This is a genomic window from Achromobacter sp. 46006 (genome assembly GCF_059761975.1).
On sequence record NZ_JCBANN010000008.1, the window covers coordinates 1 to 107,454 of the forward strand.

The 107,454-nt window shown below is 67.4% G+C and carries 113 protein-coding genes and 2 tRNA genes (1 of these 115 only partly in view); 64 read left to right on the top strand and 51 right to left on the bottom strand.

Annotated features, from left to right (window positions below; genetic code table 11):
• Nucleotides 1-269 (bottom strand): anhydro-N-acetylmuramic acid kinase (locus AC6LKG_RS06465; RefSeq protein ID WP_498163572.1); only part of this gene is annotated, 269 nt, incomplete at its 3' end.
• Nucleotides 270-347: 78 nt separating this feature from the next.
• The gene (locus AC6LKG_RS06470; RefSeq protein ID WP_498163573.1) at nt 348-1,757 is read right to left on the bottom strand and encodes a M23 family metallopeptidase; all 1,410 of its coding nucleotides are present in this window, start codon (nt 1,755-1,757) and stop codon (nt 348-350) included.
• Nucleotides 1,758-2,014: 257 nt separating this feature from the next.
• Here AC6LKG_RS06470 and tyrS point away from each other — a divergent pair, with 257 nt between their 5' ends.
• A complete protein-coding gene (gene tyrS, locus AC6LKG_RS06475) occupies nt 2,015-3,244 on the top strand; it encodes a tyrosine--tRNA ligase (protein ID WP_498163574.1) in 1,230 nt (409 codons plus the stop codon).
• A gap of 72 nt (nt 3,245-3,316) precedes the next feature.
• Nucleotides 3,317-3,973, top strand: coding sequence for a YbhB/YbcL family Raf kinase inhibitor-like protein (locus AC6LKG_RS06480; RefSeq protein WP_498163575.1), 657 nt, complete (start codon nt 3,317-3,319; stop codon nt 3,971-3,973).
• Nucleotides 3,974-4,051: 78 nt separating this feature from the next.
• Here AC6LKG_RS06480 and AC6LKG_RS06485 read toward each other — a convergent pair whose 3' ends face one another.
• Nucleotides 4,052-4,687 carry a LysE family translocator gene (locus tag AC6LKG_RS06485; protein ID WP_498163576.1) on the bottom strand — a complete coding sequence of 212 codons (636 nt, stop codon included), beginning with the start codon at nt 4,685-4,687 and terminating at the stop codon, nt 4,052-4,054.
• A 205-nt stretch (nt 4,688-4,892) separates the two neighbouring features.
• Here AC6LKG_RS06485 and glyA point away from each other — a divergent pair, with 205 nt between their 5' ends.
• Nucleotides 4,893-6,143, top strand: coding sequence for a serine hydroxymethyltransferase (glyA, locus tag AC6LKG_RS06490; protein ID WP_498163577.1), 1,251 nt, complete (start codon nt 4,893-4,895; stop codon nt 6,141-6,143).
• Nucleotides 6,144-6,355: 212 nt separating this feature from the next.
• Nucleotides 6,356-6,835 (top strand): transcriptional regulator NrdR, encoded by a 480-nt coding sequence (gene nrdR, locus AC6LKG_RS06495; protein WP_006392798.1) that lies wholly within the window; start codon nt 6,356-6,358, stop codon nt 6,833-6,835.
• 88 nt (nt 6,836-6,923) lie between these two features.
• Here the strand turns inward: nrdR and AC6LKG_RS06500 are convergent, their stop codons facing one another.
• A complete protein-coding gene (locus tag AC6LKG_RS06500; RefSeq protein WP_498163696.1) occupies nt 6,924-7,883 on the bottom strand; it encodes a GlxA family transcriptional regulator in 960 nt (319 codons plus the stop codon).
• Between the two features lie 12 nt (nt 7,884-7,895).
• Nucleotides 7,896-8,465, bottom strand: coding sequence for a cysteine hydrolase family protein (locus AC6LKG_RS06505; protein WP_498163578.1), 570 nt, complete (start codon nt 8,463-8,465; stop codon nt 7,896-7,898).
• A gap of 203 nt (nt 8,466-8,668) precedes the next feature.
• Here AC6LKG_RS06505 and ribD point away from each other — a divergent pair, with 203 nt between their 5' ends.
• The 5 genes from ribD to AC6LKG_RS06530 all read left to right on the top strand — a co-directional run bounded on the left by ribD (nt 8,669) and on the right by AC6LKG_RS06530 (nt 15,752).
• Nucleotides 8,669-9,817, top strand: coding sequence for a bifunctional diaminohydroxyphosphoribosylaminopyrimidine deaminase/5-amino-6-(5-phosphoribosylamino)uracil reductase RibD (ribD, locus tag AC6LKG_RS06510; RefSeq protein WP_498163697.1), 1,149 nt, complete (start codon nt 8,669-8,671; stop codon nt 9,815-9,817).
• A gap of 927 nt (nt 9,818-10,744) precedes the next feature.
• Nucleotides 10,745-12,661 carry a PrkA family serine protein kinase gene (locus AC6LKG_RS06515; RefSeq protein ID WP_421396475.1) on the top strand — a complete coding sequence of 639 codons (1,917 nt, stop codon included), beginning with the start codon at nt 10,745-10,747 and terminating at the stop codon, nt 12,659-12,661.
• Between the two features lie 12 nt (nt 12,662-12,673).
• Nucleotides 12,674-13,933: a YeaH/YhbH family protein gene (locus AC6LKG_RS06520; RefSeq protein ID WP_498163579.1), complete on the top strand. Its 1,260-nt coding sequence runs from the start codon at nt 12,674-12,676 to the stop codon at nt 13,931-13,933.
• Entirely contained in the window at nt 13,930-15,480 is a 1,551-nt protein-coding gene (locus tag AC6LKG_RS06525; RefSeq protein WP_498163580.1) for a SpoVR family protein, read from the top strand. Before AC6LKG_RS06520 ends, AC6LKG_RS06525 begins: the two co-directional genes overlap by 4 nt.
• A gap of 181 nt (nt 15,481-15,661) precedes the next feature.
• Nucleotides 15,662-15,752, top strand: a tRNA-Ser gene (locus AC6LKG_RS06530).
• A gap of 149 nt (nt 15,753-15,901) precedes the next feature.
• On the opposite strand, the gene AC6LKG_RS06535 is transcribed toward AC6LKG_RS06530, so the two are convergent.
• Nucleotides 15,902-16,759 carry a LysR substrate-binding domain-containing protein gene (locus AC6LKG_RS06535; protein WP_498163581.1) on the bottom strand — a complete coding sequence of 286 codons (858 nt, stop codon included), beginning with the start codon at nt 16,757-16,759 and terminating at the stop codon, nt 15,902-15,904.
• 83 nt (nt 16,760-16,842) lie between these two features.
• Here AC6LKG_RS06535 and AC6LKG_RS06540 point away from each other — a divergent pair, with 83 nt between their 5' ends.
• Both AC6LKG_RS06540 and AC6LKG_RS06545 read left to right on the top strand, forming a co-directional pair.
• Nucleotides 16,843-17,223: a tautomerase family protein gene (locus AC6LKG_RS06540; RefSeq protein ID WP_498163582.1), complete on the top strand. Its 381-nt coding sequence runs from the start codon at nt 16,843-16,845 to the stop codon at nt 17,221-17,223.
• Nucleotides 17,224-17,614: 391 nt separating this feature from the next.
• The gene (locus AC6LKG_RS06545) at nt 17,615-18,391 is read left to right on the top strand and encodes a putative nucleotide-diphospho-sugar transferase (RefSeq protein WP_498163583.1); all 777 of its coding nucleotides are present in this window, start codon (nt 17,615-17,617) and stop codon (nt 18,389-18,391) included.
• Nucleotides 18,392-18,446: 55 nt separating this feature from the next.
• On the opposite strand, the gene AC6LKG_RS06550 is transcribed toward AC6LKG_RS06545, so the two are convergent.
• The 6 genes from AC6LKG_RS06550 to AC6LKG_RS06575 all read right to left on the bottom strand — a co-directional run bounded on the left by AC6LKG_RS06550 (nt 18,447) and on the right by AC6LKG_RS06575 (nt 24,227).
• A complete protein-coding gene (locus tag AC6LKG_RS06550; protein WP_498163584.1) occupies nt 18,447-19,361 on the bottom strand; it encodes an SMP-30/gluconolactonase/LRE family protein in 915 nt (304 codons plus the stop codon).
• A gap of 35 nt (nt 19,362-19,396) precedes the next feature.
• Nucleotides 19,397-20,230: an NAD-dependent epimerase/dehydratase family protein gene (locus tag AC6LKG_RS06555; protein WP_498163698.1), complete on the bottom strand. Its 834-nt coding sequence runs from the start codon at nt 20,228-20,230 to the stop codon at nt 19,397-19,399.
• Between the two features lie 29 nt (nt 20,231-20,259).
• Complete coding sequence (locus AC6LKG_RS06560) at nt 20,260-21,252, bottom strand: TRAP transporter substrate-binding protein (RefSeq protein ID WP_498163585.1); 993 nt, start codon at nt 21,250-21,252, stop codon at nt 20,260-20,262.
• Nucleotides 21,253-21,323: 71 nt separating this feature from the next.
• Nucleotides 21,324-22,595 carry a TRAP transporter large permease gene (locus AC6LKG_RS06565; protein WP_498163586.1) on the bottom strand — a complete coding sequence of 424 codons (1,272 nt, stop codon included), beginning with the start codon at nt 22,593-22,595 and terminating at the stop codon, nt 21,324-21,326.
• On the bottom strand, nt 22,592-23,317 hold the full coding sequence (locus AC6LKG_RS06570; protein WP_498163587.1) for a TRAP transporter small permease: 726 nt from the start codon (nt 23,315-23,317) through the stop codon (nt 22,592-22,594). The genes AC6LKG_RS06565 and AC6LKG_RS06570 overlap by 4 nt, the downstream gene beginning before the upstream one ends.
• Nucleotides 23,292-24,227, bottom strand: coding sequence for a 3-hydroxyacyl-CoA dehydrogenase family protein (locus tag AC6LKG_RS06575; RefSeq protein WP_498163588.1), 936 nt, complete (start codon nt 24,225-24,227; stop codon nt 23,292-23,294). Before AC6LKG_RS06575 ends, AC6LKG_RS06570 begins: the two co-directional genes overlap by 26 nt.
• 145 nt (nt 24,228-24,372) lie before the next feature.
• Here AC6LKG_RS06575 and AC6LKG_RS06580 point away from each other — a divergent pair, with 145 nt between their 5' ends.
• Nucleotides 24,373-25,266, top strand: coding sequence for a LysR family transcriptional regulator (locus AC6LKG_RS06580; RefSeq protein WP_498163589.1), 894 nt, complete (start codon nt 24,373-24,375; stop codon nt 25,264-25,266).
• A 119-nt stretch (nt 25,267-25,385) separates the two neighbouring features.
• Nucleotides 25,386-26,036, top strand: a complete 651-nt coding sequence (locus AC6LKG_RS06585; RefSeq protein WP_498163590.1) for a DsbA family oxidoreductase — start codon at nt 25,386-25,388, stop codon at nt 26,034-26,036.
• Nucleotides 26,037-26,074: 38 nt separating this feature from the next.
• Here the strand turns inward: AC6LKG_RS06585 and AC6LKG_RS06590 are convergent, their stop codons facing one another.
• Nucleotides 26,075-27,340: a hypothetical protein gene (locus AC6LKG_RS06590; RefSeq protein WP_498163591.1), complete on the bottom strand. Its 1,266-nt coding sequence runs from the start codon at nt 27,338-27,340 to the stop codon at nt 26,075-26,077.
• A gap of 29 nt (nt 27,341-27,369) precedes the next feature.
• Nucleotides 27,370-28,362 carry a Bug family tripartite tricarboxylate transporter substrate binding protein gene (locus tag AC6LKG_RS06595; RefSeq protein WP_498163592.1) on the bottom strand — a complete coding sequence of 331 codons (993 nt, stop codon included), beginning with the start codon at nt 28,360-28,362 and terminating at the stop codon, nt 27,370-27,372.
• A gap of 143 nt (nt 28,363-28,505) precedes the next feature.
• Between AC6LKG_RS06595 and AC6LKG_RS06600 the strand changes: the two genes are divergently transcribed.
• Nucleotides 28,506-29,423 carry a LysR substrate-binding domain-containing protein gene (locus tag AC6LKG_RS06600; RefSeq protein ID WP_498163593.1) on the top strand — a complete coding sequence of 306 codons (918 nt, stop codon included), beginning with the start codon at nt 28,506-28,508 and terminating at the stop codon, nt 29,421-29,423.
• The gene (locus AC6LKG_RS06605; RefSeq protein WP_498163594.1) at nt 29,420-30,898 is read left to right on the top strand and encodes a glutamate-cysteine ligase family protein; all 1,479 of its coding nucleotides are present in this window, start codon (nt 29,420-29,422) and stop codon (nt 30,896-30,898) included. The genes AC6LKG_RS06600 and AC6LKG_RS06605 overlap by 4 nt, the downstream gene beginning before the upstream one ends.
• A gap of 22 nt (nt 30,899-30,920) precedes the next feature.
• Here the strand turns inward: AC6LKG_RS06605 and AC6LKG_RS06610 are convergent, their stop codons facing one another.
• Nucleotides 30,921-32,714 (bottom strand): patatin-like phospholipase family protein, encoded by a 1,794-nt coding sequence (locus AC6LKG_RS06610; protein WP_498163595.1) that lies wholly within the window; start codon nt 32,712-32,714, stop codon nt 30,921-30,923.
• Entirely contained in the window at nt 32,711-33,628 is a 918-nt protein-coding gene (locus tag AC6LKG_RS06615) for a hypothetical protein (RefSeq protein WP_498163596.1), read from the bottom strand. Before AC6LKG_RS06615 ends, AC6LKG_RS06610 begins: the two co-directional genes overlap by 4 nt.
• A 166-nt stretch (nt 33,629-33,794) precedes the next feature.
• On the opposite strand from AC6LKG_RS06615, the gene AC6LKG_RS06620 reads away from it, so the two are divergent.
• Nucleotides 33,795-34,238 carry a type III secretion system chaperone gene (locus AC6LKG_RS06620; protein ID WP_498163597.1) on the top strand — a complete coding sequence of 148 codons (444 nt, stop codon included), beginning with the start codon at nt 33,795-33,797 and terminating at the stop codon, nt 34,236-34,238.
• A 33-nt stretch (nt 34,239-34,271) separates the two neighbouring features.
• Here AC6LKG_RS06620 and AC6LKG_RS06625 read toward each other — a convergent pair whose 3' ends face one another.
• Genes AC6LKG_RS06625 through sctW form a run of 8 tightly spaced genes read right to left on the bottom strand, consistent with a single transcriptional unit; the run spans nt 34,272 to nt 40,575 of the window.
• Nucleotides 34,272-34,538, bottom strand: a complete 267-nt coding sequence (locus tag AC6LKG_RS06625) for an EscF/YscF/HrpA family type III secretion system needle major subunit (protein WP_025137564.1) — start codon at nt 34,536-34,538, stop codon at nt 34,272-34,274.
• A 10-nt stretch (nt 34,539-34,548) separates the two neighbouring features.
• On the bottom strand, nt 34,549-34,821 hold the full coding sequence (locus AC6LKG_RS06630) for an EscE/YscE/SsaE family type III secretion system needle protein co-chaperone (protein ID WP_498163598.1): 273 nt from the start codon (nt 34,819-34,821) through the stop codon (nt 34,549-34,551).
• 22 nt (nt 34,822-34,843) lie between these two features.
• A complete protein-coding gene (sctD, locus tag AC6LKG_RS06635; RefSeq protein ID WP_498163599.1) occupies nt 34,844-36,166 on the bottom strand; it encodes a type III secretion system inner membrane ring subunit SctD in 1,323 nt (440 codons plus the stop codon).
• A 28-nt stretch (nt 36,167-36,194) separates the two neighbouring features.
• The gene (gene sctV, locus AC6LKG_RS06640; protein ID WP_498163600.1) at nt 36,195-38,288 is read right to left on the bottom strand and encodes a type III secretion system export apparatus subunit SctV; all 2,094 of its coding nucleotides are present in this window, start codon (nt 38,286-38,288) and stop codon (nt 36,195-36,197) included.
• 8 nt (nt 38,289-38,296) lie between these two features.
• A complete protein-coding gene (sctY, locus tag AC6LKG_RS06645; protein ID WP_498163601.1) occupies nt 38,297-38,656 on the bottom strand; it encodes a type III secretion apparatus assembly chaperone SctY in 360 nt (119 codons plus the stop codon).
• Nucleotides 38,657-38,664: 8 nt separating this feature from the next.
• Nucleotides 38,665-39,072, bottom strand: coding sequence for a type III secretion apparatus assembly protein SctX (gene sctX, locus AC6LKG_RS06650; RefSeq protein WP_498163602.1), 408 nt, complete (start codon nt 39,070-39,072; stop codon nt 38,665-38,667).
• Nucleotides 39,073-39,097: 25 nt separating this feature from the next.
• Nucleotides 39,098-39,478 (bottom strand): type III secretion system chaperone family protein, encoded by a 381-nt coding sequence (locus AC6LKG_RS06655; RefSeq protein WP_498163603.1) that lies wholly within the window; start codon nt 39,476-39,478, stop codon nt 39,098-39,100.
• The gene (gene sctW / locus AC6LKG_RS06660; protein WP_498163604.1) at nt 39,475-40,575 is read right to left on the bottom strand and encodes a type III secretion system gatekeeper subunit SctW; all 1,101 of its coding nucleotides are present in this window, start codon (nt 40,573-40,575) and stop codon (nt 39,475-39,477) included. The genes AC6LKG_RS06655 and sctW overlap by 4 nt, the downstream gene beginning before the upstream one ends.
• A 228-nt stretch (nt 40,576-40,803) precedes the next feature.
• Between sctW and AC6LKG_RS06665 the strand changes: the two genes are divergently transcribed.
• The 23 genes from AC6LKG_RS06665 (at nt 40,804) to sctC (ending at nt 58,193) form a co-directional block, all read left to right on the top strand.
• The gene (locus AC6LKG_RS06665; RefSeq protein ID WP_498163605.1) at nt 40,804-41,529 is read left to right on the top strand and encodes a hypothetical protein; all 726 of its coding nucleotides are present in this window, start codon (nt 40,804-40,806) and stop codon (nt 41,527-41,529) included.
• Between the two features lie 21 nt (nt 41,530-41,550).
• Entirely contained in the window at nt 41,551-42,354 is an 804-nt protein-coding gene (locus AC6LKG_RS06670) for a hypothetical protein (RefSeq protein WP_498163606.1), read from the top strand.
• 84 nt (nt 42,355-42,438) lie between these two features.
• Nucleotides 42,439-43,035 (top strand): hypothetical protein, encoded by a 597-nt coding sequence (locus tag AC6LKG_RS06675; RefSeq protein ID WP_498163607.1) that lies wholly within the window; start codon nt 42,439-42,441, stop codon nt 43,033-43,035.
• A 41-nt stretch (nt 43,036-43,076) separates the two neighbouring features.
• Nucleotides 43,077-43,388, top strand: coding sequence for a hypothetical protein (locus AC6LKG_RS06680; RefSeq protein WP_498163608.1), 312 nt, complete (start codon nt 43,077-43,079; stop codon nt 43,386-43,388).
• Nucleotides 43,389-43,410: 22 nt separating this feature from the next.
• Nucleotides 43,411-43,914: a SycD/LcrH family type III secretion system chaperone gene (locus tag AC6LKG_RS06685; RefSeq protein ID WP_498163609.1), complete on the top strand. Its 504-nt coding sequence runs from the start codon at nt 43,411-43,413 to the stop codon at nt 43,912-43,914.
• Nucleotide 43,915: 1 nt separating this feature from the next.
• Nucleotides 43,916-44,737 (top strand): type III secretion system translocon subunit SctB, encoded by an 822-nt coding sequence (gene sctB, locus AC6LKG_RS06690; RefSeq protein ID WP_498163610.1) that lies wholly within the window; start codon nt 43,916-43,918, stop codon nt 44,735-44,737.
• A gap of 22 nt (nt 44,738-44,759) precedes the next feature.
• The gene (gene sctE, locus AC6LKG_RS06695) at nt 44,760-46,040 is read left to right on the top strand and encodes a type III secretion system translocon subunit SseC family protein (protein ID WP_498163611.1); all 1,281 of its coding nucleotides are present in this window, start codon (nt 44,760-44,762) and stop codon (nt 46,038-46,040) included.
• Nucleotides 46,041-46,066: 26 nt separating this feature from the next.
• On the top strand, nt 46,067-46,546 hold the full coding sequence (locus AC6LKG_RS06700) for a SycD/LcrH family type III secretion system chaperone (protein WP_498163612.1): 480 nt from the start codon (nt 46,067-46,069) through the stop codon (nt 46,544-46,546).
• Nucleotides 46,547-46,558: 12 nt separating this feature from the next.
• Nucleotides 46,559-47,023: a tetratricopeptide repeat protein gene (locus AC6LKG_RS06705; protein WP_498163613.1), complete on the top strand. Its 465-nt coding sequence runs from the start codon at nt 46,559-46,561 to the stop codon at nt 47,021-47,023.
• A 7-nt stretch (nt 47,024-47,030) separates the two neighbouring features.
• Nucleotides 47,031-47,447, top strand: a complete 417-nt coding sequence (sctI, locus tag AC6LKG_RS06710) for a type III secretion system inner rod subunit SctI (protein ID WP_498163614.1) — start codon at nt 47,031-47,033, stop codon at nt 47,445-47,447.
• Nucleotides 47,447-48,289, top strand: a complete 843-nt coding sequence (gene sctJ / locus AC6LKG_RS06715) for a type III secretion system inner membrane ring lipoprotein SctJ (protein ID WP_498163615.1) — start codon at nt 47,447-47,449, stop codon at nt 48,287-48,289. The genes sctI and sctJ overlap by 1 nt, the downstream gene beginning before the upstream one ends.
• 2 nt (nt 48,290-48,291) lie before the next feature.
• The gene (locus AC6LKG_RS06720) at nt 48,292-48,948 is read left to right on the top strand and encodes a SctK family type III secretion system sorting platform protein (protein ID WP_498163616.1); all 657 of its coding nucleotides are present in this window, start codon (nt 48,292-48,294) and stop codon (nt 48,946-48,948) included.
• A complete protein-coding gene (locus tag AC6LKG_RS06725) occupies nt 48,918-49,568 on the top strand; it encodes an HrpE/YscL family type III secretion apparatus protein (RefSeq protein WP_498163617.1) in 651 nt (216 codons plus the stop codon). Before AC6LKG_RS06720 ends, AC6LKG_RS06725 begins: the two co-directional genes overlap by 31 nt.
• A 2-nt stretch (nt 49,569-49,570) precedes the next feature.
• The gene (gene sctN / locus AC6LKG_RS06730) at nt 49,571-50,902 is read left to right on the top strand and encodes a type III secretion system ATPase SctN (protein ID WP_498163618.1); all 1,332 of its coding nucleotides are present in this window, start codon (nt 49,571-49,573) and stop codon (nt 50,900-50,902) included.
• On the top strand, nt 50,899-51,405 hold the full coding sequence (locus AC6LKG_RS06735; protein WP_498163619.1) for a type III secretion protein: 507 nt from the start codon (nt 50,899-50,901) through the stop codon (nt 51,403-51,405). Before sctN ends, AC6LKG_RS06735 begins: the two co-directional genes overlap by 4 nt.
• Nucleotides 51,402-51,962, top strand: a complete 561-nt coding sequence (locus AC6LKG_RS06740) for a hypothetical protein (protein WP_498163620.1) — start codon at nt 51,402-51,404, stop codon at nt 51,960-51,962. Before AC6LKG_RS06735 ends, AC6LKG_RS06740 begins: the two co-directional genes overlap by 4 nt.
• Nucleotides 51,963-51,974: 12 nt before the next feature.
• Complete coding sequence (gene sctQ, locus AC6LKG_RS06745) at nt 51,975-53,054, top strand: type III secretion system cytoplasmic ring protein SctQ (RefSeq protein WP_498163621.1); 1,080 nt, start codon at nt 51,975-51,977, stop codon at nt 53,052-53,054.
• Complete coding sequence (gene sctR, locus AC6LKG_RS06750) at nt 53,051-53,719, top strand: type III secretion system export apparatus subunit SctR (protein WP_498163622.1); 669 nt, start codon at nt 53,051-53,053, stop codon at nt 53,717-53,719. The genes sctQ and sctR overlap by 4 nt, the downstream gene beginning before the upstream one ends.
• A gap of 7 nt (nt 53,720-53,726) precedes the next feature.
• Nucleotides 53,727-53,993: a type III secretion system export apparatus subunit SctS gene (gene sctS / locus AC6LKG_RS06755; protein ID WP_175134469.1), complete on the top strand. Its 267-nt coding sequence runs from the start codon at nt 53,727-53,729 to the stop codon at nt 53,991-53,993.
• Between the two features lie 15 nt (nt 53,994-54,008).
• On the top strand, nt 54,009-54,809 hold the full coding sequence (sctT, locus tag AC6LKG_RS06760; RefSeq protein WP_498163623.1) for a type III secretion system export apparatus subunit SctT: 801 nt from the start codon (nt 54,009-54,011) through the stop codon (nt 54,807-54,809).
• The gene (sctU, locus tag AC6LKG_RS06765) at nt 54,806-55,864 is read left to right on the top strand and encodes a type III secretion system export apparatus subunit SctU (protein WP_498163624.1); all 1,059 of its coding nucleotides are present in this window, start codon (nt 54,806-54,808) and stop codon (nt 55,862-55,864) included. The genes sctT and sctU overlap by 4 nt, the downstream gene beginning before the upstream one ends.
• Nucleotides 55,861-56,259, top strand: coding sequence for a CesT family type III secretion system chaperone (locus AC6LKG_RS06770; RefSeq protein ID WP_498163625.1), 399 nt, complete (start codon nt 55,861-55,863; stop codon nt 56,257-56,259). The genes sctU and AC6LKG_RS06770 overlap by 4 nt, the downstream gene beginning before the upstream one ends.
• 47 nt (nt 56,260-56,306) lie before the next feature.
• Nucleotides 56,307-58,193, top strand: a complete 1,887-nt coding sequence (sctC, locus tag AC6LKG_RS06775; RefSeq protein WP_498163699.1) for a type III secretion system outer membrane ring subunit SctC — start codon at nt 56,307-56,309, stop codon at nt 58,191-58,193.
• A gap of 65 nt (nt 58,194-58,258) precedes the next feature.
• Here the strand turns inward: sctC and AC6LKG_RS06780 are convergent, their stop codons facing one another.
• The 4 genes from AC6LKG_RS06780 to AC6LKG_RS06795 all read right to left on the bottom strand — a co-directional run bounded on the left by AC6LKG_RS06780 (nt 58,259) and on the right by AC6LKG_RS06795 (nt 62,963).
• Nucleotides 58,259-58,825, bottom strand: coding sequence for an RNA polymerase sigma factor (locus tag AC6LKG_RS06780; RefSeq protein WP_498163626.1), 567 nt, complete (start codon nt 58,823-58,825; stop codon nt 58,259-58,261).
• Nucleotides 58,826-59,061: 236 nt separating this feature from the next.
• Nucleotides 59,062-59,631, bottom strand: coding sequence for a BspR family type III secretion system anti-sigma factor (locus AC6LKG_RS06785; protein ID WP_498163627.1), 570 nt, complete (start codon nt 59,629-59,631; stop codon nt 59,062-59,064).
• A gap of 159 nt (nt 59,632-59,790) precedes the next feature.
• The gene (locus tag AC6LKG_RS06790) at nt 59,791-60,963 is read right to left on the bottom strand and encodes an ABC transporter substrate-binding protein (RefSeq protein ID WP_498163628.1); all 1,173 of its coding nucleotides are present in this window, start codon (nt 60,961-60,963) and stop codon (nt 59,791-59,793) included.
• Nucleotides 60,960-62,963: a SpoIIE family protein phosphatase gene (locus AC6LKG_RS06795; protein ID WP_498163629.1), complete on the bottom strand. Its 2,004-nt coding sequence runs from the start codon at nt 62,961-62,963 to the stop codon at nt 60,960-60,962. The genes AC6LKG_RS06790 and AC6LKG_RS06795 overlap by 4 nt, the downstream gene beginning before the upstream one ends.
• A gap of 109 nt (nt 62,964-63,072) precedes the next feature.
• Here AC6LKG_RS06795 and AC6LKG_RS06800 point away from each other — a divergent pair, with 109 nt between their 5' ends.
• Nucleotides 63,073-65,544 (top strand): MFS transporter, encoded by a 2,472-nt coding sequence (locus tag AC6LKG_RS06800; RefSeq protein ID WP_498163630.1) that lies wholly within the window; start codon nt 63,073-63,075, stop codon nt 65,542-65,544.
• Nucleotides 65,545-65,610: 66 nt separating this feature from the next.
• On the opposite strand, the gene alr is transcribed toward AC6LKG_RS06800, so the two are convergent.
• Together alr and AC6LKG_RS06810 are read right to left on the bottom strand one after the other, a co-directional pair.
• Nucleotides 65,611-66,753 (bottom strand): alanine racemase, encoded by a 1,143-nt coding sequence (alr, locus tag AC6LKG_RS06805; protein ID WP_498163631.1) that lies wholly within the window; start codon nt 66,751-66,753, stop codon nt 65,611-65,613.
• Between the two features lie 131 nt (nt 66,754-66,884).
• The gene (locus tag AC6LKG_RS06810; RefSeq protein WP_498163632.1) at nt 66,885-67,316 is read right to left on the bottom strand and encodes an ATP-binding protein; all 432 of its coding nucleotides are present in this window, start codon (nt 67,314-67,316) and stop codon (nt 66,885-66,887) included.
• A gap of 195 nt (nt 67,317-67,511) precedes the next feature.
• Here AC6LKG_RS06810 and AC6LKG_RS06815 point away from each other — a divergent pair, with 195 nt between their 5' ends.
• Complete coding sequence (locus tag AC6LKG_RS06815) at nt 67,512-67,847, top strand: STAS domain-containing protein (RefSeq protein ID WP_498163633.1); 336 nt, start codon at nt 67,512-67,514, stop codon at nt 67,845-67,847.
• A gap of 39 nt (nt 67,848-67,886) precedes the next feature.
• Here the strand turns inward: AC6LKG_RS06815 and AC6LKG_RS06820 are convergent, their stop codons facing one another.
• Nucleotides 67,887-68,123: a hypothetical protein gene (locus AC6LKG_RS06820; protein WP_498163634.1), complete on the bottom strand. Its 237-nt coding sequence runs from the start codon at nt 68,121-68,123 to the stop codon at nt 67,887-67,889.
• A gap of 264 nt (nt 68,124-68,387) precedes the next feature.
• On the opposite strand from AC6LKG_RS06820, the gene AC6LKG_RS06825 reads away from it, so the two are divergent.
• From AC6LKG_RS06825 to AC6LKG_RS06835, 3 genes are all read left to right on the top strand, one after another.
• Nucleotides 68,388-69,320 (top strand): NUDIX hydrolase, encoded by a 933-nt coding sequence (locus AC6LKG_RS06825; RefSeq protein WP_498163635.1) that lies wholly within the window; start codon nt 68,388-68,390, stop codon nt 69,318-69,320.
• 84 nt (nt 69,321-69,404) lie between these two features.
• On the top strand, nt 69,405-70,283 hold the full coding sequence (gene nadC / locus AC6LKG_RS06830; protein WP_498163636.1) for a carboxylating nicotinate-nucleotide diphosphorylase: 879 nt from the start codon (nt 69,405-69,407) through the stop codon (nt 70,281-70,283).
• A gap of 28 nt (nt 70,284-70,311) precedes the next feature.
• Nucleotides 70,312-71,292, top strand: a complete 981-nt coding sequence (locus tag AC6LKG_RS06835; protein WP_498163637.1) for a tripartite tricarboxylate transporter substrate binding protein — start codon at nt 70,312-70,314, stop codon at nt 71,290-71,292.
• 83 nt (nt 71,293-71,375) lie between these two features.
• On the opposite strand, the gene AC6LKG_RS06840 is transcribed toward AC6LKG_RS06835, so the two are convergent.
• A complete protein-coding gene (locus AC6LKG_RS06840; protein WP_498163638.1) occupies nt 71,376-72,053 on the bottom strand; it encodes a tellurite resistance TerB family protein in 678 nt (225 codons plus the stop codon).
• 175 nt (nt 72,054-72,228) lie between these two features.
• Between AC6LKG_RS06840 and AC6LKG_RS06845 the strand changes: the two genes are divergently transcribed.
• Entirely contained in the window at nt 72,229-72,627 is a 399-nt protein-coding gene (locus AC6LKG_RS06845) for an OsmC family protein (RefSeq protein WP_498163639.1), read from the top strand.
• A 75-nt stretch (nt 72,628-72,702) separates the two neighbouring features.
• Here AC6LKG_RS06845 and fabI read toward each other — a convergent pair whose 3' ends face one another.
• The 3 genes from fabI to gloB form a co-directional block, all read right to left on the bottom strand.
• The gene (gene fabI, locus AC6LKG_RS06850; RefSeq protein WP_006392868.1) at nt 72,703-73,488 is read right to left on the bottom strand and encodes an enoyl-ACP reductase FabI; all 786 of its coding nucleotides are present in this window, start codon (nt 73,486-73,488) and stop codon (nt 72,703-72,705) included.
• 122 nt (nt 73,489-73,610) lie between these two features.
• A complete protein-coding gene (locus tag AC6LKG_RS06855) occupies nt 73,611-75,023 on the bottom strand; it encodes a LysM peptidoglycan-binding domain-containing protein (RefSeq protein WP_498163640.1) in 1,413 nt (470 codons plus the stop codon).
• Nucleotides 75,024-75,030: 7 nt separating this feature from the next.
• On the bottom strand, nt 75,031-75,852 hold the full coding sequence (gene gloB / locus AC6LKG_RS06860; RefSeq protein ID WP_498163641.1) for a hydroxyacylglutathione hydrolase: 822 nt from the start codon (nt 75,850-75,852) through the stop codon (nt 75,031-75,033).
• Between the two features lie 21 nt (nt 75,853-75,873).
• On the opposite strand from gloB, the gene AC6LKG_RS06865 reads away from it, so the two are divergent.
• The 7 genes from AC6LKG_RS06865 to AC6LKG_RS06895 all read left to right on the top strand — a co-directional run bounded on the left by AC6LKG_RS06865 (nt 75,874) and on the right by AC6LKG_RS06895 (nt 83,018).
• Nucleotides 75,874-76,653 (top strand): class I SAM-dependent methyltransferase, encoded by a 780-nt coding sequence (locus AC6LKG_RS06865; RefSeq protein ID WP_498163642.1) that lies wholly within the window; start codon nt 75,874-75,876, stop codon nt 76,651-76,653.
• Nucleotides 76,654-76,702: 49 nt separating this feature from the next.
• The gene (gene rnhA, locus AC6LKG_RS06870) at nt 76,703-77,164 is read left to right on the top strand and encodes a ribonuclease HI (RefSeq protein WP_498163643.1); all 462 of its coding nucleotides are present in this window, start codon (nt 76,703-76,705) and stop codon (nt 77,162-77,164) included.
• A 280-nt stretch (nt 77,165-77,444) separates the two neighbouring features.
• On the top strand, nt 77,445-78,530 hold the full coding sequence (locus AC6LKG_RS06875) for an efflux RND transporter periplasmic adaptor subunit (protein ID WP_498163644.1): 1,086 nt from the start codon (nt 77,445-77,447) through the stop codon (nt 78,528-78,530).
• A 30-nt stretch (nt 78,531-78,560) separates the two neighbouring features.
• Nucleotides 78,561-81,677: an efflux RND transporter permease subunit gene (locus AC6LKG_RS06880; protein WP_498163645.1), complete on the top strand. Its 3,117-nt coding sequence runs from the start codon at nt 78,561-78,563 to the stop codon at nt 81,675-81,677.
• A gap of 4 nt (nt 81,678-81,681) precedes the next feature.
• A complete protein-coding gene (dnaQ, locus tag AC6LKG_RS06885; RefSeq protein ID WP_498163646.1) occupies nt 81,682-82,404 on the top strand; it encodes a DNA polymerase III subunit epsilon in 723 nt (240 codons plus the stop codon).
• Between the two features lie 60 nt (nt 82,405-82,464).
• Nucleotides 82,465-82,539: transfer RNA gene (locus AC6LKG_RS06890), tRNA-Val, on the top strand.
• Between the two features lie 311 nt (nt 82,540-82,850).
• Nucleotides 82,851-83,018: a hypothetical protein gene (locus AC6LKG_RS06895; RefSeq protein WP_006388695.1), complete on the top strand. Its 168-nt coding sequence runs from the start codon at nt 82,851-82,853 to the stop codon at nt 83,016-83,018.
• A gap of 67 nt (nt 83,019-83,085) precedes the next feature.
• Here AC6LKG_RS06895 and AC6LKG_RS06900 read toward each other — a convergent pair whose 3' ends face one another.
• The 5 genes from AC6LKG_RS06900 to AC6LKG_RS06920 form a co-directional block, all read right to left on the bottom strand.
• Complete coding sequence (locus AC6LKG_RS06900; protein ID WP_498163647.1) at nt 83,086-83,553, bottom strand: YaiI/YqxD family protein; 468 nt, start codon at nt 83,551-83,553, stop codon at nt 83,086-83,088.
• The gene (locus AC6LKG_RS06905; RefSeq protein ID WP_498163648.1) at nt 83,553-83,816 is read right to left on the bottom strand and encodes a hypothetical protein; all 264 of its coding nucleotides are present in this window, start codon (nt 83,814-83,816) and stop codon (nt 83,553-83,555) included. The genes AC6LKG_RS06900 and AC6LKG_RS06905 overlap by 1 nt, the downstream gene beginning before the upstream one ends.
• A 42-nt stretch (nt 83,817-83,858) precedes the next feature.
• Entirely contained in the window at nt 83,859-85,361 is a 1,503-nt protein-coding gene (locus tag AC6LKG_RS06910; protein ID WP_498163649.1) for a TAXI family TRAP transporter solute-binding subunit, read from the bottom strand.
• Nucleotides 85,358-86,566, bottom strand: coding sequence for a sodium/glutamate symporter (gene gltS / locus AC6LKG_RS06915; RefSeq protein WP_498163650.1), 1,209 nt, complete (start codon nt 86,564-86,566; stop codon nt 85,358-85,360). Before gltS ends, AC6LKG_RS06910 begins: the two co-directional genes overlap by 4 nt.
• A gap of 149 nt (nt 86,567-86,715) precedes the next feature.
• Nucleotides 86,716-87,219, bottom strand: a complete 504-nt coding sequence (locus tag AC6LKG_RS06920) for a GNAT family N-acetyltransferase (RefSeq protein ID WP_498163651.1) — start codon at nt 87,217-87,219, stop codon at nt 86,716-86,718.
• 268 nt (nt 87,220-87,487) lie between these two features.
• On the opposite strand from AC6LKG_RS06920, the gene AC6LKG_RS06925 reads away from it, so the two are divergent.
• A complete protein-coding gene (locus tag AC6LKG_RS06925) occupies nt 87,488-88,540 on the top strand; it encodes a glycosyltransferase family 2 protein (protein WP_498163652.1) in 1,053 nt (350 codons plus the stop codon).
• On the top strand, nt 88,540-90,129 hold the full coding sequence (locus AC6LKG_RS06930) for a glycosyltransferase family 39 protein (protein ID WP_498163653.1): 1,590 nt from the start codon (nt 88,540-88,542) through the stop codon (nt 90,127-90,129). Before AC6LKG_RS06925 ends, AC6LKG_RS06930 begins: the two co-directional genes overlap by 1 nt.
• On the opposite strand, the gene AC6LKG_RS06935 is transcribed toward AC6LKG_RS06930, so the two are convergent.
• The gene (locus AC6LKG_RS06935) at nt 90,086-90,481 is read right to left on the bottom strand and encodes a GtrA family protein (protein WP_498163654.1); all 396 of its coding nucleotides are present in this window, start codon (nt 90,479-90,481) and stop codon (nt 90,086-90,088) included. The genes AC6LKG_RS06930 and AC6LKG_RS06935 overlap by 44 nt on opposite strands.
• A 36-nt stretch (nt 90,482-90,517) precedes the next feature.
• On the opposite strand from AC6LKG_RS06935, the gene AC6LKG_RS06940 reads away from it, so the two are divergent.
• Complete coding sequence (locus tag AC6LKG_RS06940) at nt 90,518-91,390, top strand: ChbG/HpnK family deacetylase (protein ID WP_498163655.1); 873 nt, start codon at nt 90,518-90,520, stop codon at nt 91,388-91,390.
• A 48-nt stretch (nt 91,391-91,438) separates the two neighbouring features.
• On the opposite strand, the gene AC6LKG_RS06945 is transcribed toward AC6LKG_RS06940, so the two are convergent.
• Entirely contained in the window at nt 91,439-92,302 is an 864-nt protein-coding gene (locus AC6LKG_RS06945; protein ID WP_498163656.1) for a LysR family transcriptional regulator, read from the bottom strand.
• A 104-nt stretch (nt 92,303-92,406) separates the two neighbouring features.
• On the opposite strand from AC6LKG_RS06945, the gene AC6LKG_RS06950 reads away from it, so the two are divergent.
• Nucleotides 92,407-92,898, top strand: a complete 492-nt coding sequence (locus tag AC6LKG_RS06950; RefSeq protein WP_054432717.1) for a multidrug/biocide efflux PACE transporter — start codon at nt 92,407-92,409, stop codon at nt 92,896-92,898.
• Here AC6LKG_RS06950 and AC6LKG_RS06955 read toward each other — a convergent pair.
• The 3 genes from AC6LKG_RS06955 to AC6LKG_RS06965 form a co-directional block, all read right to left on the bottom strand.
• Nucleotides 92,880-93,077: a hypothetical protein gene (locus AC6LKG_RS06955; RefSeq protein WP_498163657.1), complete on the bottom strand. Its 198-nt coding sequence runs from the start codon at nt 93,075-93,077 to the stop codon at nt 92,880-92,882. The genes AC6LKG_RS06950 and AC6LKG_RS06955 overlap by 19 nt on opposite strands.
• A 134-nt stretch (nt 93,078-93,211) precedes the next feature.
• On the bottom strand, nt 93,212-94,099 hold the full coding sequence (locus tag AC6LKG_RS06960; protein ID WP_498163658.1) for an alpha/beta hydrolase: 888 nt from the start codon (nt 94,097-94,099) through the stop codon (nt 93,212-93,214).
• 71 nt (nt 94,100-94,170) lie between these two features.
• A complete protein-coding gene (locus AC6LKG_RS06965) occupies nt 94,171-95,058 on the bottom strand; it encodes a LysR family transcriptional regulator (RefSeq protein ID WP_498163659.1) in 888 nt (295 codons plus the stop codon).
• A gap of 96 nt (nt 95,059-95,154) precedes the next feature.
• On the opposite strand from AC6LKG_RS06965, the gene AC6LKG_RS06970 reads away from it, so the two are divergent.
• Entirely contained in the window at nt 95,155-95,559 is a 405-nt protein-coding gene (locus AC6LKG_RS06970; protein WP_498163660.1) for a CidA/LrgA family protein, read from the top strand.
• Nucleotides 95,549-96,241: an LrgB family protein gene (locus AC6LKG_RS06975; protein WP_498163661.1), complete on the top strand. Its 693-nt coding sequence runs from the start codon at nt 95,549-95,551 to the stop codon at nt 96,239-96,241. Before AC6LKG_RS06970 ends, AC6LKG_RS06975 begins: the two co-directional genes overlap by 11 nt.
• Nucleotides 96,242-96,251: 10 nt before the next feature.
• Here the strand turns inward: AC6LKG_RS06975 and AC6LKG_RS06980 are convergent, their stop codons facing one another.
• Both AC6LKG_RS06980 and AC6LKG_RS06985 read right to left on the bottom strand, forming a co-directional pair.
• A complete protein-coding gene (locus AC6LKG_RS06980) occupies nt 96,252-96,896 on the bottom strand; it encodes a LysE family translocator (protein WP_498163662.1) in 645 nt (214 codons plus the stop codon).
• On the bottom strand, nt 96,893-97,810 hold the full coding sequence (locus AC6LKG_RS06985) for a DMT family transporter (RefSeq protein ID WP_498163663.1): 918 nt from the start codon (nt 97,808-97,810) through the stop codon (nt 96,893-96,895). The genes AC6LKG_RS06980 and AC6LKG_RS06985 overlap by 4 nt, the downstream gene beginning before the upstream one ends.
• A gap of 135 nt (nt 97,811-97,945) precedes the next feature.
• Here AC6LKG_RS06985 and AC6LKG_RS06990 point away from each other — a divergent pair, with 135 nt between their 5' ends.
• The 4 genes from AC6LKG_RS06990 to fusA all read left to right on the top strand — a co-directional run bounded on the left by AC6LKG_RS06990 (nt 97,946) and on the right by fusA (nt 102,714).
• Entirely contained in the window at nt 97,946-99,379 is a 1,434-nt protein-coding gene (locus AC6LKG_RS06990) for an aminotransferase-like domain-containing protein (RefSeq protein WP_498163664.1), read from the top strand.
• 46 nt (nt 99,380-99,425) lie between these two features.
• Entirely contained in the window at nt 99,426-99,770 is a 345-nt protein-coding gene (locus AC6LKG_RS06995) for a protein tyrosine phosphatase family protein (protein ID WP_006392903.1), read from the top strand.
• A gap of 87 nt (nt 99,771-99,857) precedes the next feature.
• Nucleotides 99,858-100,322, top strand: a complete 465-nt coding sequence (locus AC6LKG_RS07000; protein WP_498163665.1) for a universal stress protein — start codon at nt 99,858-99,860, stop codon at nt 100,320-100,322.
• Between the two features lie 280 nt (nt 100,323-100,602).
• On the top strand, nt 100,603-102,714 hold the full coding sequence (gene fusA / locus AC6LKG_RS07005) for an elongation factor G (protein WP_498163666.1): 2,112 nt from the start codon (nt 100,603-100,605) through the stop codon (nt 102,712-102,714).
• Nucleotides 102,715-102,805: 91 nt separating this feature from the next.
• Here the strand turns inward: fusA and AC6LKG_RS07010 are convergent, their stop codons facing one another.
• Nucleotides 102,806-103,762 carry a DMT family transporter gene (locus AC6LKG_RS07010; RefSeq protein WP_498163667.1) on the bottom strand — a complete coding sequence of 319 codons (957 nt, stop codon included), beginning with the start codon at nt 103,760-103,762 and terminating at the stop codon, nt 102,806-102,808.
• A gap of 244 nt (nt 103,763-104,006) precedes the next feature.
• On the opposite strand from AC6LKG_RS07010, the gene AC6LKG_RS07015 reads away from it, so the two are divergent.
• Nucleotides 104,007-104,477 (top strand): Lrp/AsnC family transcriptional regulator, encoded by a 471-nt coding sequence (locus tag AC6LKG_RS07015; RefSeq protein WP_498163668.1) that lies wholly within the window; start codon nt 104,007-104,009, stop codon nt 104,475-104,477.
• Nucleotides 104,478-104,496: 19 nt separating this feature from the next.
• On the opposite strand, the gene AC6LKG_RS07020 is transcribed toward AC6LKG_RS07015, so the two are convergent.
• The gene (locus tag AC6LKG_RS07020) at nt 104,497-105,306 is read right to left on the bottom strand and encodes an alpha/beta fold hydrolase (protein ID WP_498163700.1); all 810 of its coding nucleotides are present in this window, start codon (nt 105,304-105,306) and stop codon (nt 104,497-104,499) included.
• A gap of 139 nt (nt 105,307-105,445) precedes the next feature.
• Between AC6LKG_RS07020 and AC6LKG_RS07025 the strand changes: the two genes are divergently transcribed.
• Complete coding sequence (locus tag AC6LKG_RS07025) at nt 105,446-105,943, top strand: YbaK/EbsC family protein (RefSeq protein WP_498163669.1); 498 nt, start codon at nt 105,446-105,448, stop codon at nt 105,941-105,943.
• A 53-nt stretch (nt 105,944-105,996) separates the two neighbouring features.
• Here AC6LKG_RS07025 and AC6LKG_RS07030 read toward each other — a convergent pair whose 3' ends face one another.
• Both AC6LKG_RS07030 and AC6LKG_RS07035 read right to left on the bottom strand, forming a co-directional pair.
• Nucleotides 105,997-106,797, bottom strand: coding sequence for an ABC transporter ATP-binding protein (locus AC6LKG_RS07030; protein WP_498163670.1), 801 nt, complete (start codon nt 106,795-106,797; stop codon nt 105,997-105,999).
• On the bottom strand, nt 106,794-107,454 hold the 3' portion of the coding sequence (locus tag AC6LKG_RS07035; protein WP_498163671.1) for a FecCD family ABC transporter permease. The gene runs 383 nt beyond the window's last position; 661 of the gene's 1,044 nt are visible here — the last part of the coding sequence; the start codon falls outside the window, past its right edge — the gene reads right to left on this strand; it ends in the stop codon at nt 106,794-106,796. The genes AC6LKG_RS07030 and AC6LKG_RS07035 overlap by 4 nt, the downstream gene beginning before the upstream one ends.

Consider the following 107,454-nt stretch of genomic DNA (forward strand, 5'->3'; position numbering starts at 1 on the left):
ACTTGCAGGCCGGCGCCGGCCTGCAAGTCGGCCACCACGCGGGCATACAGGCGCGCCAGTTCGTTGGCGGCCTGGGCCGACCGGGCCAGTTCGTCCTGGCCGGCCAGGTTCAGCGCCAGGAACTCTGCGCGCAACGCGGCCGGCATGGGCAGGCTGGCGCTGGCCAGCAGCCGTGGCGGCTGGCCGGGGGCCAGGCGCGCCAGGACGCCGTCCACCCCGTCCACACTGGTGCCGGACATGAGGCCGATGAAATGCTGGGATGAGGTCATGGCTGTGGCCGCCTTGAAAAAAAGCGGCCCGGCATCGAGATGCGCGGGCCGCCTTGCGGGTGCGTCATGCGGGCCCGCCTAGCGGCTGGCCACGTTGGTCAGGGAGTCGGGCAGGGTCTGCTGGAATTGGGTCAGCAACTGGATCTGCTGCTTGTACGGCGTGACGGCCTGGTTGAAGGCCCGGACTTCCGCGGGTTCCAGGGTGCGGGCGACGGGCAGGTCCACCGACAGCGGGTCGATGGGCTGATTGTCGACGCGGAACTCGTAGTGCAGATGCGGTCCGGTCGCCCAGCCGGTGGCGCCCACGTAGCCGATCAACTGGCCCTGGGAGACCTTGGCGCCCTTGGTGATACCCGCGGCGATGCGGCTCTGGTGGGCATACAGGGTCGAGTACTTGCCGTGGTGCTTGATGATCACGACGTTGCCATAGCCGTTCTGCCAGCCGGCGAATTCCACCGTGCCGTCGGCCGTGGTGTGGATCGGCGTGCCCGAGGGCGCGGCGTAGTCCACGCCCTTGTGGCCGGTCCAGGTCTTGTGGATCGGATGCATGCGCATGCCGAACGTCGAGCTGATGCGGCTGAACTTCAAGGCGGTGCGCAGGAAGGCGCCGCGCAGGCTGGTGCCATCGAAATCGTAGTAAGAGCCGGTCTTGTTGTCGGGGCTGAACCAGACGGCGGAGTAGGTCTTGCCGCCGTTGATGAATTCCAGCGCCAGCACGCGGCCGGCGCCGGCGTAGCGGCCGTCGTGCGAACGCACTTCGTAGACCACGCGGAACTGGTCGCCCTGGCGCAGGTCGCGCAGGAAGTCGATCTTGGCGCTGAGGATGTCGGCCATCTGCATGGTGACCGAGTCGGGGATGCCGGCGGCATCGGTGGCGCCAAACAGCGAGGAACGGATCGTGCCGACCGCGACGCGCGTCTGGCGGTCGGTGTTCTCGGTGATTTCCTCGGCCTTGTAGCCATCGTCGGTGCGCGCGACGTGCAGCATGCGGGTGACGACCTGGCCTTCGGCCTCGTTACCTGGCGTGTGGATGTAGCGCAGCCAGATCAGTTGGCCCTCGGCGTCGGTCGCGGCCTGCACCGAGCGGCCCGGGTACAGCTTGTAGATGCTGCGGGCGCTGGCGTCGTGGGTCAGGAAGGCTTGCAGGCCCGGAGAATCCAGTTCCAGGCGCTGCAGCACGGCGGCCAGCGTGTCGCCCGGACGGATGCGGGTCTCGCTGATGTAGGGCGCGGCGCTGGGCGTGCTGACTTCTACCTGCTCGGTGGTGAGCGGCAGGATGCTCTGGATGACGCGGGTGGGGGGGAGTTCGCTGCGGTCGGGTTGCTGCACCATGCCCAAAGCGGCGGCGCCGGCAAACAGACCCATGGCGGTGACGAGGAGAGTGCGGCGGAAAAGTCCCGAGCGATGCTGCTTGGGTTCGACGGGCGCAAATACGGCGGCAACTTTGCGCTTGATGCTACTCGCCAGGTCGTGGAGGCCACGATTCATCGTGAAGATACCCTCTCAGGTGGCATGAGCTCGCAGGGTGCGTGACACGAACGGCCCCCGCGCGCCACGTTTTCCGGGGCAAGGGCTGGCGCGGGGCGCATCTTGTGAACAACGGGTGGTAACCGGACGCGCAACTGCGTATATATGGCAGTTGCGTATGATTAGGGCGGTATCCTAGCTGATTCGGCTAGAATTTTCGATAGTTTTCGTCACTTTTTACACCTTTTATCGGCTGAAGCCGTCCTGGCCCCCTCCACATGTCACCCTCAGAAGCCCCCATCACTCCCGAAGTCGAAGCCGATCTGCGTATTGCCAAGCGCGGATGCGATGAGCTGCTGGTCGAGTCCGAATTCGCCCGCAAGCTGGCCCGCAGCCGCGCCACCGGCGTGCCGCTGCGCATCAAGCTGGGGCTGGATCCGACCGCGCCCGACATCCACCTGGGCCACACGGTGGTGCTCAACAAGATGCGCCAGCTCCAGGACCTGGGCCATACGGTCATCTTCCTGATCGGCGACTTCACCTCGACGATCGGCGATCCCAGCGGCCGCAACAGCACCCGCCCGCCGCTGACGCGCGAGCAGATCGAGGCCAATGCCAAGACCTACTATGCGCAGGCCAGCCTGGTGCTGGACCCCGCCCGCACCGAGATCCGCTACAACTCCGAGTGGTGTGACCCGCTGGGCGCGCGCGGCATGATCCAGCTGGCGTCGCGCTATACCGTGGCGCGCATGATGGAGCGCGAGGATTTCACCAAGCGCTTCAAGGGCGGCATCCCGATCTCGGTGCATGAATTCCTGTACCCGCTGATGCAGGGTTACGACTCGGTGGCGCTGAAGTCCGATCTGGAGCTGGGGGGCACCGATCAGAAGTTCAACCTGCTGGTCGGCCGCGAGTTGCAGAAGGAGTATGGACAGGAACCGCAGTGCATCCTGACGATGCCGCTGCTGGTCGGCACCGACGGCGTCGAGAAGATGTCCAAGTCCAAGGGCAACTACATCGGTATTTCGGAGTCGCCCGACTCGATGTTCGGCAAGCTGATGTCGATTTCCGACACGTTGATGTGGCGCTACTTCGAACTGCTGTCGTTCCGCTCGCTGGAAGACATCGCCGCGCTGCGCCAGGAGATCGACGGCGGCCGCAATCCGCGCGATGCCAAGGTCATGCTGGCGCAGGAAATCATCACCCGTTTCCATTCGGCCAAGGCGGCCGAGGACGCCCTGGCCGCGTTCGAGGCGCGTTTCCGCGACGGCGCGATTCCGGAGGACATGCCCGAGGTCAGCATCGGCGGCGCACCGGTCGGTATCCTCAAGCTGCTGCGCGAGGCCGGGCTGGTGGCATCGGGTTCCGAGGCGCAGCGCAATGTGGAGCAGGGAGGCGTGCGGGTCAATGGCGACCGGGTCGAAGACAAATCGTTGCAACTGTCTGCCGGGACTTACGTCGTTCAGGTGGGCAAGCGCAAGTTCGCGCGTGTTAAGTTGAACCCATAATCGCGAAGATTTTGATACGCTGGAGGGACGTTCAAGGCTGGGATGCCTTCGCAGCACTTCAAGGAGCACGACATGAAACTTTCGAGTTTGTCTTTTTCCGATAACGAGTCGATTCCGGAGCGCTACGCCTTCGGCAAGATCGATGCGCAATCGCACGTCGCGCTGGCTGACAACTACAACCCGCAGTTTTCCTGGGACGACGTCCCGGCGGGCACGCAGTCGTTCGCCTTGATCTGCCACGACCCGGATGTTCCCTCCAAGCCCGACGACGTCAACCAGGAAGGCCGCGAAGTCCCGGCCGACCTGCCGCGGGTGGATTTCTTCCACTGGGTGCTGGTCGACCTGGCGGCCGACATGCGCGAAATCGACGAAGGCGCCTTTTCCAGCGGCATCACGCCGCGTGGCAAGGGCGGGCCGCTGGCGCCGCTGGATGCCCGCCAGGGCATCAACTCGTACTCGTCGTGGTTCGCCAACGACCACGACATGAGCGGCGACTATTTCGGCTACGACGGTCCGTGCCCGCCCTGGAACGACGCGCTGGTACACCGCTATGTGTTCACGCTGTACGCGCTGGACGTCCCCACGCTGAACCTGCAGGGGTCGTTTTCCGGCGAGGATGCGCTGCGCGCCATTCAGAAGCACGTGCTGGCGCAGGCGTCGCTGACGGGCACCTACACGCTCAACCCGAAGCTGGCGCCCAAGCAGATCGGCGCGACGTCGGCGTCTTGATCCCCACGATCAGCAAAAAGGGGTCGCACAATGCGACCCCTTTTTATTTCCGGAACCGTTGCCGGGCCTGCGGCGCCCTCAGGCTCCCGCGCGCTTGAGGCGCAGCAGCGCCACGCCAAAGGCCACGAAGACCGCGCCGACCATCCGGTTCATCCAGCGCACCGCGCCTGGCTGCTGGAACAGGCGGCGGGCGCGGCGCGCGAGCAGGCCGTAGGCCAGCAGCGAGGGCAGCGACAGGCCCATGAAGATGCCGGTCAGGATGAAGAACTGCGGCAGCAGCGGTTCGGCCGCGTCCAGGAACTGCGGGAACAGCGCGGTGAAGAACAGGATCGGCTTGGGATTCAGTCCGGCCACGAAGGTCGCTTCGAGATACAACGCCAGCGCGCCGCGCGGCGGCCGGCCCTGGTCCGGCGGCGGCGCCGCCACGCTGCTGCGGCCCAGCAGGTGGCGCAGGCCCAGGTAGATCAGGTAGGCGGCGCCGGCGATCTTGAGCGCGGCGAACAGCAGGGCCGACGACTGCAGCACCACGCCCAGCCCCAGCATGGCGGCGGCGGACAGCAGGAACAGGCCGGTGACATTGCCCAGCGACGACGGCAGCACCGCGCGCAGGCCGCCGGCGGCGCCGTTGCGCATGGCCAGGATGCTGGCGGGGCCGGGGGTGACGACGCTGACGGCGGCGACCAGGGTGTAGGCAAGCAAGGTCTGGGTTTGCATGAAAGTTTCTCAAGTCGGATTGAGAGCGTTTTCCGGCCGCGCGGTGATGGCGGAAATTTCGCGTCCTTGACGGGAATTTTGCCGCCATTCGGGGCATTTTGGCGACAGGCAAAGTGTCGTGACGCGGTAAACTATCCGTCATTATCCGGGTTTACCCGCCCGGGCGCAGTTTCCTCCTCTCTTACCGCCTCAGGAACCCCCCGTCATGTTTGACCGCAACCTCACCCTCTCCAAGGCTGACCCGGATGTCTGGGCCGCCATCCAGAAGGAAGACGTTCGCCAGGAACAGCACATCGAGCTGATCGCTTCGGAGAACTACGCCAGCCCGGCCGTCATGGAAGCCCAGGGCACGCAGCTCACGAACAAGTACGCCGAAGGCTACCCGGGCAAGCGCTACTACGGCGGTTGCGAATACGTCGACGTGGTCGAGCAGCTGGCCATCGACCGCCTGAAGCAGATCTTCGGCGCCGAAGCCGCCAACGTGCAGCCCAACTCCGGCTCGCAGGCCAACCAGGGCGTGTACATGGCCGTCCTGAAGCCGGGCGATACCGTGCTGGGCATGAGCCTGGCCGAAGGCGGCCACCTGACGCACGGCGCGTCGGTCAACGCCTCGGGCAAGCTGTACAACTTCATCTCGTACGGCCTGGACGAAAACGAAGTCCTGAACTACGCCCAGGTCGAGCAACTGGCCAAGGAACACAAGCCCAAGCTGATCGTCGCCGGTGCCTCGGCCTACGCCCTGCACATCGACTTCGAGCGCATGGCACGCATCGCCCACGACAACGGCGCGCTGTTCATGGTCGACATCGCCCACTACGCCGGCCTGGTGGCCGGTGGCGCCTACCCCAACCCGGTGCCGCACGCCGACTTCGTCACCTCGACCACGCACAAGTCGCTGCGCGGCCCGCGCGGCGGCGTCATCATGATGAAGGCCGAATTCGAAAAGGCCGTCAATTCGGCCATCTTCCCCGGCATCCAGGGCGGTCCGCTGATGCACGTCATCGCCGGCAAGGCCGTGGCCTTCAAGGAAGCGCTGGAACCCGAATTCAAGACCTACGCGCAGCAAGTGGTCAAGAACGCCAAGGTGCTGGCCGACACGCTGGTCAAGCGTGGCCTGCGCATCGTTTCGGGCCGCACCGAAAGCCACGTCATGCTGGTTGACCTGCGCTCCAAGGGCATAACCGGCAAGGAAGCCGAAGCCGTGCTGGGCCAGGCCCACATCACGGTCAACAAGAACGCCATCCCGAACGATCCGGAAAAGCCCTTCGTGACCAGCGGCATCCGCCTGGGCACGCCTGCCATGACGACCCGCGGCTTCACCGAAGCCGAGGCCGAGCTGACCGCCAACCTGATCGCCGACGTGCTGGACAACCCGCGCGACGAGGCCAACATCGCCGCCGTGCGCGCCAAGGTCAACGAACTGACCTCGCGCCTGCCGGTGTACGGCCGCAAGTAATGCCGCAACGGCGACGGGTCCAATCCGCTCGCGCGTGACAAGGACGGCCCCGAGAGGGGCCGTCCTTTTGCTTTAGGGCCGATGGCGCTTGCGTGCGCGTGGCCTTCGTGGCGAAAATATTAGGGACGAATTTGTCATGATCGACACGGGCGGGCAGTCGCATCGTTACAATATGGGCGAATTATTGCTTTCCGTGTTTTCAGGGATCACACATGCGGTGTCCATTTTGCGGCAACTCCGAAACGCAGGTCGTCGACAGCCGTGTCTCGGAAGAGGGCGACGCGATCCGCCGCCGGCGCCGCTGCCAATCCTGTGACAAGCGCTTCACCACGTATGAGCGGGTGGAGTTGGCGCTGCCGTCCGTGGTCAAGCGCAATGGCAGCCGCAGCGACTACGATCCCGCCAAGCTGCGCGCCAGCCTGAGCCTGGCGCTGCGCAAGCGTCCGGTCAGCACCGAGGACGTGGACGCGGCCGTGGCCCGCATCGAGGAACAACTGCTGGCCAGCGGCCTGCGCGAAGTGGCCTCCGGGCACATCGGCGAGCTGGTCATGAACGAACTGCGCAAGCTCGACAAGGTGGCCTACGTGCGCTTTGCCTCGGTCTACAAGAGCTTCGAGGACATTGGCGAATTCGTCGAGGCGATTCGCGAGATGCAAGGGCCGGTGCTGCCCGGCAAGCTGCGCAAGGAATGATGCCGCCGCGCGGGTCGGCCTATCGCAGCCCGGCCTGATCCGCAGGCGGCCGCGGTGGCGCTACCGGCGGCTTGCCGCCCGGCGCGCGCTACGGCGCTACCGTTCGCGCCATGCTGGGCGTCAACGGCTGGAACCTGCGCCACACGCGGCGCAGGTGCTGGGCCGAGCCGAAGCCCGATTTCTCCGCCACCAACTCCAGGTTCAAGCGCGTTTCGCGCAGCATGTCGCGCGCCAGCGCCACGCGTATCTGATACAGGTAGTCCATCGGCGTGCAGCCGGCGTGCTCGCGGAATAGCCGCGTCAGGTGGCGCGCGCTGGTGTGGGCCTGCTCGGCCAGCGACTGCGCCGACCACGGCGCCGCCGGGTTGCGCACCACCGCGTCCTGCACGCGGTGCACGCCCGGATGCATGTGGTTGCGGTGTTCCAGCCAGGGCGACAGCGCCGAGTCGGTGCCGGCGCGGCGTTGGTACACCACCATGTCGCGCGCCACTTCGCTGGCCACGCGCGGGCCGCAATGGCGCGACACCATGTGCAACGCCAGGTCGATGCCAGCGGTGATGCCGGCGCTGCTGACCAGGTTGCCGTCTTCCACGAAGATGCGGTTGTCGTGCAGCCGGGCGCTGGGATCCAGGTCGGCCAGTTGCGCCAGGCAGCTATGGTGGGTGGTGCATTCGCGCTGGCGCGTCAGGCCTGCCGCCGCGGCGAACAGGGCGCCGGCGCAGACCGTCATCAGCGTGAAGCCGTCGGCGGGATGGCGAGCCGCCAGCCAGTCGATGATGACGCGGGCCTCGGGCTCATCCAGGCGGATGTGCTTGCCGACCACGCCGGACACGATCACCAGCGCCTCGGGCGGCAGTTTCTCGGGCAGCGGCTGGATCCGGGCCAGGTGCAGGCCGGGAATGCCGCTTTCGATTTCGGTGGACGGACCGCAGAAATGCTGGCCGAAGGCGCCCGGGCACAACTTGTTGGCGACCCGGAACGCCTCGGCCGGCCCGGCCACGTCGAGCAGCACGATTCCCCGGGGCAGGACGAAGTGCACGGGAATCATGGCCATGCCGTCCTATTGCGCGTCGGCGAAGACGTCGGCGGCGCGGGCGATGCGGGCGAAGCGGCCCTGCAGCACCAGTTCGGTGGCGTCGCGGATCTCGGCCGGTGTGTAGTGCTTGCCGGACGGGCTCTGCATCGCGAAGGTCAGCGTGGCGTCGGTCGGGAACACCACCTTGAAGCCGTCGTCGCTGGCGTGGCGCGTGGTGGTCTCGCAGCACTGCTCGGTGCGGATGCCGCTGACGATGACGCCTTCGATGCCGTGCTTGCGCAGCCAGTCCCGCAGCGTGGCGCCGTCGGCGTCCCTGGCGTAGAGCGAGGAATGCACCGTCTTGTGGAACACCGCGTCAGGCTCAATGCGCAGTTCCTTCAGGGTCTTGACGTGGCCGGATGCCAGCGAGAAGGGGTTGGCCGGATCGTTGGCGGCGCTGGTGTGGAACACCTGCAGCACCGGGATGTCGCGGGCGCGGGCAGCATCGATCAGGCCCTGCAGTTGCGAGATGAATGCCGGATATTCCGACTCGTCCCAAAACGGACGCTGGCGGAAGGAATCCTGGACATCGATGACGATCAGTGCTTGTTTCATGGTGGCGGGCTCCGTGCCTTGGAATTTCAGGGGTACACGGCGTATTGTGGTCCTGTCCCGGCTCCCGGGCGAGGCCGTCCCGAGACCAGCATCGGCCCAAAACGGACATGGCTTTCGGGTCGCTGGAATGATCATAGCGCGCCGGCCTGTGATGGCAAGCGCGGCGTGCCGACGGCCTGCCGCGGACATACAATCCCTGCATGATGATGAACCCCAGCGAATCCGATGATCTGCTTTGGATGCGGCGCGCCCTGGCCCTGGCGCAGACCGTCATGTACTCCACCGCGCCCAATCCCCGGGTCGGCTGCGTCATCGTGCGCGATGGCCGGGTCCTGGGCGAAGGCGCGACCCAGCCGCCCGGCGGCCCGCACGCCGAAGTCCGCGCCCTGCGCGATGCCCAGGCGCGCGGCGAGTCGGTGGCGGGCGCGACCGTCTACGTCACCCTGGAGCCCTGCAGCCATTTCGGCCGCACGCCGCCCTGCGTCGACGCGCTGTTGGCGGCCGCGCCGGCGCGGGTGGTGGTGGCGATTGGCGATCCCAATCCGCTGGTCAACGGCAAGGGCCTGGCGCGGCTGCGCGAGGCCGGCATCGCCGTCACCACCGGCGTCTGCCGGGAAGAGGCGCTGGCCCTGAATGCCGGTTTCATCTCGCGCATGAGCCGCGGGCTACCCTGGACGTGGCTCAAGATGGCGACGTCGCTGGACGGCCGCAGCGCGTTGCACAACGGCCTGTCGCAATGGATCACCGGGCCGGAGGCGCGCGCCGACGGCCATCACTGGCGCGCCCGCAGCTGCGTGGTGCTGACCGGCATCGGCACCGTGCTCAAGGATGATCCGCAACTGACCGTGCGCAGCGTCCAGACGCCGCGCCAGCCGCGGCGGGCGGTGGTCGACGGCCGTTTCGAGATTCCCGAGGATGCGCGGCTGTTCGACGGCGGCGAGGTCATCGTCTTCACGGCCCGCGCCGACGCCGCCAAGCAGGCGCGTCTGGAGGCCAGGAACGTGCGGGTGGTGGCGCTGCCCGCCGAGACGCCCGACCGGGTCGACCTGCCGGCCATGATGCGCTGGCTGGCCGAGCAGCAGTTCAACGAAGTCCACGTCGAAGCGGGCGCCGGCCTGAGCGGCGCGCTGGTCGCGGCCGGCTGCATCGACGAGCTGCTTATCTATATGGCGCCGATGCTGCTGGGCGACGCCGCGGGCCTGGTCAAGCTGCCTTTGCTGGAACGGCTGGACGCGGCTCCGCGCTACGAATTCATCGAAGCCGAGCGGGTGGCGGCCGACCTGCGTGTGCGGGCGCGGGTGCCCGAGCATTGGCGCGGGCTGTTGCGAAGGGTCGAACTGCCCGCCGCCTGATAGCCGTGGGGCGTATCGATATTCAAAGGCCGTCCTGGCGCCGCTTGTCGCCGCCCGTCGGCGTGCCATTGCGCCAGGCCCACAGCCCGGCGTCGGCCGTGCCCGGCCACGCGATTGATGCGCGACCCCTGCGGATCGGGCGCGGGTTCGACGAATGGGTGAATCCATCCTTGACGGCGCAAGGGGTATTAGCACTCGGCCTCTCTGGCTGCCAATGGATCTTGCGACAGCGCATTGAGATCGCCGGGATAGCCTTTACCGGCGCGGCTTGCGGCGGGATCGCAGCAAGTTTGGGAGCGATTTCCGCGACACGGACTAAGGGTTGTCGATGGTATTTTTTTGCCCCTTTGCCGCAAATGAATTGCCACAAAGCCGTCAATTCGGCTTAAGCTAGGCCATGACTTGGCGCTACGCGCGCATGGCTTGCACCACGACCCGCCACGCGCCCTCGTCACCACGGATTCCAGTATCGCGTACCGGCGCTTTTACACACCGGATCGATACTTGCTGAACGCAGTCGCTGTCGCGCCGTTCAGACCGTTCGCTGCCATCGCATAGCGAACGCACCGGACTTGCGTCCGGATCATAAGAATCCACCGGGATATCGCTCATCCCTTCAAATCATTGCTGACCATTTCATGCATGGACGCATCCCGTGCGCGTTCTACAGCAATATGCTGAAGGCGAACGAATGAACTTATTCACGTTGGTTGCAATCCTTGAAGGAACTTGTGTCTCAAGGGCGCAGCCTAAACGGAAAGGGCCCGATCGTGCTCATGGTTGATGTGTGGCGAAAGCAACATACGACCGCGCCGAGATTGCTTCTGGCGAGATTGACTAGTCACGCCGAAGCACTGAGGCACACAATGGGGACACGTAGGGACGTCATGGCTTTTTCGCGTGTTGTAGGAGGTTTCCGTGCAAAACATCGTCGAAGGCTTCAAGTCGCAGTATGCAAGAGAACAGGAGTCAGAGCTCTCCCTCGAGGAGTATCTGGATCTCGCCCGACGCGACCCGATGGCATACGCCAGCCCCGCTGAGCGCATGCTGGCGGCGATTGGCGAACCTGAAATCGTGGATACGCGCAACGACCCACGTCTTTCCCGTTTGTTTTCCAACCGGACCATCCGGCGCTATCCGGCGTTCCAGGAGTTCTACGGCATGGAGGACGTCATCGGGCAGATCGTGGCGTTCTTCAAGCACGCAGCGCAGGGACTGGAAGAGCGCAAGCAAATCCTCTATCTGCTGGGGCCTGTCGGCGGCGGCAAGTCGTCCATCGCCGAACGCCTCAAGGTGCTGATGGAGCGCTATCCCATCTATGCGCTCAAGGGCTCGCCGGTAAACGAGTCGCCGCTCGGCCTGTTCCATCCGGAACGCTTCGGCGACACGCTCGAAAAGGAATACGGCATTCCGCGCCGCTACCTCACGGGCATCATGTCGCCGTGGGCGGTCAAGCGGCTGAAGGAGTTCGACGGCGACATCTCGCAGTTCCGCGTGGTGCGCCTGAACCCGTCGGTGCTGCGCCAGGTGGCGATCGCCAAGACCGAGCCGGGCGACGAGAACAACCAGGACATTTCTTCGCTGGTCGGCAAGGTCGACATCCGCAAGCTCGACCGCCATTCGCAGGATGACCCGGACGCCTACAGCTATTCCGGCGGCCTGTGCCTGGCCAACCAGGGCCTGCTCGAGTTCGTGGAGATGTTCAAGGCGCCGATCAAGATGCTGCATCCGCTCTTGACGGCGACCCAGGAAGGCAACTTCAAGGGCACCGAGGGTTTCTCGGCGATCCCGTTCAACGGTTGCATCCTGGCGCACTCGAACGAGTCGGAATGGCAGACCTTCCGCAACAACAAGCACAACGAGGCGTTCCTCGACCGTATCTATATCGTCAAGGTGCCTTACTGCCTGCAGGTCTCGGAAGAAGTCCGCATCTACGAAAAGCTGCTGCATCACAGCTCGCTGTCGACGGCGCCGTGCGCGCCGGGAACGCTGGACATGATGGCGCAGTTTTCGGTGCTGACCCGGCTGAAGGAGCCGGAGAATTCCAGCATCTACTCGAAGCTGCGCGTCTATGACGGCGAAAGCCTGAAGGACGTCGATCCGAAGGCCAAGGCGTTGCAGGAGTACAAGGACTACGCCGGCACCGACGAGGGCATGAACGGGGTCTCGACACGCTTCGCGTACAAGATCCTGTCCAGCGTCTTCAACTACGACCAGACCGAAGTGGCGGCCAATCCGGTGCACCTGATGTACGTGCTGGAGCAGCGCATCGGGCGCGAGGACTATCCGGAGGAAATCCGCCGGCGCTACCTGGAGTTCATCAAGGGCTTCCTGGCGCCGCGCTATGCCGAGTTCATCGGCAAGGAGATCCAGACGGCGTACCTCGAGTCGTACTCGGAGTATGGCCAGAACATTTTCGACCGCTACGTCACGTTCGCCGACTGCTGGATCCAGGACGAGGAATTCCGCGACCCGGAAACCGGCGAGAGCTTCGACCGCAGCGCCCTGAACGACGAACTGGAGAAGATCGAGAAGCCGGCCGGCATCGCCAATCCGAAGGACTTCCGCAACGAGATCGTGAACTTTGTGCTGCGGGCGCGCGCCAACAACAACGGCCGCAACCCGACCTGGACCAGCTATGAAAAGCTGCGCGAAGTGATCGAGAAGAAGATGTTCTCGAACACGGAAGACCTGTTGCCGGTGATCTCGTTCAACGCCAAGGCGTCGGCCGAGGACAAGTCCAAGCACCAGAGCTTCGTGGATCGGATGGTGGAGAAGGGCTACACGGAAAAGCAGGTCAGGCTGCTGTGCGAGTGGTATCTCCGTGTGAGGAAGTCTTCCTGAGCGAGGTGAATCATGAATTCACTGATCGATCGCCGTCTTAACGGGCGCAACAAAAGCGCCGTTAACCGGGAGCGCTTTCTGCGGCGTTACAAGGACCAGATCCGCAAGGCGGTCCACGGGATGATCCGCGACCGCTCGATCCAGGACATGGATCAGGGCGGCGAGATCAACCTGCCCGCCCGCGATATTTCCGAGCCGACCTTCCGGCACGGCGCGGGCGGCGACCGGGAAATGGTGCATCCGGGCAATCGCGAGTTCGCCAAGGGCGACACGTTCGACCGGCCCCAGGGAGGAGAAGGCCAGGGCGGCTCCGAGCCCGGCGAAGGCGAGGCGGTCGATCAGTTCACCTTCAGCCTGTCGCGGGCCGAATTCCTCAACCTGTTCTTCGAAGACCTGGAATTGCCTCACCTGGCGCGCACCCAACTGGGCGAGGTCAGCCAGAAGAAATGGCAGCGCGCCGGTTACACTACCACCGGCTCGCCCAGCATGCTCAGCATCAGCCGCACGCTGAAGTCGTCGCTGGCGCGGCGGGTGGCGCTGAGCGTGAAGGCGCGCGCCGACCTGGAAGACGCGGAAGAACGCCTGGCCAAGGCCAAGGCGGCGGGCGCGCCCGCCGACCAGATCAAGGCCCTGGAGCAGGACGTCGAGGACTGCCGCGAGCGCCTGGCGCGCGTGCCGTTCCTGGACGACCTTGACCTGCGCTATCGCAACCGCGTGTCGGTCTCGATTCCGATGGCGCGGGCGGTCATGTTCTGCCTGATGGACGTGTCCGGCTCGATGGACGAGGGCAAGAAGGATCTGGCCAAGCGCTTCTTCACGCTGCTGTACCTGTTCCTGTCGCGCAAGTACGAACACGTCGACCTGGTTTTCATCCGCCACACCGACAACGCCGAGGAAGTGGACGAGCAGACCTTCTTCTACGATCCCAAGAGCGGCGGCACCATCGTGCTGTCGGCGCTGGAGCTGATGCGCGAGATCGTGGAAAAGCGCTATCCGCCCTCGGCCTGGAACGTGTATGCGGCGCAGGCCAGCGACGGCGATTCGTTCGGCGCCGACGCGGGCAAGAGCGCGCGCTTCCTGGCCGAGCATTTGCTGCCGGCGTCGCGCTACTTCGCCTATATCGAGATTCCCGACTCGCAGGAGGCGCGCAAGAGCAGCCTGTGGGCGGAATATGAACAGAAGCTGGAGCCGCATTTCGTGATGCGGCGGATTTGCGATCGCGGGGAAATCTACCCCGTGTTCCATGACCTGTTCAAGAAGGAAACCGCATGAATGCCATCCTGGGCGCACTGGTGGAGCCGGAATCGGCCGACAGCCCCCGGCCGTTGTCACAAGGTTCCGAATGGACGTTCGAACTGATCCAGTCCTATGACGACGCGATCTCGCAGGTCGCGCGCGAGTACGGGCTGGACACCTATCCGAACCAGATCGAGGTCATCACCTCGGAGCAGATGCTGGACGCGTACGCGTCGGCGGGCCTGCCCATTGGTTATCCGCACTGGTCGTACGGCAAGGAGTTCATCCGCAACGAACAATACTATCGGCGCGGCATGCAGGGCCTGGCCTACGAAATCGTGATCAACTCCAATCCCTGTATCGCGTATCTCATGGAAGAGAATTCCATGACGATGCAGGCGCTGGTGATCGCGCACGCCTGCTACGGCCACAACTCGTTCTTCAAGGGCAACTACCTGTTCCGCCAGTGGACCGACGCCGATGGCGTGCTGGACTACCTGGTGTTCGCCCGCAAGTACGTGATGGACTGCGAGGACCGCTACGGCATTGACGCGGTCGAGGCGCTGCTGGATTCCTGCCACGCGCTGTCGCACCATGGCGTGGACCGCTACAAGCGGCCGACGCCGATCTCGTACAAGGAAGAGGCCGCGCGCCAGGCCGAACGCCAGGAGCACGCGCGTCTGCAGTACAACGATCTGTGGCGCACGCTGCCGCGGCTGGAGGCCGACAAGGACGAGCGGGTCGCCGCGTCGGTGTTCCCGCCTGAACCGGAAGAGAACCTGCTGTACTTCATCGAGAAGTATTCGCCGAAGCTGGCGCCGTGGCAGAAGGAACTGGTGCGCATCGTGCGCAAGATCGCCCAGTACTTCTATCCGCAGACCCAGACCAAGGTGATGAACGAGGGTTGGGCCACGTTCTGGCACTACACCATCCTGAACCGGCTGCACGAGAAGGGCCTGGTCAACGACGGCTTCATGATGGAGTTCCTGCAGAGCCACACCAACGTCGTCAGCCAGCGCGGTTTCGACGAGCGCGGCTACGGCGGCATCAACCCGTACGCGCTGGGCTTCGCGATGATGTCGGATATCCGCCGCATCTGCGAAAAGCCCACCGACGAGGATCGCCGCTGGTTCCCGGACATCGCGGGAGGCGATTGGCTGAAGACGCTGGACTTCGCCATGCGCAACTTCAAGGACGAGTCCTTCATCTCGCAGTACCTGTCGCCGCGCCTGATCCGCGAGTTCCGCTTCTTCGCGATCTCTGACCACCAGGCCAATCCCAAGCTGGAGGTCGCCGCGATCCACGACGACGAGGGGTACCGCGATATCCGCCGCCTGCTGGCCGCGCAGCACAACCGCGACAACCAGGTGCCAGATATCCAGGTGACGCGCTTCAACCGCGACACCGACCGTTCGCTGGTGCTGCGCCACCTGAAGAGCCGCGGCCGGCCGCTGGCGGCCGAGGACGCCGAGCAGGTGATGAAGCATCTGGCACGGCTGTGGGGCTTCCGGGTGCGGCTGGAGGAGACCGAACCCGACGGCACCGTCAGTTCGTACCGCGAGCAGGATCCGCCCAACGCTTGAGCAGCCATGGCCGGCGCCGGGTAATCGTGTCTGGGACAGTCGCCATCGGGTGCGCACCGGCGCCCATGGCAAAAAGGGGACGCAATCGCGTCCCCTTTTTCTTGGCCGCGCCGCCGCTGCAGCTTTCTTGCCGATCTGCTAGAATCGCGGATTCGCATTTTCAGCAATGCGTACCGGATCAGGACAGGTGGCCGAGTGGTTGAAGGCGCACGCCTGGAAAGCGTGTATACGTCAAAAGCGTATCGGGGGTTCGAATCCCCCTCTGTCCGCCAAGAATTCCACAAGAGCTGCCAAGGCTATAGCCCAACGGCGCCTTGCCCAAAACCCGCATGAACATTGGTTCTGCGGGTTTTTTGTTGCCGCGCGAAGGGCCTTGGGTAGCGGTATCGCGCTTTCTTTGGGCCTCCATGCTGCGGAGCCATCAGTTCCGCACCACGCCGCGAAAGGCAGCGGATAGCGCGGCCAGCGCATCCCGCGCGCGGTTGTCCCTGACCCGGGTATGCAGAAGGATGGGCAGCCGCGGCAGGTCCGGCAACCCCAGCCTGGGGCCGACGTCGACCGCGCCGAAGGGAACCATGCGCGGGGCGAGCGCGGCGACTCCCAGCCCGGCCATGACGGCGGCGGCGACCGTCATCACGCCGCCGCCGACGAACACCTCGGTCCAGGGTATGCCGACCTCGTCGAGCAGTTGTCCGGCCAGGGCGCGCACGCCGCAGGGTTCCGCCATCGTGGCCAGCGGCAGCGGCTCGCCCGCGCGATGCTGCCAGCCGGGCATCGCGAACCAGCCGAATTTTTCTTCGGCCAGGATTTCGCCGTCGCCGCGGCCCGCCTGGAAGCGCACGATCACCGTATCGAGTTCGCGGCGGTCGAAACGCTGAAGCAGTTCCGCCGACGATCCGATCCGGATTTCGATCAGCAGGTGAGGATCCTGGGCATTCATGCGTGCGATCAGCGCGGGCAGTTCCGGACCCGCGACATGATCGCTGATGCCGATAGTGAGACGCTGCCGCGTCCCTCCCACCACCGACAGCGCCCGGTCGTGCGCCTCGATCAGCTTGCGCGCATGTTCGAGAAAGGTCGCGCCCTGGGCTGATAGCTCCACGTAACGCGGCGTTCGTTCGACAAGCCTGAAGCCCAGCCTTTCTTCCAGCCGTTTCAATTTCAGGCTGACCGCGGCCTGCGTGGTCCGTGACGCTTCGGCGGCACGGGTGAAGCTGCCCAGCTCGGCGATGCGGATGAAGGCTCTGACGGCTTCCAGGTCAAGGGCGCGCTTTGCCATTTCAAATCTTTATCGTTGAAATAAGAATGGATAAGTTATCAGAATAGACAATAGGCGACGGGACCAAAAAGGAGGAACTTCCCATGCCGTTCGCCCAAATCTCGTTGCGCTCCGGAAAGACGGAGGCCTACAGGCAGGCCATTTTCGACGGCGTCTATCGCGCGCTGCGCGAAACGTTCGACGTTCCCGAAGATGACCAGTTCATGGTCATGACCGAGCACGAGGCCGCCAACTTCCGCTATGGCGCGACCTATCTTGATATCGCTCGCAGCGACGATCTCGTGTTCATCCAGATCACCGCGAACAATACGCGCACGCTGGAACAGAAGAAGGCGCTGTTCCGGCGGATTGCGCAGTTGCTCGGTGAAAATCCCGGCCTGCGGCCCGAGGATGTGTTCGTGAATCTCGTCGAGGTCTTGAAGGAAAACTGGTCGCTGGGTGGCGGCCTCGCGCAGTACGCCTGATCCGGCCGACAACAGGATCATCGTGTAGGCGGCCAGGCTGGCCGCCGCCAGCAGGTTGCCCTTGGACGGGTCGCGCTTGCCGCGACCCGCGGCGCGAGCGGTATTGGGGAAAGCCGGTTGAAAGTTCTGTTGGGCCTGGAAAGGCGTTTCAGAGGGAAGCCGCGCGAAGAATGTTTCAGCGTGGCGATTTGGATTTCGACTGATTGCAATAGCATCGACGCTTATCGCGTCGATCCATAAACTCCGCCTGCGCTTCGATCCGCGCCCGTCTCGCCCGCCCTCTTTGCGTCGCATGACGGCGGGAGGAGCGTTGTGCGAGCCTGCCGCCGCGCTGTCGCCATGACGTTGCCGGTACGCCCGCTTTACCTGATCTCGAAAAGCGTGGCGCATCATGTTCGATTGGTTTCGACGCAAGTGGTTCGGCTGGTCCGCGGAGCAGACGCGGGTGGTTCCGAGCTTTCCGGGGCCCGACAAGGCGGCGCCGGCCGGGCGGGGAGGCAGCGCGACAGGCATGGTGGTGGCTTTCTTCACCCGCGACAGCATTTACGAGACGGAAAAGAACCGCCTGCTGCGTTCGGCGCAACGGCTGGGGCTTGCTGTCGATGCCACGCCTATCGAATCCACCGGGTCCTGGGTGCGCAACGCGTCCATGAAGCCGTCGGTGCTGGTCGCCATGCGCAAGAAACACACGGGGCCGTTGCTGTATGTCGACGTGGACGCGGTGTTTCACCGCGATCCGTGGCCAACGCTGGCCGCGCTGGACTGTGACATCGCCGCCTACCATGAGCCTGAGGGCCATTTGCTGAGCGGCACGCTGTTCATCAACCATACGCCGGCCGCCGCCGAGCTGTTGCAGGCCTGGGCCCAGGCCTGCGAGGACGATCCCGAGGAGTGGGATCAACGGGTGCTGGAACGCCTGCTTGCCAGCGATGCCGCGTCCGCCGCGCCGCGCTATCGGCAGGCGCGTCTGCCCGTCGCCTACTGCTGGATCTTCGACAAGACCGACAACGCGCCGTGCGCAGAGGTGTTCATCGAGCATCTGCAGGCCAGCCGGGAAGCCACGCAGCGCAAGCGCGTTTTCGGCAGGCCGGTGCGCGCGGTCAGGCGCCGCCGGGATAGGGTGCGCGCGATCGAGCGGATCCTGTTCGGCGGGGAGGGCGAGCCATAGATGATGGCGGGTCGCCGGCCTTCGCCGCAAGCCATCGCTGAATTCACTGCGGGAATCAGTGCCCGGAATACATGACACGCCCCGCGACCGGCATCGGCGCCCGCAGGATCGAACCCGATTCGGATTCGGTGATGTACAGCGTCCTGCGGTCCGGGCCGCCGAAGGCGACGTTGGTCGTCAATGCGCCCAAGGGCGAATTGATGCGCAGCATGGGCTCGCCGCGGTGGCTGAACAGCCAGACCGCGCCCAACCCTACGTGCGCCACCGCCAGGTTGCCCGCCTCGTCGATGGCCAGGCCGTCGGGGCCGCCGCCGCCGGACATCTGGATGAAGGTGCCGACCTTGGTCACCTTGCCCTCCCGGGTCAGCGGCACGCGCCAGATGGCGTTGGCGCGCGTGACCGCCACATACAGGATCGACTCGCTCGGATCCAGCACCAGGCCGTTGGGGCTGGGGATGTTGTCCAGCAGGCAGTCGACCTGCCCATCCGCCCGCCGCCGGAAGACCCGGCCGGTCTGGTCATGCCAGCCGGTCAGGCCCTGGTCGGTGAAATACAGGTCGCCATTGGAAGCGAAGACCAGGTCGTTGACCGCCTTGAGGCGTTCGAGGTGAACCCGCTCGAGCACCGGCTTGACAGAGCCGGTCTGGGGATCGAGCAACATGATGCCGCGGGCGTAGTCCGCAATGAAGATGCGGCCGTCCTGATGGATCTTCAGGCCGTTGGGCTCGCCATCGTATTCGGTAATCAGCTCGAACCGGCCTTGCGCGTCGACCCGGAACACGCGGCCCCAGGGCACGTCCACGCAATACAGGCGGCCCTCGGCATCGAAGGAGGGCCCCTCCAGCAACGAGTGCGGCGGCTGGTTGCCGGGTTGGTAGCGATGCCATTCCGAGGTGCCTTCCGGTTTGCGGAAGGCGTCGGGCAGGCGGGCAAAGACTTCGGCTTGAATGGCGGGCGGTGCGGCGTACATGGCTTCCCTGTGGCAACGGATGAAGGGGCTAGGTTTCAGGAGATCCGTTCGGTGGTGCCGACGAATTCCAGCGGGCAGTAGAAGCCGCCATGGAACTGGGCGGCGATCGGGTCCTCGGGAATATCCTTGGCCAGGATCTCCGCGGCGAACACCTCGGAGTCGTCCTGCGGTTGGTAGCCCAGGAATTTCACCTGGCTGTTGTCCCAGCGGTTGCGCAGGTTGTTCGACACGCCATAGACCACCACGAAGTGATACGACGCGTGTTCGATGCAGCGCCGCGCCAGTTGGGCCATGTCGCGGTGGCTCAGCCAGGTCAGCAGTTGGCGGGCTTCGCTCGGACGGTCGGGCGTGCGGAACGTGCCGATGCGCAGGCAGGCGACCGACATGCCGTACTTGTCGGCATACATCCTGCCCAGCGCTTCGCCGAACACCTTCGAAACGCCATAGAGCGAGTCGGGCCGCGGCTCCACGGCATTGTCGAGAAAGCGTTCGCGCCGATGGTAGCCGACGGCATGGTTCGAGCTGGCGAAGATGACGCGGGGCACATGCTGCCGGCGGGCGGCCTCGAACACGTTGTAGCACCCGTCGATGTTCATCGGCAGGATCCTGTCCCATGTGTCCACGCCCGGGATGCCGGCCAGGTGGATGACGCAGTCGATGCCTTCCATGCAGCGCTCCACGGAAGCCATGTCGCGCACGTCGAGCGTGCGGATTTCCTCGCCCGCCTGGGCGGGCTCCTGCTCGGCGATGTCGGCCAGGCGCAGCAAGGCATAGCGGCCTCGCAGGAGGGTGCGCAGGCATTTGCCAATGTTGCCGGCCGCGCCGGTAATCAGTACCCGCAAGTTTCCTGGTTCGGTGAAGCTGGTCATCTTGGTTCCTGTGTCGGTTGCGGTAAGGCTCATTGCTTGGCCCTGCCCTTGGCAGCCATCACCGCGTCATAGAGCGCCTGCCCGTTCGGGGCCTGCCCGACGAGTTTCCGTGCCACCGGACGGGTGGCTTGTACCAGCGAATCGAGATCGCTCGGGTAGACCACGGTCACGCCTTTTTCCGCCATGGTCTTCATGCCTTCGTCGTAGACCTTCTTGTAGTAGTCGCGGGCGTAGGCCATGGCTTCGTCGGCTGCCGCCTTGACCATTTTCTGCTCGTCGGGGGAAAGCGAATCCCAGCGGGTCTTGGACATGACCAGCAACGCCGGATGGATGTTGATGTGCGTCATGTTGAAGTACTTGGACACCTCGATGAACTTGTCGGACACGAACTGGTCGGGCGTCGTTTCACCGCCATCGATGACCTTCTGCTGCAGGGCCAGGTACAGCTCGGAGTAGGCCATCGGCGTGGCCTGCGCGCCCAGCGTCTTGTAGCTCTCGACATAGCCGGGCGACTGGATGACGCGGATCTTCATGCCCTTCAGATCGGCGGCGGCGTTGATGGCGCGGTCGCCGAATACGTTGCGCTCGATCGCCGAAAACCAGCCCAGGCCGACCAGGCCGTACTTGGGCAGGATGTCCATGAACTTGTCGCCGACCGGTCCCGCCAGGATTTCGTTGGCCTGCTGGACGTTGTCGAACAGGAATGGCACGTCGAAGACCAGGAATTCCTTGACCACGTTGTTCAGCGCGGGCTGGCCGGTCACGAACAGGTCGGTGGCGCCTGCCACGGCGCCCTGGATCATGGTGATTTCACCGCCCAACTGCGAATGGGGGAATACCGTGATGTTGATCTTGCCGTTGGACTTCTCTTTGAGGATGTCGGCGAATTTCTGCGTGCCGACGTGGAACGGGCTGTCCGTGGTGAGCGTGTGCCCCACGTCCATGTCCAGGGCGTGCGAGGCGGTGGATAGCAGCAACAGGCTGGCGGCACTCATGCCGAGAATTTTCTTGATCAGGCGCATGTCTTGTCTCCTGGGTGATTCTGGTTTTGTTATTTCAATTCGGGCCGGGCGCGGGCGCCCGGCGTTGCGGCCTACAGAAACGCCGTACTGATGGCGGGGATGTAAGAGATGATGAGGATGTCGATGATCAGGACCGCAAGAAACACAATCAGGTAGCGGGCCAGTTCATGCATCTTCAGTTGAGCGACTTCGCACACCACGAACAGGTTCACGCCCACCGGGGGCGTCACCATGCCGACGGCGAGATTGATGATGACGATCATGCCGAAGTGGAAAGGGTCGATGCCGAAGCTCACGCTGATGGGGGCAAGGATCGGAACGATGATCAGGATCGCCGCCAGCGCCTCGATGAACATGCCGACGATGAACAGCATGCCGTTCACCAGCAGCAGGAAGGCGATAGGGCTGGTGGTGACCGATCCGAGCATGGCGGCGACACGTTGCGGCACCTGGTTGATCGTCAGCAGATAGGCGAAAACCGCTGCAAAGGCAACGATCAGCAGGATGATCGCGGACATCACGGCGGCCCGGCCGAAGATGCCCAGCAGGTTGCCGAGCGTGATTTCCTTGTAGACGAACATGCCCAGCGCCAGGCCGTACAGCACCGCCACGCAAGAGGCTTCGGTCGGAGTGAACAGCCCGCCGTAGATGCCGCCCAGGATGATGACGGGCATCATCAGCGCCAGGGTTGCGTCGCGCAGCGCCACCCCCACGCCCTTGGCCCAGTCTTTCAGGCTGACCGTGCGCACCTCGTCGCAGCCCTTGATGCTGGCAATGACGCAGACCGTCAGGATCAGCGACAAGGCAATCAGCAGGCCGGGAAGAATGCCGGCGATGAACAGCGCGCCGACCGAAACGTTGGCCGTCAGCGCATACACCACCATCGGAATCGATGGCGGAATGATGGCGCCCAGTTCGCCCGATGACGCGGCGATGGAGGCCGCGAACGAGCGGGGATAGCCTTTTTTTTCCATTTCGGGGATCAGCACTGAGCCGATCGCGGCGGTAGTCGCCGACGACGACCCGGACACCGTGGCGAACAACAGGGACGTCAGCACCGCAACGGCGCCCAGGCCGCCGCGAATCCAGCCGACACAGGCGTTGGCAAGCTGCACCAGGCGGCGGGCGACGCCGCCGGACTGCATCAGGTGGCCCGCGAGGATGAAGAACGGCACCGCCATGAGGCTGAACGAATCCAGCGACTGGAACGCCATCTGCGCCACGATCAGCAGCGACTTGTCGCCCGACTGCAAGGCCATGGCCGCCGACAACCCCAAGGCCGTCATGATGGGCGCGCCGATCAGCATGATCGCGAAAAAGGAGACGCCTAGTACCAGGATCATAATGCCCCCTCGACGCTGCTCTTGATTTCCATCGCTTCTTCCATTTCCGCCGATTCGCGCCGCGGCGGCGGCGCGTCCAGCAGTTCCCTGGCCGCATGTGTAAGCGTGTTGGCGCACATGAGCAGGCAGCCGATCGCCATCAGCGCATAGACGTAGGCCATGGGCATTTCCATGGCGGGTGACCATTGCTTCAGCCCGAGTTCGATCAGCCGGGCGGATTTCCATACCAGCAACACGGCCAGCGCCAGGGTCAGCAGGTGGGAAAGCAGTCGCAGCCAGCGCGCCAGTCGCCCGGGGACCAGGCCGACGAAGATGTCGACGCCGATCAGCCGCAGGTGGTAGGCGGCGGCCGCGCCGCCGATGAAAACGCAGCCAACCATCAGATAGCGCGCAAGTTCTTCCGCCCATGGCGTCGACAGTGGGATGCCGGTGTAGGTGTAGAGCAGCCGGGCGAAGACGGATACCGAAATGGCAATGATCATGCCCAGCAGGAACAGGCCGGCGCATTTTTCCGCGATGTTGTTGATGGCGTGCATGGCGCGCTGCAATGCCAGGAATTTCTCGTGGGAGGCGTGGCGTTCGCTCATGGGGCCTCCCCGGTCTGGTGGTTTCGTTTCATCAAGTCTCCCCTTGGTGGTGATCGGTATCGCCAACGTCTGTTTTTCTTGGGTTGGCGCTTCGTTCTGGCGCGCGGCGTCAGCGATGGATTTCCTCGTCGGCAAGGATGAGCGCGGCTTTGCGCAGCGCGGTTTCGTAGCGCTGCTGCTCGATTGCGACCTGCTCGGGCGTCCATTGGTAGAACCCGCGCAGGCTGGCCGATTTGACGCCGATGTCACCGTCGTCCACCAGCTTGCGCATGTAGGCGCTGGGCGTCTGGTCGGTGCGCAGGTAGGGGTACATCGTGGCGGCGGCGGCGCAATGAATGTCGATGCCGGCCAGGTCCTTTTGCAGCAATGGGCCGGCGGCGATGTAGCGAAAGCCGAAGCCATAGCGGACCGCGGCGTCGACGTCCTCGGGCGAGGCGAAATCTTCTTCCACCAACGCGATGGCTTCGCGCATCAGCGCATGCTGGATCCGGTTGGCGAGAAAGCCCGGTATGTCGCGCTTGACGCGGATGGGCTTCTTGCCGACGGCGCGCATGATGTCGCTGACCTGCTGGGCGATCGCGGCGTCGGAGACGGCGCTGCACACCACTTCGACCGCGGGCACCAGGTGCGCGGGCATGAAGAAGTGCAATCCCAGCATCCGGCGCTGCGTGGCCAGGCCGGCGCCGATCCGGCTGATGGGGAAGCTGGAGGAATTGCTGGTCAGCGGCGTCGGGGCTGGGCACAGGGCTTCGAGTTCGGCAAAGACGGCCTGTTTGAGCGCCAGATCCTCGAACACGCATTCGATGACGATGGCGACGCCATTCCAGTCGATATCGGCCAGCGTGCCGTGCACGGCAAGCGACTCCGCGTCGCCTGCGACGCCCAGCGCCTGGCGGGCCGCCCGCACTTTCTCGGGTACGGCGGCGCGGGCCGCCGCTGCCGATTCGGCCACATGGACGCGCCACCCCGCCACGTCGAACATGGCGGCGATCGCGCATCCCATGGTGCCACCGCCTACCACAACCACCTTGCTGATATCGGACATCTTTTTCCCCGTATGAAGGCTTGGTCAAGTGCTGGAGCACAATTTACCGAGGTGCTTGTGATTGGTAAAATTCAAATAAACGAATAGAGTTTTCAAAAAAACAAATAACTGGCCGGCCGCGGCATCGAATGGGGAGATTTCGTCAATGCTGGGCGATCTCAAGCAGTTGCGTGCGTTTCTTGCCATTGCGCGTCTGGGCAATTTCACGCGCGCCGCGTACGAACTGAACATTTCCCAGTCGGCGCTGACGATTCAGATCCAGCAGCTCGAGACGCACTTGCGTACGCAGTTGTTCGACCGCAACCGCAGAAGCGTCAATCTCACGCCCCAGGGCCAGGAGCTTTTCTCCCGCATCGAACGCCTGGTCGTGGAAATCGAAGACCTGGTCACCTACGCCCGGGATGCGAACGATCCGGATCGCGGCACGGTGACCGTCGCGGCCTTGCCGTCGGTGGCTGCCGGCCTGTTGCCTCGCGCGATTCATCGGCTGAACCGTGAATACCCGCGCATCACGGTGCGCATACGCGACACCGTCGCGGCCCGCCTGACCTACCTGATCCGCAATGGCGAGGTGGATTTCGGCGTGGGCAGCCCGGTCAAGCGCGACCAGGAACTGGTGTGGGAAAAGTTGATGACCGACCGTTTCTGCGCCTTCGTCGCGCCCGACTATCCGTGGACCACGCGCGACAGCGTGACACTCAGGGAACTGGCCGGGCCGCCGCTGATCCTGCCGGTCAGGGAGAGCAGCATTCGCATGCATATCGAAGCCGCGGCCGACAAGCACCGGATATCGTTGCCGGCAGCCTACGAGGCCGTCTACAACTCGACCATCATGGCGATGGCGGCCCAGGGGCTGGGGGTGGCCGTGCTTTCCGAACTGGTGGTGCGCAGCGGCGATGCCAACCGCCTGCGCCGCATTTCGATCGAGGACCCACCGCTGTATCGGTTCATCGGTATCCTGCGGCGCTCGGGCCGCTCGTTGTCGCGGCCGGCGGAGTTGCTGATCGATGCGTTGCGGGCGGTGGCGAGCGAGGATTGACCCGCCGGCCGGCGCGCGGGCGGTCGCGGTCGGCCTCCTGAATCCCTGGCAGGCCCAGGGCTTTTGCATGACCGCGCGCCGCAATGTTCTACGCTAGCCGTCTGTTCCCGGAGATTGCCATGTCCAAGATCATCATCGATTTCGTGTCCGACGTTGCCTGCCCCTGGTGCGCGGTCGGCCTGGGAGGTCTGCTGGCCGCGATCGAGCGCGTGCGCGACGATGCCGAGGTCGAGTTGCGCTTCCAGCCGTTCGAACTGAACCCCGACATGCCCGGCGGCGGGCAGAACACCATCGAACGGCTCATGGCGAAGTACGGCTACAGCCGCGAGCAGGTGCAGGCCAATCGCAAGGTCATCAGCGAACGCGCGGCGGCCGTCGGCATGCGCATGCGCATGGCCGATGACAACCGCTCGTTCAATACCTTCGATGCCCATCGCCTGCTGTACTGGGCAGGCCTGGAAGGGCAGGGCAGCCAGACGGCGCTGAAGAAGCGCCTGCTGGAGACCTATCACTACGACAACCAGGACACCAGCGACGTCGAGGTGCTGGTGCAGGCGGCGGCCGACGCCGGCCTGGATGCGGCCGAGGCGCGCGCGGTGCTGGCCTCGGGCCGCTACACCGAAGAGGTGCGCAAGGAAGAGGCCGAGTGGCGCGACCGCGGCATCACGTCGGTGCCGTCGGTGATTCTGAACGGCAAGTACCTGGTGTCCGGCGGACAGCCGCCGGACGTGTTCGAGCAGGCGCTGCGCCAGGTGGCGCGCGAGGGCTGAGCGGCGGGCGACGCCATTGGCGCGCGCCGCCGCCGGGTTCAGGCCCGCACGATCGGCGCGACGTCCAGCACGTACATCTGCCGCTCGCCTTCGTGCACCGAGTCGATGCAGACCTGGGTGCCATCACGGCTCCAGCGGGGATGCAGGTCGCAGCGGTTTTCCTTGGACAACTCGGGGTCGGCGTAGAAGCTGCCGAGGTCATGGCGCTGCCCGGTTGTCATGTCGTACAGGAACAGGACGCGTTCGTGAGTGACGGGATCGGGGTAGGTGTCGCTCAGCAGCCAGCGAGTGTCCACGGGCGAGAAGGTCATGTGGCCGTTTTCGGTGAGGATGCCGTCGCCCACCACCTGCACCGCGCCGCCGTCGGCGTCTTCGTACAAGTGGTAGTGGATGCTGCCGGCGTGCGGTCCCCAGACGATAATCGAACGGTCGTCGCGCCACAGCGGATGCGAGATCTGGTATTCCGACTTCTCGTAGTCGAAGGTGCCGACCGCGTTCGGGTCGAAGTCGGCGGCCAGTTGCGGCAGGGGGTGGTCGGAACACTCCAGCAGGCGCATGTCGCTGCCGTCCGGGTTGATGGTGATGAGGCGGTGCAGGAAGCAGGTTTCGTCTTCGACCCGCTCGGTCCAGCGGTGCAGGAACAGGATGCGCGAGGACGAGGGGTTGACCTCGATGTGGCTGACCCAGTGGATGGCGCGTTCCATCGAGGCGCGCGGATGGAAGCTGCGCAGGTCGGCGTAACTGACCAGCAGGCGGTGGTCGCCGCTGGCGAGGTCGAGCGCGTGGATGCCGTCGTCGGCCGGGGCGTTGGCGACGGGGCCAGGCGCGTGCTCGCTGTAGCCGATGGTCTGGTGCGTGATGTAGAGCCTGCGGTAATCCACGCACAGCGCGTAGCGGCTGTTGGGCGCGGCGACATAGATCGGCAGCGGCAGGTGGCGGGTTTCGCCTGTGGCGAGGTTGTGCACGGCCGAGCGAAAGCCGGGATAGAAGCCGCTGTCGTCGTCGCGGCGGCAGTTGTAGATCAGTTGCGGTTCGGCCAGGCCGTCCAGCCATTGCAACTGGCTGCCCATCTGCCAGTTCCAGGCGGTGGTGGCGCCGACCGCGCGATAGCGCTCGCCATCGCCGAGGTCGAAGTAGCCGACCTCGGCGCGCAGTCCGGGCGTGAGCCGCGCATCCTTGGCGGGCACGCGATGGGCCAGCAGGTAGCGGCCGTCGCGATGCCAGACGGTCTTGTTGTAGTAGCCGAAGAAGTGATGGCCGGGCGGACCGCCCAGGCGGCGGCAGGCGATGGCGGGTTTGGTCATGCGATGCGTCAATGTGGGAGAAGGGGAAGTCAACCGGCGCTGATGTGCCCGGCTTCGATGACCTGGTTCCAGCGCGCGCGTTCGCGTTCGACGAAGGCGCGGGCCTCGGCCGGACTGTTGCCCACCGGGGTCATGCCCAGGCGCTCCAGGCCGGCGCGGAACGCGGGATCGGCGTAGACGCGGCGCAGGTCGGCGCTGATCTTGTCGATCAGCGCGTCGGGCACGTCCTTGCTGGCCGCCAGCGTGGTCCAGGAGGTCACGGTCAGGCCCGGCACGCCGGCTTCGGCGGCCGTGGGAACGTCGGGCAGGGCGGCCGAGCGCGTGGCGCCGGTGATGGCCAGGGCCTTGAGCTTGCCGGTCCGGATGTAGCCGATAGTGGTGGGCACGTTCTCGAACAGCAGTTGGATCTGGCCGCCCAGCAGGTCGTTGATGGCGGCCGAGCTGCCGCGGTAGGGAATGTGCATGATCGGCGCCTGGGTGGCGGACTTGTAGAGTTCTCCCACCATGTGCACCGAGGAGCCCACGCCGGCCGAACCGAAGTGCAGTGTCTCGGGATTGGCCTTGGCCTGCGCGGTGAGCTCGGCCAGGGTGTTGGCGGCGAGCGTGGGGTTGGCCACGACGACGTGCGGCATCTCGGCGACCACGGTGATCAGCTTGAGGTCATCGGCGGGCCGGTAGTTGAGGGTCTTGTAGACGCCGTAGGTGGCATGCAGGCCGATGGAGCCGAGCAGCAGGGTATAACCGTCGGGGCCGGACTCGGCCACGTATTTGCCGCCGATGTGGCCGCCCGCGCCGGGCCGGTTCTCGACCACGACCGACTGGCCATAGTGCTTGGCCAGGTGCTCGGCCAGCAGGCGACCCTGTATGTCCGAGCTGCCGCCGGCCGTGAAGGGTACGATGATGCGTAGCGGACGGTCCGGATAATTGGCTTGGGCGCGCGCGGCGAACGGCAGGGCCGCGCTCGCCAGGGTCAGGCAAACGGCTTGCAGGGCGCGGCGGCGCCAGGGACGGCATGAGTGCATGGTATTTCCCTACAGCGGTTGGTTTTTGAAGGGGCGCACGATGGCATGCACCCTGCGAGCCACGAGTGTAGGAGTCGCCCAAGTATTTGAAAAAATTCTTTTTTCAGCATAGGCTATGCAGGTTTGCCATACTCTGCGCAGCCATGAGCCGACCGCTGAATTTCCGTCAGATCGAAGCCTTCCATGCGGTAATGCTGGCGGGCACCACCACCGGCGCGGCGCAAATGCTGCGCACCACGCAACCGTCGATCAGCCGCCTGCTGGCGCAGGCGCAACAGGCCAGCGGCCTGAAACTGTTCGACATGGAGCGCGGCCGCCTGCGGCCGACCCGCGAAGCCAAGGACCTGTTCGATACGGTCAAGCGGCACTTCGTTGGCCTGGAACGCATCGAGGACCGTGTCGCCGCCATGCGCCGCAGCGGCAGCGGCGTATTGCGGCTGGCCTGCACGCCGGCACTGGGCCTGGGCATGCTGCCGGGCGCGGTCGAGGAGTTCGCGCAGCGTTATCCCGACGTGCACATCAACATGCAGACGGTGGGCAGCCAATACCTGCGCGAGGGCCTGTTGCACGGCACCTATGACGTCGTGGTGACGACCGTGCCGCTGGAGGGCGCGCACCTGTCGCTGCAGAGCCTGCACGAGAGCGCGGCGGTCTGCGTGATGCGGCCGGATCATCCGCTGGCCACCCTGCCGGCCATCGGCATCACCGATCTGAACGAGCGCCGGCTGCTGGTGTTGAATGCCGACGATGATGTCTACCTGCAGTTGCGTGGCGCAATGCTGGCGCATCATGTGCAGCCGGCGTCCGAGATCGAGACCACCTATTCATCGACGATCTGCGCCCTGGCCGCGGCCGGCACCGGCCTGGGCATCGTCAATCCGTACATTGCCGAAGTCTTCGCGCAGCAACTGGCGATACGGCCGTTCGCCCCGCGGCTGCCGGTGCGGGTCTGCATGGCCTATCCGGCGCAGACGGCGCCTTCGGCCGTGACCGAGTCATTCGTCGAAATCCTGACGCGGCGCTTCCAGGGCATGGCCCATCCCGCCGGAGCGGCACGATGACGCCGCGCGCCGGACAGACGTTGGGATTGGAGATGGAAATGGCGGTGGCGCGGCGCGACAGCGGCGCCAGCCACGCGGTGGGTGGCTATTTCGAGGCGCTCGCCGCCATCAAGGCCGCGCGTGGCGAGGCGCCGCGGCTGGAGCGCCTTGGCGGGCGCGCCGTGGGCGTGTCGGTCGCGGCCGGCGAGAGCGGCCTGGACAATGGCTTCAACTTGCTGGAGACCGCGTTTGCGCCGGTGTCCGAGGCGCAGGGCGGCCTGGCGGAGCTGGCGCGGCGCGCCAGCCGCGAATTGCGCGATGCCTGCGAGGCGCTGGCCGGCGAAGACGCGCTATTGCTGAACGTCTCGGAACATCCCGATTGCACCCTGGATCCGCGTTGGTACGCGGCGGCGCACGTGCCGCGCCCGATCTACCGCGAACTGGTCGGTCACCGGGAATGGCTGCATCGCGTCGGGATCGACGCCAAGGCCCAGAACAGCCCCTGCACGTCGGTGGCGATAGGGCAGGCCGCGCGGGCGCTGAACGTGGTGCTGGCCCTGGCGCCCGCCAGTATCGCGCTGTTCGCCAACAGCCCGCTGGAAAATGGCCGCGTCACCGGATTGAAGGAAAACCGGTTGACGGTATGGGATCGCATGTTCCGGTATTCGCGCTATGCCGGCGATCACTATCTGCAACGCCTGCCCGAGCGTCCGTTCGTGGACCTGGGCGATTATTTCCGCTGGATGTTCGCCCCTGGCACGGCCAGCCGTTGCCTGCCGTTGGCGGCGGACGCGGGCTACAAGTCCGCCACCGGCGTATACCTGAGCGGGGCGCCGTCGCTGGCGGTATTCCTGGCCTCCGATGGCTGGCGGGGGCGGCGCTCGGATACCGGCGAATGGGTGACGGTCTCGCCGCAGGGCGGGCATTTCGAGTATTCGCAGTTCGCGCATTTTCTCGATGCGCGCTGGCGCTACCGCCTGGCGGCGCCGCTTCCCCTGGAGGCATTGCGCGAGGCCTGGCGCCAGCCGGGCGGCATCGAAGACCTGTACGAACGCCTGGGCGCCAGCGGCTATATCGAGGGCCGCGCGCCGGGGGCGGGTTTCGCCGACGCGCAACTGCTGGAGGAGGCCGGCGCGGAAGTGGCGGCCACCTTGGTGATGGCGCCGTCCGCCCTGCAATTGGGGCTGATGCGCAATCTGTCGCAGGCCGAGGATCTGCTGCGGTCATGGGGATGGCTGCGGTTGCGCGCCATGCGCGCCGATGCGATCCGCGACGCGCTGCACGATGCCGCCGTGTTCGACCTGGCCACCGAGGTGCTGGCGGTGGCCGAGGGCGGGCTGGCGCCGCACGAGCGCCATTGGCTGGCCTACGCCAAGCATGCGCTGGACGCGCGTTGCACCGGCGCGGACCGCCTGCTGCGCCTGTGGCGCGAGCACGCCGGCGCGGCCGACCGGCTGGCGCGGGTATGCCGCGCCAGGGCCGTGGTGCCGCTTTGAGAGTCGGGCGGACTCGGCGCGTTCAGGCGCGCGCCAGCAGCGGGTCCGGCCCCGGCGCCTGATTCGCATCGAGCAGGGCCAGCAAGCGCTGTTGCGGGCCATCCGGTGCCGGGCCGCTACGCAGCGCCCGCTTTTCGTCGTCGGTCAGCAGACCCGCCAATTCCTCCAGATCGTCGCATTCCATGGCGTAGGCCTGCTGGGTCCGGGCGTCGATCTGTTCCAGCGACTTCCAGGCAGACAGCATATGGGCCTGGTGCTGGGCCTCATCGCTGATGTGCGAGGTCAGCGTGCCGATGCCGCCGTGGAATACAGGCAGCGCATTGGGGCCGGCGTCCCGGATCTTGATCCGGTCGGCATGGCTGGTGCCGGCCTGGTCGGGATGGCTGGTGATCAGATTGACGAAGAACGACTTGATCTTGCCCAGCACACCCGGCTCGGGCCGCTGTGGCGGACCGCCATGCATGATCTGGTAGGCCTTGCCGTTCTGGTCGAAAGTCAGCAACAGGGTGCGCGCCCGCGTCTGCGCCAGCGCTTCGCCGGCCAGCGCGGTCGGCACGCCCAGGGCATCGGCGGGGTGGGTGAAGACTTCCGAGGGCATGTTGCTGCCGATGCCGCCGTCGGCATAGACCTTTCTGCCTTGATCGGGGGTATCGATGGCCACGGCCTTGAACGCGACCGGGAACGCCATCGAAATGCGGGCGGCGTAGGCCACCGGCATGTCCGGCGTGCTTTCGGCGCTGAAGTATTCCTCGCGCTGGTCGGTCTTGTTCCAGCCGGTAAGGGTGAGCTGCTTGAATTTGTCCGGCGCCAACTGGTTCAGCAGCTTGAGGTCGCCGAACGTGATCATGTTGTCTTTGTGGTCCTGGTCGAAGTCGGGCAACTGCTGCAGGGTGGTCAGGCGCTCGAGCTGCCGCCCGTCCAGTTGCCCGCGGTCGGCCAGCGCCACCAGCTTGTCCTGGAAGGCTTCGGTGTTCCAGTGTGCCGACAGATAGCGCTGCACGCTTTGCACGGTGGCCTGGTCGACCGCCTTGAGCGAGTTGACGGCCGGCGCCAGGCCGTCTTGCAGTTGCAGGTCCGGATAGATGCGCGCCAGGTCGGCGCCACCGCGCAGCGCATCCAGCACTCCCGGCCGGAACAGCGCTTCGGCAGGGCCGGTTTCGAACTGGGCCGCGCTCAGGCCGGCGGCCAGGCAGGTTGCGGTGAGCGCGCCCGCCGAGGAGCCGGCCAGGTGCTTGACGCCGGCGAGCATGCCGGCCTTTTCCATCTGGTCCAGTCCGGCGCTGTAGCCGATGCCCTTGGCGCCGCCGCCGCGCAGCACCATGTTCTCGAGCTGTGGCGCGGGGCGGATAACGACGAATTTGTCGCCGCGCGCAATGATCTGCGGCCGCATGTCCGCCGGCCCCAGGTTGGACAGCAGTTCGGAGCGGGCCGCGTCGACCTTGAGGCGATCCAGCGCCATCGCCGCCTGCTTGCCGGCGGACTTCATGGCGCTGGCGAAGTCCTTGCCGCCGACCGAGCCGTCTTCCTTGCGTGGCAGGGCGTCGAAGGTGCGCTGGACGATCGATTCGAACCGGGCCTGCACGTCGCTGGCGAAGTGCTCGATGCCCTTGGGGCCCATCATGTTGGCCAGCGCGCTGGTTTCCCGCTCGAAATACTGTTCGAACGATTGCCGCGCGGCGTCCAGGTGCGCGCCGTTGCGATCGGGCGTGACGAACAGGCCCTTGAGCTGGCCCAGCAGGGACGTGGGCGGCTGCGCGGGGGGTTGCCAGACGGCGGCGGCGGCGCTGCTCTGGATGGCATTGGAGATATTGTTCATGCCAGCGCTCCCGGAAGCGGGGCGCCGGTGGCTGCGGCGGGGGCGCCATACGATATCTGCGCGCCTTCGAGCGCCAGACCGCGCACCAGCGCGCGCGTGTCGAGCGCTTGCGTGACCTGGTACTGCAACCAGCGCGGCCAGGTGTCATCATCGAGCCGCTCGAGCGCGATGCGGCCGGTGGCGGTGAAGAACTGGCGGCTGTCCAGGGCGGCCACGTAAGCGTGACCGCGCAACGCGTTCTGGTTGATCAGCAGCGCGCTTTTGATGACGGCGCGGCGCAGTGAGCCCTGCAGCGCGGCGCCATCGTGCAGGAAGAAGTCCGTTACCAGCAACCGGTTGCCGGGATGCAGGGTGACGCGTCCTGGCAGGTCGTCGAACAGCAGGTCGAACTGGCGCGCGCCAGCGGGCAGCGCTTCCAGTCCGCAGGCCAGCGCCAGGCGCGCCAGGTCGCGTTCGGCCTGGCGCGCGTCGCCTTGCGGGCCGCGCGGCAGCGGGGGGGCGGACGGGGTGGCTTGCGGTTCGTCGTGTTGCAGGTGGTCGAGCGTGCGCAGCAAGTATTCGGCGATGTCATGCAGCGCCTGCGCATCGCAGGCCGCAAACAGCGGCAGGCTGAGGCAAGGCCCCAATTCCGGCGAGATGCCGCCGATCAGGCCGGCGGCCAGGCGCGTATCGAAGCTGCGGCGCAGCAGTGCCTCGCCTTGCGGGTCGTCGAAGCCGGGGGCGTCGCCGAAGGCATGGCGCCAGGCGCTGAACACGATGCTGCCGTCATGCGCATTGCGCGTCATGCCGATCTGGTGGTGTTCGTCCACCGGTACCGACCATTGCGCCGGTGTCTGTGTGTCGCCCGCGTGGAAATGCGCGTGCGCGTACTGGGCGGCGGCCTGCGCGATGTCGGAGAGGGAGTTTTGCGCCATGTTGAACTCGCGGAGTGGAAATCACCCTTTGAGTAACAGCAGACCGTGCGCGGGTTCCCTGCCAAGGCTTGGGATTCGCGCGCCGCGGGTGCAATAATGTCGACTCTTCAATTCCGCGCCCCGACGCCGCGCCTTTGATGGCCGCCGGAGGCGCAATACCGTTACCGTGTCAGATTCCCACTTCGCCCAGGTGCTATCCGAGCTTGGCCAGGCACTCGGCATTCCCGCCCTGGCGCCCGCCGAGGGCGGGCTGTGCCAACTGGCGTTCGACGGCCGTCATCTGGTGCAACTGATGGCGCATGGCGCGCGTGGCCAGATCCTGCTGTCGTGCGCGGTGGGCGGGGGCAGGATGGATGGCGCGCAGGCCTTGCTGGCGGCGCAGGGAAATTTCCTGCAGGCCGCTGGCGGCGTGGTGGCCTGTGCCGCGCCGGACGGCCGCATGCACCTGCAACTGGGCGTGGCGCGCGAGCAATGCGGCGCAGACACGCTGCTGGCCGCCATCGAGGCGCTGCTCAACCAGGTCGAGGCCTGGGAAAAGCGCATCGCGCGCGCCGAACCCGAGGTCGATGCGCTGCGGCGCAATCCCGCCTTCATGATGCAGTCGGTCTAGGGCGCGCCGGCGTGCGCCAGGCCGCTGCCCGCTTCAACTGGCCTTCTGGATCACGCCCTTGAGCGAATCCGCGATCTGCTTGGTGATGGTGCTCTGGATCTCGATCAGCATGGTCCACTGCTGCACTTGTTGCTGCATCTTCAGCATGTCGGCCTGCGACACGCTGCCGTCGGCGTTGGTGCGCATGTTCGACAAGGTCGTCTGCAGATTGCTTTCCTGCGAGCGGATGCTGTCGTAGATGGTGTTGTTGACACTGTTGAAATTCAGTCCGGACGAGCCGGTCAGTCCGTTCAGGGCCATGTTGCGTCTCCTAGCGGGTCAGGGGGAAGGGGGGAGCGGCCGGCGCGGCGGCGCCGGGGGCGGCGGCCGGCGCAATTCCGGCCAGTACTTCGCGCGCGGCGGCGGCGGCTTGCGCCACCGCCTGGCATTGCTGGAACGCGACGGGCACCAGGCCCGAGTCCAGTTGCCGGCAGGCATGGTGTTCCAGGGCGATGAGCCGTTGCGCCAACGTCGCGCACAGCGCCGCGCCGTCGGGGCCGGCGAGGCGTTGTTCCAGTTCGGTGAGGGCGGTGGCAGGGTTCATGGGACAGGGGCGGTCAAGGGGGTCAGCGCGTCACGATGGCGGTGCGCGGGCCTTCGAAGATGATGCGGGTGTTTTCCACGGCGACCAGGCGGTACTTGCGGTAGACGCCGCCTACCAGCAGCTTACTGCCGTCTTCCAGGACGATAAAGGGTTGCGCTCCGCCGACGACGCTGCGGATCACGAAAGGTACGCTGTCGGCGGTCGGCGCGGCACTGGCGGCCGCTAGCCTGGCAACGCCCAGGTGACTCTGGTTGAAGTCGTCCAGCACGTCGCGCAGGCGCGCCTGCTGCTCGTCGTCGAGCGCGCCCGCGGCGATTTCCAGGTGGTCGGGCTTCCAGGTCAGCGTGATGCCGGACAGGCCGGCGTCCACCAGCTCGCTCGACAGCGTATCGCTGAGCTGCTGCGTCAGGGCGATGTCGTTGCCCAGCACCGTCATGCCGGGCAACTGTGCCCGCAGCGCGTCCAGCGCCGAGGCGCGTTCGCGCGCGCTGCTGGCGATGCCGGCCACCACCAGCCGGCCGTCACCTTCGTAGCGCGGTTCGTAGCGCACGTTGAAGGCGCGCAGCGCGCCGCGGGCCGTGCGCACCACATCCTCCTCATTGCTGATGCGCATCGCCGGCATCGGCCACACCTGCGACAGCGCCGCCGCCACCGCGTCCTGTTCGGCCGCGTTGCGGACCCAGCCCGACACCGTCACCATGCCATTGCGCGCCATCGACACGTGCAGCCGCGAGGCCAGGCCCATGCGCTCGAAGATGGCGGAGATCTGTCCCACGGACTTCTCGGCGGCGGCCAGGCGCGGGTCGACCTGCGGCGCGCGCCTGGCGGTCGACTGCGGCATCAGGGCCAGGAAGATGGCGACGATGATGGTCAGCACCACCGCGCCCAGGCCCAGCAGCATCGGCCAGGAGTCGCGTTTGCGGCGCAGGGGCGCGGGCGGTGGCGGACGGCGTTCCTGCGGGCGCGCGGCCTCGTCGGCGCTGGCTGGCGGCACCGGCCCGGGCGCCGCCTCGGCCTCGGCCGCGGCCGGGGCAAGGGCATCGTTGGCGGCGTCGGGCGCGTTGGTCCAGGGATCGCCGCGGCGCGCCACCGTGATCCAGACCGGGCCCAGCGGCACCGGGCGGTTGAACGGGGTGGCCGGCTGCTGGGCGGGCGCGGCGTCGTCCAGCGCCAGGTCCCAGCCGCCTTCGCCGATGCGCACCCGCGCGGCGCGCGGCCCCATGCCGTCTTCGGCCAGGACGATGTCGCAGGCCGGATCGGCGCCCACGAGCGAGCCATCCGCCACCAGGCAGCGGGCGTCGCGGTGTACGCCTGAGAGCACGCGCAGTTCCAGCGCTTCGCTCATGACGGGAGGCCTCCGGTTGCGGGCGTATTCACAAGTCCACCCTGGCCAGCGGCTGCACGTTGATTTCCTGCGTCAGCTCCTGGTAGGACAGCACGGGCAGCTCGTACAGGTCCTGTTCGATCATCTTGCGCAGGTAGCGGCGGATGTCCATCGAGGTCAGCAGTACCGGCTTTTGCGCCGCCGCCGCCAGGTCGCCGGTGACGCGCTTGATGTTGTCCACCAGTTTCTTGGAGGCATTGGGATCGAGCGCCAGGTAACTGCCCGCGGAGGTCTGGCGGATGGCGCCGCGCACGGTTTCCTCGACGTTGGGCGCCAGCAGGTAGGCCGGCAGGATATTCTGGCCGCTGGAATACTTGTAGCTGATATGGCGCTTGAGCGAGACGCGCACGTATTCGGTCAGCAGCACCGAGTCCTTTTCCTTCTGGCCCCATTCGATCAGGGCTTCCAGCACCGCGCGCAGGTTGCGCACCGAGATGTCCTCGGACACCAGCCGTTGCAGGATTTCAGCGATTTTCTGCACCGGCATCACGCGCAGGGCTTCCTTGACCAAATCGGGGAAGCGGTCTTCCATGGCGGTCAGCAGGAAGCGGGTTTCCTGGATGCCGATGAAATCCGACGAGTACTTTTTCAACACGAAGGCCAGGTGCCAGGTCAGCACCTGGTGCGGGTCCAGGAATGGAATGCCGGCCGCCGACAGGGTCGGCGCCAGGCTGGCATCGACCCACAGCGTGGGGATGTTCGGCAGGAAGCGCTTGTCGGTTTCGTAAGGCACCTGCAGCGCCTGCAGGTTCTGCTCGGTGTCGCGCACCAGCACCGACCCCGGGCGCAGCTTGCCCTGGGACACCGGCACCTCGGACAGCAGGATGTTGTAGCTGTCGGGCGGCAGGGCGTCGTTGAAGCGCAACTGGATCCCCGGGAACGGCACGCCCAGGTCGAAATACAGGGCGCGGCGGATCTTGAGCAGTTCGTCGTTGAGTTCATCGGCATCGAAGCTGCGTTGCAGCGCGGCGGCCACATCGATCATCAACGGCAGCGTGGGCGCGAATTCGGCGCTGCCGTCGGCGCGCGGCTTGGCTTGCGGCTTCTGGCCGTCGGCCGCCAGCGCCGGGATTTCGGTGATCTCGCCGGTCTTTTCGTCCACCACCTTGCGGGTGCCGCGCAGCAGCACGAAGCCGATGGTGCCGACCACCGCGGCCAGCGCCAGGAAGGTCAGGGTCGGCATGCCCGGGATCAGGCCCATGCCGACCGCGATGGCGGCGGCGATCAGCAGCGCGCGCGGCTGCGCCAGCACCTGGGCGCCGATGTCCTTGCCGACGTTGGAGGGGCCGTCGCCGGTCTGCACCCGGGTGACGATGATGCCGGCGCAGATGGCGATGAACAGGGCCGGGATCTGCGCGATCAGGCCGTCGCCGATCGTCAGGATCGAGTACACCTGCACCGCTTCGCCGGCGGACAGGCCGCGCTGCATGGTGCCGATGAGAATGCCGCCCAGCAGGTTGACCGCGACGATGATGAGGCCGGCGATGGCGTCGCCCTTGACGAACTTCATGGCGCCGTCCATGGCGCCATAGAGCTGGCTTTCCTTTTCCACCAGCGAGCGGCGCTTGCGCGCCTCGTCCATGTCGATGGTGCCGGCGCGCAGGTCGGCGTCGATCGACATCTGCTTGCCGGGCATGGCGTCCAGCGAGAAGCGCGCCGCCACTTCGGCCACGCGCTCGGCGCCCTTGGTGATGACGACGAACTGCACGATGGTGAGGATCAGGAACACCACCAGGCCGACGATGAGGTTGCCCCCGACCACGAAGTTGCCGAAGGTTTCGATGATGTGGCCGGCATCGCCCTGCAGCAGGATCAGGCGGGTGGTGGCGATCGAAATGCCCAGGCGGAACAGGGTGGTGACCAGCAGCACCGACGGGAACGAGGAAAACGCCAGCGGCGACGGCAGGTACATCGCCACCATCAGCAGGATGGCCGAGAGCGTCATGTTGGTGCCGATAAGCACGTCGACCAGGGCCGTCGGCAGCGGCAGGATCATCATGAAGATGATCGAGACGATCAGCACCGCCAGGACGATATCGTTGCGGCTGGTGGCGGCGGCGACGACGCGGTTCAGGGCTTGCATGGGGCGGCTCAAGTCGTTTCTGCTTCGGTGGGGGCGACCGCCGGGGCGGGCCGCAGGGCAACATAGGCGCGCATGGCCGCGGCGGCCTCGTCGCGGCGTTCCAGGGCCAGCAGGGCCTGCGAGCGGATCAGGTGGAAGGGCGCGTCGACGCCGCCCTGCATGGCCAACTGGTCCAGGGTCGACAGGGCCGTGTCCGGTTTGCCGGCGCGCAGTTGCGCCAGCGCCAGGGTGGCGAGCTGGCGCGCGTCGGCCAGTCCCAGCGTGCGCAGTGCCTGCAGCAGCACGGCGGCCTTTTCGGGCCGGTTGTTTTCGAGGTAGACATAGGCCAGCAGGCTGAGCAGCTCGCGCGCATCGGGCGACAGGGGCATGGAAGCGTTCATCCCTGGTACAGCGCGCTGCGATACATGGTGACCAGGTCGCGCAGGCCGGCTTCATCCTTGAGCAACCGCACCGCGCGGTTCAGCGCGCGCGCCTCCTCCGGACTGACGTCCTGGCGCTGCTCGGCCGCGGCCGCCAGACTGTCCAGCGTCGAATGCAGGGCCTGCGCGAACTTGCCGGGCAGCAGCAGGTCGCGGTTGGCGATGCCGGGACGCAGTTGCTGGTCGAGATGGCGGTCGGTATTGGGGGTGTCGAGCAACTGGGCCAGTTGCGCCTTGACGCCGTCTGTGGGCGGGGCCAGTTCCTGGCGTTCCGGCAGGTGCTGGCCCGCGGCTTCGCGGCCGGCATAGGAAATGCCGTCCAGTCCGCGGTCGAAGGCGAAACCACTGATGCGCATATCGGACATGGTGTGGGGGTCTCCGTCGCCAGGTTCAGTCGGTGCGGGTATCGTCGAGCCAGCGCGCCAGCCGCTCGACCGCCTGCCGCAGCGCGGGCGCGTCGCTGTGGGCGAGGGGCAGGCGGGTCAGGGCCAGCAGGCGGGGGATACCGTCCTGTTCGCGCAGGGCGGCCTGCACCGGGGGGCCGTCCAGGCGCGCGTGGTGCGCGCGCCGCCAGGCCCGCAGCAGGCGTGGCGCGGCGTCGTAGGGCACCGGGTCCGAGACATAGACCAGCACTTCGCTCCCAGCCGTCTCGATGGCGACCCGGCGGCCCGAGTCCAGTTGCAGCGCCAGGTTGCCGCGCGGCCCCAGGGCCAGGTGTTCCAGGCCGATGCTTTCGCCGAAGGCGCCGACGGCGCGATCCAGGCTGTTCATTCGTATTCCTCGTCGATGGCCGCGTCCAGGGCCAGTTGCGCCGCGCCCAGGGCCGACTGGCGGGCATCCACGTCGGGGAACATCGGCAACGGCAGGTCCTTGAGCACCGCGCGCACGCCGCCGAGGAAGGCGATGCGCGCGGCTACCGAGTCGGCGCCATGCGAGCCCGCCAGGGCGGTGAAGCGCGATTCCGACAGCCACTTTTCGTTGCTGATGTTGATCAGATCCTGCATCAGCCGCTCGGCCGCCAGGGGCTTGCCGTGTTCGCGCGCCATTTTTTCGCCGAGTTCGCCGCAGCCGTCCAGCACGGTGACCGCCACGCCCAGTTGGTACAGGTCCTGCATCAGGGCCTGCAACCGGTCGGGGCTGGTAGAAGGGCGCGCCGCGGCCAGGTCCAGGCCCAGCGCCTGGATAAGCTGTTGCAGGCCGCGCGCCACATCCTGGCCGCCGAAGCGTTCCAGCGCCAGCGACAGGGTCTTGGCCAGCGAGTTTTCGCCCAGCACCACGTCCTGGTAAGTGCGCTGGAAATCCGCCACGCCCTGGGCGTCGTCGGCGTAGCCTGCGGCCGCGCCGACGGTGTTCAGGCTGGCGCGGATCTGAGGCCCGCTTTCCAGTTCCAGGTCGGCCAGCGCTTCGCGCAGGCCGTCGAGCACCGCTTCGGACGCGCCCTCGCGTTCGCCCTGGCGCAGCGCGTATTGCAGGCCGAGGTATTGCCGGGCCGGGTCGCCGAATGCCTGGGCGGCGGCCTGGCGCGGATCGGCGCGGCCGGCCAGCAGATGACGCGCCAGCTCGATCAGTTTTTCCTGGGCGTCGGCGTCGTGCGATTCGGCCAGGTAGGCCACGATGGCTTCGGTGCTGAGCAGTTGCAGCGGCGCTTCGCGGCCGATCTTGCGCTCGGCGTGGTGCTTGTCCTCGGTTTTCTCGGCCATGTGCAGGCTGAGTTCCTCGGCGGAATCGACCAGCGAGACCTCGCCATCGACCGCCACGGCGGCCTGGCCCAGCATCGTGCCGACCTGCTGCTGGCCGTGCTGAGGGTCGGCATGCGAGGTCGTGGACGAGAAGGCGGAGGCGGGCAGGCCGGCGTCGATACGGTTCATGGGGGCGCGGGAAAGGGCGGCTGGCAGCCGCGCACGGTCAGGGGTAGTAACGGATGGGCGGGGAAAGTTCCATTCCCCTTGCATGGAACCAAGGCCCGTCGCCGGTTACGTACACGGGCAGGCCGCGGATTCCCCGGAACCCGGATGCGCCCGCACCGAATTTCAGGGTTAACCCCGTGCTGACCAGGCGCCGTGCTGCGGTGCCGGCGGCCGATCAAGGAGAAAGGAATGGCTACGGTTTCCGGAGTGGGCGTGGGCAGTGTGGCGGGCATGGACCTGTCGAGCATGGATCTGGAGACCGCGCTGATGACGGTGCAGACCCAGCGTTCGCAATTGCTCGAGGACGCACTGCGCCAGCAACTGGATTCGGTCAATGGCCGCAATGCGCAGATGGCGGGCCTGAACGAGTCCATGAACGCGAAGAACGCCGAGAACCTGAAGCTGGAGTCGTCCAGCGTGGCGCTGCAGGGACAGATCGACCAGCTCAAGGATCTGCAGGGGCGCCTGTCGGCGAGCAAGTGTCCGAATCCCGAGGGCTGGTACGGCTTGTCCTGGGGGCAGGGCGACGACAAGGCGCTATCGCATGCCACGCTCGACCAGATCAAGGCCGCGGGACTGACGATTCCGACCGGCGACGACGCGCCCCGTGACGTCGACCGCAACGGCACCATGGACGCGAAGGGGCGGGTGGTGCAGGGCTTCGTCGACCAGCTCAGCGCCAAGATTTCGGCGCTCGAGGCCCAGGTTGCCAACAACGGCAAGACCATCGAGGCCAACAAGCAGGCGGTCACCGAAATCAAGAGTTCGCTCGACAACCTGAGCAATACCCAGCAGATGGAAATGCTGCGGCTGCAGGGCCTGACCGGCAAGCGCAACGAGGCCTTCGATGTGATGACCAACTTCATCAAGAAGATGCAGGAAAGCCGGTCGTCCATCATTGGCAACATGCGTTGATGGCATAAACAGGGGCGGATGATGGCCGGACCTGTCAGCGGCAGCCAGCCCAGCCTGGGGGGCGTGGGGCTGGAGAGTTCCAGCGGCGTGCGCGGCGCCGACCTGGTGGGCGCCGACCAGGAGACCGCCATGCTCAGCGTGCAGGGCGAGCGCGGGCGCCTGCTGGACAAGCAGGTCGAGACGCAGATCCAGGAATTGCGCGCGCTCAACCGCCGCCTGGAGCTGCTCAACACGGTGCAGGCCGGCCTGAAGGCGGTGCAGGCGCAGTTCAACGCGGGCGCGAAGTACGACAAGGAATGGGACGACGCCAGCGGCGGCTGGAGCTTCGCGCTGGCCGACCGCATCAATCGGGCGGCTGCCGAGGCCGGCATCAACCTGGGCTTCGCCGCGGACAGCAACACCTGGCGCCTGTTCGGCCACATGGGCGACATGAAGGACTTCGCGCGCGCCTACCTGCCTGCCGCCCAGGCCGATCAGTTGGCGAATTGGCGCGACAAGGGCGACCTGGGCGGCCATCTGCTGGCCGCGCGACTGGTCGACCAGATGGCGGGGCGCGATGGCTTCATGACCCCGGACTACCCCGGGCAAACCCTTAATCGCTGCCCGGGCGGCATCCGCTACGACTCGGAGTACGGCGAGTTGCGCAAGGCCGTGACGCGGGTGCAGGGCGCCATCGACGAGGCTTCGAGCCTGCAGCAGGACCAGATGCTGCGGCTGCAGGCCCTGATGAACCGCCGCAACGAGTCCGCCGACATGCTGAGCAACTACGTCAGGAAGATGCAGGACAGCCGGATGGCGATTTCCGAGAAGATTCGTGGAACCTGAAGCCGGGTTCCGTTACTTACGCTGCATAGTCGGTCAACCGCAACCTCGAACCCGGACGATCCTCCCGGACCAGGAGCTTCTCTCATGAGCGTGAACATGAACCCCGCCGGCATCGGCGCCATCAACATGACGGATATTTCCGGCATGGACATCGAGACCGCCCTGATGATGGTGCAGACCGAGCGCACCAAGCTGTTGGACAGCCAGCTCAAGAGCCAGATCGAGGAAGTGCAGAAGCGCAACGAGCTGACCGGCGCGCTGAACGACATGCAGGCCAAGCTCAACGGCATGAAAGGCACGCTCGACTCCAAGGACGCCAAGCCGGGCGACAAGGTCAGCGAAGGCGCCGGCACGCCCACCAACAAGACGCTGGCCACCGAATACGCCACCCAGGCGTTCAAGCTGGGCATGGACCCGGCGCCGGTGTCGGCCACCCCGATCAAGGACGCCGCCGGCAACGTCATTGGCGCCACCGTGACCGGCATGCCGACCCGCGAAGGGTTGGAAAAGGCCATTCCCGACCTCAAGAGCAAGCTCGATTCCGCCAGCAACAGCCAGCAGATGGACATGCTGCGCCTGCAAAGCCTGTCGAACAAGCGCAACGAGGCCTTCGACACCATGACCAATTTCATCAAGAAGATGCAGGACAGCCGCTCGTCGATCATCGGCAACATGCGCTGATCCTGCCTCCTTCCCCCTCGCCCGCAATCCGGAGAACGGCAATGGCCGACACCCAAGACCAGAACATCCAGGACCTCATCGAACGCGCCGAAGCCGCCGTGCGCGACGCCCAACGCTCCATCGAGGCCTCCGACGACAGCCTGCGCAAGCTCGGGCTGGATCCGGACAAGGTTCGCGCCACGCTCCAGGCGCAGCCGATGGACGATCGCCAGCGCGAGGAAGCCGAGGCGCTGTTCCGCCAGGACATGGAGGCGGTCGACCGCGAAGTCGAGCAGGAAGCCGCCTATGCGCGCCAGCGCAGCACGCCGCGGGCGCCAGGCGCCCCGGTCAAGCGTCCGCGCACGATGGTCTGAACTTGTGGTCCGGGAGCCCGCCATGAATACCGCCGCCCAGGCGCCGATGACCGGCGCGGAGTACGCAGCGCTGCATGACCAGATCGTGGACCAGATGGCCCGGGGCGGCAGCCTGGGCCAGCTCAAAGGCATGACCGCTGACGAGTGCGAGGCGCTCTACGCCCTGGGCTACGGCCTGTATGAAAAAGGGCGCTATGCCGATGCGCTCAAGGTGCTGGCCTACCTGGTGACGCTGGACCACACCGAGCATCGCTACCTGGTGGCGCTGGGCGCCACGGCCCAGGCCATGGGCAAGCATGCCGAGGCGCTGCAGCAGTACATGGCCGCCACGCTGCTCGACCCGCTGGAGCCGGCACCCGTGTTCCACGCGGCCCAATGCCTGCTGGAAATGGGGCAACCCGACGCCGCCCTGCAGTCGTGCGACCTGGCGCTGGCGATGTGCAAGACCGATCGCCATGCCGCGCTGGCCGAGCGCGCGCGGGGCCTGCGCGATCTGCTGGCGGCGCGTGGCGCCAAGGAGAATTGAGATGATCAACGTCAACAACCCGGGCGCCATCAATCCGGCGCTGCTCGATCCGCTGGCCGGCGCGGACGCCGCGCAGGCGACGACCCCCGGCTACACCTCGCTGGATGCCACCCAGTTCGTCGGCAAGGGCGGCGCCGCCGACAAGCTGGCGGCGCTGGGGCTGCCGCCGCCGGCGCCGGGGGACACCGCGGGCGCGGCCGAGGCGCTGAACAAGCTGATGGCCAATGCCGATACCGACATGTACGCGGTGATGGCCCTGTTGCAGAAGGTCTCGCAGGAGCAGCGCAACGCGGCCCGCGCCGATCGCGCCGCATCCCTGGATGCGCAAACGCAGTCGCTGCTGGCCGCCGCCGACAAGATCAAGGAAGCGGCCGAAGAACGCTTCAAGGGCGCGCTGGCGCAGGGTATCAGCCAGATCGTCGGCGGCGTCATGCAGGCCGGCATTGGCGCCGCGGGCGTGGCCGCCACGGGGGCTTCGGCCCGTATGACCACCACGTCCAGCCCGTTGACGGCGCAGCAGACCGTGACGCAGGCCAGGCTGGATGGCTTTGCCACCAATTCCGCCGGGATCGGTCAGGGGCTGAGCGGCATGACCGGCGGGGTGGGCGGCATTGTCCAGGCGGCCTATGACCAGAAGGCGGGTCTGGCCGACGCGGAGCGCTCGCGGCTGGAGGCCGATGCCAAGGTCGCGGAATCGGGGGCGCAGCACGCCAACGACATGATGCAGCAGATGATGGACGTCATCCGCGATGTCCGCGACAAGCTCGGCGCGATCGAGCAGAGCCGCAGCGAAACCAACCGCGGCATTGCCCGCAATCTCTGATTCCGCCAGGGGAGCCAAGATCATGGACATCCGTCCTTCCACCGGCAACGCCGGGCTGACGCCGGCACTGGAGCCGTCCGGCGCGGGCCTTGCCGCGGGCGCGGCGGCCGAAGCCGCGCTGCGCGCCGCCAGCGGCCTGGACCTGGCCGCCCTGGCCTCGCAGTGGGCGTCGAGCGTGGCGCAGGCGCGCAGCGGCGGCGACGGCGTCACCAATGCCAATGGCAAGCCCGCCATCGCCCCGCCGAGCCGCGAGTTCTCGGCCGCTGAAATGGTGGATCTGCTGCGCGCCCTGCAGGGCAAGACGCAGGACGCGCAATTGCGCTCCGCCAAGGAAAACATCGAGAACAACCGCATCGAGCAGGCCAAGAACAACGAAGAGCAGGCGCGCAAGGTCGATGAGTGGATCCAGAAGAGCAAGGAGGCCGAGAAAGGCGGCATCCTGGGCAAGATATTCGGCTGGATCGGCGCCATCGTGGCCGCGATCGCGGCAGCGCTGATGGTGGTGGCGGCGGTGGCGGCCACGGCCGTCACGGGGGGGGCCGCCGGTCCGGTCATGGTGACGCTGGCGGCGATCGCGGTGGCGGGCGCGGTCAGCCTGCTGGCGAACCAGATATCGGCCGAGTGCGGTGGCCCCGAGATCAGCATCAGCAATCTGATCACCCAGGCCGTGAGCAAGTTGTTGCAGGCCTTCGGCGTCGAGCCGGAACTGGCCGAGAAGATCGGCAACATCGTGGCCGGCGCGTCCATGCTGATGACGGGCGCGGTCCTGATCGAGCCCGGCGCGCTGGGCAAGATGGCCGGCGCCATCGCGGTGGTTGCAGGGGCCGATCCGCAGACCGCGGGCTACATCGCCATGGCGGTCGGCCTGGCGGCGACGATTACGGTCGGGGTGGTGATGGCGGTTGCCTCGTTTGGCGCGGGGGCCGTGTCGGCCGGCGCCAACGCGGCCGCCAACGTCGGTTCGCAGACCGCGCGCAGCGTGGCCGATACAGTCAAGACCGCCGGCCAGGTGGCATCGGGCGCGGCTGCGGTGGCCAAGGGCACCGGCCAGGTCATCACCGGCGCCGAGACCATCAAGTCGGCGCAGGCGCAGGAAGCGGCCGACAAGGTGCTGGCCGACAAGAAGGCGCTCGAAGCCCTGCTGGTCAAGCTGCAGGCCTCGATGGAGGAAGACCGCGAGAGGATCAAGAGCGTGATGCAGGCCATGGACGAATCGCTGCAGATGGTCAGCAAGATGATCAATGCGGCGGCCGACAGCATGAGCCAGGTCACCGCCAATATCGGCAAGCGCGCCATGGTCTGAGTGGCATCAATATCGGAGCGAACCCAGTGTCCCAATCCTCACCCGCGATCTCGCGCAGCGCCTTCGGGCAGCAACTGTATGACGGCCTGGCGGCCTTGCCCGGCAGCCAGCGGCTCACCGCCGACCAGCTCGAAGTGATTTACGCCATGGCCTATGCGCATGTGGCGCAGGCGCAGTATGCCCAGGCGCTGCCGCTGTTTGCCTTCCTGTCGCAGTACGGCCCGACCCGCAAGCATTACCTGGCCGGGCTGGCGCTGTGCCTGCAGATGCAGGCACGCTATGAAGAAGCGATCCGGATCCATTCGCTGATCGGCGTGCTGTTTCCGTTGGCGCCGGAGGCCACGCTGCGCGTGGCCGAATGCCAATTGGCGCTGGAGCAGATCGAGGCGGCGCGCGAGTCCTTGCGGCTGGTGGTGGCCGCGGCGCGGGACGATGACGCATATGCACCAGCCGGGGCCCGCGCGGCCAGCCTGCTGGCGCTGCTCGACAAGGGAGCCCTGCCTTGAAGCGGGGATGCCATGACCGATAGGGTGGCAGCAGGCTCGGCAACGGCCGTCTCGGATGAGACGGCTTTTGTCCTTGAGGCAGACGACGCGCGCATCCTTGCCGAAGTGGGCTTCCTGGCCGCCGGCCGCGGCGACGTGGCGCATGCCGATGCCATTTTCCAGGCGTTGCGCGCCTTGCGGCCGGGCCGCGCCTACCCTTGGCTGGGTCTGGCGGTGGCGCGCTTGAACGCGGGCCGGGCGGATGAAGCGGTGCGCCTGCTGGAGCAGGGCGAGACCAGCGCGGTGGCCGAACGCGGGCTGCTGGCGGCCTGGCGCGGACTGGCGCTGCAACTGGCCGGCCGCAGCGCCGAAAGCACGCGCCTGCTGCAAGCCTGCGCGCAAGGCGGCGAGGGTGCCGAGGGCGTCGCGCTGGCGCGTTCGCTGCTGGGCTTGCCAAACGAAATGAATGACGACGCTATCAGTGTGAACACGCCCTAGGATAATCATGGAGATCACCGCGCTTTCCGCCGCAATGGCGCCCGTGCTGGACACGGTCAAGGCCACGCCGTCCGAGCTGGTCACGGAACGCTTCGCCCAATTAATGGCCGCGCCCGAGGCCGGCCCGCCCGCGCTCACCGGCCTACAGGCCGCTTTGCAATCGGCCTTCACGCCGGCGGCCGACGCCGCGCCCGCCACGCTTGGCAACCAGATCCTGGCCAGCCTGCGCAGCACCACCACAGAGTATTCGGAGAAGTGGCAGAACATCGCCGGCCGTCTCGATGCCATGTCGTCCGCGCCGGCCATCGCCGACATGCTGCGGTTGCAGGCCGACCTGGTGCAGGTGTCGGTGCAGTACGAGCTGGTCGGCAAGGCGGTCTCGCGCACCACGCAGAACGTCGATTCGCTTGTCAGGATGTCCTAATGCACGCCGTTCCAACCCTGTCTTGTCCCGCCGCGCGTGTGGGCGGCCCGGCCGGAGCGCTGTCGCGCCTGCGCTGGCTGCTGCTGGGCCTGGCGTTGTTGCTGGCCGCGTGCGGTTCGCGTGTGGAACTGTTCTCGGCGGCCAGCGAAAGCGAGGCCAACGAGGTCTTGTCGGTGCTGCTGGATGCGGGCATTGCCGCGCAGAAGGCCACCACCAAGACCGGCGTGGCGGTGTCGGTGGACGGCCCGCAGGTGGCGCGCGCGCTCGACATCCTGCGGGCCCGCGGCCTGCCGCGTGAACGCTTCGATGGCATGGGGCAGATCTTCCGCAAGGAAGGGCTGGTGTCTTCGCCGCTGGAAGAGCGCGCCCGCTACATCTACGCGCTGTCGCAGGAGCTGACCAACACGCTGTCGCAGATGGACGGCGTGTTGGCTGCGAGGGTGCACGTGGTGTTGCCCGAGCGCGGCGGCGTGGGTGAGAACACCACGCCATCGACCGCCGCGGTCTTCATCAAGCACCAGATGGGCTACAACCTGGACGCGCTGCAACCGCAGATCCGCAAGCTGGTGACGCACGCGATTCCGGGGTTGACGGAAGACAGGGTCTCGATCGCCCTGGTGTCGGCGCAGCCGGCGGCCTCGGCCCCGGCCGCCCAGGCCACGCGCCAGGTGCTGGGCATCGAGGTCGGCGCGGATTCGTCGGCAACATTGCTGGCCTGGCTGGCGGGGTTGATCCTGCTGGTGCTGGCCCTGGCCGCCGCCCTGGGCTACCTGCTGTGGCGCCATGGAATGCCTGGCCGCGCCCGTCCCGAGCGCCGCGAGCCCGTGGCCGAGGCGCGTTGAAGATGATTCACGCTTCGGCCGTGCTGGATCGCAGGCTGGTTGGATTCAACCAACTGCCCAGCCGCACCCTGCACCCAAGCCGCCACGCACGCCATGCGCCGCCGGCCGCGCTGGCCGTGATCGCGGCGGCGCCCACGCTGGCGCCGGCCTGGCACCGGCATTGGTCGCGCGACATCCTGGAGACGCTGGGCCTGTGGCGGCGTCCGGTCATCGATACGACCCGGGCCGAGCTGGCACTGGCGCTGCTGGCGCCGGACGCGTTGGCGCGCTGTGCGCGCCAGCTTGGCGCGGTGCTGTGCGGCCCGCGGCTGCGCCGTGTCATCGCTGGCGACGAGGTGCGGACGCTGATCGACCGCTTCGGCGCCGACCTGCTGGATTTCACCCGCCGCACGGCCGCCGGCCTGCATGAGGGCTTGGCGGAGAGCGCCGCCTGGTCGCTGGAGGACACGGCCGCGGCGGTCGATGCCCTGGGCCTGGGCGTGCTGCGCTCGGCCCTGAGCGATGGCGGCCCCGAGCTGGCCCAGCGGGCCGAACTGAAACTGCCCGACCTGCCCGCGGCGCCCGCGCCGCTGCCGGCGGCACGGGCACTGTCGCTGGGCTTGTCCCTGCTCAAGCAAACGGATCCCCTATGGCTTTCCTCATTCCCCGCGATCCGTTGATGCCGCGCGCCGCGGACGCCGGCGGCTCCGGGCGCATCGACCCCGCCGCGCGCATACTGCGGGCCGCCGAGACGGCGGCCTGGGCCGATGCCGGTCAGTTGCTGGCGCGGGCGCAGGCGCAGGCCGACGCCATCGTCGCTGGCGCCCAGGCGGCGTTCGAGGCCGAGCGCCAGCGTGGCTACGACGAAGGCCACGAAGCGGCGCTGCTCGACCAGGCCGAGAAGATGATCGAGACGGTGGGCCGCACGGTCGAGTATTTCGCCGGCGTCGAGAACGAGATGGTCGAGCTGGTGATGTCGGCGGTGCGCAAGGTGGTCGATGGTTTCGATGACCGCGAGAAGGTCATGGTGGTGGTGCGCAATGCCCTGGCCGTGGTGCGCAACCAGAAGCAGATGACGCTGCGTTTGAACCCGGCCGAAGTCGACACCGTACGCGAGCAGATCAACGACCTGCTGGCCGCCTATCCGGGCGTGGGCTACCTGGACATCCTGGCCGACGGCCGGCTGGCGCGCGGCGCCTGCATCCTGGAAAGCGAGATCGGCATGGTCGAAGCCAGCCTGGAAGGGCAGATCCAGGCCTTGCGCCAGGCGTTCCAGCGCACCCTGGGCAGCCGGGTCTAGCGATGCGCCAGTTCGACTACATCTCCGAGATGATGGAGCTGGCGCTGCAGGACACGCCGACGCTGCGCATCAAGGGCCGCGTCACGCAGGTGATCGGCACCATCATCAAGGCCGTGGTGCCGTCGGTGAAGGTGGGCGAGGTCTGCATCCTGCGCAACCCCGGCGAGAACTTCGAGATGAAGGGCGAGGTGGTGGGCTTTGCCCGCGATGCCGCGCTGCTCACGCCGATCGGCGACATGTACGGCATTTCCACCGCCACCGAGGTCATCCCCACCGGCCGCGCCCACATGGTGCCGGTCGGGCCGGGCCTGCTGGGCCGCGTGCTGGACGGCCTGGGCCGGCCGCTGGACGAGGCCGAGCTGGGGCCGCTGGAGGCCAGCAAGTTCTATCCCGTGTTCGCCGAGGCGCCCGACCCGCTCAAGCGCCGCATTATCTCGCAGCCGCTGGAATTGGGCGTGCGCGCGCTGGACAGCGTGCTGACCTGCGGTGAAGGGCAGCGCATGGGCATCTTCGCCGCCGCCGGCGGCGGCAAGTCGACGCTGATGGGCATGTTGGTCAAGGGCGCGGCGGTGGACGTGACGGTAGTCGCGCTGATCGGCGAGCGCGGCCGCGAGGTGCGCGAATTCCTGGAACACGAGCTGGGCCGCGAGGGCCGGCGCAAGAGCGTGATCGTCTGCGCCACCAGCGACAAGTCGTCGATGGAGCGGGCCAAGGCCGCCTATGTGGCCACGGCCATCGCCGAGTATTTCCGCGACCAGGGCAAGCGCGTGCTGTTCCTGATGGACTCGGTGACGCGCTTCGCCCGCGCCCAGCGCGAGATCGGCCTGGCCGCCGGCGAGCCGCCGACCCGCCGCGGCTATCCGCCGTCGGTGTTCGCCACGCTGCCCAAGCTGATGGAACGCGCCGGTATGAACGAGCACGGCTCCATCACCGCGCTGTACACCGTGCTGGTGGAGGGAGACGACATGACCGAGCCCATCGCCGACGAAACCCGCTCCATCCTGGATGGCCATATCGTGCTGTCGCGCAAGCTGGGCGCGGCCAACCATTACCCCGCCATCGATGTGCTGGCCTCGGCCAGCCGCGTCATGAACGCGGTCATCACGCCCGAGCACAAGCGCGCCGCCGGCCGCCTGCGCGAACTGATGGCCAAGTACCAGGAAGTCGAGCTGCTGGTGAAGATCGGCGAGTACAAGCGCGGCGGCGACGCGGTGACCGACGAGGCCATCGACAAGATCGGCGCCATCAACCAGTTCCTGCGGCAGCGCACCGACGAACGCGCCACGCTGCCCGAGGCGCTGGCGCAGATGAGCGGCATCGTGGGGGCGGCATGAGCGTGTTCGACGAGTTGCTCGCCATCAAGCGCTTTCGCGAAGGCCAGGCCGAACTCGCGGTATCGCGCCAGCGCCAGCGCCACGCCGAGGCCGAGGCCGCGCGCCAGGCATCCGAGCAGGCGCTGGCGGATTTCCGCGACGAATCCGAGCGGCGCGAGCGCGCCATGTACCGCGACCTGTGCAGCCGCGTGGTGCGGGTGCGCGAGATCGAAGGCGTGCTGCAGGGCGTGGCCGGCCTGCGCGAAGGCGAGCGCCAGCGCGAACAGGCGCTGGAGCAGGCCGCGCAGCGCCTGCGCGATGAAGCCCAGGCGCTGGCCGAGCGCCGCGATCAGCACCAGCAGGCGGTGCGCCTGACCGGCAAGTTCGTGGAACTGGCCAGCATCCATCTGGCTGAGCACTTGAAGGCGCTGGAGCACAAGGAAGATATGGAAATGGAAGAGGCCGCCTCGCTGTCGCGCGATCGCGAGGACTGGGAAGAGCACGAGGAGTTCGAACCGGCATGAGCATAGACCGACGCATCGGCCTGGACACCGCCATTGCCCAGGGTTCGGGGCTGGCCCAATCGGACGGCCAGGCGCCTGGCCGCCAGGCCAGCGATGCCGACCGGCGCGCGTTCGAGCAGGCCATGGGACAAGGCGGCGAAGCCGCGCCGTCCGATGTGCCTGCCACGCCCTCGCCGTTTTCACTGTTCGGCGCCGGCCGTGCCGAGGCCGCCCAACCCGCCGACGCGCCGCCGCAGGCATTGGCCGACGCCCTGCTCGGCAGCGCCGAGCAGTTGCTGGTGGCCGATGGCAGCCAGGGCCGGCGTCAGGTGCGGGTGGAGTTGAAGGATGAGGTGCTGCCCGGAGTCAGCGTGTCGGTTTACGAGGCCGAAGGCCGCGTCGTTGCCGACTTCACCTGCGCCAGCGAGCCATCGCGTGAACGCCTGGCCAGTTTGGCGCGGCCGCTGGCCGAGCAATTGGCCGAGAGCCTGGGCCGGGCGACGCGCGTGCGTGTCGGCACCGATGACCCGGAAGACCCCTGCCTGGCGGAGACCGACGCCGACGCGCCGCGCCGTTGATTCCTGGAACCCATGACCGCAAGTACATCATCTTCCCCTGTTGCGCTGCCGTTGCCGCGCCTGTCCGGCAACGAAGCCCGCGCGCGCTCGCTGATCGCCCGCCATGGCGCCGACCTGGCGGTCACGCTGGCGCCCCTGGCCGGCAGCGATGCCGAGCCGATGCGCTGGCGCCTGGGTTTCACGCCCGGCGTGCCGGACGCCGTGCGGCAGTCGGCCACGCTCTCGGCCGATCTTGAATGGGCCGGCGCGCGACTGCGCCTGGGCCTGCCGGCCAGCGCCGCCACGGCCTGGTTGGCGGCGAGGCTGCCGGACCTGGACGCAGGCGAGCTACCGCCGCCCCTGGCGTCGGCCGCCATCGAGACCTTGCTGGCCGAGGTGGTCGCGGGGCTGGGCGAAGCATCGCCCGGCGGCCCGCTGCGGGTGGTCGGCCGCGACACCCCGGCGCCGGCGCTGCCGCATGACTGGACGCTCGCGGCGCGGCATCCCGTCAGCGGCGACACGGTCTACGCCACGCTGGCGGCCGATGGCCTGGGCCTGATGCTGCTGGCCGGCCTGGTCGGCCGTGCCGCGCCGACGGCCAACGATATCGACGCCGACGACGTGCCGGTGCGCCTGGCAGCCTGCCTGGGCTGGACCCATCTGGGCGCGGCCGAGTTGCGCAGCCTGGCGCCGCGCGACACCGTGTTCCTCGACCATTGCCTGATCTCGCCCGACGGCGAGTTGTGGCTCGGCGCCGGCGGCCAGGGGCTGCGCGTGCGCCGCCAGGATTCCTCATACCTCGTTACCCAAGGCTGGACCTCCCTCATGACCGAGACGCCGCAACCGCCGCTGGACGCCGATGCGGGCGACCAGACGCCGCTCGATATCGACGCCATTCCCGTCCGACTGACTTTTGAACTGGGCGAGCGCCAGATCACCCTGGGCGAACTGCGCCAGTTGCAGCCCGGCGAGACCTTCGACCTGGCGCGGCCGCTGGCGGATGGGCCGGTGCTGGTGCGCGCCAACGGCGCGCTGGTGGGCAGCGGCGAACTGGTCGAGATCGATGGCCGCATCGGCGTCACGCTGCATCGCCTCGGCAAGGCTGGCGCATGAACGGCGCGGATCCGATCAGCCTGGCGGTCGTCCTGGCGCTGCTGGCGCTGGTGCCGCTGGCGGCGGTCATGACCACTTCGTTCCTGAAGATCGCCGTGGTGCTGACGCTGGTGCGCAATGCCCTGGGTGTGCAGCAGGTGCCGCCCAACATGGCCTTGTACGGGCTGGCGCTGATCCTGTCGGCCTACGTCATGGGGCCGGTGGTGATGCAGATCGGCGACGAGCTGCGCGCGCCGCCCGCGGTGGTGGCGCCGGGCGCGCCCGAGCCGGACCGGCTCGAAGGCATCCTCGACGCGGTGACGCGCGGCGCCGAGCCGATGCGCGCCTTCATGCTCAAGAACAGCCGCGCCGAGCAGCGCGACTTCTTCCTGCGCACCGCGCGCGGCCTGTGGGGCGAGCAGCAGGCCCGCAACCTGAAGGAAGACGACCTGCTGGTGCTGATTCCGTCGTTCCTGTTGTCTGAACTGACCGCGGCGTTCCAGATCGGTTTTCTGCTGTACCTGCCGTTCGTCATCATCGACCTGATCGTTTCCAACATCCTGCTGGCGATGGGCATGATGATGGTGTCGCCGGTCACGATCTCCATGCCCCTGAAGCTGTTCCTGTTCGTCATGGTCGACGGCTGGACGCGGCTGATCCAGGGCCTGGTGCTGTCCTACACCTGAGGCCGCCATGGGAACCGTCGACCTCGTCTCCTACATGACCCAGGCGCTCTACCTGGTGCTGTGGCTGTCGCTGCCGCCGATCGCCGTGGCGGCGATCGTGGGCACGCTGTTTTCGCTGTTCCAGGCACTGACGCAGATCCAGGAGCAGACGCTTTCGTTCGCCATCAAGCTGATCGCGGTGTTCGCCACCATCATGCTGACGGCGCGCTGGCTCAGCGCCGAGCTGTACAACTTCACGATTTCCGTGTTCGACCTCTTCTACAAGATCCACTAGGAGCGGCCGGCCATCATGATCTCGGGCATCACCTACGCCGAAGCCAAAGTCTTCCTGGGGACGCTGGCGCTGACACAGCCGCGTATCCTGGCGCTGTGCGCGATGCTGCCCCTGTTCAACCGCCAGTTGCTGCCCGGCATGCTGCGCTACGCCTTGTGCGCCGCCATCGGCCTGGTGCTGGTGCCGGCGCTGGCACCGCGCTACGCCGTGATCGACCTGGGCGCGGTCGAGCTGGTGCTGCTGGTGGCCAAGGAGGTCTTCATCGGCCTGGTGATGGGTTTCCTCGTGGCGATCCCGTTCTGGATCTTCGAGGCGGTGGGCTTCGTGGTCGACAACCAGCGCGGCGCCAGTCTGGGCGCCACCATCAACCCGGCCACCGGCAACGACTCGTCGCCGCTGGGCATCCTGTTCAACCAGGCCTTCATGGTGTTCTTCCTGGTGGGCGGCGGCTTCATGCTGATGTTGACCATGCTGTACGACAGCTTCCGGCTGTGGGACCTGTGGGACTGGGCGCCGACGCTGCGCCGTGAAAGCGTGCCGCTGATGCTGGACCAGTTGGGCCGTTTTCTGCGGCTGACGCTGCTGTTCGCCGCGCCGGCCATCATCTCGATGTTCCTGGCCGAGGTGGGGCTGGCGCTGGTCAGCCGCTTCGCGCCGCAGTTGCAGGTGTTCTTCCTGGCGATGCCGATCAAGAGCGCGCTGGCGCTGCTTGTCATGGTGCTGTACATGAGCACGCTGTTCGAATACGCCGCCGAGGCCACCGGCCAGATCAGCACGGCCCTGCCGTTCCTGGACAACCAATGGCGGGCGCCATGAGCGGCGAAAAGACCGAACAGCCAACCCAGAAGAAGCTGCGCGAAGCGCGCCAGAAGGGCGACGTCGCGCACAGCAAGGACTTCACCCAGACGCTGCTGGTGCTGGCGCTGTTCGGCTACATGCTGGGCAACGCCCATGGCATCGTCGAGGCCCTGGGGCGCCTGATCCTGATTCCGTCGACGCTGGTGGGCCAGCCGTTCGAAGAGGCGCTGCCGGTGGCGCTGGAGGCGGCGTTGCGCGAAGCCGTCTACCTGGTGCTGCCGTTCGTGCTGATCGTGCTGGTGATCGGCATGTTCTCCGAATTCCTGCAGGTGGGGGTGGTGCTGGCGTTCGAGAAGCTCAAGCCATCCGCCAAGAAGCTCAATGTGATGAGCAATCTGAAGAACATCTTCTCCAAGAAGAACCTGGTGGAGCTGCTCAAGTCCATCATCAAGATCGCCTTCCTGTCGGTGCTGGTGACGCTGGTGGTGCGCGATGCGCTGCCGGAATTGATGGCGGTGCCGCACAGCGGGCTGGCCGGCCTGGAGGCGGGCGTGGGCGGCATGATGCGCACCCTGATCGTCAATATCGCGGTGGCCTACGTGGTGATTTCCCTGGCCGATTTCGTCTGGCAGCGCATGCAATACCGCAAGGGGCTGATGATGAGCAAGGAAGACATCAAGCAGGAATTCAAGGAGATGGAGGGCGATCCCCACATCAAGCACAAGCGCAAGCACCTGCACCAGGAGATGGTGATGCACGGCGCGGTCGCCAGCACGCGCAAGGCATCGGTGCTGGTGACCAATCCCACCCACCTGGCGGTGGCGATCTATTACGAGCCCGACGAGACGCCGCTGCCGGTGGTGCTGGCCAAGGGCGAGGGCGCGCTGGCCGAGCAGATGATGGCCGCGGCGCGCGAGGCCGGCGTGCCGGTGATGCAGAACATTCCCCTGGCGCGGGCGCTGATGGCGTCCGCGCAACCCGATCAATACATTCCCAGCGAGCTGATCGAGCCGGTCGCCGAAGTCCTGCGGCTGGTCAGGAAGCTGGCCGGCAATCCGGAAGACCCGACATGAATGCACCCCAGCATCCCCTGATCTCCGCCTATGCGGCACGCCACGGCCTGCCGCCCTCGGCCCGCGCCGATGGCCGCCTTACCGTGGTGATCGACCAGGTCTATCGCGTGCACCTGCAGCCGGCGCGCGATGGCTGGCTGGCCATGAGCGCACGCCTGTGTCCGCTGCCGGCCGGGGACGCCGAGCGCGACATCCTGGTGACCGAGGCCGGCAAGCTGGCCGCCGGCATGTTGGCGCGGCACGCTGCCTGCTGCGTGGTGGACCCGCAGGACCGGGCCCTGTGGCTGCAGCAGGCGTTGCCGCCGGACAGCGGCGATCTGGCGCTGGACGAGGCCGTGGGGGCTTTTGCCAATGCGCTGTCCTTTTGGGCCGGCGCCGTGCGGCGGCTGGCATGACTACGCGTTACGGGTATGTGACCCGAGGAGAGAAAGTGTTGAAGCGGATGATTCTGGCGACCGCGTTGTCGCTGGGCCTGGCGGCCGGCGCGCAGTCCGCGCCGAACTGGCCGAACGTGCCCTATAGCTACTATGCCCGCGACGAGAACCTGCAGACGCTGTTGCGTGAATTCGCCGGGGGCTTCAGCCTGTCGCTGCAACTCGGGCCCAACGTCAATGGCACCGTCAATGGCAAGTTCAATGCCAATTCGCCGACCGAGTTCATGGACCGGCTGGGCGGCGTGTACGGCTTCAACTGGTTCGTCTATGCCGGCACGCTGTTCGTCAGCCGCACCAACGACATGAAGACGCGCTCGGTCAGCGCCATGGGCAGTTCCATCAGCGCGCTACGCCAGGCCTTGCAACAGCTCGGGGTGCTGGACCCGCGCTTCGGTTGGGGCGAGCTGCCCGATCAGGGCATCGCGCTGGTGTCCGGCCCGCCCGGCTACGTCGACCTGGTCGAACGCACCGTGGCCGCCTTGCCGATGGGGGCTGGCGGCCAGCAGGTGGCGGTGTTCCGGCTCAAGCATGCCTCGGTCAACGACCGCACCATCAGCTATCGCGACCAGAAGGTGGTGACGCCGGGCCTGTCGACCGTGCTGCGCAACCTGATCACTGGCGGAGGCGGTGGCGCCAACAATGAAACCCTGGCCGCGATCGCGGCGCCGCTGCGCGACAATCCGCCGGCCTTTCCGCAGGCCGGCGGCGGCGATGGCGCGGCCGCGCAGACTGGCGGCCAATCGCCAGCGCCCGCGGCCACCGGCAAATCCGGGCTGCGCCTGCGCGAGCCCACGGTGCAGGCCGATGCGCGCCTGAACGCCATCATCGTGCAGGACATCCCCGACCGCATCCCCATCTACCGCAGCCTGATCGAGCAGCTCGACCTGCCCAGCACGCTGGTCGAGATCGAGGCCATGATCGTGGATGTGAATTCGGACCTGGTCAGCGAACTGGGCGTGACCTGGGGCGCGCGCGCCGGTTCGACCACGTTCGGCTATGGCAACCTGGGCCTCGGCCCGAGCGGCGGGCTGCCGCTGGAAAGCGGCGCCGCGCTGTCGCCCGGCACCATTGGCGTGAGCGTCGGCAATACGCTCGCGGCGCGCCTGCGTGCCCTGCAGACCAAGGGCCAGGCCAACATCCTGTCGCAGCCGTCGATCCTGACCGCCGACAACCTCGGCGCGATGATCGATCTGTCGGACACCTTCTACATCCAGACCCGCGGCGAGCGCGTGGCGACGGTGACGCCGGTGACCGTCGGCACGTCGCTGCGCGTGACGCCGCGCTACATTGAATCGAAGGACGGCGCCCGCGTCGAGCTGACGGTCGATATCGAGGACGGCCGCATCCAGGAGGAACGCCAGATCGACAACCTGCCCACGGTGCGCAAGAGCAACATCAGCACCCTGGCCATCGTCGGCAACGACCAGACCCTGCTGATCGGCGGCTATAACAGCAGCCAGAATTCCGAGCAGGTCGACAAGGTGCCGATCCTGGGCGACATCCCGGGCCTGGGCTTGCTGTTTTCGAACAAGTCCAAGACCGTGCAGCGGCGCGAGCGCCTGTTCCTGATCCGGCCGAAGGTCGTGGCGATCAATGGCGAAGTGGTGGCCACGCCCGGCGTGTCCGGCACCGGCCCCATGCTCAATGCCACCTGGGGCGGCGACGGCCGCATGACAGCGGGGCAGTATCTCGACCTGGCGCAAAGCCAGCGGACCCGCATCGTGTTCGGGCCGAATGTCGAATTGCGCCGCAGCAACGGACCGGTGCGCGCCTCCGAGTGGCTCGACGGCACGCCCGGCGCGGCGCCACTGCTGGAAGGCAAGTCCAGCGCGCAACAAGGGCCGGTGATCCAGGTCGAGCCGGTGGCGGCGCCGGGGACGGGCAGGGCGCCCTAGCGGGCGCGCTTGGCGTTGCGGGGGGGGGGGCGGCGGCGTCCTGGGACGCACGCCCCGGAGGCGGCTCAGTCGTCGAGCCGCAGCCCTTTCTGGGCCAGCTTGTCGCGCAAGGCCGCGCGGGCGCGCGACAGGCGGCTGCGCACGGTGCCTACCGGCACCGTCAGCAGCGCGGCGGCGTCTTCGTACGAGATTTCGTCGATGCCGACCATGAGCAGGATGTCGCGCATGTTTTCAGGCAGTTCGTCCAGCGATTCCTGCAGCAGTGCCAGGGTCTGGTTCTGTTCCAGCACGCGATCGGGGGGCAGATCGCTGGCGGCATGCTCGGCCAGCATGCTGTCGCTGACGAAATCGTGGCGGCGTTCAGGCGCGCGCGAGAGGTAGTTGCGCACCAGGTTCAGCGCGATACCGTAGAGCCAGGAGGACAGTTGCGATTCACCACGGAAGCTGCGGTATGAGCGGGCCGCTTCGACAAAGGCCTGTTGCGCCAGGTCTTCGGCCTCGGTGGTGTTGCCAATGTGCTTGATGATGAAGCGCTGCAATCGGGTGGAGTGTTCCCGCACCAGGTCGCGCAGCAGGTATTGTTCATCCGTGTCCCAACCCCGCCCCTCGTCGTCTGCGCGAACGGGCGGCAAATCCGTCTCCGCGGAAGCGGCTGTGCAGTCGCTGGAATGGGTCATGGATTGGGAAAAGAAACGTGTATTCAGCTACAAGTTACTACCGGTCTGCGGCGAATTATCGCAGCTTACCGGTGTCACAATATTTCGAAAATCGAAATATTGAGGCAAAAGTAGGGTTTTTTCCGTCAGAAATGTAAAAACAAGTAATCAGTGGCGGCGATATTCCGAAGGGCGGAATACCGCGGGTGGTGTCAGCGGGACAGTTGCTCGCGCAGCCAGGCGGCCGCGGTCGCCAGCGAGACCGGGCTCTGCCCTGTCTGGGTGGCCTGGTCGAAGCGGGCCTGCATGGCCTGGTCGAGCGCATCGCGGCGGCCGGCATCCAGGCTGGCGGGGGCCACGCCCGCGTCGCGACAGGCTTGCTGGAAGGCCGGGGTGTCGGCGCTGGCCGATACCGCCAGCCGGGTCAGGAAGTCGACGCCGGAGAGCGCATCGCGCGAGGTCTGCGCCATGTCCAGCGCCTGCGCGACGCTGCGGGCGGCCAGCGGCTTGCCGGGGTTGGGCTCCAGCCCCAGTTCGCGCGACACCGCGCTGGCGATGCCCTGGCCATAGCTGTGGGCCAGCGCCTGCGCGAACAGGCTGGTGGTGTCGACATTGGGCGCCACCCACGCCACGCTGCGGCCGCCGGGCGTGGTTCCGATGCCCAGGACCTGCAGCTTTTCGCCGGCGATGTCGACATAGACGTCCTGGCCGCTCTGCGCCGCCTTGGCGAAGGCTTCGAGAGAGACGAACGGCGAGGATGGGGTAACCGATGAAATTGTCATGCAGCCAATAAATCCGGCGTGTCCAGGGTCGGGCCCGTAGGAGATTCAACAGCCCCTGTGATTGAGTAACCCGGTAGGCGTTTTGGTTCCATCGCCAGGACACGTAGGCGGATTTTATGCTATTACCCGGCGTTCCCGCCCAGGCCAGGCCGCGGCGCGCTACCGCGCCTCGTAGACCTCGTCTGCCGCCAGCAGGATATCCACCGGCGGATCGAAGCCGATGATACGCGCGGTCTGCAGGTTCAGGGCGATCTTGGCGGGATCGATCCAGACCTGGCTCAACTCGCGCGCCTTGGCGCCGTTGAAGATCCGCGCCATGGTCTCGGCATAGAACAGGCCCACATAGGAATAGTCGGCCTGAGCCAGGCTCAGCAGCAGGCCGTGCTTGACCTCTTCGGAGCCCAGCATCGAGAAACTCGGCACGCGCGCCTGGCGCAGGATCTCGGCCACCGTATCGATCGATGCCGGGGTCACGCCCCGGTGCACCGTGACGTAGGCGGCATCGATCTGCGGCGCCAGCCTGGCATAGCATTCGAGCGCATTGCGGGTCGCGGCTTCCTGCGGGATGCCGTTGGAGGGCGCATTGCAGGTCAGCACCTCGAAGCCCTGCTCGCGCGCCACCTGCTCGACGGCGTCGACCGCGCTGTAGGTGCGGCCTTCCGGGCTGTCCTCGTACACCAGCCCGAGGCGCTTGAACGGCACGATTTCGTGGAACAGGCGCACCTGGCGCTGGTAGCGCTCGGGCTGCACGCGGGCATGCAGGTTGTCCAGGCCGCTGTCCTGCGCCGAGCGGGTGATGCGGGCGCCGATGGCGTCGCTGGTCGACGCGACAATGGTGGGCACCGGCGCGCCCATCGCGGCCATGTCCTGGCCGGCCCAGGTGCCCATGGCGATGATCAGGTCGATATCCTTCCTGCCTTCCAGCCGCTGCTTGATGGCCTCGCGCACCGCGGGCCGCTGGGCGGCGTCGAAGTTGCCGGGCTGCCACCAGGCATCGCGCACGAATTCCAGCGTGTCGCTGTGGGCGTTGTCGGCCAGGTAGTTCCACATCTGCCTGCCGTTCAAGCCGTCGGGAATGGCGGGCAGGGTGATCCAGCCCAGCTTCTGCAGGCCCTCGACCGTGACGCGCAGGGTGCGCGGATACTCGCTGTAGTCGCCGCTCTCGAAATAGCCGATACGCCATTTCTTGCCGTCGGGACGCGTCACGGGGGTGGTCGGGAACACCTGGGCGGGCGTGGCGGCCGGGGACGGCGCCGCCCCGGCCTGGGCGTGGCTCGCGGCGGGCGCCAGCAGGGCCAGGCTCAGCAAGAGGGTGGACAGCGAAGTCTTCATGGGCGGCGGATCACGATCAAGGTGATGTCATCGGATTGTTCCGCGCCGTCGGCAAAGGCCTGCACGTCTTCCAGCAGACGCTTGGCCAGGCTGGCCGCCGGCACGGGGGGATTGGACAGCACGGCCAGCAGGCGCGGATCGCCATACTGCGCATTCTGTGGATTGACGGCCTCGGTGATGCCGTCGGTGTAGCCCACCAGCATCTCCCCCGGCGCCAGCACTGTCGACAGGCAGCGGTATTCCAGGTCTTCCTGCACGCCACAGGCCGGACCGCTGCGGCCTTCCAGCAGCCGCACCACGCCATCGGCGCCGACCACCGCCGGGGGCAGGTGGCCGGCATTGGCCCACTTGAGTTCGCCCGTGGTCATGTCGAGCACGCCGACCAGCAGCGTGACGAACATCATGTTGGGGTTGTTCTCGGACAGGCGGTTGTTGATCTTCTGCATGATCAGCGCCGGGTCGGTCTCGTCCTCGGCGGTGGCGCGGATCAGCGTGCGCGTGACGGCCATGAACAGCGCCGCCGGCACGCCCTTGTCCGACACGTCGCCAATGGCCAGGCAGAGGCGGCCGTCGGGCAGCGTGAAGTAGTCGTAAAGGTCGCCGCCGACCTCCTTGGCCGGCAGCATCACCGCGTTCAGGTCGACCTGTTCGCGCGTGACGGGCGACAGTGGCACCGGCAGCAGGCCGAGCTGGATCGCGCGGGCGATGTTCAGTTCGCTTTCGAAGCGCTCGCGCGCGGTGGTCTCGCGCATCAGGCGGGCCACATTTTCGCGCAGCTTGCGGTCCATGAACAGGAACGACGAGGCCAGGCGCCCGACTTCGTCCTTGTGCTTGTCCGGCAACGCGGCGATATGGGCCGGCACGCTGGCTGCGGCGGTCAGGTCCTGCTCGGGCAGCAGGCGGGCGTAGTGCGTCAGCGTTTCCAGCGGCCTGACGATGCGCGCCGCCACCAGCCAGGCGCACACCAGCGCCACCAGCATCATGCCCACGAAGATCAGCGCCTGCCGGTTGAGCAGTTCGCGCGCCGGCGCGGTCAGGTCGCTCTCGGGCACTGCCGCCACCACGGTCCAGCCCAGCGGCGCGAAGCGCGCGCTGTCGATCCGCCAGAGGCCGCTGCCGCCATCGACACTCAGGCTTTGCAGCTTGCCGCTGGCGTCTTGGCGCGCCAGCAGCGTGCGCAGGGTGGCGCCGTCCTGGTCGCGGGCTTCCAGCAGGCCGGCACGGGTCTCGGGCAGCGGCACGATCATGCGGCCGTCCTCGGCCATGATGAAGATGAAGCCGGACTGCGCCAGGGTCAGCTTGGCCAGCGTATCGCGCACCGAATTCTCCAACTGGGCGCGGCGGTTGTCGATCTGTTCGATCACGTCGTGGGCGCTGTCGGAAATGGCGAATACCCAGTTCCAGGGGCGGAAGTAGCCGAAATAGGCATAGCGCGTTTCGCCGTCGCCGCGCTGGGCCGACGGCGGCCAGCGATAGATGGCGAACCCATAGCCGGAGGTACGGGTTTCCTGCAGCAACGCTTGCGCCAGCGGACGGTTCTTGAAGTCGGACAGCGTCGACAGATCGCGGTCGATCATGTCGGGGTCGCCACTGGCCAGCACCCGGAAGTCGGCGTCGTAGACAAAGGCGTAGCGGCGGTCGTCGAGCTTGAGACGATTGATCCAGGCGCGCGCCATGCCCTTGGCCGCGCCCGGCGTCACCAGGCCGCGGTCGGCCAGGTCGGCATAGGCGCCAAGGGCCGCCGCGACCACGGTGCCGCTCTGCATCAGTTGGCGCCGGCCGCTGCGCACGGTGGATATCTTGTCCGCCAGCAGCGCGCCCCAGCGGGCCTCGGCGTCGCGCAGCACCAGCTCCATCACGTTGCTGACGGCATGGCGTTCGCTGGTCATCACCGTGCGGGTGACGTTGCGCTGCGAGGTCAGCATCACGAATGCCGCCACCGCCAGGAGCAGCGCTACGACCAGTAGAAAAATCTTGCTACGGAGCGAGCGCAACGACATGGGGGCGATTGGAGGCGGGTGGGGTAAGGGCGTGAAATAAGATGCAATTTGCATTAATTGTAAATACCATTAGTGCCCGTGTGTAAATACTTTGCGGCGGCGTGGCCCCATGCGTAGCGAACCAATACAAATAGTGCTCAATGGGTTGCGTCGCCGCCCGGTCCTGGAAGTCACGCTGGCCTGCCTGGCCGTACTGCTGCTGGCGCAGGCGCTGATCGGCGCCCTCAGTCTGTCGGCCTTGAACCGGCTGGTGGTCGACACCACCGCCGATCGCGTCGAAGTGGTGGCGCGGCGCGTGGCCGGCAACATCGAGAATGGGCTGCGCCTGGGCAAGCCGCTGGAGCAGTATTTCGGCCTGCGCGACACCTTGCGCGATGGCCTGGCCGGCTCGCGCGGGGTGCAAGGCGCGGCAGTGCTGCTGGCCGATGGCCAGGCGCTCGCGACGCAGGGCGAGTTGCCCGAGGACGCCGCGCGCCTGGCGCGCACGCTGGATGCGGGGCACGCGGCCATCACCGCCGGCGCGGCGCGGCGCGCGTCCGGCGCGCTGGTCGCCGTGGCCGATGACCGCGTCACCGTGGCCGTGCCGCTGACCGCCGCGGGGGGCAAGACTCTGGGGGCCGTGGTGCTGTCGGCCATCCAGGACGGCGAGGCCAGCCGCCGCTTGCTGGTCGATAACCTGCAGGTGCTGCTGGTCGTTACCGTGTTGGTGGGCCTGGGCCTGGCCGCGGTTTTCAAGTACGTCGTGCCGCTGACCTCGCTGGCCGCCGGCGGCCGCGCACGTTTCGTAGTGCCGTTGCTGGCCCTGGTGCTGGCGCAGGGCGTGTATGCCGCCTACACCATCTCCACATTCCGCAGCGGCTGGCTCGAGGTCACGCGCAACAACGTCGGTCTGCTGGCCGAAGGCCTGCAGCGCGACCTGAACCGGGTGCTCGGCTATGGCCTGGAAGTGGATCGGCTGCGCGGCGTCGAAGCGCCGTTCACGCGCTTGGCCGCGACATTTCCGGCAGTGGCGCAGATCGAACTGGCCGATCGTGATGGCCGCGTCCTTTATGGCGCCGATGCGCGCGGCGCGCTCGATGTGGCGGGCCTGCCGCCGGTCCGTCCAAGGGCCGACGACCTGACCCTGGTGCTGCCGCTGGGCGCGGCGCTGGCCGATCCGAAGGCGCATGGCGACCTGGTGCTGCGCCTGTCCGGCGACGTCATCGCCGCTGGCGTGCGCAGCCGCGCGCTGGACGCCGTGACCGTGGTCGCCGTGGCGCTGGTGGCCGCGATCGAAATGTTGCTGCTGCTGGCGCTGCTGATGAATCGCGCCTTCGCCGCGCGCGCCACGTTGCCCGACGGCAGCCGGGTCGGCCCGGACGATGCGTCCGAGGTCGGCCGCATCGCGCGGCCGGTGATGTTCGGATTCCTGTTCGCCTGGGCCCTGCCGCTGGGCTTTCTGCCCCTGTATGCGCGCAGCCTGCCCGCGGGCGGGTTGGACCTGCCGGCCAATCTGCTGCTGGCCCTGCCGATCTCGGTGGAGATGGGCTGCGGGCTGCTGACCTCGCTGCTGGCCGGTCGCCTTACCGACCGCAAGGGCTGGCAGGTGCCGGTGCTGGCCGGCCTGGGCGTATCCGCCGCCGGCATGCTGGCCTGCGCGGCGGCCGCCAATCTGTGGCTGTTCAGCGCCGCGCGCGGCCTGGTGGGGTTGGGCTACGGCTTGACGTGGATGGGCCTGCAGGGCTTTATCGTGACGCGCAGCCCGCCGCAGTATCGCGGCCGCAACATGACCGGCGTGATCGCCGGCCTGTTCGCAGGCCACCTGTCGGGCGCGGCGGTGGGAGCCATGCTGATGGAGCAGGTCGGCTTTCGCGCGGTGTTCGCGGTCGGTGCCGTGATGCTGGTCATGCCGCTGGCCGGCGTGCTGATCCTGATGCGCCCCTACATGGATCGCGGACGCGGGTTGGCGGCGCAGACCGCGGTCCGCGCCCGCGCGCACCTCTCGGAGACGCTGAAGCTGCTGTTCACGCGCGATTTCGGCCTGCTGCTGCTGGGCAGCGTGATTCCGTTCTCGATCGCGCAGGTCGGGCTGCTGTCTTTCGCCTTGCCCCTTTACCTGGAGGCCGAAGGCGTGGCGGCCTCCAGCATTGGCCGCGTGCTGATGATCTACGGCTTGTGTGTCATCTATGTCGGCCCATTGATGGGCCGCGTGGTGGATCGCAGCCGCATCAAGAAAAGCTGGATCGTGCTGGGAGGCCTGGTGGGCAGCCTCGGCATGCTGGGCCTGTACTTCAACAGTGGCCTGCTGGCCGCCGCCGCCGCGGTGCTGTTGTTGGCGCTGGCCAGTTGCTTCGCCGGCGCTTCGCAATCGCCATACATGCTGGCCCTGCCACAGGTGCAGCGCTACGGCGCGGCCGGCGCCACCAGCGTCATGCGCGCTGCCGACAAGCTCGGGCAGATGGCGGGTCCGCTGGTGGTCGGCGCCATGTTCGGCGCCGCCGGCATGGGCGCAGGGCTGGCCGCGACCGGTGTGATCTATCTGGCCGCTACGTTGCTGTTCCTGTTGTTCGCCCCGGCCCGTCCGCGCCAGGACACGGCCTGAACCCGCGGCCCCGGCGGGCGCCAGGGCTGTTTTTCGACGGCCGCCGCGGTGCCGGGGCGCCGCCATTCAACGCGCGCCGGCCAGCGCCACCGGCACGCGCGCGCTCAGGCCCGTGAGCAATTGCGCGGCGATGCTGCCCGCCGCCATCGCGACTTCCTCTACCGGCAGGCCTTCCGCGCCCCACAACGTCACGGGCGCGCCGATCGCGGCCTGCGGCACGGGGCCGAGGTCCACCGCCATCATGTCCATCGAGACGCGGCCCAGCAGGCGCGTGCGCACGCCGGCTACTACCACCGGCGTGCCGGTGGGCGCATGGCGCGGGTAGCCGTCGGCATAGCCGCAAGTGACGATGCCCACGTCCATCGCCGCGGGCGCGATGAAGGCGCCGCTGTAGCCGATGCCGGCGCCCGCCGGTACGCGCTGGATGCCCACGACCTGCGAGTGCAGGGACATGGCCGGCAGCAGGCCGAGCTGGACCGCGCTGCGCTCGGCGAACGGGCTGGCGCCATACAGCGCCAGGCCCGGACGGACCCATTGGGTGGCGGCCGCCAGCGCGGCATGGCCCAGCATCGCCGCGGAATTGCTGGTGGACACCGGGCCGGGCAGGCCCGCGATCACGTCACGAAAGCGCGCGTCGGCCAGCGCCACCCCGTCGGCCTCGTCGGCGCGCGCGTAGTGGTTCAGGTGGCCGACTTCACCGATGAGTCCGCGTCTGGATAGATCGCGCGCCAGCGCGAAGGCGGCGCGGTAGTCGTCGGCGCAGAAGCCGGTGTGGTGGATGTCGCCGGCAAAACGCAGCCAGACCGCCGGCCGTTCGGCGGCGGGCGCTTGCGCCAGCCATTGCAATTGCGCGGCATGGGTAATGACCAGGTGCAGTTGCGGCGTATCCAGCAGCAATGTGTCGGCTTGCGAGTACAGCCCGCCGTAGACCAGGACCGGGCCGTCCCAGCCCAGCCTGCGGCAGGCGCGCGCTTCATCCAGGTGCAGCACCGCCAGTCCGTCGGCGCCACGCAGTGCGGGCAGCACGCGCGCCAGGCCATGTCCATAGGCATCGGCCTTGACGGTGGCCCACAGCCGGGGCGCGCCGGTGGCGGGCAGGGCGCTGCGCAGGCGCGCCAGGTTATGGGCCACGGCGCCCGCGTCGACGCGGGCATACAAAGGGCGGGCAAGCAATCCTTCCGGGCGATAGGGAGCGTTCACGGGCGGCATCTGGGCGTGGGCCGCGCGCAACCGGCGCGCAGTGTATGCATGAGTGACAGATGACCGGGTCTGGTTCGGTACTTTCTGCCTATGCGTTGCTGGGGGTCGATAGCGCGTCTCGATGTGACGCGCCGGTGAGGTCAAGCGGCGCGCATGACCAGCGTCAGATGGTTCTCGTTGCCGGTGCGCGTGTAACGCAGGTCGTGCAGATAGTGCTGCATCAGCCGCACGCCGTGGCCGCCGATTTCGGCGTCATCGAGCGAAATGGCCAATGGGGGAGGCGGGGTCAGGGTGGGGTCGTACGGGCGGCCATTGTCGGTTATCTCCAGCGAGATCCACTCGCCGTCCTGGCGGCAGGCCAGGCGGACGCGCGCGGGATCGGGGGCCTGCAGGGGATCGTCGAAGGCGTATGAAACGATGTTCGTCAGCGCTTCGTCCAGGCTCAGGGACAGACCGAAACTCAGCTTGGGCGACCAGGCCTCGCGCTCGGCAATGGCCTCGAGCCATTCAATGGCGGAAGCGACGGCGCGGGCGTCGGGGACGAGGTCAAGCGTATCGGACTGAGGGGGCATGGTCGCCTTGCGTTCAGGGGTACACGTGCAGGTGGAAGTATGCCCGATTGCGGCCGGCTGGCGTATGGGGGCGCGAATCGCGCTTGTCCTGGCGCAATTTGCGTTGGGCCGCGTGGGCGCCTCGCGTATCATCTCGGCATTGCGCCGCGGCCGAATTGCCGGGATCGGGGCGTCGGTCAATTTCCGGGAACCACTATGAATCTCGCAATCGAGAAAGTCGGGGAAGTGCTGGTTGTCGCGCCCGAGGGCCAGATCAACAGCGGCAATGCCGCGGGTATCGAGGCGGACCTGCTGTCGCACGTGGAAAAGGGCGAGCGTCGCTTCGTGCTCGACATGTCCAACCTGAACTACATTTCGAGCGCCGGCCTGCGCGTGGTGCTGGTACTGGCCAAGCGGCTGAAGCAGGCCTCTGGCGCACTCGCGCTGTGCGCGATGCAGCCGCATGTGCGCGAGGTGTTCGACATCAGTGGTTTCCTGGCCATCCTCACGGTGGTCGATACGCGCCAGGAAGCGGTCGACAAGGTCGCTTGAAGCGCCGCGCGCGCCCAGCCGGCGCGCACGGCTTGCGCGTCAGCGCCCGTGGTTCTCGCACGAGGTGTCCAGCAGGTCGTCCTCGGGCGTGATGACGCCGGGGTCGCCGGGCGGCTCGATGGCGCGGCCCTGCCGCGGCATGCCGGCCACCGTGGGGCTCTGGTCGGGCATCGGCAGGATCTCGGTGCCCTTGCGCGGATCGACGGCCGGCGGCTGGGTTGCGGCCGGCGTCGGCGGGCTTGCGGGACGGGAGGAATCGCTGGCGGTTTTCAACATGATGAGGTCTCCGGTTGCGGGCGTCCCGGGATGGCGACGCGCCGGGGATTTCCCTTCATCCTTCATGTTAGGACCGCGGACGGCGCGCCGCGCGCTTTGCGCTGTCACGTTTGCAAGGGGCTGTTGCAGCGCCTGGCCCGCATTTACCGCCGGCCCCGGCCCTTATAATGCCGAGCGCGTGTCCCCGACGCGCCAGCGCCACTGCCGGGCGCCGCGCGACCTCGCGCCACCGCGGCCGGCCTTTCTCATTTCCAACTGCTCACCTTGACCGAACCCGTCGAACGCTCCGTGCATGCCGAACTCGTCGCCGTCCTGGTCGCCGTCACCCATGGCGAGCCGCGCGTGCTGACGACCGAAGACGCGCGGGCGCTGCCGGCCGGGCCATTCGAATTGGCCCACCGCTCGCTGCAGGCGGGCCTGCGCGCCTGGGTCGAGGCGCAGACCCATCACCCGTTGGGTTATGTCGAGCAGTTGTACACCTTTGCAGACGGCGACCGTTCCGACGAGTCTGGCGCGCGCGTCATGTCGGTCAGCTATCTGGGCCTGACGCGCGAGGCCGGCGAGACCGGCGTGGCGCAAGTCGGCTGGCAGGACTGGTACCGCTATTTCCCCTGGGAAGACCGGCGCGTGGGCACCGCGCTGGTCGACGACCTTATCGTGCCGCGCTTGCGCGCCTGGTGCGACGATACCGCCGACGCCGCCATGCGCCATCGCCGCCGCCAGCGGGTCGCCATCACCTTCGGCCTCGACGGCGCCGCCTGGAACGAAGACATGGTGCTGCAGCGCTATGAATTGCTGTTCGAGGCGGGCCTGGTTCCCGAGGCGGCGCGGCGCCAACCGGGCGCGGCCGCCGCGCTGGTGCCGGGCGAGCCGATGCGCCACGATCATCGCCGCATCCTGGCCACCGGCATCGCGCGGCTGCGCGCCAAGATCAAGTACCGGCCGGTCGTGTTCGAGCTGATGCCTGCGCAATTCACCCTGCTGCAGTTGCAGCAGGCGGTCGAGGCCTTGGCCGGACGCGGGCTGCACAAGCAGAACTTCCGCCGCCTGATCGAGCAGCAGGCGCTGGTGGAAGAGACCGGCGACATGGCGACGGGCACGGCGGGCCGGCCCGCCAAGCTGTTCCGCTTTCGCCGCGACGTATTGCTCGAACGCGCCATCGCCGGCAGCAAGCTGCCGCTGTCGCGCAGCCTGTGACGCTTGACAAGCGCATATACTCATATTTAGCATAAATGCCTGCGCATCGTGTGCGCGCCTTTTTTTAACCACAAAATACTCAAAATGAGCATTAATGCTGAAGCGCCTGCCGCCCGTTTGGCCATTCCCTCCCTGCCGGATGTCATGCTGGAGCCGCTGGTGCGCGCGGCTCTGCTCGAAGACCTGGGGCGCGCCGGGGACCTGACCACCGACGCCATCGTGCCGGCCGACGCCGTGGCGCGCACCCGCCTGGTGGCGCGCCAGGAGGGTGTGCTGGCCGGGCTCGACCTGGCGCGCCTGGCGTTCCGCGCGCTCGATCCCGCGATCGAGTTCAGCGTGGCGCAACGCGATGGCGCGCAGCTCGCGCCCGGCACCGAAATCGCCACGCTGCGTGGCAATGCCCGTGCCATGCTCAGCGCCGAGCGGGTAGCGCTGAATTTCCTCTGCCACCTGAGCGGCGTGGCCACGGCCACCGCCTCCATCGCCCGCGCCATCGCCGGCCATGGGGCCCGCGTCACCTGCACCCGCAAGACCATGCCGGGGCTGCGCGCGGTGCAAAAGTACGCGGTGCGGGTGGGAGGCGGCAGCAATCATCGCTACGGCCTGGACGATGCCGTGCTGATCAAGGACAACCACATCGCACTGGCCGGCGATGTCGAGACCGCCGTGCGGCGGGCCCGCGCCGGCGTCGGCCACATGGTCAAGATCGAACTGGAAGTGGACACCCTGGCCCAGTTGGAAACCGCGTTGGCGCTGGGCGTGGATGTGGTGCTGTTGGACAACATGAGCCTGGACCAACTGCGCCAGGCGGTCGCCATGGCGCGCGGCCGCGCCATTACCGAAGCGTCCGGCCGAATAACTCCCGACACCGCGGCGGCAGTGGCCGCCACGGGCGTCGACCAGATCGCCGTGGGCTGGCTGACCCACAGCGCCAAGGTGCTCGACATCGGCCTGGACGCCTGAGCCCGGGCCACCGTCACGGACACGCATCATGAAACGTGCGCTTCAATCCTTTCCCCTGCTGCTGGCGCTGGCCGCCTGCGGCAACCCGCCGTCCGGCGACACGCCGGCCGATGCGACCTATCCCGACCGTCCGATCACCATCGTGGTGACTTTTCCGCCCGGCGGCGGTACCGACCTGCTGGCGCGGCGCCTGGGCGCCCGCCTGCAGGAGCAGTTCGGTCAGCCGGTGGTGGTCGAGAACCGGCCCGGCGCCAGCGGCAATATCGGCGCCCGCATCGTGGCCGAATCACCGCCGGACGGCTACACCCTGCTGATGGTAAACAGCTCGTTCGCGATCAATCCGGGGGTGTATCGCAACCTGGGTTTCGCGCCCAAGCGCGACTTCGCGGCGGTGATCAACGTGGCATTCGTGCCATCCGTGTTCGTGGCGCCGGCGGCTTCGCCGCTGCGCACGCTGGACGATGCGATCAACGCCGCACGGCCCGACCACCCCCTGGCGTTTGCGTCCTGCGGTAACGGCACGCCGCAGCACCTGGCGGGCGAGATGCTGGCCCGCGCCAGCGGCGCATCGCTGCAGCACGTGCCCTACAAAGGCTGCGGGCCGGCCCTGGCAGATGTGGCCTCGGGCCAGGTTGGCATGGGCGTGGTCACGGCCTCCAGCGCAGCGCCCCTGATCGCGGCGGGCAGGCTGCGCGCGCTGGCGGTCACCTCGCCGCAGCGTTCCCCGTTGCTGCCGGCCGTGCCGACGGTGGCCGAACAGGGCGTGGCGGGATATGCGCTGGACCAGTGGCATGGCCTGCTGGCGCCGGCGGCCACGCCGCCGGCGGTCATTGCCAAGCTCAATGCCACGGCCACGCGCGTCATGCTGCGGCCCGATGTGCAGGCGGCCTTGCGCGAGCAGGGTTTCACGCCCGCCACGAGCACGCCGAGCGCATTCCAGGACATGATCAATGCCGATGTCGACCGCTACACGGCGCTGACCGATGCGATTGGCCTGCGGGCCGATTGAGCCGGCACTACCCGGGGCAGGCCGGGCGCGCGGCGCGCCCGGTGGCATGATGGCCGCGGCTGCCGCCGGCGCCACCGCGGCCATCATGCCGCGGCGCGCGCGTGCTGCTCCAGTTGTTCCTTCAGGCCCGGCTGCAGCTTGAGCTGGCGCGCCAGCTCGTCCAGATAGGCGCGTTCCATATAGCTTTCCTCGTCCACCACCAGCAGGCTGGCCAGGTACATCTCGGCCGCCATTTCCGGCGTCCTGGCGGCCTGCGCGACGAGGGCCGGATCGAGCGGACGCGACAGCTCGGCCTCGAGCCAGCGGCGGTCCTGCGCGTCGTTGGACAGCCTGGCCAACTCGGTTTCCAGCAGGCTGCGCTCCTCGGGGCCGATATGGCCGTCGGCCTTGGCCGCGCCAATCATTGCGGTCAACACCGCCGAACTGTGCTGTTCGGCTTCGGGCGCGGGCAGACGGTCCAGCGTCCGCGGCGGCGCGGCCGCCGCGCCGGCCTGGTTGCGCTGCCAATCGCCGTAGGCCCGGTAGGCCAGGGCGCCGAGTGCGGCCATGCCGCCATACATGGCGACCTTGCCGCCGATCTTACGGGCCTTTTTGCTGCCCAGCAGCAGGCCGAGCGCGCCGGCGCCCAGGGCGCCGCCACCCAGACCGGCCAGCAGCGATCCCCCCTTGCCGCCAGTGGCGTTCTGTACGGTCGAGCCGGCATCGGCCAACAGGCCCTGGCCGGATTGCAGCAATTGGTCTAGAAGTTGTCGGGCGCTCATGCGGGTTTCCTGGAGTATGCAAGCTTCTTGCGGACAGGATGTCCGACCGTCGTTCCCGGGGGAAGTTCAGCTTACAGTCAGAAATGAATGTTGCGCGGGGATGGCGCGGCGGCGGATGCTACAACCTGGGATGGGGCGGCCGCGCGCGCCGCCCGCAACGCGAGGAATCCCGCCCATGACTATCCACGTGCGCCAGAATGCGCCCAACACCCTGCAATTCACTGCCTCGGCCGAAGGCCACGACCTGCCGCTGGACATGCCGCAGCCGCAAGGCGCCGGCCCCGACCCGCACGATTATTTCGATACAGCGCTGGGCGGCTGCAAGGCCATGACCTTGATGGTCTACGCGCAACGCAAGGGGCTGCCGCTGGAATCGGTGGACGTGGACGTGGTGCGCGATGCGAGCGAGGAGCGCAAGGGCGTCTACCGCCTGACGGCGAAGCTGACGCTGCATGGCGACCTGTCGGACGCGCAGATCGACGAATTGCTGGCGGTGGCCGAGAAATGCCCGATCCACAAGCTGATGACGGCAGTGGACGTGCAGGTGTCCACGCTGATCGTGCGGCCGGCGTGAGACGCCGGCGCGCCGGGTGGGCAAGCCGCCCGGCGCGGAACTCGGCCGGGCAGGGCGCCCAGCCGGTCCACGGAATTACTCTTCCATGCCCGGCACGATGGTCGAGAAGCCGGCGTCCACGTGAGTGATTTCGCCGGTGACGCCGGCAGCCAGGTCCGACAGCATGAATGCGGCGACGTTGCCGACATCGTCGATGGTGACGTTGCGGCGCAGCGGCGCCTGGGCCTCGACGAACTTCAGAATGGCCGAGAAGTCCTTGATGCCGCTGGCGGCCAGCGTCTTGATGGGGCCGGCCGAGATGCCGTTGGCACGGATGCCGCGCGGGCCCAGCGCCGTGGCCAGGTAGCGCACGCTTGCTTCGAGCGAGGCCTTGGCCAGGCCCATGGTGTTGTAGTTGGGCACCACGCGCTCGGCGCCCAGGTAGGTCAGCGTCAGCACCGAGCCGTTGCGGCCTTCCATCAGGGGCAGCGCGGCCTTGGCCATGGCGGCGAAGCTGTAGGCGGAGATGTCGTGGGCGATGCGGAAGCCTTCGCGCGACAGGCCGTCCAGGAAGTTGCCGGCGATGGCTTCGCGCGGCGCGAAGCCGATCGAGTGCACCAGCCCATCCAGGCCGTCCCAGCGCTTGGCCAGGTCGGTGAAGGTGGCCTCGATCTGGCTGTCCTCGGCAACGTCGCAGGGCAGCACGATGTCGCTGCCGAATTCGGCGGCAAACTCGGCCACGCGGTCCTTGAAGCGGTCGCCGACGTAGGTGAAGGCCAGTTCGGCGCCCTGCTGGTGGCAGGCGCGCGCGATGCCGTAGGCGATGGAGCGGTTGGAAAGCACCCCGGTGACCAGGATGCGTTTGCCGGCGAGAAAGCCCATGTGTGGTTCCTTTGATTTTTTTCCTGCTGGAGACCGCCTATTTTAAGGAGTTTGGCGGCCGCGCGGACAAAACAACGCGGCGCCCGGATGGGCGCCGCTGCGAAAGACGGATCGAGCGGGGGTCAGCCGCGGGCGTTGGTGCCCGGCACGCGCAACTGGGCGCCGATCTTGAGGTTGCTGCCCTTGAGGTTGTTGAGGGCACGCAACGCCTGGACAGTGGTGCCGTACTGCCTGGCCAGCGAGAACAGGGTGTCGCCCTGGCGCACCTTGTGGGTGCGCACATTGGGACGGGCGGCGGCGGCGCGCGCGGACGGCGCGACGGCCTTGCCGCGCGGCGCCTTGCCGCTGTCGGCCGGGGCCGCGTCCAGCGCGCCGACCGGCGCGGCCAGCGAGGCCAGTTGTACGCCGCCGTTACCCGGATCGCCCGGCACCAGCAGCGATTGGCCGGAGGCCACCTTGTGGCGCGAGGCGATGTCGTTGATTTCGCGCAGCTTGGATTCGGTCAGGCCGAAGCGCTTGGCGATCGAGGCATAGGACTCGCCCCGGCGCGAGTGATAGACCTTCCAGGCGCTCAGGTCGCCCTTGTAGTTGGTCAGGTTGGCGTTGAAGATCTCGACCCGATCGGCCGGCAGCAGCAGCGTGGGCGCGTGGTCGGCGCGGATCACCGGGCGGTTGAACGATGGGTTCAGGGCCTTGAATTCGTCCAGCGGCATTTCGGCCAGCTTGGCGGCGATTTCGAGGTCGATGTCGCTGTTCTTGCGCACCGTCACGAAATACGGGGTGTTGCCCACGGGCGGCAGCACCACGGCGTAGCGCTGCGGATCGGCAATGATGTTCTTGATGGCCTGCAGCTTGGGCACGTAGTTGCGGGTCTCGTCCGGCATGTTCAGGGACAGGTAGTCCGTGGGCAGGCCGGCGGCCGCGTTCTTGGCCATGGCGCGCTGCACCGAGCCTTCGCCCCAGTTGTACGAGGCCAGCGCCAGGTACCAGTCGCCCTGCATCTCGAAGAGCTTCTCCAGGTAGTCCAGCGCCGCGTTGGTCGAGGCGATGGGGTCGCGGCGCTCGTCGCGCCACCAGTCCTGCTTCAGGTTGAAATGCTGGCCGGTGGCCGGCACGAACTGCCACAGGCCCGAGGCCTGGGCGCGCGACAGCGCGGTGGGGTTGTAGGCGCTTTCGACGAAGGGCAGCAAGGCCAGCTCGGTCGGCAGGCCGCGGCGGTTGATTTCGTCGACGATGAAATACAGGTACTTGCCGGCACGCTCGGCCATGCGCTGCACCGCCTCGGGGTGGGACGCGTAATAGTCGGTCCACTGCTGCGAGAGGTCGGTGTTCAGGTTGGGAATGGCGAAGCCGCGGCGGATGCGGTCCCAGGCGTCGATCGGCGGGTTGGTCAGGTCGACCGTGCGGGACGTGTCGCGGGCGATATAGCGCCCCTGGGAGTTGGTGGTGAGGTTCTTGCTGTCGTGGGGTTTGGTTCCTGCGCAACCGGCGAGGACTGCCAGCAGAAGCGGCAGAAGGAGTCGGGAGAAATTCATCGGGCGGTCACTTGAAATCGTTCTTCCATTCACGAAGGGAGGCAAACACCTCTACCGGCGTAGGGAGGCCGTGGCCGGCCCAGTTGCCTGCGGCGCGGACGACGTCAGCTTGCTGCGTACGCAAAAACGGATTGGTCGCGCGTTCCTGGCCGATGGTCGACGGAAGCGTGGGGAGACCTTCTGCGCGTAATTGCCGGGCCCGCTGATACCACTGTTGCAGGGTGCTGTTGGCGGGTTCGACCGCCATGGCCCAGCGCAAGTTGGCTAGAGTGTACTCGTGTGCGCAAAAAACCTGTGTATCTGGCGGTAAAACAGAAAATTTTTCCAAGGAATCAGACATTTGCTTGGGAGTTCCCTCGAAAAGCCGGCCACAGCCGCCGGCAAACAGGGTGTCACCACAGAACAGCACGGGCTGTTTTCCCGCGGCCCGGCCGGTGTAGGCGATGTGGCCGGCGGTATGCCCCGGCACGTCCAGCACGCGCAGGTCCAGGTCCAGTTCCGGCAGCACCACGCGGTCGCCCTCGGCCAGGGGCACATCGCAGCGCGGCAGCTTTTCGCGCGCCGGGCCGTATACCGTGAGGTCGCCGATGCGGGACAATTCAAGCACGCCGCCCACATGGTCGCCATGATGGTGCGTGAGTAGAATGGCGCGCAGTTGCAGGTCCTCGCGGGCCAGCCATTGCAGCACCGGGCCGGCTTCGCCGGGGTCGACCACGGCGGCCTGGCCGTTGCGCACGATGGCCCAGATATAGTTGTCGGTGAAGGCGGGCAGGGGCAAGACCGCGGCGTTGCGTTCGCGGCCGCCTGCGGGGGCGGTCAAGGCTTGCATGGGATTCGAAGGGATGAAAACGTGGCAGAAGAGACTCCGCCGATTGTAGAACTGGCCGAATGGTTCCAGACTCCGCCCGGGCAATACGCCCTGGCCTGGGAGCGCGCGCAGTTCGACGCGGCCGTGGCGGACGTCTTCGGATATTACGCCTGGCAGGTCGGCCTGGCCGACCTGAACCTGCTGCGCGCCAACCGCATGCCCTTCAAGGGCTACGTCGGCACCGAGACCCCTTCGCCCGAGAGCATTGCCGGCTGGCAGTCGCGGGTGGTGCTGGCTCAGCCCGAGGCGCTGCCGTTCGAATCGCAAAGCGTCGATCTGCTGATCCTGCCGCATGCCTTCGAGTGCACCGACGATCCGCACAACGTGTTGCGCGAAGTCGAGCGCGTGCTGGTGCCGGAAGGCCGGGTGGTGATTTCCGGTTTCAACCCCTGGAGCATGTGGGGCGCGCGCACGCGCATGCCGGGCATGGAGCCCTGGCTGCCGCAGCCGCCGTCCTCGCAGGTGTCGCTGCCGCGCCTGAAGGATTGGTTCAAGCTGCTGTCGCTGGAGGTCGAGCAAAGCCATTTCGGCTGCTACGCGCCGGCCTGCCGCAGCGAGAAATGGCTGCAGCGCTGGGGCTTCCTGGAGTCCGCCGGGGCGCGCTGGTGGAGCCTGGGCGGCGCGGTTTACCTGGTGTCGGCCGTCAAGCGCGTGGCCGGCATGCGTATCATCGGGCCGGCCTGGAAGACCAGGCCCAAGCGGGCCCGCGCGGCCTCGGTGGTGGTCAACCGCCAGGCGGGCGGCGGCTTCGACCGCTCCTGAGCGGCGGGCCGGATTCATATCGAAAGAACAAGGACATACAAGCAGCACCATGCAGGACAACAACGCGAACGACCAGAAAGTGGAAATGTGGACCGACGGCGCCTGCAAGGGCAATCCCGGTCCCGGCGGCTGGGGGGTGTTGATGCGCGCCGGCGCGCACGAAAAGACCATGCACGGCGGCGAGGCCCAGACCACCAACAACCGCATGGAACTGCTGGCCGTGATCGAGGGCCTGCGGGCGCTCAAGCGTCCTTGCGCCGTCACCATCCATACCGACTCCCAGTACGTCATGAAGGGCATGACCGAATGGCTGGCCAACTGGAAGCGACGCGGCTGGATGACGGCCGACAAAAAGCCGGTCAAGAATGCCGAACTCTGGCAGGCGCTGGATGACCAGGTGCGCCGCCACACCGTTTCATGGCGCTGGGTGCGCGGGCATGCCGGCGATCCTGGCAACGAGCGCGCCGACCAATTGGCCAACCAGGGCGTGGATTCCGTCCGGCGAGCCTGACCCGGTCCGGCCCGCGTGGCGGCCTTGGTCCGGCAGCGACGCCGCGCCGGCTGCCTCCTCGCTTGCCCTGAAAGCGCGCGCGTTTTCGCCGCTTCACGTGCCTGCGCCCAGGGGTTCGCATCGGGAAATACCCTGGGTCTGCCGGTTTAGCGCTTTCAGCGCGCTTCAGGAATGTTCCAGGTTGTAAATCCGGTGCTAAAGTGCCAAGCCTTGTTCCTGTTCCTGCGGCGCAGTCCCAGCGGGGGATGCCTGGCACGCGCCGCGATATCGCCACATTCGCATGAAAAAAGCAGTCTTGCTGGCCGCCATCGCGGCAGGGGTGGCCGCGGGGGCCGCTCTGGGCGTATTCGTGCCGCGCTGGCTGGCGTCCGCGCCGGCGGCCGTTGGCAGCGCCGCGCCCGCCAGGCCGGCCGCCAAGCCCGCCGCGGTGCGGGTCGAGGTGGCCGCAGTCACGGAAATCCCTTTTGCCCGCGGTTTGTCGGCGGTGGGCAGCCTGCGCTCGAACGAAGCGGTGGTGCTGCGGCCGGAGGTCGCGGGCCGGATCCAGGCGATCGAATTCAAGGAAGGCCAGCCGGTCGAGCGTGGCCAGGTGCTGATCCGGCTTGACGATTCCGTGCCGCGCGCCGAACTGGCGCAGGCCCGCGCCAATCTGACGCTGGCGCAGAGCCATTACCGCCGCGCCGTGGAACTGCAGGGCAAGGGCTTCGTCAGCCAGCAGGCCCGCGACGAGTCGGCCAGCAATCTCAAGGTGCAGGAGGCCGCGGTGGCGCTGGCCCAGGCGCGGCTCGACAAGATGACCATCACCGCGCCGTTCGCCGGTTTCGCCGGCCTGCGCAGCGTGTCGGTGGGCGATTACGTGAACCAGGGCCAGGACCTGGCGCCACTCGAGGCGATCGACCCGCTCAAGGTGGATTTCCGCGTGCCCGAAATGTATCTGAGCAAGGTCGGCGTGGGTCAGCAACTGACGCTGCGCATGGACGCCCTGCCCGGGCAGGAACGCCCTGGGCTGGTGTACGCGGTCAGCCCGCTGGTCGATGCCGGCGGCCGTTCCATTCTGCTGCGCGCCACCGTGGCGAACCAGGACTCGCTACTGCGTCCCGGCATGTTCGCGCGCGTGCAACTGTTGTTCGGCCAGGACAAGGCGCTGGTCGCGCCCGAGGCGGCGCTGTCGCCGTCCGGCGAAACGCAGTATGTCTACCGTGTCAGGGACGGCGTGGCCGAACGGCGCGAGGTCACCATCGGCGAGCGCCGCGAGGGCAAGGTCGAGATCCTGACAGGGGTCGCGGCCGGCGACCAACTGGTGGTGGCGGGGTTGCAGCGCGTCACCGACGGCGGCGCGGTGCAGGTCGTCAAAAACGGCGCCTGACGCCATCCTTCCAGCGAGCGGCGGCCCCTCATGCGTATCTCGGAAACCTGTATCAAGCGGCCGGTGTTCGCCTCGGTGCTGTCGCTGGTCATCGTGCTGATCGGCCTGATCTCGTATTCCCGCCTGACGGTGCGCGAATACCCCAAGATCGACGAACCCATCGTGTCGGTCGACACCACCTACAAGGGCGCCTCGCCCGAGGTGATCGAGTCGCAGGTGACCAAGCCGCTGGAAGACCAACTGGCCGGCATCGAGGGCGTGGATGTGATGACCTCGCGCAGCCGCTCCGAGCGCAGCCTGATCAACATCAGGTTCAACCTGTCGCGCAATCCCGACGCGGCGGCGGCCGAAGTGCGCGACAAGGTCTCGCGCGCGCGCCGCTTCCTGCCCGATGAGATCGATGAACCCATCATCGGCAAGGTCGAGGCCGATTCGCAGCCCATCATCTACATCGCGGTCGAAGCCGGCTCGTACTCGGCGATCCAGACCTCCGACTACATCAACCGCTACATCAAGACCCGCCTGTCGGTGCTGCCCGGGGCGGCCGAGGTGCGGGTATTCGGCGAGCGGCTGCCGTCGATGCGCATCTATGTCGACCGCGACAAGCTCGCGGCCTATGGCCTGACGGTGCAGGACGTGGAATCCGCGTTGCGCAGCCAGAACGTGGAAATTCCGGCCGGCCGCATCGAGTCGCGGGCGCGCGAGTTCTCGGTGGTGTCGTCCACCGACCTGCAGACGCCCGCGCAGTTCGAGAACGTCATCGTGGCCAACGTGAAGGGCTATCCGGTGCGTTTGCGCGACGTCTCCAAGGTCGAGATCGGCGCGGCCAATGACCGCATCCTGTCGCGCTTCAACGGCAAGCCGGCCATCAATATCGGCGTGACGCGCCAGTCCACCGCCAATCCGCTGGAGCTGTCGAAGGCCGCGCGCGAGGAGGTGGCGCGGCTGAACGAGAACCTGCCGGCCGGCATGAAACTGAATATCGCCTACGACTCGTCGGTATTCATCGAGCGTTCCATCGATTCGGTGTTCCACACCATTGGCGAGGCCATCATCCTGGTGGTGCTGGTGATCTTCTTCTTCCTGCGCAACCTGCGCGCCAGCATCATTCCCATCGTCACCATCCCGGTATCGCTGGTGGGCGCCTGCGCCCTGATGTACCTGTTCGGTTTTTCCATCAACACGCTGACGCTGCTGGCGATGGTGCTGGCCATTGGCCTGGTGGTGGACGATGCCATCGTCGTGCTGGAGAACATCTTCCGCCATATCGAGGACGGCATGCCGCGCAAGGAAGCGGCACTGCGCGGTTCGCGCGAGATCGGCTTCGCGGTGGTGGCCATGACCATGACCCTGGTGACGGTGTACGCGCCGCTGGCGTTCGCCACCGGCCGCACCGGGCGCCTGTTCATCGAGTTCGCGCTGGCGCTGGCCGGCGCGGTGCTGGTGTCCGGCTTCGTGGCGCTGACGCTCACTCCCATGATGTGTTCGGTGCTGCTGCGCCATCAGAGCAGCCACAGCCGCTGGTACAACCTGATCGAAGGCTGGCTCAACGCGATGAGTAATGGCTACCGGCGGGCGCTGGCGCTGTCGCTGCGCCACCGTTGGGTGGTGGTGGCGATCGGCCTGGCGGTCGCGGCCGGCAGCGGCGTTTTGTTCAAGGTGGTCAAGAGCGAGCTGGCGCCGGTCGAGGACCGCGGCGTTGTGTTCGGCATCGTCAGTTCGCCGGAAGGCGCGACGCTGAACTACACGCTGGACAGCATGCTTGGCATCGAGCAGTTCTACGCCGCCATTCCCGAGGCCAGCGGCAGCCAGGTGACTGTCGGTTTCCCCACGGTCACCGACGGCACCGCGATCCTGCGCCTCAAGCCCTGGGAGGAGCGCGGACGCCGCCAGCAGGCCATCACGCAGGAACTGCAACCGCTGTTCTCGTCGCTGCCGGGCGTGCGCGCCTTCCCGACCAATCCGCCGTCGCTGGGCCAGTCGGCGCGCTCCAAGCCGATCGAATTCATCATCATGAGCCAGGCTTCGTACGAGGAACTGGCGCGCCTGACCCAGGTGTTCCTGACCGAATTGCGCAAGTATCCGGGCCTGCTCAACCTGGACACCGATCTGCGCCTGAACACTCCCGAACTGCGGGTGCGGGTCGACCGCGACAAGATGGCCGACGTAGGCGCCAACGTCGATACCGTCGGCCGCACGCTCGAATCGATGCTGGGCGGGCGCCAGGTCACGCGCTACAAGGACCAGGGCGAACAGTACGACGTGATCGTGCAGGTCACTCCGCGCGACCGCGCCAACCCCACCGACATCTCCGGCATCTACGTGCGAGCGCGCGATGGCAGCATGGTGCAATTGGACAACCTGCTGGGCGTGCATGAGGGCGTGTCGCCGCAGTCGCTGAACCACTTCAACCGGCTGCGCGCGGTCAAGATCGACGCCGCCGTGGCGCCGGGCTACGCGCTGGGCGAAGTGCTGGCGCACATGCACCAGGTGGCGCGCGAAGTGCTGCCCAATACCGTAGTGACCGACCTGGACGGCCAGTCACGCGAATTCCGCGATTCTTCCGGCAGCATCTATCTGGTGTTCGCCATGGCGCTGGCCTTCATCTACCTGGTGCTGGCGGCGCAGTTCGAAAGCTGGCGCAATCCCTTCATCATCATGCTGTCGGTGCCGCTGTCCATGACCGGCGCGCTGCTGGCGCTGTGGCTGACGGGCGGCACGCTGTCGATCTACAGCCAGATCGGCCTGATCACGCTGGTGGGCCTGATCACCAAGCACGGCATTCTGATCGTCGAATTCACCAACCAGCTGCGCGACGAGGGCAAGGCGCTGTTCGAGGCCGTGACCGAGGCCAGCGTGCTGCGCCTGCGGCCGATCCTGATGACCACCGGCGCCATGGTGCTGGGCACCGTGCCGCTGGCGCTGTCCTCGGGCGCGGGCGCCGAATCGCGCCAGCAGATCGGCTGGGTCCTGGTGGGCGGGCTGATGCTGGGTACACTATTGACCTTGTTCGTCGTGCCGGTGGCCTACACCCTGATCGCCACCGCACGCAGGAAACCCGGCCCGGCCGGCAGCGCAACGCATCCCCCGGCCGGTCCGGCGGATGGCCAGGCGCCGTCGGCGTCCGCGGCCCAAGCGTCGGAATAGCTTAATGCGCCAGATCATCTTTGACACTGAAACCACCGGGCTGGATCCCGCCCAGGGACACCGTATCGTCGAAATCGGCTGCGTCGAACTGGTCAACCGGATGGCCACCGGCAACAACCTGCATATCTACCTGAACCCGGACCGCGACAGCGACCCCGAGGCGCTGGCGGTGCATGGCCTGACCACCGAGTTCCTGTCCGACAAGCCGCGTTTCGGCGATATCGCCGACGAGTTCGTCCAGTTCATCCAGGGCGCCGAACTGATCGCGCACAACGCGGCCTTCGACGTGAAGTTCTTCAACGCCGAGCTGGCCAAGACCGGCCGCGGCCCGATCTCCGAGTACTGCGAAACCATCACGGACTCGCTGCTGCATGCCCGTTCGCTGTTCCCGGGCAAGCGCAATTCGCTGGATGCCCTGTGCGATCGCTTCGGCATTTCCAACGCGCATCGTACGCTGCACGGCGCATTGCTCGACTCGCAACTGCTGGCGGAAGTCTGGCTGGCCATGACCCGTGGCCAGGACGCGCTGCTGATCGATGTCGACGACAACGACTCGGGCGCGGGCAACGGCGTGGTGCTGGCGAAATTCGATGCTTCCGGCCTGCCGGTGGTGAAGGCCAGCGACGCCGAACTGGCCGAGCACGAAATCTATCTGGCGGCGCTCGACAAGTCGGTCGGCGGCGAATGCGTCTGGCGCAAGCTGGACGCGCCGGTGGCGGCCGCCTGAAGTTTTTTGCGGGCGACTTGCGCACAGCCGAAAAAGCGTGCTAATATTTCGCCTCTTTCGGGGTGGTTAGCTCAGTGGTAGAGCACTGCCTTCACACGGCAGGGGTCACTGGTTCGAACCCAGTACTACCCACCAAAGACCCTCGAAACGCATCGCCAGGCTGCATTGCCGGCAGACGCGATTCGGGACGGGTTTGAGGCAAGTCTGGCAGCAAGCCACGGCAAGCCGATTCCCCAGCAATAAAGCCAGCCCTAGCGGTTGGCTTTTTTGTTTTGCGCGCGCCTTTTCATGCGCTTTTTTTGTACGCCATCAGCGCGCTTGATCTGCCGCAAGCGCGATCTCCGGGGTTGCGTCCCATCGTGTCGCGGGTTGTCTATGATGTGCATGCAAGGCGGGATTGCCTGCCTTGGCCGGAACAAAGACGCGTCGCTTACCGGGAGACCACTATGCACCCCAGCACCAACACCATGTTGATCATCATCGTCACGGGCGTGGCGCTCATGCTGCTCGGGTTTGGACTGCGCGACCGCAACATCGGCATGGGCCTCATGGGCATCGGCCTCATCACGGCCATCGGCACCATCATCTACAAGGCATACATCACCTTCTATTGAGGCCGGCGCGGCCCGCGCCAACGGCGGCGCGGCACGTCCCCAGCCGCGGCGCGCGTCAGGCCCAACGTCAGGCCCGGGGCGTGGACAGCCGCGCTGCCCGCGCCAGCAGGGTGTCGAGCTGGTTGGCAAAGGCCTTGCGGTCGGCCTGGCTGAACGTCGGCGGCCCGCCCGTGTCCACGCCGCTGGCCCGCAATTCCTCCATCATGTCGCGCAGCGCCAGCCGTTCGCGGATGGTCTCCGGCGTATAGCGCTCTCCGCGCGGGTTCAGCGCCAGCGCGCCGTTTTCCAGCACTTGCGCTGCCAGGGGAATGTCGCCGGTGATCACCAGGTCGCCCGCCACCGCGCGCGCGGCGATATGGGCGTCGGCCACATCGAAGCCGCGCGGCACCTGTACCGCGCGGATCAGCGGCGACGGCGGGGTGCGCAGCGCCTGGTTGGCCACCAGGGTCAGGGGCAGTTGCCAGCGCTGGGCGGCGCGGAACAGGATGTCCTTGATGACCCCGGGGCAGGCGTCGGCATCGACCCAGATATGCATCAGCCCAGGGCCTTCTGCAACGCCTGCGCGACGATATCGTTGGTGCTCAGGCCGCGTTCGGCGGCCGCGGCGCGCAACTGGTCCGCCTGCGCCTGCGACAGCTTCAGCGGAAAGGGCACCAGGCCGGCGGCCTGGTCGAGCTTGCGCTGCTCGCGCCGGTCGGGCGTTTGCGAGGCCGCGCCGAAACGGTCGGGCGTGGCGGCTTGCTTGAGCTGGCCGGCCAGTTTCAGCGCCTGATTCTTTTGCAGATCGAATTTATTCATGAGGATTCCTGAGAGGGAGCGCCATCATAAGCGCAAGCGCGGTCAGCGGGGTTTCGCGCTCTCGAGCGCGGCCAGGCCTTCCTCGGCGCCATCGTGCAGCGGCACCGTCAGGCCGCGCCGGGCGTTGGCGACGTTGACCTGGGCGCCCTGGGCCGAGCCGGCGGCCAGCAGGTCCTGTCCGGTCTGGTAGATCGCGCGCACCACTTGCAGGGCCTCATCGCGAGTCAGGTCCGAGGTGGTCAGCAGCAGCGCGGCGGTACCGATCGTGGCGACCGGCTCGGGCTGGTTCGGGTAGGTCCCGCCGGGAATGGTCAGCGGCATCAGGGCGTTGTCCTGCGCGGCCAGGGCCTGCACCGCCGCGGGATCGAGCGGCAGCAGTTTCAGGCGAGCTTGCGCCAGCGCATCGCGCAAAGGCGTGGCGGGGATGCCGATCACCTGCGCGGCGGCATCGATCGCGCCGCCATAGAGCGCCGGCAGCGAAGCGGTGAACGGGGTCGGAATGGCCTCGTAGTCGCGCCCGGCCTGCAAACCATGCGCCGCCAGCACCGTTTGCAGCGTGGCGCGCACCGCCGACCCTTCGGCGCCAAGCGCGATCTTCTTGCCTTTCAGGTCGCGCACCGTGCGCAAGTCGGCGTCGTCGCGTACGACAATATGCACCATTTCCGGATACAGGCTGCCCAGCGCGCGCAGGGTGGTGAAGGGTCCCTGGGCGGCGAACGGGCCGCGGCCTTCGTAGGCCAGCTTGGCGGTATCGGCCTGGGCCAGCCCGACCACCGCGTCGCCGCTGCGCAGCAAGGCGATGTTTTCGGCGCCGCCGGAGGTGATGAGCGGCGTGACGCGGATCTGGCGTGCCTGGCCGACCGCGCCCAGCGCGCGCGCAAAGGTGACGTATTCGCCGCGATCCGGGCCGCCCGCCAGCGGATAGCCCTGTTGCAGGCGTGCCAGGCGCCCATTGATGCGGGCGACGGAGCGCTCCAGTTCCTGTTGCACCACATGCTGGGCGGTGCTGGACGCGCTGTACGCGACCGAATGAGTGATCTGGTCGAGCGTATCGAGCAGCCGTTGCGTGACCGGCGGGGGCGCGCCGGTGTCGAGCGACGGCGCTTCGGCCGCCTTGAAGCCGGCCGGCGTCACCAGCGTCCAGGTATCGCCGTCCTTGCGGTAGATGGCGCTGGCGTGCGCGACGATCTGGTCGCCGGCCTGGTTGCCGCTGGATTTCACGCCGCTGATGCTGCGCGGACCGGCGCCGAGCAGGGTTACCAATGCTGCCGCGCCGGGCTGGTCCCAGGCGCCCAGGGAGACGTCGCGGGTGACTTCCAACTGCAGATCGTAATAGACCACGCGGCGGGTTTCGCCGGCGGGGGCATTGCTGTCGGTAGCGGAACCCATCCGCTTGAGTTCGCCGATGCGGAACAGGTCCGCGCCATAGGTGGCCGCCAGGCCACGCTCGACGTCGGCGCGCAGGGTGTCGCTGTCGGGCGCGCGGCCGCAGGCGGCCAGCAGAAGGCACAGGGCCAGCAGCAGGAAACGCTTGAACATGTTCACATCCCCCCGACGAATGGCAAGGAGATCAACGAGGTGAGTACGATCACGTTGAGGATGTCCACCAGGAACGCGCCCGTTACCGGCACCACGATGAAAGCCTGCGGCGCGGGGCCATGGCGCCGCGTCAGCGCCTGCATATTGGCGATGGCGGTGGCGGTCGCGCCCAGTGCAAAGCCGCAGAATGCGGCCGACATGATCGCGGCTTCATAGTCGCGCTTGAGCAGGCGGAACACTACCCAGGCCGAATACAGCGCACAGAACAGCATCTGCACCGCCAGGATCAGCGCCAGCGGCCCGGCCAGGCGCGCCACGCTGGTCAGGTCCAGGGTCATCATCGTCATGGCCAGGAACAGGGACAGCGCGATGGTGCCGATGATCTCGGTGGCGCGGTCGTCCAGCTTCAAGCCGAGGCGCGCGCCGCCGTTGCGGATCAGCACGCCGGTCGCCAGGCACCACAGGAAGTTGGGCAGGCTCACCGGCGCGCCTTCCACCAGCGCCGCCAGATAGCCGCCCGCCACCAGGCAGATGAAGGCCGCCGTCATGGAGGTGATGAACGAGGCCGCGCTCGACGGCGGCTGCGCATCGCTCAGGTCCGGCGTCCCATGGCCCGCAGCCGCCCGGCGATCCAGGCTGCCAGCCAGCTTGTGGCGCCGCATCAGCCATTCCGCGACCGGGCCGCCGACCACGCCGCCCAGTACCAGGCCCATGGTTGCCGCGGTCATGGCAAGGGCCATCACGTCCTGGATGTTGTTGACGTCGGCGAAGCGGCTGGCATAGGCCGCGCCCGTGCCGTGCCCGCCGACCAGCGTGATGGTGCCCCCCAGCAGCCCCATCAGCGGATGCATGTCCAGCAACCAGGCCATCCCCAGCCCGACCAGGTTCTGCAGCACCAGGAACGGCACCAGCGCCAGCAGGAAGGCGATCAGGCGCGGTCCGCCCTTGGCCAGCAGTTTCAGGTTCGCCGTCAGGCCGATGCAGCCGAAGAACAGCAGCAACAGGGTCGGCTTGATGCTGGTTTCAAGCGATATGGCATGGCCGCCCCAGGCCGACAGCGCATAGGCGCCGATCGCGAACAGCAGGCCGCCGACAATCGGGTCGGGGATACTGTAGCGGGCCAGCACGCCGATGCGGGTGGTCAGCACGCGACCGATGGCCAGTACCAGGCAGCAGGCCAGCAGGGATTGGACGGGCGAGAGTGAAATCATGGAAACCTTCGCGCCCTGGCGGGACGCAGCGAAGTCAGGCTGTCGGGATGGTTGCCGCCCTGTTTTTCCGGGATCGTGCTCCCATCTTAACGGGGCGCCGGCCATGCGGCACGCGGCAACCACGGGAGGAGGGCGCGGGCCCTCCGGAGTCAGAACGGAAAGGCGCGCGCCATGTAGGTGGCATGCGGCCCGTAACCTTCGAGTTTGGCGGCCAGGCGGCGGTCGCTGGCAGTGACCGGCGCATAACCGTGGCGGGTCCAATAGCCCACGGCCGGGCCCAGCGACACCAGACTGGCGCGGCGCAGCCCAGCCTGTGCCGCGTATCCGGCCGCCGCGCGCAGCAGCGCCTGGCCTACGCCCAGTCCCTGGGCGGCCGGCGCCACCGCGCAGTCGTGCAGGAACCAGTGGTCGGCGGCCGCGGGCAGGGCGGCCAGCGGCGCGTCGAGGCTGGGCGGCAGGCCCGCGTCCCAGGGATACGACACCAGATACCCCAGCAGGCCTTGCGCGGCGGGGCCGCTGGCGGCTTGCGCCACCCAGCAATGCGCCGGCGCCAGCGCCAGCCGGTTCAGGAAGAAACAGGCGCTTTCCAGCAGGAAATCCGGATAGGCGCGGGCCTGGACGTCCAGGATGCCGTCCACGTCGCCGCTCAGCATGGGGCGGACTCGATATTGCATAACTACCCGTGAAAACAAGAGCTTCGCGCATTTTACCGATGCCCGCGAAGGGTTGCGCCGCGCGCTCCAAAAAATGGGGACGTAATAAGGCGACGTTCTCGCACCGCCTCGCCCGAGGCCGGCGCCATCGTTTCCAGAATCGGTCTGCTTTGCCCCTGGTCCGATAGCCGGCGCATTTGATGAAAATTCAACGACGTCTTGCGCATACTGCGCGGCATAGTCTCCCGCATTCCCCTTGCCGAGCATCATGCATATCCAATTCCGGTCCGAGCCCATGGGGCAACCAATGCTGGCCAAACCGCTTCCCGTGGACGCGGTCTGGCGCACGGCTGCCGCCAATGTGCCCTACGACGCTTGCGTCACCTGCGTCATTCCCTGCCTCAATGAATGCGAGAACCTGCGCGTGCTGCTGCCCCTGTTGCGCAGCCGGCTGGCGGCGTTGAGCACCGGCTGGGAGATCATCGTCGCGGATGATGGCAGCACCGACGGCACCGAGGCGCTGATGGCCGAATGGTCGCAATATGACGGGTTCCGCTACGTGCAACTGTCGCGCAATTTCGGCAAGGAGGCCGCGCTCAGCGCCGGCCTGGAAAGCGCCACCGGCGACGTCGTCATCTGCCTGGATGCCGACATGCAGCACCCGCCGGCCCTGATCGAGCAGATGCTGGCGCGCTGGGCCGCCGGGGCCGAAATGGTCTACGCGGTGCGCGAGAGCCGCAGCGATGAATCCTGGATCAAGCGCACCGGCGCCCGCTGGTTCTATAAATTGCTCAGCGGCGCCCGGGGCGTGGATGTGCCGGCCCATGCCGGCGATTTCCGCCTGATGAGCCGCAACGTGGTCGATGCGTTGAACGCCTTGCCCGAGCGCACCCGTTTCATGAAAGGCCTGTACGCCTGGGTCGGCTTCAAGGGCGAAGCGCTGCCTTACACGCCCGACGAACGCATGCATGGTGACAGCCGCTTCGGCGGCATGCGCCTGGCGCGGCTGGCGCTGGACGGCCTGACCGCATTCACCACCTGGCCGTTGCGCCTGGTCAGCCTGGTCGGCGTGCTGTTCGCGGTGTTGGCGATGGCCTACGCCACCTACCTGGTGGTCGATTATCTGGTGTCTGGCAATCCGGTTTCCGGCTGGACCACGATCGTCACCGCCGTCCTGTTCTTCGCCGGCGTCAACCTGATCTCGCTGGGCGTGGTGGGCGAGTACGTCGCCCGCATCTTCGACGAGGTCAAGGGGCGCCCGCTATTCGTGGTGCGTCGCCGCCAAGGGCAGGCCGCCCGTACCGACAAGGTCCCGCATTGATGGACGCCGCCAAGCAAGACCCGGCGCGTTCCAACTGGATCCCGCCGGCAGGACGATTCCTGCTCGCCATCGGCCTCTGGCTGGCCTTCCTGGCCTGGGTGCGCCCCCTGACGCTGCCCGACGAGGGCCGTTACGCCGGTGTCGCCTGGGACATGCTGCGCAGCGGCTCGCACATGGTGCCGCTGCTCGACGGCATGCCGTACTTCCACAAGCCGCCGCTTTATTACTGGCTCACCGAGTTGTCGTTCAGCGTGTTCGGTGTGCATCCCTGGGCCGCGCGCCTGCCGTCGTTGCTGATCGCCTGGGCCGCGCTGGCCGCGCTGTACGGTTTCGTGCGGCGCTACCGGGATGCCGCCACGGCCACGCTGACCGCGCTGGTGCTGGCCACCCTGCCGTTTTTCTACGGCGGCGCCCAGTTCGCCAACCTGGACATGCTGGTGGCCGGCATGATCACGTTGTGCGTGCTGGCGGCGGCCGATGTAGTGCTGCGCCTGGAGCGCGGCCAGGCCTATCGCTGGATGTCGCTGGCGGCCGCGGCGCTGGCCGGGCTGGCGGTGCTGGCCAAGGGGCTCATCGGCCTGGTGCTGCCCGGCGCCATCCTGTTCATCTGGCTGGTGTGGGGCCGCCGCTGGCGCGCGCTGGCCGCGCTGCTGTGGCCGCCGGCGCTGCTGGTGTTCGCCGCCGTGGCCGTGCCGTGGTTCGCGCTCATGCAGATCCGCTACCCCGGCTTTTATGACTACTTCTTCGTCTACCAGCACTTCCAGCGCTTTGCCGCCAGCGGCTTCAACAACGCCCAGCCGTTCTGGTTCTACCTGCCCGTGGTGGTGGGACTGAGCCTGCCCTGGTCGTTGTGGGGCGGAGGGATGCTGCGCAAGGCCTTCTGGGCCGAGGGCCCCCAACGCGACCTGCGGCGCCTGGCGCTGATCTGGTGCGTGGTGGTGGTGGGCTTTTTCTCGCTGCCCAAATCCAAGTTGATCGGCTATGTGGTGCCGGCGCTGCCGCCCCTGGCCTTCCTGCTGGCCGAAGTGATCGTGGCCGCCGGGCGCCAGAAGGCCGATGCCCTGTTCTCGCGCCTGGTGCGGATTTGCGCCGGGGTCGGCGCCGGCATCTGCGTGGTGGCCATCGGCATCGCCGCCCACAGTGCCCGGGGCAGCGCAGGGCCGCTGGCTGCCGTGATCCGGCCGCTGGCGCAGCCGGGCGATACCTATGTCTCGCTGCACACCTACCCGTTCGACCTGGCGTTGTATGCCCAGGCGCCCAAGCCGAGCTGGGTGGTGGATGACTGGCTCAACCCGGAAGTGCCGGTGCGCGACAACTGGCGCAAGGAACTCTACGACGCGGCCAAGTTCGAGCCCGAGATCGGCAAGCAGGTTCTGATCAGTTCGGATGAATTCCACGCCCGGCTGTGCGCGGCGCCCGACGGCGCCCGCTACTGGGTCTGGGGCACCAGATCGGACGCGGGCAGTTACCGTGCCCTGGCCGGCCTGGAACCGGTGGCGACCAGCGTGAAATACGTGATCTGGCGGGTGGTGTCGGACGCCGCCTTCAAGCAGCGGACTTGTGGCGGAACGCCCAAAGCCGGCTCGTGATGAAGGTGGCGAACGCCAGGCCGACCAGGATGAGGGCCAGCAGGATGTCATAGCGCACCGCCGTTACTCGCAGCAACCAGGCGTACGCGGATTCATTGATGATGAAGCCTGCGGCTGAAATGAAGAAGAAACGGCGGGCTGCTATGGTCCAGGGTGTTTTCGAATGTCTGAACGTGAGCCGGTAGTGTCCGCTGAAGGAAACGACGAACGCCACCAGCCAGCCGACCAGGTTGGCCAGCAGCGGCGCGGCGCCGAAGGCCTCCACGCAGGTGACGGCAACGCCCCAATGCGTGGCGGCCGCTGCGCATCCAACGGCGATGAACAGGATGACTTGCTGGACCAGGGCGCGCATGTGGGGCGTGTTGACGAAGAAAGGCGGGGTGAGGATTTGACCAAACGCATAGTGGTTTGCGGTGACGATTTTGGCATGAATGGCGACATTGATGAAGGCATGATCGCGCTTGCCGCGATGGGCCGCGTGAGCGCCGTCAGTTGCCTCTCGCTGGGCCCTACCGTCAGGGCCAATGCCACGCGGCTGGCGGCGCTGGACGTCGACCTCGGCCTGCACGTGAATTTCACCGAGCCGCTTGGCGGCGGGGACGACGCCGACCTGCCTTCGCTGGCGCGCCTGATCCTGCGCGCCTACACCCGGCGCCTGGACGTGGACTGGGTCGACCAGCACCTGGCGCGTCAGTTCGACGCCTTCGAAGCTGCCTTCGGCCGCGCTCCCGATTACGTCGATGGCCACCAGCACGTGCACCAGTTGCCGGTGATCCGCGAGCGCCTGCTGGCCCTGCTCAGGCAACGCTACGCGGCCCGCATGCCCTGGTTGCGCCAGACCGCGCCCGGCATGCTTTGCGGCATTCCGCTGAAGGAATCGCTCAAGGCACGCATCATCGGCGCGCTGGGCGCGGCCGAACTGGGACGCCGCGCGCGCCGCGAGGGCCTGCGCACCAATCGCCGCCTGCTGGGCGTCTATGGCTTCGACGGCGGCAAGCGGCGCTACGCCGATCTGCTGCAGAACTGGCTGTTCAATGCGCGCGATTGCGACCTGCTGATGTGCCATCCGGCCAAGGGCAGCCACGGCGACAGCGCCATGGCGCGCCAGCGCCGCGCCGAATACGAGGTGTTGGCCTGCCCCAAGCTGGGCGATTGGCTGGCCGCCAACGGCGTGCGTATCGCGCGCCTGCCGCGGAACGCCGCGCGTTCGGTGAGCCGTCGGGGCCTGTGCGAGGCACCCCTTAGCGCGGACAGGCCTTAGCGGCCGATTGCGGCTCGCGCGGCAACGCCCGGCCTGTGGCCGGACGCGCTAGGCCTGCGTCAGATTCTGCAGCAGCCAGGCGCCGGCCGGTCCCAGCGGCCGGCGGGTCGACCAGACAGCGTCCACCCGGATCTGGCGCGGCCAGCCCGGCACCGTCAGTTCCACCAGTTGTCCGCCGCCAAAGCGTTGCAGCATCCAACGCGGCAGCTCGGTCCAGCCGAACCCCAGGGTGGCCATTTCCAACAGCATCAGGTAGCCCGGCGCCGACCAGGTCGAATGCGACGACGCGGCTTCCTTGTCATCCAGTTCGTAGGTGCTCAGGCGCAGTTCGCGGGCGGCTTTCAGGTGGTCCCCGGTTACCGCCGGCAGCGCTGCCAGCGGATGGCCACGGCCTGCGCACAACACGATCTCCGACGCCTCGCGCAGCGTTGCGTGGGCCATGTCGGGCGGATAGCTTTCCTGCGCCGCCATCAGTCCCAGGTGGGCGCGGCCCTGCTGCACCAGCGCCACCACATCCTCGTATTCCGCGATCAGGCACTCGAAGCGCAGCGCCGGATAGCGCTGGTCGATCTGGCTGAGCATGGTCTCGAAGGTTTCGGACTGAAACGTATCCGACAGCACCACGGTCAGGCGCGGCTCCAGTCCGGCCGACAGTTGGCTGGCGCTGCGGTTCAGGCGGTCGTTGGCCGCCAGCACCTGCAAGGCCTGGCCCAGCAGCACCTGGCCGGCCTCGGTCAGCGCCGGTTGCCGCTGGCTGCGGTCGAACAGGGCCACGTTCAGGTCGACCTCCAGGTTGGCGATGGTCTCACTGACGGTGGACTGGCTCTTGCCCAGCTTGCGGGCCGCGGCTGAAAACGTGCCTTCGGCGGCCACCTGGGCGAAGGTGGCCAGGGATTCCAGGGAATGGCGCATGTCGGGTGTTGTATCGGATTTTCCGATGGATTCTATCTTTATCGTACCGGAAATATCGTCGAAAATCCCTCGGTCACTGAAACAAACGACCTCAGAGGTGGGTCATGACGCAAGCCAAGAAAACCATCAAAGAGCGCTTCATCCACGCTTTCCTGTTCGAAATCCTCGCCATCGGCCTGTGCGCGCCGGTGGCCGCCTGGGCCATGGGCAAATCGCTGTTCGAAATGGGCGTGCTGACCGCCGTGATCGCCTGGATCGCGCTGGTCTGGAACATGATCTACAACGCCGGCTTCGACCGCCTGGAAAACCGGTTGGGCATCACCCGCAACTTGCGCGTGCGCGTGATCCACGCGTTCGGCTTCGAGCTCGGGCTGATCCTGATCGTGATCCCGCTGGCCGCCTGGTGGCTGAACATCAGCCTGTGGCAGGCCTTCGTGCTGGACATCGCGCTGGTGCTGTTCTACCTGCCGTACGCCTTCTTCTACAACCTGGGCTACGACCGCGCCCGCCCGCGCGTCCTGGCCTGGCTGGCGCGCGGCGCCAAGGACGCCGCCGCCCCGGCCGCGAGCGCTACGCGTCAATCACCTTGCGCGTGAACATCTCCAGGTAGTCCATCAGCGAATCCGCGCCCCGGATGGCGGCCCAGGCCGGTCTGTTCGACCAGATCGGCTTCAGCCACCGTGCTGCCCGGCTGCAATTGCGGGGTGGCGATGATGCTCTCGATCTGGTCGTAGGCGACGTCGGCGGCGTGCCGTTTGGGTTCTGCTCCTGCCATCAACGGTTGGGGGCGCGATGTTTCGCAGGGCAAACAGCAAGTCCCCGGAGCAGGCGCGACGCTTCCAGGGCAGACGATGGGAATCGGGGGGATGATGACGCCGTGTCCTGCCGCGGCTGCCGGCAGGGCCTGCGTCAGCCGGCCTTGCGGCGATATGCGCGGCTGGCGTCCTGGATGAAGGCCTTGACGGCGTCGTCGTACTGCTTGCCGCTGCGGAACGCGCCCGAATGGGTCGCGCCCTCGATCTTGACCAGCCGCTTCAGGTCGGGCGCCACGCTGCGCGCGGCGGCGTAGAGTTCGTCGCTCATGGTGTGCGGCACCACGCGGTCGGCGGTGCCGTGCATAAACAGCATCGGCGTGTGCATGGCGGCCACCTTGTCGACCGAGTCGAATGGTTGCGTCACCAGCAGGTTGGCGCCGGGCACGCGGCCCCACTTCATGGTGGCCAGCATGGCGCTGATGCTGGTGAAGCTGGATTCCACGATCAGGCCGGCGAAATCGGGCTGGCCCGGCCGCGATGCCAGGTCAATGGCGATGGCGCCGCCCAGGCTGTGGCCGTAGACGAAGCGGCGCGCCGGATCCGGTTGCAGGCGGGCCAGTTCCTTCAGGCCGGCCATGGCGTCTTCGAGCGCGCTGGATTCGGACGGCAGGCGCGGCGTCGAGGCGCCGAAACCGCGGTAGTCGATCGCCAGGATCGAATAGCCCTTGCGGGTCCAGCCGTCGATGCGGAAGGCGCTGCCGTTCAGGTTCCAGCGCGCGCCATGCAGATACAGTACGGTCGGCGCATTGGCCTGGGGACTCTGCCAGTACCAGGCTCGGACCTGGTCGCCATTGGCCAGGGCCAGGTCGTAGACCTGCGTTCCCTTGGCGGGTTCGCGCCACCAGGTCTGCGGTTCGGATTGCGGCGAGAAAATGGTCTGGCGCTGCCAGGAGTCGAGCTGCGAGCAGCCGACCACGCTGGCGGCGGCGAGCACGGCGGCGCCGATCAGGCGGCGCAAGGTGAGGCGGGGCAGGGCGGGCATGGAGGATATGACCCGTGCCGACGGACACGGTACCGGCGCCAGCATACAACGGCGGATGTTGGCGGCTCGCGTCAAGCGGTATCCGGATGCATCTCGCGCGCCAGCGCCAGCCAGGCCTGGGCGGCGTGCGACAGATAGCCGCCGCGGCGCCACACCAGGCCCATCTCCCAGTCCGTGCCGGGATCGCGCAGCGGCACCCGCGCCAGGCCTGCATGCCGTTCCTCGTTGGCCTTCAGGCGCGGCAGGAAGGCCACGCCCATGCCCGCCATGACCAGCGCCACGATGAAGTCGATCTGGCCGCTGCGGGCGGCGACCGCCGGCGCGAAGCCGGCCCGCTGGCAGGCGTCCAGGATGACCCGATTGAGCGCGAAGCCGCGCTCGAACAGGATGAAGGGCGCGTCACGCAACTGATCCAGGCCGATGGCCCCGGCCCGCGCGCAGGCGTGGTCGGCGGGCAGCAGCGCGATCAATGGTTCGCGCGCCACCGGTTGCCAGTCGAGCTCGCCGGATTCCGGCCGCAGCGAGGCGGCCAACTCGATCTCGCCGGCCATCACCATTTCCTCGAGCCGATGGCCGCCATGTTCGAGCAGGCTGATCTCGATCTGCGGATAGCGGCTGCGAAAGCGCGCGAACATCGGCGCGAACAGCGCGTTGCTGCCCAGCGGAGGCAGGCCCAGCCGCAGCACGCCGCGCTTCAGGCCGCGCAGCTCGTCCAGCTCGGCGTACAGATCGTCGCGTTCGGCCAACATCCTGACAGCGCGGCGGTAGACGATCTCGCCGGCCTCGGTCAGCCGCGGCGGCTGCGCCTGGCGATCGAGCAGCGGCATGCCGATTTCGTCCTCCAACTGGCGCACGGCCTTGCTGACCGTGGGCTGGGTGGCGAACACGGTTTTGGCCGCCTGGGAAAAACCGCCCTGGCGGACCACCTCCACCAGCGCGCGCAATGGTCGTAGATCCATGGTTATGCCTGATTGGAATGGGTTGGATTCAACAAATTCATTTTATCTATGCCGCGGGCAGGCGTAAAACGTTTCCATCCGCTGGAATCCCTCCCCATGTCTCGCCCACGCCATTCCGTCCTCCTGCGCAGCCTGCTGCGCCGCAGCCGCTTGCTGCAGATCGTCCTCATCACTCTGTTCTCCCTGCTGGGCCAGATGCTGGCCAACGCCGCCGGCCTGCCGGTGCCGGGCGGCGTCATCGGCATGGCGCTGGTGCTGGTTTTGCTGGCTTCGGGCCTGCTGCGGGTGCGCAACGTGCACCGGGGCGCGAGCTGGCTGCTGGGCGAAATGCTGCTGTTCTTCGTGCCCGCGGTGATGTCGCTGCTGGACCACCGCGAATTCCTGGGCGTGCTGGGCGCCAAGCTGCTGGCGGTGATCCTGCTGGGCACGGCGCTGGTCATGGCTGGCACCGCGTTGACGATCGACCTCTGCTACCGCTGGATGAACCGCCATGCGGGCTGAATTCAATCTGCTGTTCTGGCCGCTGGCCACCGTGCTGGCCTATGCCTGCGCGCGCCTGTTCTACCGGCGCTACGCCTATTGGTGGACCTCCACGCTGGTGGTGGCGCCGGCCCTGCTGCTGATACTGGCACTGGTGCTGCATACCGGCTACCGCGACTACATGTCGGGCTCGCACTGGTTGATGATGATGCTGGGGCCCGTGATCGTCGCCTTCGCGTTGCCGCTGTACGAGCAGCGCGCGCTGATCCGTCGCTACTGGCCGGTGCTGGCGGCAGGCGTGGTGGTCGGCAGCGCCATTGCCGGTCTCAGCGCCTGGTCGCTGGGCAGCCTGCTGGGCCTGCCGCCGGATCTGCGGCTGAGCCTGTTGCCGCGCTCGGTTGCCACGCCGTTTGCGGTGGCGGTGTCCTCGCACGTCGGCGGCGCGCCGGACCTGACCGCGGTCTTCGTCATCGTCACCGGGGTGTTCGGCGCGGCCATAGGCCAGTGCATGCGCCGCTGGCTGCCGCTGCGCTCGGCCCTGGCGCGCGGCGCCCTGTTCGGCATGGGCGCGCACGGCGCCGGCACCGCCAAGGCCCGCGAGCTGGCGGCCGAAGAGGGCGCGGTGGCGGGGCTCGTGATGGTGATGGCCGGGCTGTTCAACGTGCTGGTCACGCCCGCCGTGGTGGTCGCATTGCTGGCCTGATCCGGCCGCGTCAGTGGAAGGCTTCCAGCGCCACCGGATACAGCGAGGCCACCAGCAGCAGGGCCATGCTGATGTTGAAGGCGCGGATTGCCCAGGGCTTGTGCAGCACGCGCCGCAGGGCCGTGCCGAACGTGACCCAGATGCCGATGCTGGGCAGGTTGACGATGCCGCACACCAGCGTGGCGATGACCAGATTGGAGAAGAAGCCGGCCTGCGGCGTGTAAGTGGCGATGACGCCGACGGCCATCACCCAGGCCTTGGGGTTGACCCACTGGAACGCGGCCGCCTGCAGAAAGGTCATCGGCTTGCCGCTGACGGCGCCGTCCTCCATGCCGCCCGAGTTGGCGATCTTCCAGGCCAGGTACAGCAGGTAGGCGGCGCCCACGTACTTGAGCACCGTGTACAACTGCGGCACCTGCTGGAACACCGAGCCCAGCCCCACGCCCACCAGGAAGATCATCAGGGTGAAGCCGAGGTTCACCCCCAGCAGGTGCGGCATGCTGCGGCGGAAGCCGAAGTTCAGGCCGGACGCGGCCAGCATGACGTTGTTGGGCCCGGGCGTGATCGAACTGACCAGGGCGAACAGCGCCAGGGGACCCAGCAAGGACAGGGAAGCGAGCGGCACATCGGCCAGGCTGGCGGGGAACAACGTCATTTCTTGACTCCAATGATCGCGCGGCGTCCGCCGGCGATGACCACGATGACGGCGGCGGCGAACAGGTACGTGCCCGAGTCCACCGCTTCGTCGAAAAACAGGGCTGCGGCCAGCACCGTCAGGAACGGCTGCAGCAGTTGAATCTGCCCGACCCGGGCGATGCCGCCCGCGGCCAGGCCGCGGTACCAGGCGAAAAATCCCACGAACATCGAACCGAACGCCAGGTAGGCGCTGGCCGCGATCACGTTCGCGTCCGGCCAGCCGGGCTGCCGCGCGGCCATCCAGCCCACCGGCACGGCCAGCACCGGCGCGCTGATCACCAGCGCCCAGCAGATGGTGCGCCAGCCACCCAGCGTGCGCGCGGCGCGCGCGCCCTCGGCATAGCCCAGCCCGCCCAGCAGCACCGCCAGCAGCAGCCAGAAGTCGCCGATCGACAGCGCGCCGTGGCCCTCGCGCAAGGCGAACGCCGCCACCAGCAAGGCGCCCACCGCGGCCCAGGCCCAGAATGCGGGCGAGGGCCGTTCACCGCTGCGCCAGGCCGCGAAGGCGGCGGTCGATAGCGGCAGCAGGCCGTTGAACACCGCGCCATGCGAGGAGGCCACGGTCTGCATCGCCAGCGACGAGGCCAGCGGCCAGCCGACCACGATGCCCAGCGCGGCCAGGATCACGCCCGGCCATTCCGCGCGCCCGGGGCGGCGGCTGCGGGTCAGCCACAGCAGCGCCAGGGCCGGCACCGCAGCCAGCAGGGCGCGTCCCAGCCCCACCAGCAGCGGCGGCAATTCGGTCACCGCCACGCGCGTCATCGGCAGCGTCAGCGAAAACACCAGCACCCCCAGGAAGCCGTAGCCGTAGCCTTCCCAGGGCGACGCGGCGGGGGCGGCCTGCAGGGTGGAATACGGCACGGAGCGGTTCATGGCGGGGCGTCGGAAAAGGGCCAGGTCCGCGGGGCTTGCGGGCTGATGCCATTGCTGTCACTCTACGCATAGTTATCGGTACAGTACCGGTACACTTATACATGTCACTTCAACCACTGGCCTGGTGAAATCCCCATGACAGTTGCTTCGCCTTCCATGCCCTGGCAGCCCGTGCGCCAGGCCGACGCCACGCTGGTGGCGCAATTGGCCGATGGTCTGGCCCGGCGCATCGACGAACAGGGCCTGCGCCCCGGGACCCGGCTGCCGTCCATTCGCAAGATGGCCGAGCAGTCCGGCGTCAGCCGCTTCACCGTAGTGGAGGCTTACGACCGACTGGTGGCGCGCGGCCTGGTGCAGTCGCGGCGCGGCGCCGGCTTTTTCGTGCGCGCCCGCAGCGGGCCGCTGGCCCCGGTGGCCCTGCCCGCGTCGACGCAGAATTTCACGCCGCCGGCGCGGGTCGATATCGCCTGGCTGCTGCGCAGCATGTTCCGCGAGGGCGGCGGCCCCGGCATGCCCGGCGGCGCCGGCCTGTTGCCGGCCGACTGGCTCGATCCCGACATGGTGGCGGGCGCGGTGCGCGCGGTGGGCCGTTCGGTGCGGGGCCATCTCGTGTCTTATGGCCACCCACAGGGGTTTTCACCGTTGCGCCAGCAGATCGCCGCCTCGCTGCAGAGCGACGGCGTGCCGGCCCATCCCGAGCGCAACCTGCTCACCACCAATGGCGTTACCCATGCGCTGGACCTGATCGCCCGCCTGCTGGTGCAGCCGGGCGACACCGTGCTGGTGGAGGACCCGGCCTGGTTTGTCATCTTCGGCCGCCTGGCGGCCTTCGGCGCGCGGCTGATCGGCGTGCCGCGCGGTCCCGACGGCCCCGATACCGCCTTGCTCGAACAACTGGCGGCGCAGCACAAGCCGAAACTGTTCATCATCAACAGCGCGGTCCACAACCCCACCGGCCACACCCTGTCGGCCGGCGCCGCCTACGACATCCTGCGCATCGCCGAGCGCCACGATTTCATGGTGGTGGAAGACGACACCTACGGCGAACTGCATCCCGGCGGCGCCATGAAGCTGGCGGTGCTGGACCGGCTCAATCGCGTCATCCTGGTCAGCGGCTACTCCAAGATGCTGGCGGCGAGCCTGCGCGTGGGCTACCTGGCCGCCAACCCCGACCTGCTGCAGAAGCTGGCCGACCTGAAAATGCTGGCGGGCCTGACTTCGCCCGAACTGGGCGAACGGGTGGTGCATCGTGTGCTGATGGAAGGTCAGTACCGGCGCCATATAGAGCGCGTGCGCCAGCGGGTGGACGAGGCCCGCCAGCGCTGCCTGAAAGGGTTGCTCAAGCTGGGGCTGACGATCAAGCACGAACCGCAGGCCGGCATGTTCGTCTGGGCCGACTGTGGCCGCGACAGCGAGGTGCTGGCCCGCGCCGCGGCCGATCGCGGCATGCTGCTGGCCCCCGGCACCCTGTTTTCGCCGTCTCAGGGGCCGTCGACCATGCTGCGCTTCTCGGTCTCCATGGCCGATGACCGCGGTGTGTGGAATGTGCTGGAAAAGCTCTTCGCCTGAAACCGCTCCTACAATAATATGCAATTCACCTCATCCAGGAATCGCCATGTCCGCACCGATCAAGCCCCTTACCGAGAATTTCGCCGTCGCCCCGCAACTGGGGCCTGACGACATGGCTGATGTGGCCGCCGCCGGCTACAAAAGCGTCATCATCAACCGCCCCGACTTCGAGGGCGGCCCCGACCAGCCGACCGCCGCCGACGTGTCCAGGGCCGCTGCCGCCGCCGGCCTGAAAATCGAATACCAGCCGGTCGTCGGCAGTGCCATGACCGCGGCCGACGTGGTCCGCTTCGCCGAACTGCTGCGCACCCTGCCGGGCCCCGTGCTGGCGTACTGCCGCACCGGCACCCGCTGCACCAATCTGTTCGCCGCCGCCCAGCAATTGGGTTGATGCGCGTCAAGGCCCCCGGGTTCGCTTGATGTGAACCTGGCGGGTTTCCGGTAGCATGGAGTTTCCTCTCAAACAGGAGCAGGCAAGATGTTCAAGAAGATCCTGATTCCCACCGACGGCTCGCCGCTGTCGGCCCAAGCCGCCAACGCCGGCATTACCTTCGCGCGCTCCGTGGGCGCTGACGTCGTCGCCCTCTACGTGACGCAGCCGTTCGCCGCCACCATCGGTTTCGACGGCATGGCCGCGGCCTATGCCATCACCGACGAAGACTACGAAAAGGCCTCGGCCGAGCAGGCCGACAAGTACCTCAAGCAGATCACTGACCGCGCCGACACCGCCGGCGTTAAGTCCGAGGCGCGCGCCGTGTCCAACTTCAACGTGGCCGACGGCATCGTGCAGGCTGCCGCCGACGCCGGCTGCGACCTGATCTTCATTGGCAGCCACGGCCGCAGCGGCCTGTCGCGCCTGCTGCTGGGCAGCGTCACCGCCAAGGTGCTGTCGCTGGCCAGCACCGCCGTGCTGGTGTACCGCGTCAAGGAAGAAAAGAAGTAATCCCGCGGGTCGCCGCCGATGTCAGGGCACTGTCAGGCCCGCCGGCGCCGATGCCATGCCAAGCCCCTCCTCGCCGAGGGGCTTTTTCATGTCCGCCCCACCCCTATGGCGCTTATGGCTAAAGCTTGTAAAGCGGCTCGCGGCGCGTAATATTCAAGGATAGTGCGGGCGCGGTTTCGCAACACCCGAGCACACCTCTCAACGCGGCATGGCGCCCGCCGCGGCAGTATCCGGTCGGACCTGCCGCCCACTCCTGGTGATTACTGCAAGGAACGAGGCCATGACTCGCAAGACGCCTATCGAGCTATACCGGAACATCGGCATCAGCGCCCACATCGACGCGGGCAAGACGACGACTACCGAGCGCATCCTCTTCTATACCGGCATCACCCACAAGATCGGCGAAGTCCATAACGGCGCCGCCGTGATGGATTGGATGGAGCAGGAGCAGGAGCGCGGCATCACCATCACGTCCGCCGCCACCACTGCCTTCTGGAAGGGCATGGCAGGCAACTACCCCGAACACCGCATCAACATCATCGACACGCCGGGCCACGTCGACTTCACCATCGAGGTCGAACGCTCCATGCGCGTGCTGGACGGCGCCGTCATGGTCTACGACGCGGTCGGCGGCGTGCAGCCGCAATCCGAGACCGTCTGGCGCCAGGCCAACAAGTACCGCGTGCCGCGGCTGGCCTTCGTCAACAAGATGGACCGCGTCGGCGCCGACTTCCTGCGCGTGCAGCGCCAGATCAGCGAACGCCTCAAGGGCGACGCCGTGCCGGTGCAACTGCCGGTGGGCGCCGAGGACGGCTTCGAGGGCGTGATCGACCTGGTCAAGATGAAGGCCATCATCTGGGACGACGCCAGCCAGGGCGTGCGCTTCGAGTACCGCGACATCCCGCCGGCGCTGCAGGCGCAGGCGCAGGAATGGCATGAAAAAATGGTCGAGAAGGCCGCCGAGGCCAATGAAACGCTGCTGGAGAAATACCTGGGCGGCGAGGCGCTGACCGAAGCCGAGATCAAGCAGGGCCTGCGCCAGCGCACGGTCGCCAACGAGATCGTGCCGATGCTGTGCGGCAGCGCCTTCAAGAACAAGGGCGTGCAGGCCATGCTGGACGCGGTCATCGACTACTTGCCGTCGCCGGTCGACGTGCCCGCCATCAAGGGCCACGACGAACGCGACCATGAAATCGAGCGCCATCCCACCGACAAGGAACCATTCTCGGCGCTGGCCTTCAAGATCATGACCGACCCGTTCGTTGGACAACTGGTGTTCTTCCGCGTCTACTCGGGCGTGGTCAAGTCCGGCGACTCGGTCTACAACCCGGTCAAGGAAAAGAAGGAGCGCCTGGGCCGCATTCTGCAGATGCACGCCAACGAGCGGCGCGAGATCACCGAGGTCTATGCCGGCGACATCGCCGCCGCCGTCGGCGTCAAGGACGTCACCACCGGCGACACGCTGACCGATCCGGCGCACGTCATCGTGCTCGAACGCATGGTGTTCCCCGAGCCCGTCATCTCGCAGGCGGTCGAACCCAAGACCAAGGCCGACCAGGAAAAGATGGGCATCGCCCTGGGCCGGCTGGCGCAGGAAGACCCCTCGTTCCGCGTGCGCACCGACGAGGAATCCGGCCAGACCATCATTTCCGGCATGGGCGAGCTGCACCTGGAAATCCTGGTCGACCGCATGAAGCGCGAGTTCGGGGTCGAGGCCACGGTGGGCAAGCCGCAGGTCGCCTACCGCGAGACCATCCGCAAGACCTGTGACGAAGTCGAAGGCAAGTTCGTCAAGCAGTCGGGCGGTCGTGGCCAATACGGCCACGTGGTGCTCAAGCTCGAGCCGCAGGAACCGGGCAAGGGCTACGAATTCGTCGACGCCATCAAGGGCGGCGTGGTGCCGCGCGAGTTCATCCCGGCGGTGGACAAGGGCATCCGCGAATCGCTCAACGCTGGCGTGCTGGCGGGCTACCCGGTGGTCGACGTCAAGGTGACGTTGTTCTTCGGTTCGTACCACGATGTGGACTCGAACGAAAACGCCTTCAAGATGGCCGGCTCGATGGCCTTCAAGGAAGGCATGCGGCGCGCCGATCCGGTGTTGCTGGAACCGATGATGCAGGTCGAGGTGGAAACGCCCGAGGACTTCACCGGCAACGTCATGGGCGACCTGTCTTCGCGTCGCGGCATGGTGCAGGGCATGGAAGACATCGCCGGTGGCGGCGGCAAGGTGGTGCGCGCCGAGGTGCCGCTGGCCGAGATGTTCGGCTATTCCACTTCGCTGCGTTCGCTGACGCAGGGCCGCGCCACCTACACCATGGAGTTCAAGCACTACGCCGAAGCGCCGCGCCAGGTGGCGCAGGAAGTGATCGCGGCGCAGGGCGCCGGCCGTTGATTGGGTTCAGGCGCAAGCAGGGCTGGCGACCCTCCCAAAGGTTGGATCGATGTCCAACTCTTCGGGTGCCGTTCAACCGCCAGCCCTTTCTTCAGGCCGGCGCGGCGGCGCCAGCCGCCGCTGCGCGCATGCGCGACGAGGCCAGCTTCACGCCCAGCAGGATCATCACGAAGCCATAGGCATGGAACAATTGCGGCGCCTCGCCCAGCAGCGGCCAGGCCAGTAGCGCGGCATAGACCGGCACCAGGAACATCGACAGGCCCGCCGTGGCCGGCCCGGCGCGGCTGATAAGCCGGCCATAGACGTAGTACGCGCCCAGGCTGGGCACCACCGCCAGGAACAGCAGCACCGCGGCCAGTCGCGGATCGCTCCATGGCGCGACGGTGCCGGCGGCGGCCTCGATGCCCGCGAACGGCGCCAGTGCGATGGCGCCGCCCAGCATCATCGCCGCCAGCCGTGCGCCATCAGGCACCGCCGGCAGCGTCAGGCGCTTCTGCAGCACCGTGTAGCAGGCCCAGCCGGTGGCCGCCAGCAGCACCCACAGGTCACCCTGGCCGAAGGCCAGCCGCGCCAGCGCCCGCGCATCGCCGCGCGTCAGCACCACCAGCACGCCGCCCAGCGCCAGCGCCAGGCCGGCGGCGCGCAGGGGCGAGAGCGGCTTGCGCCAGATCAGCGCCTCCAGCAGCGCCACCAGGATCGGGCTGCACGAGAAGATCAGGGCTATGTTGGTGGCGCTGGTGCTCTGGGCGCCAATGTACTGCGGCGCCACCGCAACGCCCATGCCCAGCACCGCCAGCGGCAGCAGCGTAGGCAGGCCGCGCCACAGCGCCTGGCGATGGCGCAGCAGGCTGGGGGCGGTCAGCGGCAACAGGATCAGAAAGGCGACCAGCCAGCGGCCGAAAGCCAGGAAAACGGGGGGAAGGGCGGCGTCGTGGGCCCAGCGGGCAGCCACCATGTTGGAGGCGAATAGCGCCGGCGCGCCCAGGAGCATGGCGGTGCCGGACAGGCCCAGGCCGGTTCTTGCGGGTACTGCTGCTGCGTGAGACATGATTTCCCGCCGCGCGGATCGGCGCGCGGCACACTGCGGTGGACTACACCGGCGTCGGCGCCGGGTTGTGCCACGGCGCGGGCGCTGGATCCGACGGGCGGGGTAATGCCCGTCTTTCTGGAAAGTCTACGGCGGGATCTGGAAAATAGGTTTCCTGATTCTCGTCACTTTTGGCGAGAGAGGAGAATATATATCTATTAAAATAAGATTTTATAGGGATGTTGTCTTTCGCTGCCTACCCGCCATGTCCACGCTGCCCAGAATCGACGAAACCGACCGCAAGATCCTGCGCGCCCTGCGCACGGACGGCCGTCTCACCAACCTCAAGCTGGCTGAACAGGTTGGCCTGTCGCCCACGCCCTGCTGGAACCGCGTCAAGGCGCTCGAGGAAGCGGGCGTGATCGAGGGTTACGCGGCCCTGTTGAACCAGAAGGCGCTGGGCCTGCCCGACACGGTGCTGATCGAGGTCACGCTCGAACACCACGACGACGACACCCTGGCGCGTTTCGGCGAAGCCATCACGCGCCTGCCGCAGGTGGTGGAGGCTTTCCTGGTGACGGGCGAGTACGACTACCTGATCAAGGTCGCGGTGGCCGGCACCGAGGGCTACGAGGAATTTCTGCGCAAGCGGCTCTACAAGCTGCCCGGCGTGCGCCACAGCCGCTCGACCTTCGTGCTCAAGCGCCTCAAGCACACGCCGTCGGTCGAACCCTGACGGCGCGCGCGGTTCAGGTTCAGCCGCGCAGGAACGATTCGATGGCGCCGTTGAAGGCGCGCGGATTGCCCAGGTTCATGCCGTGCGACGAGCCGGCGATGTTCACCCGCCGCGATTGCGGCAGCCAGCGCTCCAGCGCGTCGAGCACGGCGGGGTACGGGTCGGGGCTCAAGGCGCCGCCGATCAGCAGCGTCGGCAGGGTCAGAGAGGCGATCTCGTGCGGGCTCAGCGAGGCCGGGGTTTCGCGAGCCTGGCCGAACAGCGTGCCGGCGTTGTCGCGCACCATCTCCTTGAACCAGGGCACCATGCGCTGCCAGGTATCCGGCCCGGTCACCGTGTCCACGAACAGCGCCAGGCCTTCTTCCACGGCGCCGTCGCGGATCAGCTCCAGCGCCCGCTGGCGAAAACCGCCCCGGGCATCGTCGCCACCGGGCAGCGGCAGGCCGGGATCGGCCAGCGTCAGGCTGCGCAATGCGTCGGGCCGGGCCAACGCCGCTTCCAGCGCCACGCGGCCGCCGCGCGAATGGCCCACCAGGTGGGCCGGCTGGCCCGCCACGCGGTCGATGAACGCTAGCACGTCGGCGCCATGCTGCGCTACCGAGAAGCCATCGCCTGCGCCATCCCAGCCTTCGGGCCAGTAGCGGCGCAGGCACACCGCCAGCACCCGGAACGAGCGGCCCAGCGGCGCCATCTGCGACTTCCAGTAGCGGCAGTCGGACAGCGAACCGTGTACCAGCACCAAGGGCTCGCCCTCGCCGTATTCGGTATAGGACATGGCATAGCCACCGATATCGGCGCTTTGCAGGGGCAGGACGGGTTCGGAACGCATCGGGTCGGGGTCGGGAAGCCAGGCGGGCATTCTAGCCGGTTCGTTTCCGCGGCGGCCGCCCGCCCGCGCCCGCGGCGGGGGCATTGGCCGGGCTGATAAACTCGTTCCCGATCTTTTTGTCTTGAACGGAGTTCGCCAGATGTCCCTCGCCACCCCCGCCGATCTTCCCGAGTCCGCCCGACGCGTCGCCCGCCTGCTGGCCGAGCTGGGCCACGACAAGCCGGTGGTGGTGCTGCCGCAGACCGGCAAGACCTCGGCGGAAGCCGCGGCGGGGCTGGGGTGCGAGGTGGCGCAGATCGCCAAGTCGATCATCTTCCGGCGGGCCGCCGACGACGCGCCGGTGCTGGTCATCGCAAGCGGTATCAACCGCGTCGATGAGTCCAAGGTCGCGGAGCAGGTCGGCGCGCTGGCCAAGGCCGACGCCAAGTTCGTGCGAGACATGACCGGTTACGCCATCGGCGGCGTCTGCCCCATCGGCCATGCGGTCAAGCCGGTGATGCTGCTCGACCAGGATCTGTTCCAGTACGACAGCCTGTGGGCGGCGGCGGGGCATCCGCATGCCGTGTTCAACCTGACGCCGCAGCAACTGGCCGCCATGACCGGCGCGCCGGTTGCCGATGTGGCGCAGCGCGCCTAGAGGCGCGGCAATCTCAGGCCGGAGGCCCTCGGCGATGCAAGTCCGAACCCGGCTCAGTGCGGACGGGCCTCCAGGTCGTCGATCAGCACCTGCGGCCGTCCACGCGAACAGGTCTCGACGCGGGCGCGTACGCCATACACCGACGCCAGCGATGCGGGCGTGATGACCTCGGCCGGCGCGCCCGCCGCCGCCAGCCTGCCGTCGTGGATCATCACCGCGCGGTCGGCATGCTGCAGCGCCGCGTTCAAGTCATGCAGCACGATCAGGGTGATCAAGCCATGTCCGGCGGTTTCCTGTTTCAGCAGCCGCATCACGTGGAATTGGTAGTTCAGGTCGAGCGCCGATAGCGGCTCGTCCAGCAGCAGCACGCGCGGGCGCCGCACCAGGGCCTGGGCGAGGCCCACCAGTTGTTTTTGGCCTCCGGACAACGCGTCCAGGTAGCACAACGCCAGATGGCCGATGCCGAGCCGCTGCAGCAGCCGTTCGATGGCGTCCAGGTCCGCCGGCGGCCCGTCGGCCTCGCTGGCGCGGGCCGCCACCAGCACCGACTCAAACACCCGCAGGTGCACGGCGGCGGGCAGGCTTTGCGGCAGGTACGCCAGATGGCGCGCGCGGGCCGCGAAATCCATGGCTCCCAGGTCCACGCGATCCAGTCGCGCGTGGCCGGCACGCAGGCGCACCAGGCCCGCCAGGGCCTTGAGCAGTGTCGATTTGCCGCTGCCGTTCGGGCCCAGCAGGGCGGTCACCTGGCCGGCGCCCAGCGGGGGCAGCGACAGCTCGTGCAGCACGTCGACGCTGCCATAGCCGGCGGTCAGGCCGTCGATCGCCAGCAGCGGGGTTGACTGGGCGCTCATGGCAGGCTCCGGCGCAGCACCACCGCGATGAAGAACGGAATGCCGATCAGCGAAGTGACGATGCCCACCGGCACGATGACACCGGGCGCGAGGTTCTTGGAAGCGACCGAGGCCAGCGACAGGATGACGCCGCCGGCCAGTGCGCTGCCCGGCAGGAAGAAGCGGTGATCCTCGCCCACCAGGCGGCGGGCGATGTGCGGTGCGATCAGGCCGATGAAGCCGATGGTGCCGACGAACGCCACTGCCAGTGCCGACAGCAGGCTGACCCGCGCCAGCGCCGCCACGCGCACCCGGCGCACGTCCACGCCGAAGCTGGCGGCGCGTTCTTCGCCCAGGCGCAGCGCGGTCAGCTTCCAGGACTGGCGCATGGCCAGCGGCAAGGCCAGCGCCAGCGCCAGCCCAAGCGCGGCCACCGTGGTCCAGTTGGAACGCGACAGGCTGCCCATGGTCCAGAACACCAGGTTCTGCAAGGCTTCGGCGCTGGCGGTGAACTGGACCAGCGACACCAGCGCATTGAAGGTGAACACCATGGCGATGCCAAACAGCACCACGCCCGAGGTATTCAGGCCTCCCCGGCGCGCCACGCCGTCCAGCAGCAGCGCCGCGAGCATGGCGAACAGGAAGGCATTGGCGGCGATCAGCCAGCTATCGGGCAGG

What these genes read in the sequence shown, in the direction of transcription:
- AC6LKG_RS06485 (WP_498163576.1), bottom strand. Translation starts at nt 4,687, where the DNA reads ATGCAAACCCAGACCTTGCTTGCCTACACCCTGGTCGCCGCCGTCAGC.
- AC6LKG_RS06930 (WP_498163653.1), top strand. Translation starts at nt 88,540, where the DNA reads ATGGACGCCGCCAAGCAAGACCCGGCGCGTTCCAACTGGATCCCGCCG.
- AC6LKG_RS06685 (WP_498163609.1), top strand. Translation starts at nt 43,411, where the DNA reads ATGAATACCGCCGCCCAGGCGCCGATGACCGGCGCGGAGTACGCAGCG.
- sctC (WP_498163699.1), top strand. Translation starts at nt 56,307, where the DNA reads ATGATTCTGGCGACCGCGTTGTCGCTGGGCCTGGCGGCCGGCGCGCAG.
- AC6LKG_RS06975 (WP_498163661.1), top strand. Translation starts at nt 95,549, where the DNA reads ATGCGGGCTGAATTCAATCTGCTGTTCTGGCCGCTGGCCACCGTGCTG.
- AC6LKG_RS06540 (WP_498163582.1), top strand. Translation starts at nt 16,843, where the DNA reads ATGCCGTTCGCCCAAATCTCGTTGCGCTCCGGAAAGACGGAGGCCTAC.
- AC6LKG_RS07020 (WP_498163700.1), bottom strand. Translation starts at nt 105,306, where the DNA reads ATGCGTTCCGAACCCGTCCTGCCCCTGCAAAGCGCCGATATCGGTGGC.
- ribD (WP_498163697.1), top strand. Translation starts at nt 8,669, where the DNA reads ATGATGAACCCCAGCGAATCCGATGATCTGCTTTGGATGCGGCGCGCC.
- gloB (WP_498163641.1), bottom strand. Translation starts at nt 75,852, where the DNA reads ATGCAAGCCTTGACCGCCCCCGCAGGCGGCCGCGAACGCAACGCCGCG.
- AC6LKG_RS06505 (WP_498163578.1), bottom strand. Translation starts at nt 8,465, where the DNA reads ATGAAACAAGCACTGATCGTCATCGATGTCCAGGATTCCTTCCGCCAG.
- nadC (WP_498163636.1), top strand. Translation starts at nt 69,405, where the DNA reads ATGAGCATTAATGCTGAAGCGCCTGCCGCCCGTTTGGCCATTCCCTCC.
- nrdR (WP_006392798.1), top strand. Translation starts at nt 6,356, where the DNA reads ATGCGGTGTCCATTTTGCGGCAACTCCGAAACGCAGGTCGTCGACAGC.
- glyA (WP_498163577.1), top strand. Translation starts at nt 4,893, where the DNA reads ATGTTTGACCGCAACCTCACCCTCTCCAAGGCTGACCCGGATGTCTGG.
- alr (WP_498163631.1), bottom strand. Translation starts at nt 66,753, where the DNA reads ATGCCGCCCGTGAACGCTCCCTATCGCCCGGAAGGATTGCTTGCCCGC.
- AC6LKG_RS06845 (WP_498163639.1), top strand. Translation starts at nt 72,229, where the DNA reads ATGACTATCCACGTGCGCCAGAATGCGCCCAACACCCTGCAATTCACT.
- AC6LKG_RS06795 (WP_498163629.1), bottom strand. Translation starts at nt 62,963, where the DNA reads ATGTCGTTGCGCTCGCTCCGTAGCAAGATTTTTCTACTGGTCGTAGCG.
- AC6LKG_RS06800 (WP_498163630.1), top strand. Translation starts at nt 63,073, where the DNA reads ATGCGTAGCGAACCAATACAAATAGTGCTCAATGGGTTGCGTCGCCGC.
- AC6LKG_RS06520 (WP_498163579.1), top strand. Translation starts at nt 12,674, where the DNA reads ATGAATTCACTGATCGATCGCCGTCTTAACGGGCGCAACAAAAGCGCC.
- AC6LKG_RS06580 (WP_498163589.1), top strand. Translation starts at nt 24,373, where the DNA reads ATGCTGGGCGATCTCAAGCAGTTGCGTGCGTTTCTTGCCATTGCGCGT.
- gltS (WP_498163650.1), bottom strand. Translation starts at nt 86,566, where the DNA reads ATGATTTCACTCTCGCCCGTCCAATCCCTGCTGGCCTGCTGCCTGGTA.
- AC6LKG_RS06960 (WP_498163658.1), bottom strand. Translation starts at nt 94,099, where the DNA reads ATGCCCGCCCTGCCCCGCCTCACCTTGCGCCGCCTGATCGGCGCCGCC.
- AC6LKG_RS06575 (WP_498163588.1), bottom strand. Translation starts at nt 24,227, where the DNA reads ATGTCCGATATCAGCAAGGTGGTTGTGGTAGGCGGTGGCACCATGGGA.
- AC6LKG_RS06985 (WP_498163663.1), bottom strand. Translation starts at nt 97,810, where the DNA reads ATGAACCGCTCCGTGCCGTATTCCACCCTGCAGGCCGCCCCCGCCGCG.
- AC6LKG_RS06945 (WP_498163656.1), bottom strand. Translation starts at nt 92,302, where the DNA reads ATGCGCCATTCCCTGGAATCCCTGGCCACCTTCGCCCAGGTGGCCGCC.
- AC6LKG_RS06735 (WP_498163619.1), top strand. Translation starts at nt 50,899, where the DNA reads ATGAGCGTGTTCGACGAGTTGCTCGCCATCAAGCGCTTTCGCGAAGGC.
- AC6LKG_RS06500 (WP_498163696.1), bottom strand. Translation starts at nt 7,883, where the DNA reads ATGATTCCCGTGCACTTCGTCCTGCCCCGGGGAATCGTGCTGCTCGAC.
- sctX (WP_498163602.1), bottom strand. Translation starts at nt 39,072, where the DNA reads ATGTCCGATATGCGCATCAGTGGTTTCGCCTTCGACCGCGGACTGGAC.
- AC6LKG_RS06545 (WP_498163583.1), top strand. Translation starts at nt 17,615, where the DNA reads ATGTTCGATTGGTTTCGACGCAAGTGGTTCGGCTGGTCCGCGGAGCAG.
- AC6LKG_RS06820 (WP_498163634.1), bottom strand. Translation starts at nt 68,123, where the DNA reads ATGTTGAAAACCGCCAGCGATTCCTCCCGTCCCGCAAGCCCGCCGACG.
- AC6LKG_RS06720 (WP_498163616.1), top strand. Translation starts at nt 48,292, where the DNA reads ATGATTCACGCTTCGGCCGTGCTGGATCGCAGGCTGGTTGGATTCAAC.
- AC6LKG_RS06950 (WP_054432717.1), top strand. Translation starts at nt 92,407, where the DNA reads ATGACGCAAGCCAAGAAAACCATCAAAGAGCGCTTCATCCACGCTTTC.
- AC6LKG_RS06655 (WP_498163603.1), bottom strand. Translation starts at nt 39,478, where the DNA reads ATGAACAGCCTGGATCGCGCCGTCGGCGCCTTCGGCGAAAGCATCGGC.
- AC6LKG_RS06925 (WP_498163652.1), top strand. Translation starts at nt 87,488, where the DNA reads ATGCATATCCAATTCCGGTCCGAGCCCATGGGGCAACCAATGCTGGCC.
- sctN (WP_498163618.1), top strand. Translation starts at nt 49,571, where the DNA reads ATGCGCCAGTTCGACTACATCTCCGAGATGATGGAGCTGGCGCTGCAG.
- AC6LKG_RS06525 (WP_498163580.1), top strand. Translation starts at nt 13,930, where the DNA reads ATGAATGCCATCCTGGGCGCACTGGTGGAGCCGGAATCGGCCGACAGC.
- AC6LKG_RS06980 (WP_498163662.1), bottom strand. Translation starts at nt 96,896, where the DNA reads ATGACGTTGTTCCCCGCCAGCCTGGCCGATGTGCCGCTCGCTTCCCTG.
- sctE (WP_498163611.1), top strand. Translation starts at nt 44,760, where the DNA reads ATGGACATCCGTCCTTCCACCGGCAACGCCGGGCTGACGCCGGCACTG.
- sctY (WP_498163601.1), bottom strand. Translation starts at nt 38,656, where the DNA reads ATGCCCCTGTCGCCCGATGCGCGCGAGCTGCTCAGCCTGCTGGCCTAT.
- AC6LKG_RS07025 (WP_498163669.1), top strand. Translation starts at nt 105,446, where the DNA reads ATGTCCCTCGCCACCCCCGCCGATCTTCCCGAGTCCGCCCGACGCGTC.
- AC6LKG_RS06560 (WP_498163585.1), bottom strand. Translation starts at nt 21,252, where the DNA reads ATGCGCCTGATCAAGAAAATTCTCGGCATGAGTGCCGCCAGCCTGTTG.
- AC6LKG_RS06770 (WP_498163625.1), top strand. Translation starts at nt 55,861, where the DNA reads ATGAATGCACCCCAGCATCCCCTGATCTCCGCCTATGCGGCACGCCAC.
- sctT (WP_498163623.1), top strand. Translation starts at nt 54,009, where the DNA reads ATGATCTCGGGCATCACCTACGCCGAAGCCAAAGTCTTCCTGGGGACG.
- sctB (WP_498163610.1), top strand. Translation starts at nt 43,916, where the DNA reads ATGATCAACGTCAACAACCCGGGCGCCATCAATCCGGCGCTGCTCGAT.
- AC6LKG_RS06920 (WP_498163651.1), bottom strand. Translation starts at nt 87,219, where the DNA reads ATGCTGAGCGGCGACGTGGACGGCATCCTGGACGTCCAGGCCCGCGCC.
- AC6LKG_RS06670 (WP_498163606.1), top strand. Translation starts at nt 41,551, where the DNA reads ATGGCCGGACCTGTCAGCGGCAGCCAGCCCAGCCTGGGGGGCGTGGGG.
- AC6LKG_RS06470 (WP_498163573.1), bottom strand. Translation starts at nt 1,757, where the DNA reads ATGAATCGTGGCCTCCACGACCTGGCGAGTAGCATCAAGCGCAAAGTT.
- AC6LKG_RS06955 (WP_498163657.1), bottom strand. Translation starts at nt 93,077, where the DNA reads ATGGCAGGAGCAGAACCCAAACGGCACGCCGCCGACGTCGCCTACGAC.
- AC6LKG_RS06990 (WP_498163664.1), top strand. Translation starts at nt 97,946, where the DNA reads ATGACAGTTGCTTCGCCTTCCATGCCCTGGCAGCCCGTGCGCCAGGCC.
- dnaQ (WP_498163646.1), top strand. Translation starts at nt 81,682, where the DNA reads ATGCGCCAGATCATCTTTGACACTGAAACCACCGGGCTGGATCCCGCC.
- AC6LKG_RS06590 (WP_498163591.1), bottom strand. Translation starts at nt 27,340, where the DNA reads ATGACCAAACCCGCCATCGCCTGCCGCCGCCTGGGCGGTCCGCCCGGC.
- AC6LKG_RS06965 (WP_498163659.1), bottom strand. Translation starts at nt 95,058, where the DNA reads ATGGATCTACGACCATTGCGCGCGCTGGTGGAGGTGGTCCGCCAGGGC.
- rnhA (WP_498163643.1), top strand. Translation starts at nt 76,703, where the DNA reads ATGCAGGACAACAACGCGAACGACCAGAAAGTGGAAATGTGGACCGAC.
- AC6LKG_RS06680 (WP_498163608.1), top strand. Translation starts at nt 43,077, where the DNA reads ATGGCCGACACCCAAGACCAGAACATCCAGGACCTCATCGAACGCGCC.
- AC6LKG_RS06970 (WP_498163660.1), top strand. Translation starts at nt 95,155, where the DNA reads ATGTCTCGCCCACGCCATTCCGTCCTCCTGCGCAGCCTGCTGCGCCGC.
- AC6LKG_RS06615 (WP_498163596.1), bottom strand. Translation starts at nt 33,628, where the DNA reads ATGGCGCAAAACTCCCTCTCCGACATCGCGCAGGCCGCCGCCCAGTAC.
- AC6LKG_RS06935 (WP_498163654.1), bottom strand. Translation starts at nt 90,481, where the DNA reads ATGCGCGCCCTGGTCCAGCAAGTCATCCTGTTCATCGCCGTTGGATGC.
- AC6LKG_RS06895 (WP_006388695.1), top strand. Translation starts at nt 82,851, where the DNA reads ATGCACCCCAGCACCAACACCATGTTGATCATCATCGTCACGGGCGTG.
- AC6LKG_RS06905 (WP_498163648.1), bottom strand. Translation starts at nt 83,816, where the DNA reads ATGAATAAATTCGATCTGCAAAAGAATCAGGCGCTGAAACTGGCCGGC.
- AC6LKG_RS06880 (WP_498163645.1), top strand. Translation starts at nt 78,561, where the DNA reads ATGCGTATCTCGGAAACCTGTATCAAGCGGCCGGTGTTCGCCTCGGTG.
- fusA (WP_498163666.1), top strand. Translation starts at nt 100,603, where the DNA reads ATGACTCGCAAGACGCCTATCGAGCTATACCGGAACATCGGCATCAGC.
- AC6LKG_RS06705 (WP_498163613.1), top strand. Translation starts at nt 46,559, where the DNA reads ATGACCGATAGGGTGGCAGCAGGCTCGGCAACGGCCGTCTCGGATGAG.
- AC6LKG_RS06815 (WP_498163633.1), top strand. Translation starts at nt 67,512, where the DNA reads ATGAATCTCGCAATCGAGAAAGTCGGGGAAGTGCTGGTTGTCGCGCCC.
- sctD (WP_498163599.1), bottom strand. Translation starts at nt 36,166, where the DNA reads ATGAGCGAAGCGCTGGAACTGCGCGTGCTCTCAGGCGTACACCGCGAC.
- AC6LKG_RS06900 (WP_498163647.1), bottom strand. Translation starts at nt 83,553, where the DNA reads ATGCATATCTGGGTCGATGCCGACGCCTGCCCCGGGGTCATCAAGGAC.
- AC6LKG_RS06605 (WP_498163594.1), top strand. Translation starts at nt 29,420, where the DNA reads ATGACGCCGCGCGCCGGACAGACGTTGGGATTGGAGATGGAAATGGCG.
- AC6LKG_RS06740 (WP_498163620.1), top strand. Translation starts at nt 51,402, where the DNA reads ATGAGCATAGACCGACGCATCGGCCTGGACACCGCCATTGCCCAGGGT.
- AC6LKG_RS07000 (WP_498163665.1), top strand. Translation starts at nt 99,858, where the DNA reads ATGTTCAAGAAGATCCTGATTCCCACCGACGGCTCGCCGCTGTCGGCC.
- AC6LKG_RS06610 (WP_498163595.1), bottom strand. Translation starts at nt 32,714, where the DNA reads ATGAACAATATCTCCAATGCCATCCAGAGCAGCGCCGCCGCCGCCGTC.
- AC6LKG_RS06810 (WP_498163632.1), bottom strand. Translation starts at nt 67,316, where the DNA reads ATGCCCCCTCAGTCCGATACGCTTGACCTCGTCCCCGACGCCCGCGCC.
- AC6LKG_RS06840 (WP_498163638.1), bottom strand. Translation starts at nt 72,053, where the DNA reads ATGAGCGCCCGACAACTTCTAGACCAATTGCTGCAATCCGGCCAGGGC.
- AC6LKG_RS06675 (WP_498163607.1), top strand. Translation starts at nt 42,439, where the DNA reads ATGAGCGTGAACATGAACCCCGCCGGCATCGGCGCCATCAACATGACG.
- AC6LKG_RS07030 (WP_498163670.1), bottom strand. Translation starts at nt 106,797, where the DNA reads ATGAGCGCCCAGTCAACCCCGCTGCTGGCGATCGACGGCCTGACCGCC.
- sctS (WP_175134469.1), top strand. Translation starts at nt 53,727, where the DNA reads ATGGGAACCGTCGACCTCGTCTCCTACATGACCCAGGCGCTCTACCTG.
- sctI (WP_498163614.1), top strand. Translation starts at nt 47,031, where the DNA reads ATGGAGATCACCGCGCTTTCCGCCGCAATGGCGCCCGTGCTGGACACG.
- sctQ (WP_498163621.1), top strand. Translation starts at nt 51,975, where the DNA reads ATGACCGCAAGTACATCATCTTCCCCTGTTGCGCTGCCGTTGCCGCGC.
- fabI (WP_006392868.1), bottom strand. Translation starts at nt 73,488, where the DNA reads ATGGGCTTTCTCGCCGGCAAACGCATCCTGGTCACCGGGGTGCTTTCC.
- AC6LKG_RS06625 (WP_025137564.1), bottom strand. Translation starts at nt 34,538, where the DNA reads ATGGCCCTGAACGGACTGACCGGCTCGTCCGGACTGAATTTCAACAGT.
- AC6LKG_RS06630 (WP_498163598.1), bottom strand. Translation starts at nt 34,821, where the DNA reads ATGAACCCTGCCACCGCCCTCACCGAACTGGAACAACGCCTCGCCGGC.
- AC6LKG_RS06835 (WP_498163637.1), top strand. Translation starts at nt 70,312, where the DNA reads ATGAAACGTGCGCTTCAATCCTTTCCCCTGCTGCTGGCGCTGGCCGCC.
- AC6LKG_RS06790 (WP_498163628.1), bottom strand. Translation starts at nt 60,963, where the DNA reads ATGAAGACTTCGCTGTCCACCCTCTTGCTGAGCCTGGCCCTGCTGGCG.
- sctJ (WP_498163615.1), top strand. Translation starts at nt 47,447, where the DNA reads ATGCACGCCGTTCCAACCCTGTCTTGTCCCGCCGCGCGTGTGGGCGGC.
- AC6LKG_RS06665 (WP_498163605.1), top strand. Translation starts at nt 40,804, where the DNA reads ATGGCTACGGTTTCCGGAGTGGGCGTGGGCAGTGTGGCGGGCATGGAC.
- tyrS (WP_498163574.1), top strand. Translation starts at nt 2,015, where the DNA reads ATGTCACCCTCAGAAGCCCCCATCACTCCCGAAGTCGAAGCCGATCTG.
- AC6LKG_RS06725 (WP_498163617.1), top strand. Translation starts at nt 48,918, where the DNA reads ATGGCTTTCCTCATTCCCCGCGATCCGTTGATGCCGCGCGCCGCGGAC.
- AC6LKG_RS06600 (WP_498163593.1), top strand. Translation starts at nt 28,506, where the DNA reads ATGAGCCGACCGCTGAATTTCCGTCAGATCGAAGCCTTCCATGCGGTA.
- AC6LKG_RS06855 (WP_498163640.1), bottom strand. Translation starts at nt 75,023, where the DNA reads ATGAATTTCTCCCGACTCCTTCTGCCGCTTCTGCTGGCAGTCCTCGCC.
- AC6LKG_RS07015 (WP_498163668.1), top strand. Translation starts at nt 104,007, where the DNA reads ATGTCCACGCTGCCCAGAATCGACGAAACCGACCGCAAGATCCTGCGC.
- AC6LKG_RS06595 (WP_498163592.1), bottom strand. Translation starts at nt 28,362, where the DNA reads ATGCACTCATGCCGTCCCTGGCGCCGCCGCGCCCTGCAAGCCGTTTGC.
- AC6LKG_RS06535 (WP_498163581.1), bottom strand. Translation starts at nt 16,759, where the DNA reads ATGGCAAAGCGCGCCCTTGACCTGGAAGCCGTCAGAGCCTTCATCCGC.
- AC6LKG_RS06550 (WP_498163584.1), bottom strand. Translation starts at nt 19,361, where the DNA reads ATGTACGCCGCACCGCCCGCCATTCAAGCCGAAGTCTTTGCCCGCCTG.
- AC6LKG_RS06555 (WP_498163698.1), bottom strand. Translation starts at nt 20,230, where the DNA reads ATGACCAGCTTCACCGAACCAGGAAACTTGCGGGTACTGATTACCGGC.
- AC6LKG_RS06480 (WP_498163575.1), top strand. Translation starts at nt 3,317, where the DNA reads ATGAAACTTTCGAGTTTGTCTTTTTCCGATAACGAGTCGATTCCGGAG.
- AC6LKG_RS06585 (WP_498163590.1), top strand. Translation starts at nt 25,386, where the DNA reads ATGTCCAAGATCATCATCGATTTCGTGTCCGACGTTGCCTGCCCCTGG.
- AC6LKG_RS06875 (WP_498163644.1), top strand. Translation starts at nt 77,445, where the DNA reads ATGAAAAAAGCAGTCTTGCTGGCCGCCATCGCGGCAGGGGTGGCCGCG.
- AC6LKG_RS06785 (WP_498163627.1), bottom strand. Translation starts at nt 59,631, where the DNA reads ATGACAATTTCATCGGTTACCCCATCCTCGCCGTTCGTCTCTCTCGAA.
- sctV (WP_498163600.1), bottom strand. Translation starts at nt 38,288, where the DNA reads ATGCAAGCCCTGAACCGCGTCGTCGCCGCCGCCACCAGCCGCAACGAT.
- sctR (WP_498163622.1), top strand. Translation starts at nt 53,051, where the DNA reads ATGAACGGCGCGGATCCGATCAGCCTGGCGGTCGTCCTGGCGCTGCTG.
- sctU (WP_498163624.1), top strand. Translation starts at nt 54,806, where the DNA reads ATGAGCGGCGAAAAGACCGAACAGCCAACCCAGAAGAAGCTGCGCGAA.
- AC6LKG_RS06995 (WP_006392903.1), top strand. Translation starts at nt 99,426, where the DNA reads ATGTCCGCACCGATCAAGCCCCTTACCGAGAATTTCGCCGTCGCCCCG.
- sctW (WP_498163604.1), bottom strand. Translation starts at nt 40,575, where the DNA reads ATGAACCGTATCGACGCCGGCCTGCCCGCCTCCGCCTTCTCGTCCACG.
- AC6LKG_RS07010 (WP_498163667.1), bottom strand. Translation starts at nt 103,762, where the DNA reads ATGTCTCACGCAGCAGCAGTACCCGCAAGAACCGGCCTGGGCCTGTCC.
- AC6LKG_RS06565 (WP_498163586.1), bottom strand. Translation starts at nt 22,595, where the DNA reads ATGATCCTGGTACTAGGCGTCTCCTTTTTCGCGATCATGCTGATCGGC.